The organism is Herbaspirillum lusitanum, assembly GCF_046025995.1.
GTDB classification, from domain to species: Bacteria; Pseudomonadota; Gammaproteobacteria; order Burkholderiales; family Burkholderiaceae_D; genus Herbaspirillum; species Herbaspirillum lusitanum_A.
This window is the reverse complement of record NZ_JAQQFM010000002.1, coordinates 57,672-173,014: the sequence shown is the minus strand read 5'-3', so window position 1 is coordinate 173,014 and position 115,343 is coordinate 57,672. Positions and strand designations below refer to the sequence as shown.

Sequence of the window (115,343 nt, the reverse complement as noted above, 5' to 3'; positions counted from 1 at the left end):
CTTCTTGACGATGCCGATCAGCAGAATGATGCCGATGATGCCGATGATGCCGAGGTCGGAACCGGAGATCATCAGCGACAGCAAGGCGCCGACGCCGGCCGAGGGCAAGGTCGAAAGAATCGTGATCGGGTGGATATAGCTTTCGTACAGCACGCCCAGCACGATGTACATGGTCACGATGGCCGCCAGAATCAGCCACAGGGTGTTCGACAGCGAAGCCTCGAAGGCCAGCGCCGCGCCCTGGAAGTTGGTCACGGTAGACGACGGCATGCCGATTTCCTTCTCGGCCGCCTTGATCACCTTGACCGCTTCACCCAGCGATGCGCCCTGCGCCAGATTGAAGGACACCGTGGTGGCCGGGAACTGACCTACGTGATTGACCACCAGCGGTGCGGTGCGCTCGGTGACGGTGGCGATGCTGGACAGCGGAATCTGCTTGCCGGCCGAGGTGACCAGGAAAATATGGTCCATGGCCTCAGGCCCGCGCTGAAATTCCGGCTTGACCTCCATCACCACGCGGTACTGATTCGATTGCGTGTAGATGGTCGAGATCAGGCGCTGGCCGAAGGCGTTGTACAGCGCGTTGTCGATGCCGGCGGTGGTGATGCCGAGACGCGACGCCGCATCGCGGTCGATTTCCACATAGGCCTGCAAACCGCGGTCCTGCAAGTTGCTGGCAACATCGGCCAGTACGGATTCCTGTTGCAGGCGCTCCACCAGTTTCGGCACCCAGGCGCTGAGCACCTTGGCGTCCGCATCTTCCAGCGTGAACTGGTATTGGGTGCGGCTGACGCTGTCTTCAATCGTCAGATCCTGCACCGGCTGCATGTAGAGCGTCACGCCCGGCACGTTCTGCGCCAGCTTGGGCTGCAGGCGGCGGATCACGTCGCTGGCGCTGACGTCGCGCTCTTCATGCGGCTTCAGATTGATGAGCATGCGGCCGCTGTTGAGCGTGGCATTGGTGCCGTCGACGCCGATGAAGGATGAGAGGCTTTCCACCGCAGGGTCTTGCAGCACGATCTTTGCCAGCGCCTGCTGACGCTGCCCCATGGCCGCGAACGACACCGATTGCGTGGCTTCGGAAATGCCCTGGATCACGCCGGTATCCTGCACCGGGAAGAAGCCCTTGGGCACGAACACATACAGCAGCACGGTCAGCAGCAAGGTACCGACCGCCACCATCAGCGTCAGTGCCTGACGCGCCAGCACCCATTCCAGCATGAGGCCGTAGCGCGCCACCACGCGGTCGAAGAAATCGCCGCTCTTGCGATAGAACCAGCCCTGTTCGTTGTCAGGCACGTGACGCAGCAGACGCGCGCACATCATCGGCGTGAGCGTCAGCGACACCACCGCGGAAATCAGAATCGACACCGCCAGCGTCACGGCGAATTCATGGAACAGGCGCCCCACCACATCGCCCATGAACAGCAGCGGAATCAGCACGGCGATCAGGGAAAACGTCAGCGAGATGATGGTGAACCCGATCTGCTGCGCGCCTTTCAGCGCTGCTTCCATCGGTTTCATGCCCTCTTCGATGTAGCGCGAGATGTTCTCGATCATCACGATGGCATCGTCGACCACGAAGCCGGTGGCGATCGTCAGCGCCATCAGCGTCAGATTGTTGATCGAGAAACCCGCCAGATACATGACGCCGAAGGTGCCCACCAGCGACAGCGGCACCGCCACGCTGGGAATGATGGTGGCCGGCACATTGCGCAGGAAGATGAAGATCACCATCACCACCAGCACCACCGACAGCATCAGTTCGAACTTCACATCCGATACCGAGGCGCGGATGGTGGTGGTGCGGTCGGTCAGAATCTGGACGTCGATGGCGCCCGGCAGGCTGGCCTGCAAGGTCGGCAGAATCTTCTTGATGCTGTCGACCACGGCGATCACGTTGGCGCCCGGCTGGCGCTGAATGTTGACGATCACCGCCGCCGATTCATTGGCCCAGGCGCCCAGACGCACGTTTTCGGCATCGTCCACCACGTCGGCCACGTCGGAAATGCGGATCGGCGCGCCGTTCTTGTAGGCGATGATCAGATTGCGGTATTCATCGGCCGAACGTAGCTGGTCGTTGGCGTCGATGGTGGAGGCGCGCGTGGGGCCGTCGAAACTGCCCTTGGCCTGATTGACGTTGGCGTTGCCGATGGCGGTGCGCACGTCATCCAGATTCATGCCCAGCGCGGCGACGGCGCGCGGGTTCAGTTGCAGCCGTACAGCCGGACGCTGGCCGCCCGACAGGCTGACCAGACCGACGCCCGACAACTGCGAAATCTTTTGCGCCAGACGCGTATCGATCAGATCCTGCACCTTGGGCAGAGGCATGGTTCTGGAGGTGACCGCCAGCGTGATGATGGGCGTATCGGCCGGATTGACCTTGCTGTAGACCGGCGGCATCGGCAGATCGGAGGGCAGCAGATTGCCGCCGGCATTGATCGCGGCCTGCACTTCCTGCTCGGCGATGTCGAGGTTGAGATCCAGATTGAATTGCAGCGTGATGACCGAGGCGCCGCCCGAGCTGGTGGACGACATCTGCTTCAGGCCGGGCATCTGGCCGAACTGGCGTTCCAGCGGCGCGGTGACCGATGAAGTCATCACATCCGGACTGGCGCCGGGATACAGCGTGACCACCTGAATGGTCGGGTAATCGACTTCCGGCAAAGCCGACAGCGGCAATTGCCGGTAGGCGACGATGCCGACCAGCAGGATCGCCAGCATCAGCAAGGATGTGGCAACCGGCCGCAGGATGAACAGGCGTGAGGGATTCATGCGCGCGCCTTATTTGCCGGCGGCCGGAGCAGGTGTCGGAGCTGTAGCAGCGGCGGGGGCAGCAGGGACAGAGGCGCCGCCTTCACGCTGACGCCGCAGTTCGGCCATTTTCTGGCGACGCTGGTCTTCCGGCAGCTTGCGGATTTCTTCGCCGAACTCGCCGGCGTCGATGCGCTTGTTAATCTCTTCCCAACGCTTCTGGCGTTCTTCAGGCGAAGCATTCTGAGCGTTCTGGGCGCTGGCATCCGCGCCTGCGCCGGGCTGAGCTTCACCGCGCTTGCCGTGGCGGCGCGCGCCCGGCCCTGCCTTTTCGGTCAGCTTGTTGGCCGGATCGTCGGCGCCGCCGCGCATCACCGCTTCCACCTTGGCGCCTTCGCGCAGGCGGTCGATGCCGTCCACCACCACCACTTCGCCGGCCTTGACGCCGTCATCGACCGTCGTCAGGTCGCCCTGCACTGCGCTGGTCTTGATGTTGCGCACGGTGACAGTGGAGTCTTCCTTGACCACATACACGAACAGGCCTTGCGAACCGCGCTGGATCGCCGCCGTCGGGATCACGGTGGCGTTTTCACGCGTATCGAGCTGCATGCGCACATTGATGAACTGGTTGGGGAACAAGGCGTAATCGGTATTCGGGAACTGCGCCTTCAGCTTGACCGTGCCGGTGGTGCTGTCGACCTGATTGTCGATGGTCAGCAGCATGCCGTCGGCCAGCTTATTCTTTTGCTCGCGGTCCCAGGCTTGTGCCGGCAGCTTCTTGCCGGCCTGCAGCTGACGCAGCACGGCCGGGATATTGTCTTCGGGGATGCTGAACACGGCGGTGATCGGCTGCACTTGCGTGATGATCACGATGCCGGTGCTGTCGCCGCTGCTGACCATGTTGCCGACGTCGACCTGCTTGAGGCCGAGGCGGCCGCCGATCGGCGCGGTGACGCGCGAATAGGTCAGGTTCAGGCGGGCGCTGGCGACCGTGCCCTGATCAGCCTTGACCGTGCCTTCATATTGCTTGACCAGCGCCGCCTGAGTATCGACCTGCTGGCTGGCGATGGAATCCTGATCCAGCAGCGTGCGATAGCGCTTCAGATCCAGCCGGGCGGCATTGAGCTGGGCCTGATCGCGCGCCAGCTGACCTTCGGCCTGCGTCAGTGCGACCTGATAGGGACGCGGATCGATTTCGGCCAGCAGATCGCCGGCCTTGACCAGTTGGCCTTCCTTGAAATGCAGCTTCATCAGCTGGCCGTCGACACGGCTCTTGACGGTGGCAGTTGAGGTCGGGGTGACTGCGCCCAGACCATACAGATAGATATCGACGTTCTGCACCTTGGCGGTGGCCACGCCGACCGGCATGGTCATGGCGCCGAAGTTGGCGCCGGGGCCGCCTTTTCTGGCGCCCGGAGCGGGACGTCCGCCCATGCCCTGCATCGCCTGGGCCTGTTCGATCTCGGCCTGGCGCTTTTGCCAGTATTTGTAAGCGCCGCCGCCCACCAGCAAAACCACGATGACCCAGAACCACCAGCGCCGCAAAATGCTTCCCCGAGCCGGGGGACGGCGATCCCGATGATTTCCGCCCTCGCCGGAGGATGTTGGATTATCGGATGCGTGCTGCCCGGAATTCGGAGTATTTGTCATTTTGGGAAACCAACGTACTAACTGATCACAGGGAAATTGCTCTAAAAAACATCGGATGCCGTCCTGAAGCGACGGCAAACTCAATTGCCGCGCGCAAGCCGCTATCCGATATTTTCTGGTTGCGACTGGCGCCTGCTCAGGCCGCCAGCCATGCTTCGGATCCGGCATTGTTTCATCGCCGGATTACCGCCGCGTTACTACTGGTCACTGCTCAATTGCATATGAAATAAGGGTCGGGCGCGTGGCGCCTGGCTGGCGCACCTGGTTCCGCCGACCTCAGGCAGCCCCGGCTGCCTCCCTTGCTTTTTGCGGGCGTATTTTTCTCAACTGTCCGGCTCGATGACATCGACATCTTTTCAAGCCGCAACCCGCGCAGATTCGAATCAAAATCCGAATTACAAGGAAGCTGGCAGTGTACCCAGCAAATGCGCACTACGCCAAGGACAACAGCTGGCAAAAACGGGCTCAAATCACGGCCAGTGCCAAGATGTGAGAAAGCCTTGCACACGATGGTGCAAGGCTTTCTCATTTTCAGCGGTCAAACCTGCTTACCAGACGATCAACGGGCTGGTGCGGGTGCACCATCGGCGGCCGGCTTGTCGCCCTTGTGCGGGCCCTTGTGCTCACCCATCGGACCGTGACGACGTTCGAAACGGTGACGTTCCATCTTTGCGAACTCGGCATCGAAGGTCTTTTGCTGCTCAGGCGACAGCGCGGCGTAGAACTCCTTGGTCGCAGCGATATGCTGCTCGGCGCGCGCCTGGCCCTTCTTCATCATGTCCAGGCGACGATCCAGGCGTTCGGGAGTGGTCAGCTTGGCCCACTCTTCCTTGTTCGGACGTGCCGCCGGATCAGGACGTTGCGGCGTAGTCTTGTCGATGAAGGTCTTCCAGGCGCTTTCCTGCGCGGCGGTGATCTTCAGCTTGTCGTGCAACTGGGCCTGATGCTTGGCGCGCATCTGCTGGAATTTGGCAATCTGCTCGGCGGTCGGCGCCTTCCCGCCCGGACCGCCGTGCCCCTCCATACCGCCCGGCGGCATCTGGGCAAACGCTGCCAGGCTTGCCAGTCCGATGCTGGCTGCCGCCAGACCCTTCAGTACGCGATTTTTAAAATTCAACATGGTGTATTCCTTTCGTGATCATCTTGCTGCTTGGAACTGCTGATCCGCACCGTGGTGCGCATCTCTTGGTGCTCGGTAGTGCGTCTTGCGTCTTGGCACGGTTCCCATTAAACCGGCGGCGTGTATCGGGCATCTTTCCGCTGTGGCGCAATTTGTATCGTTTTGTATATGCGCAGGCCCTGCTTGTATCCTTGTTTGTAGAATGCGGACCTTGATATCCCAATATACAAATCGGCCTTTTGGGCTTTACACATTTGGGCATAATGCAAAGCATGGATACAAATACTCACATTCTGGTAGTCGATGACGACCGCGAAATCCGCACGCTGCTGGCGGAATACCTCGACGGCAACGGTTTTCGCACCCTGACCGCCACCAATGGCGCCGAAATGCGCAAGGTGCTGGAGGAGTCGCGCATCGATCTGATCGTGCTGGATCTGACGCTGCCCGGCGAAGACGGCCTGACCCTGTGCCGCAATCTGCGCGCAACGTCGAACGTGCCGGTGATCATGCTGACCGCGCGCGGCGAGCCGCTGGATCGCATCCTCGGCCTGGAAATGGGCGCCGACGACTACCTGGCCAAACCCTTCGAGCCGCGCGAATTGTTCGCGCGCATCCGCAGCGTGCTGCGCCGGACCCAGGCGCTGCCGCCCAACATGGCGCAGCTGGACGCTTCGGCCATGCGCTTCGGCCAGTGGACGCTGGATCTGACCGCGCGCCATCTGCTGAATCAGGACGGCGTGGTGGTGGCGCTCTCGGGTGCGGAGTTCCGCCTGTTGAAAGTATTCCTCGATCATCCGAACCGGGTGCTCAACCGCGATCAGTTGCTGGAACTGACGCAAGGCCGCGAAGCCGACCCTTTCGACCGCTCGGTCGATATTCAGATCAGCCGCCTGCGCCAGAAACTGGGCGACGACGCACGCACCCCCGCCATCATCAAGACCGTACGCAATGAAGGCTATGTGCTGGCCACTACCGTGAGCACGGAATCGGCGCGATGAAGAATTTTTTCGATTCGATCGCCAACCGGGTCTTTGTGATCCTGCTGGCGGGCATCGTGGTATCGATTGCCGCCACCACCTGGCTGGCCTCGAATGAACGCAAGAGCACGCTGCGCGAATTGCGCTTCCAGCATCTGGCCGAGCGCATCGAGCAGATCGTCTGGTCGGTCGACGACATTCCGCCGGCCCAGCGCGAAATCGTGCTGCAGGCGGCCGGCAATTTCGGCTTCGAAGCCAATATCGCCAGCGACGCCAAAGAGATCGGCAGCAGTGTCAGCACCGGCCCCTTGATCGACATACTGAAAGAACGCTTGGGCCGCGACCGCCAGATAGCGGTGCAGCGCGAAACCAATTGCGCCTCGCGCATCCTGCCGCCGGAAGCGCGCCGCGCCGCCGCTCAGGGACGCGAACTCAGCACGCCGGTGGCGCCGATGCCGCAGCGCGAAACCTGCCGTGTGGTCTACGTCAGCCTGCATGATCAGGCATTGTTGCGCCTGCGCCTGCACATGCCGGGTGAACCGCCGCCCGGACGCGGCCGCGGCCGCGACAGTTTCTCGCCGGATGGTCTGCCGTATGTGGTGCTGTTTCTGGTGCTGATCGCCATCCTCGCGTATCTGGTCTCCAAAATGGCGGCGCGCCCGATTCGCCGTCTGGCCGACGCCGCCTCCGATCTCGGCCGCGATATCGACCGCGCGCCGCTGGCCGAAACCGGCCCCACCGAAATCCGCCAGGCGGCGCATGCCTTCAATGCCATGCAGGCGCGCATCCGCCGCCAGATTCAGCATCGCACCCATATGCTGGCGGCGATCACGCACGATTTGCAGACGCCGCTGACGCGGCTGCGCCTGCGGCTGGAAAAAGTCGGCGAGCCGGAATTGCAGCAAAAGCTGATCGACGATCTGGGCGTGATGCAAGGCATGGTGCGCGAAGGACTGGATCTGGCGCGCAGCATGGATTCTTCCGAAAAGATTCAGGCGCTGGACATCGATTCGCTGCTCGACAGCGTCTGTGCCGATGCCGCCGATGCCGGCCAGGATGTGAGCTTCGAAGGCAGCACGCGCGCCTTCGTCATGGCGCAAACCGGGGCGCTGCGCCGGTGCCTGACCAACCTGATCGACAATGCCTGCAAATACGGCCAGCGTGCGCGCGTCAGCGTCAGCCTCATGCCGGAACAGCAGCGCATCGCCATCCGCATCCGCGACAGCGGGCCGGGCATTCCCGAGGCCGAACTGGACGCGGTGTTCGAACCCTTCTACCGACTGGAAACCTCACGCTCGCGCGACACCGGCGGTACCGGTCTGGGCCTGACCATTGCGCTCAACATCGCCGAAAATCATCACGGCCGGCTGACGCTGCGCAATCCGGCCGAAGGCGGCCTGGAGGTCATGCTGGATCTGCCGGCGATACAGCCGGGCAAGGCACGCAGCGGCTGAAACACCCAGCCCACGGCGCCAGCAAAAAGGCCGCATCCTGATCGGGATGCGGCCTTTTTCATTGAAACGGCACGTCGTGGAAAAACGAACTCAGCCGAAGTAATTAAGACCCAGCGCGGCATTCACTTCCGACATGGTCTGCGCTGCCGCGGCGCTGGCGCGCTCGGTGCCGCGCTTGAGCATGGCCAGCACTTCGCCTCTGTCCTTGGCGTAGTGTTCGCGACGTGTGCGGATCGGTTCCAGCATGTCTTGCAGGATGCCTTCCAGACGACGCTTGACGGCGCTGTCGCCGAGACCGCCGCGCGCGTAATGCGCCTTGAGTTCGGCCACTGCCGCCTGATCCGGATCGAAGGCGTCGAGGAAGGAAAACACCACATTGCCTTCGACCTGGCCCGGATCATCCACGCGCAGGTGGTTGGGATCGGTGTACATACGATGCACGGCCTGCTTGATCTCGGCCGGCGATGCGCCCAGCGCAATCGCGTTGCCCAGCGACTTGCTCATCTTTGCCTTGCCGTCGATACCCGGCAGGCGCGCGGTTTCGGACAGCACTTCCTTGCACTCGACCAGCACTTCGCGCTCGACCGTGGCGTTGAAGCGGCGCACCAGCTCATTGGTCTGCTCGATCATCGGCAACTGATCGCTGCCGACCGGCACCAGTTGGCCCTTGAAGGCGGTGATGTCGGCGGCCTGGCTGACCGGATAAGTCAGGAAACCGGCCGGAATGTCGCGCTCGAAGCCGCGCAGACGGATTTCTTCCTTGATGGTGGGATTGCGTTCCAGACGCGACACCGTGACCAGATTGAGCAACACCATCGACAGCTCATACAGCTCGCGCACCTGCGACTGGATGAAGATGGTCGATTTTTCCGGGTCGATGCCGACGGCGAGATAATCCAGCGCCACTTCCAGCACATTGTCGGTGACTTTCTGGTGACGGCCGACGTTGTCGGTCATGGCCTGGGTGTCGGCCAGCAACAGGAATTGCTGAGCGGTTTCCTGCAGCGCTACGCGCGACTTGAGCGAGCCGATGTAATGGCCGAGATGCAGCGGGCCGGTCGGGCGGTCGCCGGTCAGAACGATGGGACGTGCGGTGGAGGCTGAAGCGTTCGAAGACATGGTTATTCCTGTTCCGTGGTATCCGGAATGTCGCCAGTCTTGCGGTCTTGACTTGGAAAAAACAATGCCGCCAGAACCGGCGGCATCACATGATCAAGCTGTGTGAAAACGGGCCGCCAAAATCAGGCGCGCCACCAATGCTGAATCTTTGCAAAATGAAAGGGAAAATGCATGGCCGCGAGTATAGCACCGCCGGGCGCGGGATGTGGCGGTGCAGCGGCCTGCCCGGCGCAAAAATCGGCGGCGCAAAAGCAAAAACCGCATCCGGGGATGCGGTTTGCCGATCTGCCCTGCCGCCGCAGCCGGGCTGCACACAGCATGTGATCAATAAGCGCCCGGCGGCGGCCCGTAATAAGTGGGCGGTGGGCCGTAGTAGCCCGGAGGCGGTGGCGGCGCCGAATAGTAATAACGGCGCGGATGATAGTAGTAGGTCGTGGTGGTGGTCTGCACCGGCTGCTGGACCTGATTGCCCTTGCTGTACATGCACTGGGTGTAAGTCATGTCGTAGCGCTGCTGCATCGAGTAATTGCCGCCGGCCGCGGCATTGCTGCCTGCCGCGCTGCCCACCAGCAGACCGCCGCCGGCGCCGATCGCGGCACCCGCGCCGGCATTGCCGGACGCCGCACCGACCAGCGCCCCGGCCACCGCACCGATGGCGGTGCCGACTGCAGCGCTGTTGACGCTATTGTTTTGCGTCGCCTGCGCCTGGCCGCCGATGGCTTCCTGCGAATACTGCTGGCACGCCATCTGATCGGCGCGGAACTGCTCATAGGATTTGTCCTTGCCGGGCATGGCCATGACGGACGGCCCGGTCGGCACGCTGACGCAGCCGCCCAGTATCAATGCCGTACCGAGTGCGGTGACGGTGGCCCCGGCCTTGCAGACTCTGGAGATGGGTTTCACGATAAATTCCTTTGCCGTTCTTGCCGGTATGCCGGCACGGCCTCAAGTGATGCTGATGATGAAGATGCGACCAGTTTCTGATCGATACCCTCGCCTTCCTCAACCCGGCCAGAAGCTGCGTGCTGCGCTGATGCGCAGCACGCCGAACCAGGCCGAAGACCAGGCTGAAAAGAGATGACGAAGGTTTGATGTGCCGGTCGCAATGGTTCGCGGCCGGCTGCGGATTCCTGGCCTTACTGAGGCGGCTGATTGCCGTTGGGCCCGTTCGGCACCACTCTCATCCAGTTGCTCGGGCAGCTCTGCACGTACGGGTAATAAGCCTTGGTTTCCGGACAGTAATACCAATAGTTCTCAGGCTGCGGCGCTCGCTCGATATACACCGGCGGCGGCGTGCGCTCGACGTAGACCGGCGGCGGCGAGTAATACACCGGAGGCGGCACCCAGATCGGACCGCCGATGACGACCCCACCATAGAAACGCGGATGGGCATTGGATGCGCCGCTGACCATCAGGCCGCTCAGCGCCAGCAATCCCAATACTGCAATCTTCTTCATTTTTTGCCTCGATGAAACACACTTTGGAACGCTGTTCCGCCAGCATCTTTCGTTTTATAAACAGGCGTCTTTACCTGAATCTACAACTTTGTTTGGCGCTGTTTATCAGCGTAATTTTGCTCTGCCGCCGGTGAGCCAAAATCCCCGGAAAGCCCTTTAAACATTAGCGTTCAAGAGATTGCGACGCATTGCGCGCATGAAAGCAATATATACAAAAGAATTCGAGAAACATGATTTTGTTTCAATTCGTAACCCAATTAAATATTTCTGTACATGACGCATGTGCGGCGATACATGTTGCGCTCTGAAACGCAGGTCAAACCCTGTTTTTGCCGCCAAATTCTGCAGCCAAATCTGCCGTAAATATGAAAATGCCCGCGCGGCATGCAGCCGGCGGGCACTCCTTCAAACACGTGGCCGGCATCAGCCCGGACGCGTCATTTCTTCCGGCTTGATCCAGTCGGTGAATTGCTGCTCGGTCACATAGCCCAGCGCCAGCGCGGTTTCTTTCAGCGTGGTGCCGTCGTGATGCGCCTGCTTGGCGATCTTGGCGGCTTTGTCGTAGCCGATGTGCGGCGCCAGCGCCGTCACCAGCATCAGCGAACGCTCCATCAGATCGGCAATGCGCTCGCGATTGGCTTCGATGCCGCGTGCGCAATGCTCTTCGAAGCTGCTCATGCCGTCGGCCAGCAAACGTACGCTTTGCAGGAAGTTATGCACCATCAGCGGCTTGAACACGTTCAGCTCGAAGTTGCCGGAAGCGCCGCCGATGTTGAGGGCGACGTCATTGCCGAACACTTGCGCGCACAGCATGGTCAAGGCTTCGCACTGGGTAGGATTGACCTTGCCCGGCATGATGGAGCTGCCTGGTTCGTTTTCCGGGATGGTGATTTCGCCGAGGCCGGAGCGCGGGCCGGATGCCAGCCAGCGCACGTCGTTGGCGATCTTCATCAGCGCCGCCGCCAGTGTCTTCAGGGCGCCGTGCCCGGCGACCAGCGCGTCGTGGCTGGCCAGCGCGGCAAACTTGTTGGGCGCAGTCTTGAACGGGAAACCATAGTGCTTGGCCAACTCTGCGGCCACACGCTCGCCGAATTCAGGATGCGCATTCAGGCCGGTGCCCACCGCGGTGCCGCCGGCAGCCAGTTCGCTGATGCCATTGAGGGTGCCGATGATGGTGGTTTCGGCATGCGACAGCTGCGCCACGTAGCCGGAGAACTCCTGGCCCAGCGTCAGCGGAGTGGCATCCTGCAAATGGGTGCGGCCGATCTTCACGATATCGGCGAAGGCCTTGGACTTGCTCTCCAGCGTGGCGCGCAGCACGTGCAGGGAAGGAATCAGATGCGCCGCCAGCGCCATGCAAGCCGCCACGTACATCGCCGTCGGGAAGATGTCGTTGGAAGACTGGCCGCGATTGACGTCGTCGTTCGGGTGAATCAGGCGTTCTTCGCCGCGCACGCCGCCCAGCAGTTCGGAAGCGCGGTTGGCCAGCACTTCGTTCATGTTCATGTTGCTCTGGGTGCCGGAGCCGGTCTGCCAGACCGACAGCGGAAACTCCAGCGGATGCTTGCCGGCGATCACTTCGTCGGCGGCGGCAATGATGGCGTCGGCCTTCTTGGCATCCAGTTTGCCGAGGTCGCGGTTGACCGTGGCGCAGGCGCGCTTGACGGCGGCCAGTGCAACGATCAGCTCAGCCGGCATGCGCTCGGTGGAGATATGGAAATGGTGCAATGAGCGTTCAGTCTGCGCGCCCCACAGCCGATCATCAGGGACTTCGATCAGGCCAAAGGTGTCGCGCTCCATTCTGTGTTTCATGATGCTGTTTTCTCCGTAGGAAATTGAGTTCGCAAGAACCCGGTAGTCTCGTACGGCTCTGGCATGCTTACTGCCGGCTGGAGCGATATGAGACCTTGAAGCTGATTAAGACAGACTTGAAGTTTAGCGGCTGGCGCGCGTCCATGCAGAACATGCTGCTGAGGACGGCGAGATTGGGCTGGCGACGCTGAGCTAAAAATGATGAAAAGCGAATCAGGCTGATGCGGATTGGCCGGAATCTGCCCCGGACAAGCCTTCTAGCCGGCCTTCGGCGGCTTCGATCCCGGCTCCGGAATCAGGCAGGCGTCGATCACCTGCAAGTCGTTGTCCTTGGCGAAATTCGCCACGAAGTGATAAGCCAGCGGATCAAGCTCGCGCAACGCCTCATTGACGACCACCGAGCGCACGCCGTTGATCATCGTAGGCAAAACATAGGGGGAATATTTCAGGTGTGCGTTGCGTCCGCCCGAACCTTCGGGGCGGAAGCACGACATCACGCCGCACAGACGCTCGGCCCAGTCGCTGGGACGGAACTGCCTGCCATCCGAGGTTTGCCCCAGGATGATGAATTCTTGTGCCGGCGCGTTGGAGGGTTTGATGGGATCAGCCATACATGAATTCTTCTATAGCGCTTGCAACCGAATGCCCGCCGCCGGATGGGTAGCGGGCCCTGAAAACCTCAGTATTATATCTTATAGAAGACTTGGGATATACCCGTATCTGCCTCAAGGTCTGTCGATGCCGGCCGGAACCCGCATCAGGATGAATTTTCGCTGTCAGATCAATGACTTGGCGCTTCATCGGGCTTTCATTGCAGCCTTTATCTCGACTGCGGAAGCTTCCCCCTGTCCGCATTCGCGTCTGCAATAAAGACCCTATTGTACCCCTCCCGCTGTGCTCAGGCTTACTGCAACTTATCCCATCCAGACGGCCACCGACAACAGCAGCAACAGAAACATCCACAGCAGCAAAGCACGCCAGACCAGGCCGACGGTGCTTTGCAAGGTGCGCGGAGAAGGGATATCGCCCGGCACGCCTTCCGGCTCTTCCAGCAGCGAATCGACCGTTGCAGCATCAATCGGCAGCACATCGGCGGCAACTTCGTTGGGTGTGCCGAAACGCACGCCCATGGCGCCGCCGCCGGCCGCCAGGATGATGCCGGCCGACTCATCGGTCCAGCGATCGGCGAAATTGCGCCACGCGTAGATGGCGTCTTCGAAATTGCCGACCACGGCGAAGGCGGCAGCGGTCATGCGTGCCGGAATCCAGTCAATCCAGTAAAAGGCTTGCGCAGCGAAGCGTCCGAAGGCTTCGAACTTCATGTGATCCGGCTCATTCCATGCGCGCGACAGGTATTCGGCCACGCGGTACAGCACGGCGCCGGCCGGGCCGATCGGCACCAGAAACCAGAAAAACACGCCGAATACATGGCGATGGGTGGTGATCAGTGCTTTCTCGGAGGCGATGCGCGAGATCTCGCTGACGTCCAGATCCGAGGTGTCCTGCTTGGTCCACTCGCCCAGCAAGGCGCGCGCGGTGACGTCGTCCCCGGTATTGAGCGCCAGTTGAATCGAAGTGAAATAGTGACTGTAGTGGCGGAAGCCCAGCGTCAGATAAACGATCAGCACGTTCCACAGAAATGCCGCGACCGGGCTGATATGCATCAGCAGCCAGTAGATCAGTGCGGTCGGCACCGTCAGCGCGCCGACCATGACGGCCCAGCCGAGGCGACCGTGATGGGCATGTCCGGCGTTGAACCAGTTTTCGATGTGGCTTGCGAAACCCTTGATGGACGCGTAAATCGGGTTATCCGCGCGCAATGGTTTTAGTTGTTCAATTAACAGCGCAAAAAGGATAGAAAGAAAAGTCATCAAGCAGCCTTATGGTCACCAAGCAATCAGCCTGTACGATAGCGCAGTGCTTTCCCGGAATCAAACAATTGCTACGTGATTGACTCGGGCCGCGCGGTAAAAACCGGTTTTAATTATTGTGAATCGTGAGTGTGACCAGCGATATGTCGCCACCTCTTCACTCGAAATAACGAGCACGCGTTCAGACCGCGTGATATGGCAAAGGTTTGCATAGCGCAATTATTAAGGCAGCCACACGCGCATTGCGTCCCCAGCCGGCCATCTTCAAACTCGCAGAAAATGAAAGAGATTGCGCAGCATGCCGGCGGTTGCACCCCAGATGAAAAAGCGATCATAGGGCATGGTGTAGAAAGTACGACGCCCCATTTGCTCGGGCAGCTCGACGGTGCGGCGCTGATGGTTCATGCCATCCATCAGGAAAGCCAGCGGCACCTCGAAAATCTCAGCTACTTCGCGCGGATCGGCGAGCACCTCGAACGGCGGCTTGATCAGGCCCGCCACCGGGGTCACGCGATATCCGGTGCCGGTGAAATATTCAGGCATGGCGCCGATGACTTCCACATGGCTGCGCGCCAGTCCTATCTCTTCTTCGGTTTCACGCAGCGCGGTATCGATCGCCGAGGCATCGAACTCTTCGGTGCGCCCTCCCGGAAAACTGACCTGGCCGGCATGATCCTTGAGGTCGGCGGTGCGCTGCGTGAACAGCATAGTGAGGCCGGTTTCGCGCATCACGATCGGCATCAGCACCGCTGCCGAGCGGAAACGGCCTTCGATCTTGCGCACTCGCTGCTCTTCATTGATTTCAGGCTGCCAGGATGGCGGACTGGCGAATCGCTGGCGCAACCATGCCTCGGTCATCCGCTCGCTGGCCAGCGCGGTTTCGCCGGCGACGGCATCGATCGGAAGATGGAGCGGATCAAAACTGGCCACGGATTTTTTCCAAGAGACAATGAAAAAGGGGCGTCGCGAGACACCCCTTTTCTTTAAAGCACATGCATGCAGAGGATTACGCTGCAGCCTTGGCAGCATTGCTGCGGCGGTTAGGCAGCTTTTCCTTGATACGTGCCGACTTGCCGGAACGTTCACGCAGGTAGTACAGCTTGGCGCGACGAACATCGCCACGACGCTTGACTTCGATCGATGCGATCAGCGGGGAGTACAGTTGGAATGTACGCTCAACGCCTTCGCCCGACGAGATCTTGCGAACGATAAAGTTGGAGTTCAGGCCACGGTTGCGACGCGAAATCACGACGCCTTCGTATGCCTGTGCACGCTTGCGGGTGCCTTCAACCACGTTCACGCTGACCACCACTGTGTCGCCGGGGCCAAACTCAGGGATGTTCTTTGCGAGACGGGAAATCTCTTCTTGCTCTAATTGCTGGATCAAGTCCATTTTTTACTCCTGATGCCATCTTGCTGGCGCCGAATGCAGCTGAATCCAGATTGCATTCTTATGCCCAGTAGAGGATGGGGTTTGAATAACAGGCCCTGAAACCAGAGCCTGCACGGTACTACTTCTTTACGACTGCTTGTTCTTGCGCCTGCCCTTGCGTGCTCTGCAGACTGCTCAGATACTTTTCGTCGGTGGCGCTCAACAAACCGTTTTCGCGCGCAGCGACAATCAGATCGGGACGCTTGCGCGCAGTTGCCTCTAAAGCCTGCTGGCGCCGCCACTTCACGATCTCGGCGTGATGCCCGCCCATTAACACCGGCGGCACCGCCACGCCTTCATATTCTTCCGGCCGCGTGTAATGCGGACAATCCAGCAAGCCGTTGACGAAACTGTCTTCGACCGCCGAGGCGCCGTCGTTCAAGGCGCCCGGCAACAAGCGGATCACGGCATCCATCAGCGCCATCGCCGGCAACTCACCACCCGACAAGACGAAATCACCGAGGCTGATTTCTTCATCCACGCAACTGTCCAGCAAACGCTGATCAACCGCTTCGTAACGTCCGCACAGCAAGACCACTCCGGGCTCCTGCGCCAGACGCTGCACGCGTTCATGAGTCAGCGGCGCGCCTTGCGGCGACAGATAAATCACACGCGTTGCCGGCACGCCCTGCTCCTGCTGACGCGCTTTCGCAGCGTCGATGGCAGCCTGCAAGGGCTTGGCCAGCATCACCATGCCGGGGCCGCCGCCGTAAGGCCGGTCATCCACCGTGCGGTGATTGTCGCTGGTGAACTCACGCGGATTCCACAGCGACAACTGCCAGCGTTTCTGCTCCAGCGCGCGTCGGGTAATGCCGGACTGCGTCAGTGCCGCAAACATTTCGGGAAACAGAGTGACGACATCAAACTGCATCACGCCTCCGTTTCCATGGTTACGCTTAAATCACAAGCGGCCACGCTTCTTTTCAAGCTGGCCGCATGCTTTGTATTCAGATCATTGTTGCGAGCGCGAGTCTCGCCTTCAGAAAAACCAGACCGGATTGCGGGAGAAACCCCGAGCTGCATCCGCGATGAGACTTGCTTGCGAATCACTGAAGCAATCAGTAATCCCTACCCCAGTCGACGATGATTTTCTTATCCTGCTGCTGCACCGACTTGACGAACTGATCGACAAATGGAATCAGCAACTCGACTGCCTTCTCTGTCTTTTCTGCTTTTTCAGACTTTGCTGCCGGCTGGACTTGCGGCCCGGTCTGCGCATCGGCTTGCGCCACTGCATTTTCCGCTGCCACAACCCGCAGGATAGGATGGGCGCCGTTGTCCATCATGTCGGACACCACGCCAAGCTGTTCACCCTGCAGATTTTCAACCGCCAGGCCGATCAAATCGACCCAGTAAAACTCGTCATTATCCAAAGCCGGGAAGTGCTTGCGCGAGATGTGCACCACGGTGCCCTTCATCGCTTCGGCGACATTACGATCCGCCACTCCCATCAGCCGGGCCACCACGTCGCCGCTATGACCTTTGGACTGCATGACTTCTACATCCTGAAGCGGTGCGCCGGATTTTTCCAGCCACCAGCTTTTGGCATTCAGCAAGGCATCCGCCTCGGCCGAATAAGGCCTGACTCGCACCCATCCCTGAAGGCCGTAAGCCCCGGAGATGTACCCGACGGTCACCAGATCGTCAGGAGCAGAAAAACCAGCGTGTGCGATGGAAGTCAAACCTGTTGTCGGCGCGCTTGCGAACTTGAATGCTGAATCAGCTTCAAGTAATTAAGCTGCAGCCTTCTTGCCGGCTTCGCTGACCAGACGGGCAACGGTTGGCGACAGTTGTGCGCCAGCGCCTTGCCAGTGAGCCAGACGATCCTGAGCGATGCGGAAAGCTTCTTCCTTGCCGGATGCAACCGGGTTGTAGAAACCAATGCGCTCGATGAAACGGCCATCGCGGCGATTGCGCGAATCAGTTGCAACGATATTGAAGAAAGGGCGCTTCTTGGCACCACCACGAGCTAAACGAATAACGACCATAATTGTTCCAGTAATTGTACGGACACGGAAAAGCTGGAAATTATAGCCGAACCGGCGCTGCAACCGCAACCTGATTAGTCGCATTGTGCCGGTAACCGGCGCACAACATGCCTAAATCGCAGCAAATCTGATGCCAAATTGCATCACAGCCCCTTCCCCATCTGAGCCTGAGCGGATCAAATTACTCAAAAGCAATATCGGACGGCGTCTGACAAGCGCGCCGAATTGCACCAAACCGATCAGCTATACTTGCGCATTGGCTTGAGTGCAACATCCAACTTTTCCGACGATGAATGCCGCTCGGCCCTTCTCAATAAAAACCGACAAGAGACAAGCGCATCCATGCCCACGCAGATTCGTCACAAGAACAAGACTTTCACCACTTTCCTCGCGGCACTGTTCGGCGGCATCGGCCTGCATCGCTTTTACCTGCGCGACGGCAAGGACCGTTTCGGCTGGCTGCACGTGCTCAGCATTCCGATTTCACTGAGCCTGATGTCGGCCATGCCGGATTCGCCCAAGCTGTTCAGCAGTCTGCCTTTCGTCATTTCGGTGCTGTGCGGCTTTCTGGAAGCGCTGGTGCTGGGTCTGACGCCGGACGATAAATGGGATCAGAAATACAACGCCGGCAGCGGCAGGCAATCGGAGTCGCACTGGATACTTGCGCTGATCCTGGTACTGACCGTGGGCATAGGCGCGATGGCCTTGATCGCCTTCATCGCGCGCAGCTTCGACCTGCTGTTTACCGGCGGCGCCTTCGGCTGACGCCTCGCCCCTTCGCCGCAGCTCTCGGCGCGGAACAGCAAACAAGAACACAAATGAAAACGGCCCGCTCCTGATCAAGAGCGGGCCGTTTGTTCAGGCGCAGTTAACAGTACGGCAGATCGATCAGAACTGATCTTCCGACAAGGCCATCACCGATTCAGCGCCGTCGACGATGGCGGTGCGATAGGCCAGTGCCTGCGGCAGAATCTGATCGGCAAAGAAACGCGCAGTCGCCAGCTTGGCGCTGTAGAACTGTGTATCGCCCTCGCCCGCTTTCAGCTTGCCGGCCGCAATCGCCGCCGCCCGCGCCATTTGCCAGCCGCCCAGCACCAGCCCAGCCATCTTCAGATACGTCACGCTGCCGGCAAACACCGCCTTGATGTCGGACTTGATATTAGCGACCACGAATCCGACCACCTCTTCCAATGCCGCCGCCGATTCATTCAGACGCAGAGCAATCGCCTCGAGCTTGGCGTCGCCGCTGGCGTCAAGCTCAGCCGCCGTCTTGCGCACCTGCGCAATGATGTCCCTGGCGACTGCGCCGCCGTCGCGCGCAGTCTTGCGGCCGACCAGATCGTTGGCCTGAATCGCGGTGGTGCCTTCGTAAATCGTCAGGATGCGGGCATCGCGGTAATACTGCGCCGCGCCGGTCTCTTCGATGAAGCCCATGCCGCCATGCACCTGCACCCCGGTGGAGGTGACATCGATCGACAATTCGGTGGACCAGCCCTTCACCACCGGCACCAGATATTCGTAGAAGGCCTGATTCTGCTTGCGCGTGGCTTCGTCGGGATGATGATGCGCCGCATCCGAAGCGGCCGCCGCCACATAGGCCAAGGCGCGGGCGCCTTCCACCTGCGCGCGCATCGACATCAGCATGCGCCGCACGTCGGGTTGATGAATGATGGCGACGGGGCCCGGCGAGCCGGCCAGATCGCGCGACTGCACGCGATCCCTGGCATAGGCCGCAGCCTGCTGATAGGCGCGCTCGGCCACGCTCAGGCCTTGAATGCCGACGGCGAAACGTGCGGCATTCATCATGATGAACATATATTCCAGGCCGCGATTTTCTTCACCGACCAGGGTGCCGATGGCGCCGCCATGGTCGCCGAATTGCAGCACCGCCGTCGGGCTGGCCTTGATGCCCAGCTTGTGCTCGATCGAGACGCAATGCACATCGTTGCGCTCGCCCAGCGAGCCGTCGGCATTGACCAGAAACTTCGGCACCACGAACAGCGAAATGCCTTTCACGCCTTCCGGCGCATCCGGCGTGCGCGCCAGCACCAGGTGCACGATGTTTTCCGCCATATCGTGCTCACCGTAGGTGATGAAAATCTTGGTGCCGAACAGCTTGAACGTGCCGTCGCCCTGCGGTTGCGCGCGGGTGCGCACCAGCGCCAGATCGGAGCCGGCCTGCGGCTCGGTCAGGTTCATGGTGCCGGTCCATTTGCCGGAGATGAAATTGGCCAGATAAGTTTGCTGCTGCTCGGCGCTGCCGGCCGTCATCAGTGCCTCGATGGTGCCGTCGGTCAGCAGCGGACACAGCGCAAAGGACAGATTGGCCGAGTTCAGCATTTCGATGCAAGGTGTGGCCACCAGCTTAGGCAAGCCCTGCCCGCCGAATTCGACCGGATGCTGCACACCCTGCCAGCCGGCCTGGCCGAACTGCTGAAAGGCCTCCTTGAAACCCTTGCTGGTGGTGACCTTGCCGTCAGCCCAGTAGCTCGGCTCCTTGTCGGCAGTATGATTCAGCGGCGCCACCACTTCGCCGCAGAACTTGGCGTTCTCTTCAAGAATCGCCTCCACGGTCTCCGGCGTTGCATCCTCACAGCCCGGCAAGGCGTTGACTTGCGCCAGACCGGCGAGCTCGTTCATTACGAACAACATGTCCTTCAAGGGCGCGGTGTAACTCATCTCCAACCTCCAGAATCGGCGCGCTCTGCCGGCGCGCCTCTATTGCAAAAATGATTGTTCCGGCAGCGCACATGCAAAACACGCGGCAGGAACAAATACCCCGGCAGGAGCCGGGGCTGAAACTACTGATGACGAAGAACTCTGATCAGAGACCGGCCGGATCAGCCAAGCTGCTTGACCAGCTCCGGCACCACTTCGAACAGATCGCCGACGATGCCGTAATCGGCCACCGAGAAGATCGGCGCTTCTTCGTCCTTGTTGATCGCCACGATCACCTTGGAATCCTTCATGCCGGCCAAGTGCTGGATCGCGCCCGAGATACCGACCGCGATATACAGCTGCGGCGCGACGATCTTGCCGGTCTGGCCGACCTGCCAGTCATTGGGCACATAGCCCGCATCCACTGCCGCACGCGAAGCGCCCATCGCAGCGTTGAGCTTGTCGGCCAGCGGCTCCAGAATCTTGAAGCTTTCCGATGAGCCCATGCCGCGACCACCGGAAACGATGATCTTGGCAGCCGTCAGTTCTGGCCGATCCGACTTCGCGACTTCACGACCGACGAAGCTGGACTTGCCCGAATCGGCCACGGCCGCGATGCTTTCCACCGCAGCGCTGCCGCCATTGGCGGCCGGATCGAAACCGGTGGTGCGCACCGTGATGACCTTGACGGCATCGGTCGATTGCACAGTTGCAATCGCGTTGCCGGCATAGATAGGACGCTCGAAAGTATCGGGGCTGTCGACCTTGGTGATGTCAGAAATTTGCGCGACATCCAGCAAGGCCGCCACGCGCGGCAGGATGTTTTTGCCGTAGGCGGTAGCCGGCGCCAGAATGTGGCTGTAGTCCTTGGCGATCGCCAGCACTTGCGCGGCGACGTTTTCCGCCAGGCCATCGGCGAATTGCGCGGCATCAGCCAGCAAGACCTTGGCGACGCCGGCGATTTGCGCTGCTGCATCGGCGGCAACCTTGGCGTTATGGCCGGCGATCAGGACGTGAACATCGCCGCCGGTCTGCGTCGCGGCGGTGATGGTGTTGAGGGTGCTGCCCTTGAGGCTGGCATTGTCGTGTTCTGCGATAACGAGTGCGGTCATGGTCGTATTCCTTAAATCACTTTGGCTTCGTTCTTGAGCTTGGCAACCAGAGTCGCCACATCCGGCACCTTCACGCCGGCGCTGCGCTTGGCAGGCTCGACCACTTTCAGGGTCTTGACGCGCGGCGCGACATCGACGCCCAGCTCGTCCGGCTTGACCACATCCAGCTGTTTCTTCTTGGCCTTCATGATGTTGGGCAGCGTCACATAACGCGGCTCGTTCAGGCGCAGATCGGTGGTGATGATGGCCGGCAAGGTCAGCGCGATGGTTTCCAGACCGCCGTCGACTTCACGGGTCACGGTCACCTTGCCATCTTCCAGCACGACCTTCGATGCGAAGGTGGCTTGCGGCCAGCCCAGCAATGCCGCCAGCATCTGGCCGGTCTGATTGCAGTCGTCGTCGATGGCTTGCTTGCCGAGGATGATCAGTTGCGGTTGTTCTTTTTCAGCCAGCGCCTTGAGCAGCTTGGCCACGGCCAGCGGTTGCAGTTCAACGTCGGCCGCCACTTCGGCCAGAATCGCACGGTCGGCGCCGATCGCCATTGCGGTGCGCAGCGTTTCCTGGCATTGCGTGACGCCGCAGGAGATCGCGATGACTTCGGTGACTTTGCCACCTTCCTTCAGACGCACGGCTTCTTCCACCGCAATTTCGTCGAAGGGATTCATCGACATCTTGACGTTGGCGATATCCACGCCGCTGCCGTCGCTCTTCACTCTGACCTTCACGTTGTAATCCACTACGCGTTTGACGGGTACTAATACTTTCATCGCTGGGCCCTTGAAAAATCGAATTGACGTAAACGTAAACTTCTGCCGAATTATAAAAGCAAAACTAGCAAACAATCGAAATTTAGCACGATCGTTCTTTTTAATGTTCGAAGCATACACACTATTCCAAGACAGTGGAAGTGTGAAACAAGTTTGATATTGGAATTTTTTTGATGGACGCGACGCCTGAACAGATATGACGCGCCGCGTCAAAACAGGCATGCACGAGCCCCCTGCAAAACAGAGCGGATAAGCGTTCAGCGATCCGCCCTGCTTATGTATCAGCCACTCACGCAAGCGCCACTTATATAAGAGCAATCAAGCGGCAGACATCATCGCGCCGTTACACAGCCAGATGCGGCACCGGTTGCCCGCGCAGGCCCGCCACCAGATTTTGTACCGCCAGCTCGGCCATGGCCTGCCGCGTTTCATGCGTGGCCGAACCGATGTGCGGCAAGGCCACCACGTTGGACAATTGCAGCAACGGGGAATCAACGGGCAGCGGCTCTTGCTCGAAGACATCAAGGCCGGCGGCATGGATTTCGCCCTCCTGCAATGCCTTGATCAGCGCTGCTTCATCGACGATGCGACCGCGCGAGGCATTGATGAAGATCGCGCTGCGCTTCATCAGCTTGAATTCACGCGCGCCGATCAGCTTCTCGGTCTGCGAGGTCAGCGGCAGCATCAGGCAGACGAAATCGGCCTGCGCCAGCAACTCGTCGCGCGGCAGAAACGTCGCCTTCAGTTCAGCTTCCGCTCCAGGATTCGGACGCGTGTTGTTATACAGAATGCGCATGCCGAAGCCGTGATGCGCGCGTCGCGCCACCGCGCTGCCGATGCGCCCCATGCCTATCATGCCGAGCGTCTTGCCATGCACGTTGACACCGAATTGCGCTTCGCCGATGCTGCCCGTCCACTTGCCGGCCTTGACGTATTCGGCCAGCTCGACGATGCGGCGCGCGCTGGCCAGAATCAGCGAAAAAATGGTGTCGGCGGTGGCTTCGTTCAAGACGCCGGGCGTGTGCGCCAGCATCAGGCCGCGCCGGCGGAAATAGTCGAGGTCGAACTGATCGACGCCAACCGAAACAGTCGATGCGATTTTCAGATCGGGCGCACTGTCCAGCATCTCGTTGGTGATACGTATGGTGGAACCGAGAATGCCGTGGGCCGACTTGATGGCGTCCAGAAATGCCGCGCGGTTGCTGTCGTCGATACGGTCAAAAGCGGTGACCTCGAATTCCTCGCGCAGACTCTGCATCAGTTCATCAGGCAATTTCTTGTACACCACCACGCGCTGTTTCATTCGATCTTCCCATTCGTTTCAGATGCGTTTGCCGACAGCAAACGCGCTTGATATTCGTCAGTTGATCAAGCCGGCCGGCATGGGCATTCAGGCCGCATCCAGTTGCGCGCGGGTCGGCAGACCTTCCATATCGCCCACCACCTGAATCGCAAAAGCGCCGATGCGATTACCGCGCGCCACCGCCTGCTCCACGCTCAGGCCTTCCAGCATGCCGCTGATGACGCCGACCGCGAAGCCGTCGCCGGCACCGACCGTGTCCACCACCTCGGGCACCCTGACGCCTGGGACGGTGCCTTCCTGGCCCTGCGCAGTGCGAAAATAAGCGCCCTCTTCGCCCAGCTTGATCACCACCATTGCGACGCCGCGTTCCAGATAGAAGGCGGCGATATCGCGGGGCTCAGTGTAACCCGTCAGAATTTTTCCTTCAGAGAGGCCCGGCAAAACCCAGTGCGCCTTGAAGGCCAGCTCATTGAGTTTTTCCGCCATCACTTCCTGCGAGGGCCACAGCGTAGGGCGCAGATTGGGATCGAAAGAGATGGTCTTGCCGCGCACGCGCATGTACTCCAGCGCGTGATGCGCGAACGCCATGGTGGTCGGCGACAAGGCGGCCGCGATGCCGGTTGCGTGCAGATGCCGCGCGTTGCCGAAATAACTGTCGTCGAAATCCACTTCGGTCGACAAATGGCTGGCGGCGGACCCCTTGCGGTAATACTCGATGGCCGGATCGGCGCCGTTCACGGCCTTGGCCTTGAGCTGAATCGCCGTGCGGTAACGAGTGTCGGTGGTCACGCGGCTGACGTCCACGCCCTCCTGCGCCACCCGCTTGCGGATGAAACGGCCGAAAGAGTCGTCGCCGACCCGGCTCAGCCAGCCCACCTTCAGACCCAGCCGCGCCAGACCGATGGCGACATTGGTCTCGGCCCCGGCCAGTCTGCGCGTGTACTTTTCCACGTCCTCGAAGGCGCCCACTTCATCGGCCACCAGCAAGGCCAGCGCCTCGCCATAAGTCACTACATCCAATTGCAGCTCGTGTGCGCTCATGATTCGCTCCACCTTATCCTGACTTATCCAGCTTGTTTCGTTCGCATCAGACCGAGGCCAGCAGCGCAACGTAACGCCGCGTCACCTCTTCCAGATCGTTGCCGACCAGCGGAAACTCGATGGCGCGCTGTATGCCCTTGGGGAAATACGCCATCAGTTTCGGCCATTCCACATCCTGCGCTTCCAGCGGCACCGCCTTGAGCTTGCCGCCATCATCGCGCACGCCCTTGCAATGCACGTAGCGCACATGCGGCGCCAGCGCGCGCGCTGCGGCATCCGGGTCGACCTGATTCCAGCGCCAGTTGCCCATGTCGAAGGTCATGCCGACCGTCACGCCATTGCCGCTGCACAGCGCGAGGAAACTGATGATGGGCTCCAGACGGCCACCCTGCGCGGTCTGATCGTTTTCCAGCAGCACCTCGACCGGCGCCTGGCGTATCCAGCCCAGCGCCGCCTGCAGATCGCTGGCGGCCGAAAAATGTCCGAGCGAAACCTTGAGATAGCGCGCCTGCACCTGGCGCGCCTCAAACATGGCCTGCTCCAGATCGGCACGGGCGAACTTGCCATCCACCTCGAACAATTCCAGCGGCACCGAGTACACGGAAAACAGTTTGTGTTTGAGGATCAGTTCACGCAAGGCGTCCAGATCCTGCGGCCCGGCGAACAGCTCGCGCCGGATTTCCAGCCCGGCCGCACCGGCTGCGGCGACGATGGGCACCAGCTCGGCATGGCCGAGACGGCGCACCAGATCGGCGCCATAGGCCGAGGCGGCCACCAGCACCGGCGTCTTCACCGGCGTCTTCATTTGATATTGCCGGCGCCGATGAACTGGCGCGCTTCCTGGGTTTTGGGATCGGCGAAGAACTCCTTGGACGGCGCGGTTTCCCACACCTTGCCCTGATGCATGAAGACCGTGATGTCGGCCACGCGCCGCGCAAATTCCATCTCGTGCGTGACCAGCAACATGGTCATGCCGCCGCGCGCCAGCTCTTCCATCACCTTCAGCACTTCCTGCGTCAGCTCAGGATCGAGCGCCGAGGTCACTTCATCGAACAGCATGACCTGCGGCTCCATCGCCAGCGAACGGGCAATCGCCACGCGCTGCTGCTGGCCGCCCGACAGTTGTTCGGGATACGCATCGCGCTTGTGGTCCAGACCGACCTGCTTCAAGACCTTGATCGCCGTTTCGCGGGTCTTTTCGGTCGCCACTTTCTTGACGATGCGCGGCGACAGCATGACGTTTTCTTCCACCGTCAGATGCGGAAACAGGTTGTAGTGCTGGAACACCATGCCGACGTCCTTGCGCAGTTCGATCAGGCCGTCATGCTTGGCCGTCAACTTGTGGCCGGCGGCCGTGATGCTGCCGCCGTCGATGGTTTCCAGACCATTGATACAACGCAGCATGGTGCTCTTGCCGGAACCGCTGCGACCGATGATGGCCACCACCTGCCCGCGCTCCACCTTCAGCGAGATGCCGTTCAGAACCTGATTGCTGCCGAAGCTCTTGGTGATGTTGTCGATTTCAACGATGGCCATGTAATTTCCTTTCTAGAGCAAAACTGATACGCGACAGCGGATAGCAAAATATGAAATAGATGGCCGCGACGATGGGGAATACGATGAACGGCTGGAACGTAGCGTTGCTGACCAGCTTGCCGGCCTGCGTCAGCTCCACCAGACCGATGATGGAAGCGATCGAGGTGTTCTTCACGATCTGCACCAGAAAGCCTACGGTCGGCGGCAGCGAGATACGCACCGCCTGCGGCAGGATCACATAACGTAATTGCTGCCAGCGCGTCATGGCCAGCGCAGTGGAGGCTTCCCACTGCGGCACCGGCACCGCCTCGATACAACCGCGCCAGATTTCACCCAGATAAGCGCTGGAGTAGATCGTCATGGCGATGGTCGCCGCCACCATAGGCGGCAGCTTGAAGCCGTAGATCGCCAGTCCGTAGAAGGACAGAAACAGAATGATCAGCACCGGCGTCCCCTGGACGATCTGGATGTAGATCGCCGAAATGGTGCGCAGGGCCTGAATGTGCGAGGTCCGCATCAGCGCCACGATGAAGCCGGCAAAGCCGCCCACCACAAACGCCATCACCGACAGCAGCAGCGTCCAGCGCGCCGCCTCCCACAGAAACACGAACTGATCCCAGGAAAATTCTGCAATCATCACATTCTCCTTGGCCGCGACACGCCCAGACGGCGACGGCGTTTGAATACAAGCAAACCGATGAGCCAGAAGCTGAGGCGGAAAAACAGCGCCAGCAGAATATAGAGGCCCATCACGATCAGGTAGATTTCAAAGCTGCGGAAGGTTTCGGCATCCAGCAGATTGGCGCTGGCGGTCAGCTCCTCGGCCGAGATCGCCGACACCACGCTGGAGGCCAGCATCATCAGCGTGAACTGACTGGCCAGCGCCGGGTAGACCTTTTCCAGCGCGGGCGTCAGCACCACGTGGCGGATCACCTGCCAGCGCGTCATCGCCAGCGCATGCGCCGCTTCGATCTGAGATGGGTGCACCGCCATCATGCCGGCGCGCACGATCTCGGTCGAATACGCGCCGAGATTGACCGTCATCGCCACCAGCGCGGCGATATTGGCATCGACCTGCACACCGGCGGCGGGCAGACCGAAAAAGATAATGAAGAGCTGGACCAGGAAAGGCGTACTGCGAATCAGCTCCACATAGGACGTGACCGCAAAGCGGGCCGGCGCCGAACCGTGAATGCTCACGATCGCCCCGAAAATCCCCACCGCCAGACCGCAGACCATCGACAGCGCGCTCAGCCGTATGGTGAGCAGCGCGCCCATCAGCAACTGATCTAGATGCTGAAAGATGAACGCGAATTGAAAATCGTAATGCATCGTCTACTCCTAGCCTTAGGCTCCGATGATCCGGAACCGACAGACCGGCACCACGTTTCCTGATAAGAAGCGCAATGCCCGGTCTGCTTTTTCAACGCAGCGATGACAACAAGAATCGCCAACGCCACTCACCTCCACCACATGCAAACTTGTTCAGATTCCGTAGCGAGAGACCGTCAGCGGTGCGCAGAGCAGCACAGAAACCGGAATGTACTTCAGTACATGAGGATTTCGAGCAGCGCATGCGCGCCGATCACGGTCTCGCAGTAGGAAGCTGAGCAAGTTTTAGAAGACTGGGAGGTTAGGGAGAGGCCCCGCCCACTTGCGCGAAATCGCATCCAGCTCGCCGTTCAGCTTCACGTAGTAAATGAAGTTGTTGAGCCATTGCTGCAGTTCGAAGGAACCCTTGCGCACGGTCATGGAGTTCGGCTGCACCGAGTACGGGAACTTGATTTCGATCTTGCCGGCGCCGCGCGTCTTGACGATTTCAGTCGCCATGGTGTTCGGGATCGAGATCGCATCGACCTGGTTGCTCAGCAGCGCCTGGGTCACGGTAGAGTCGTCTTCAAAACGGACCAGCACGGTGCCCGGAGGCGCCAGACGTGTCAGTGCGGTGTCGTTGGTGCTGCCGCGCGAAACGCCGACCTTCTTCTTCACCAGATCGCCCAGCACCTTGTACTTGGAGCCGACCGGACCGACGATGGACAACTCGAAGCCGCTGTAAGGAATGGTGAACATGACCGACTTGGCGCGCTCAGGCGTCGGCGCCAGCGTGGCGGCCAGGAAATCGACCTTGCCCGATTCCAGCGCCGGGATACGGGCCGGCGGCACCAGCGGCACAATCTCCACCGGCAGGCCCAGATACTTGCCGATCAGGTTGGCGACGTCGACGTCGTAACCGATCGGTTCGCCCTTGGCGTCCACGCTGCCGAACGGCGGTGTGCCGCTGACCACGCCGATGGTGACTTTGCCCTTCTTCATCAGATCGGCAATCGTCTGCGCGCTGGCGCTGGCCGCTGCGCCGACCGCGCAGGATGCGGCCAGGGTCAGCGCGAGAAACTTGGTGCTGAACAGTTGTTTGATGCTCATGGTGATGTCTCCTAGAAATTGCTCCGGCCTGAAATCAGCCGCCACTGCAACGATCCTTAATGAGGCTTGCGCCCCTCCTTTTTTACTGCATGCCTGATATTGGTCCAGGTCATTTTTCGGGCATGGCCCTTTGTCCGACACCGCTGCTTCTTCGCCAAAGCAGCGCGACGGTCAATTTCTTCAATTTCTTCAAACTGCCTGACGCAACGTACGCAGTCCTTTTCAAAGGTCTTACCGCAAGCTTGTTTTACTCCAAACCCGGATCAGCTTCAGCCTCATCAACCTGGAGCCGATTGTTGAGATCGACTCTGGTACCGGTTCCAGAAAAACCCTAAACAGGCGTCTGTTGAACGGATGGAGCGAAGCTGTTCGCGGCCCGGGATTTCTTCGCCACGTCGCTGCTGTGCGCCGTGCTGTCATTGCCTGCCATGCTTGAACCGCGCTTGATCAGCTTGCCGTCCAGCAGAATTTCCATGCGCACCGAACGCTCGCCGTTGATGCGCGCCAGCAGGCGCTCGATCGCAGTGAAGCCGATTTCGTAGGTCGGCTGTTCGATGGTGCTGATGCCGCAATCCACCAGCGGCGACCAGGTCAGCTCATCAAAACACAGCAGACCGATATCTTCGGGAAACTTCAGTTTCATGCTGCGCAGGGCCAGTGCAATCTGCAGCGACACCATGCCGTTGCCGGCCAACAGCGCCATGCGGCCCTTGCTGTGGCGGCGGCGCTGGAAAAACTCCTGCAGCACCACGGCGACATGGCCGGGCTGATCCAGATGCACTTCCAGCGTTTCGCCATGACTGCCGGGCTGGGTCGCCATCGCCTGCAGGAAGCCGTTCTGCCGTCCCTGACGCGAACTCACGCCGTACAGCGGCTGCACCACCAGCGCGATGTCGGTATAGCCCTGCTCCAGCAGATGACGCGTCGCCAGTTGCCCGGCGCCGATATTGTCCAGTCCGACCAGATCGAAATCGCAGCCTTCGATGCGGCGATCCAGCAGCACCACCGGAAACGCCGCCTGCCCCAGCTCACGCAGCGGCGTCACATTGCGCCCCTGGGTGTTGAACAGCAAACCTTCGACGCTATAAGAGTGCAGCGCCGCCAGCGACAGCTGCTCGCGTTTTTCATCATTGCCGGTATTGCACAGCATCAGCGTGTAACCGTATTTCTGGCATGCGGCTTCGGCGCCGTGCAGCACCGCGACCGAATACGGATTCAGGATATCCGCCACCAGCATGCCGATCAGCCTGGTGCGTCCGCCCTTGAGGCCGCGCGCCATCTGGCTCGGATGATAACCGAGCCGGGTAATTGTCTTGTCGATCTGTTCCCGCAGGTGCACCGACAGCGCATCGAATTCGCCGCCGAGGAAGCGCGATACGCTGGTTTTCGACACGCCTGCCTCACGCGCGACTTGCGCAATCGTGACGCGCTCCGTGCCGCCGCCTGCCGGGAGCTTGCTATGGTTTTGTCTCACTCTGCCCGCCAAATCGATTGATTTTTATCTGTTGATTTGTGCTACCGGTTCCGGGGCTACTTTTTTGTGGAATCTTTGGAACCGGTTCCAAGATAGCAGCGTGAAAATTCTTTTGCAAACTTTTTTCAGATGAAAATTTTGATCAAAAACGATGAATTGATAGCGGATGAAATTAGCTTTTACTCGCTTTTATTTTGCGCTGCAGAGCAGCAAATTCACCCTCGAAATGTCAATTCGGCATCGCCTCGCCCGTATTCAAGAATCCTTGCAGGCAGGAGCAGCATGCCCTCGTCACTGCATGCACGATTACGTGCATCTGCTGCAATGCAATTTCCGGCCTCCACAATCAGGACGAATCATTGCCGCATGACATCGAAAAACCGGCGCACCCGGGACTGAAATACGTACCGGGTGTTTTTATCGCGCATAAAAAAAGCGCTCAATGAGAGCGCCTTGAGCAATTCCTGAGCACACAAACACATTCACGGCTCGCGCCTGTCGTATTTCTACCGGAATCTTGTCACAGCTTATGCTGCGTTACCGCTTCCAGCACGATGGGACTCAGCTCCGCGCCGCCGCCATCCACGTATTGCATCAGCTCGCGCCGCATGCGCGGCTCCCAGAAGCGCCTGATATGCGCCGCCAGATCGGCCACCGCCTGCGGATGATCCGGCATGGTCGAGAAGAAGGCGCCGATCTGGTTAGCCATCTTGATCAGGTGTGAAGTATCCATAGTCGTCCTCGTCGATCCTGCTTCTTCCGTTTATCGGCATTCCTGTATTTGTCCGCCGGCTTTGCCCGCGCCTTCAACGCAGCCGATGCGGCCGCGCATACACCACATGCCCCTGCCGCCGCACGAAACCCAGCAAGGTGACATCGGTCTCTTCCGCCAGCCGGATCGCCAGCGCCGTCGGCGCCGAGATCGCGGCGATGAAGCCGATGCCGACCGTGGCCGCTTTCTGCACCATCTCGTAACTGGCGCGGCTGGTGATGATCAGCGCACCGCCGGCGAAATCTTCACCGGCTTCGGCCAGCGCGCCGATCAGCTTGTCCAGCGCGTTATGCCGGCCGACGTCTTCACGCACCAGCGCAATCCGGCCGTCGGCGCGCAGCCAGGCCGCCGCGTGCGTGGCCCCGGTCAGTTGCTGCAATTGCTGGCCTTGCTGCATCTGTTCCAGCGCGGCGTGAATCTGATCGATACTGAACTGCGCGCCCGCATGCGCCACCGCAGCCGGATGCCGGACCGCCTGCTCCAGCGTTTCCGCGCCGCACAGGCCGCAGCCGGTGCGGCCGGTCAGATTGCGGCGTTTTTCCTTGAGCGCGAGGAAACGCTCGGTCGCCACCTTCATCTGCACCTGTATGCCGTCCGCCCCCGCCACGATTTCGCAATCGTAGAGTTCGCTGGGGTCGGCCAGAATGCCTTCGGTCAGCGAAAAGCCCAGCGCAAAATCTTCCAGATCGGCCGGCGTCGCCATCATCACGGCATGCGAAATGCCGTTGTATTCCAGCGCAATCGGCACCTCTTCAGCCACGACGTCTTGCACCGTCTCACGCCGCCCGTCGCGCCAGCGCTCGACCTCGACGCGTGCCGAGGTATCGAATTCGCCGGCGACTTCATTGCCGGTGGGGATGGGACATGCACTCATTGACTGACTTTCTTTAAAGCTGAAGTTCTGCTGTTGATCGAGGCGGCGCTACTTTGTCACCAAAGGCTCAGCCGCCACCGCCTTCTCGCCCTGCAACAAATCCAATTGCTCACGGTTGAAGCGCTGGTAATGCTGCTGCCATTGCGAGGGCTGGGTCACTGGCATCACCTGCACCGCCGTCACCTTGTACTCGGGGCAGTTGGTGGCCCAGTCGGAGTTGTCGGTGGTAATCACGTTGGCGCCCGATTCCGGAAAGTGGAAGGTGGTGTACACCACGCCCGGCTGCACGCGTTCGGTCACGGTGGCACGCAATACGGTATGTCCGGCGCGCGATTCTATACCGACCCAGTCGCCCTCTCTGATGCCGCGATCCTCGGCGTCGTGCGGATGCACCTCCAGCCGGTCTTCGCTGTGCCACTGCGAATTCTCGGTGCGCCGCGTCTGCGCCCCGACGTTGTATTGCGACAGGATACGGCCGGTGGTCAGGATCAGCGGATAACGCTGCGTCACCTTTTCATCGGTGGCGAAATACTGGGTATTGAGGAACTTGCCCTTGCCCCGGATGAAGCTGCCGATGTGCATGATGGGCGTGCCTTCCGGCGCGTTGTCATTGCACGGCCACTGGATGCTGCCCAGCTGTTCCAGACGCTGATAACTGACGCCATGAAAACTCGGCGTCAGCGCCGCGATTTCATCCATGATTTCCGACGGATGATTGTAAGCCATCGGATAACCGAGCGCTGCGGCCAGCGCCACCGTGACTTCCCAGTCGGACTTGCCGGCCTTGGGCGGCATCACCTTGCGCACGCGCGAGATGCGGCGCTCGGCATTGGTGAAGGTGCCATCCTTTTCGAGGAAGGATGAGCCGGGCAGGAACACGTGGGCGTACTTGGCGGTTTCGTTGAGGAACAGATCCTGCACCACGATGCATTCCATCGCCTGCAGCGCCGCCGCCACATGCTGCGTGTTGGGGTCGGACTGCACGATGTCTTCCCCCTCGCAATACAGGCCCTTGAAGCTGCCGTCCAGCGCAGCGTCGAACATGTTGGGAATGCGCAGACCCGGCTCGGGATTGAGCGTCACGCCCCAGGCCTGCTCGAAAGTGGCGCGCACGGTCGAATCCGAAATGTGCCGATAGCCGGGCAACTCATGCGGGAAGGAACCCATGTCGCAGGAGCCCTGCACATTGTTCTGCCCGCGCAGCGGATTGACGCCCACGCCTTCGCGCCCGACGTTGCCGGTGCACATGGCCAGATTGGCGATACCGATCACCATGGTCGAACCCTGGGCATGCTCGGTCACGCCCAGCCCGTAATAGATGGCGCCATTGCCGCCGCCGGCGAACAGACGCGCCGCCCCGCGCACGGCGTCGGCGGGCACGCCGGTAACGGCGGCCATGGCCTCAGGCGAATTCTCGGGACGCAGCACGAACTCCTTCCAGTCGGCATACGACTTCAGATCGCAGCGCTCATTGATGTAATCCTCCTGCTGCAAGCCCTCGGACAGAATGACATGCGCCAGCGCCGTGATCAGCGCGACATTGGTGCCGGGCCGCAGCTTGAGGTGATAGTCGGCCTGAATATGCGGCGACTTCACCATCTCGGTGGTGCGCGGGTCGATCACGATCAGCTTCGCGCCCTGACGCAGGCGGCGCTTCATCTGCGAGGCAAACACCGGATGGCCGGAGGCCGGATTGGCGCCGATGATCATGATCACGTCCGACTTCATGACCGAGTCGAAAGTCTGGGTGCCGGCCGATTCACCCAAGGTTTGCTTGAGGCCGTAGCCGGTCGGCGAATGGCAGACCCGCGCGCAGGTGTCGACGTTGTTGTTGCCGAAGGCGGCGCGCACCAGCTTTTGCACCAGATAGGTTTCTTCATTGGTGCAGCGTGAAGAGGTAATGCCGCCGATGGCGTCCTTGCCGTGCTTCGCCTGAATCCGGCGGAACTCGCTGGCGGCGTAGCTCAGCGCTTCTTCCCATGAGACTTCCTGCCACGGGTCGCTGATGTGCTTGCGGATCATGGGATTGAGGATGCGGTCCTTGTGCGTCGCATAGCCCCAGGCGAAACGGCCCTTGACGCAGGAATGGCCGTGATTGGCCTTGCCGTCCTTGTACGGCACCATGCGCACCACTTCATTGCCCTTCATCTCGGCCTTGAAGGCGCAGCCGACGCCGCAATAGGCGCAGGTGGTGACCTTGCTGTGCTCGGCCTGGCCCATCATGATCACGGTCTTTTCGGTCAGCGTCGCGGTCGGGCAAGCCTGCACGCAGGCGCCGCAGGAAACGCACTCCGACTCCATGAAGGAATCCATCTGTCCGGCCGACACGCGCGATTCGAAACCGCGGCCGTTGATGGTCAGCGCGAAGGTGCCTTGGGTTTCTTCGCAGGCGCGCACGCAGCGGTTGCAGACGATGCATTTGGAGGGATCGTAGGTGAAGTAGGGATTGGACTCATCCTTCTTCATCTCGATGTGGTTCTCGCCTTCATAGCCGTAGCGCACCTCGCGCAGGCCGACGGCGCCGGCCATGTCCTGCAGTTCGCAATTGCCGTTGGTCGGGCAGGTCAGGCAATCCAGCGGATGGTCGGAGATGTACAGCTCCATCACGCCGCGCCGGATCTCGGCCAGTTTCGGCGTCTGCGTCTGCACCTTCATGCCGCTTTCGCAGGGTGTGGTGCAGGAGGCAGGATAGCCCTTCATCTTGCGCCCATCCTTGCCTTCGATCTCGACCAGACACAGGCGACAGGAGCCGAAGGGCTCCAGACTGTCGGTGGCGCACAGCTTGGGCACGTTGACGCCGGCCTCGACCGCCGCCCGCATCACCGACGTGCCGGCCGCCACCGTGACGCTGACGCCGTCGATCTCCAGTGTGACTTGCTGCGCCGCGCTGCGCTGCGGGGTACCGTAATCCGTTTCATTGAGCTGATTCATGACGCAACTCCTTGCTGAATACCTGAGGTGAATAAGTGATCTGGCTGGGATGAATGCAGGATAAATTTCAGGCCGCTCGCTCCGCCGGCGCGCCGAAATCTTCCGGAAAATGATTCAGCACCGACAGCACCGGGAACGGCGTCATGCCGCCCATCGCGCACAGCGAGCCGTTGACCATGGTGTCGCACAGGCTGCGCAGCAGATGAATTTGCTGCGGCCGCTGGTGATCCTGATTGGCGATGATCTTGTCGATCACCTCCACCCCGCGCGTGGAGCCGATGCGGCACGGCGTGCATTTGCCGCAGGATTCGACCGCGCAGAATTCCATGGCATAGCGCGCCTGTTTTGCCATGTCGACGCTGTCGTCGAACACCACCAGCCCGCCGTGCCCGATCATGGCGCCGATGGCGGCGAAGGCTTCGTAGTCCAGCGGCGTGTCGAATTGTGAAGCCGGCATGTAAGCGCCCAGCGGGCCGCCCATCTGCACTGCACGAATAGCCCGCCCGCTTTCGCTGCCGCCGCCGAAGTCCTCCAGCAATTGCCGCAGCGTCAGGCCGAAGGCTTTCTCGACCAGGCCGCCGTGCCTGATGTTGCCGGCCAGCTGGAACGGCAAGGTCCCCATGGAACGGCCGACGCCGTAGTTTTTGTAAAAGGCGGCGCCGCGCGCCATCACGATCGGCACGCTGGCCAGCGAGATGACGTTGTTGATCACGGTCGGCTTGCCGAACAAGCCTTGCAGTGCCGGCAGCGGCGGCTTGGCGCGCACCACGCCGCGCTTGCCTTCCAGGCTTTCCAGCAAGGCGGTTTCTTCGCCGCAGATGTAAGCGCCTGCGCCCTTGCGCACTTCCAGCCTGAACGTCCGGCCGGAACCGAGGATGTTGTCGCCCAGATAGCCGTGCTGTCCGGCGACGGCAATCGCTTCTTTGAGCGCCGCAATCGCATGCGGATATTCCGAGCGCACATAGATGTAGCCCTGCGTGGCGCCGACTGCAATCGCGGCGATGCTCATGCCTTCGATCAGCATGAAGGGATCATCTTCCATCACCATGCGGTCGGAGAAGGTGCCGGAATCGCCTTCGTCGGCATTGCAGACGATGTATTTGCGGTCGGCCTGCGCGGCCGCCACGGTCTGCCATTTGGTGCCGGTCGGGAAGGCCGCGCCGCCGCGTCCGCGCAGGCCGGAATCCAGCACCTGCTGCACCACGGCGGCCGGCGTCATCTGCAAGGCTTGCTGCAGACCGGCATAGCCCTCGTGCGCCAGATAGTCGTCCAGCGACACAGGGTCGGTGATGCCCACCCGGGCGAAGGTCAGGCGCTCCTGATTTTTCAGATAGGGAATGTCTTCCGTCACGCCCTGCCGCAAGGGGTGATCACCGCCATCCAGAAAATCGGCATCGAACAGCGAGGGCACGTCTTCCGGCACCACCGGACCATAGGCCACGCGGCGCGACAGCACATCGACTTCCACCAGCGGCTCCAGCCAGAACATGCCGCGCGAACCGTTGCGCACCAGCCGGATGGACAGACCGCGCTTGTGCGCTTCGTCACTGATGGCGGCCGCCACCTGGTTGGCGCCGAGCGCAATCGAGGTCGAATCGCGCGGGACATACACGGTGATGGCGGCGCTCATGGTGCACCTCGCTTGGCCTGCATCAGGCGCCGGAATTTTTCACTGCCGACACGCGCGTGCAGATCATCGTCGATCGTGATGTTGGGCCCGCAGGCACATTGTCCCAGGCAATACACCGGCTCCAGCGTGAACAGGCCGTCGGCCGTGGTCTCATGAAATCCGCAGCCGAGCTGCTGCTGCACCTGCGCGGCCAGCGCCTCGGCGCCGCGCGCCTGACAAGCCTCGGCGCGGCATACCTGCACCACGTGCTTGCCGGCCGGCTGCTGGCGGAAGAAGTGATAGAAGGAAATCACGCCATGCACCTCGGCGCGCGAGACGTTGAGCTCGCTGGCGATCATCGGCACCGCGTCGGCCGGCACATAGCCGACCTTCTCCTGTATCCCGTGCAGGATGGGCAACATGGCGCCCGCCATCCCCTTGCGTTCGGCGATGATGCCGCGCACCGCCGCCACGTCGAAACTCTGTTGCCTGTCCATTGAAGTCTCCTGCCTTGCGTTGATGCGGCCGTCGTCCCTTCGGGATCTGCTGGCCGGCCGCGTTTTTCAAATGAAACCGGGTACGGCTTTGCCTTGGCCCGAAGCGCGGCCAGCCTGATGCATGTGAGGTAACAGACGGGGGACAAGAATGGAGCGTGCCTGCGCCATGTCGATGGCGCAGGCACACGCGGAACCATGGAAAATGGCGCCGTGGATGGATACAGCTGGTCTCCGTTGTTGCATGTTCTCCCTGCCTTTTACGGTTGGTACTGAACACTGCGGATGCGGGCTGCCGGCGTAAGCTGCCCGGACGGTCCCTGCTCCTGATTTTTGATAGTCGCTGACACAAGCCGCCGGCGAATGCGTGCCTTGCGGCTTGTGTCAGCGGCTTTCGCCGCTGGCCGGCACCCTCGCAGGCGCCGACCGGTATTGCCTGACCTTCAGTGGCAGATCAGCGGAACAGCACGGCCGACTTCTGCAGCACCAGGGTGATGCCCCATACCAGCGGGATGCCCACTGCTGCCCATGCCAGGCCGATCAGCGCAGGGTTGCCGCCGGAACCGATCTTGGACATGTCGTCCGACGAGGCGGTCGCCGCCGCTTCGGCCGCTGACTTCTCGTGCGCCAGTTTCTTTTCATGCGCCAGTTCATCCGGCGTCATGAAATGCTTGGCGGCGACCGGGCGGATCAGCAGGTTGCAGAGCAGACCCACCACCAGCATGCCGGCCAGGATGTACATCGTGGTGTTGTAGACCTGGTCCTTGGGCATGCCCAGCGACAGTTGATACTCGCGCATGTAGTTCACCACCACCGGGCCCAGGATGCCGGCGGTCGCCCACGCGGTCAGCAGGCGGCCGTGGATGGCGCCCACCATCTGGGTGCCGAACAGGTCGGCCAGGTAAGCCGGCACGGTAGCGAAGCCGCCGCCGTACATCGACAGGATGATGCAGACTGCGCCGACGAACAGGGCCACGCTATGACCCTTGGCCGACCACGGCAGGCTGACGTACAGCACGAAGCCCAGCACGAAGAAGATCGCGTAGGTCATCTTGCGGCCGAAGAAGTCCGAGCACGAAGCCCAGGCAAAACGACCGCCGATGTTGAACAGGCTGATCAGGCCGGTGAAGCCGGCCGCCAGCGCGGCGACTGCCGCCTTCTGTTCGATCGAGAGGTCGTTGAAGCCGACGTCCACGCCCAGCAGGTGACCACCGAACACTTCCTGCAGCATCGGCGAGGCGATGCCGATCACGCCGATACCGGCCGACACGTTCAGGCACAGCACCAGCCACACCAGCCAGAACTGGGGAATGCCCCAGACCTTGGAGACGTGCACATGGTTCTGGGTGATCATGGTGCCGCTGCCGGCGGCAGGTGCTGGCGGCGTCCAGCCGGCCGGCTTCCAGCCCGAAGGCGGTACGCGGTAGCCGAAGGCGCCGGCCATCATGAACACGAAGTAAATGATCGCCATGACGACGAAGGTTTCCCACACGCCGACCGAGGTCGGGGTGGCGAACTTCTTCATCAGCGCATCGGCCAGCGGAGTGCCGACCAGCGCGCCGCCGCCGAACCCCATGATGGCCATGCCGGTCGCCATGCCGCGACGGTCAGGGAACCACTTGATCAGGGTCGAGACGGGCGAGATATAGCCCAGGCCCAGGCCAACGCCACCGATCACGCCGGAGCCCAGCCACATCAGCCACAGCTGGTGAGTCTTGACGCCCAGCGCCGAAATCAGCAAGCCGCCGCACCAGCAGATCGCCGACACTACGCCTGCCTTGCGCGGGCCTGCATGTTCCAGCCAGCCGCCCCAGATCGCAGCGGAAATGCCGAGCAGCACGAAGAACATGGTGTACATCCAGCCCAGCATGGAGATTTTCCAGTCGCAGCTGGAGGAAAATATTTGCTCGAAGAAGCCGATATCGGGTGCACAGGCAATCGCGGACGTTACCCCTAACGCCTTTGACAGTGGCAGCCAGAACACGGAAAAGCCGTAGGCCATCCCGATACACAAGTGAATGGCGAGCGCCGCAGGCGGAACCAGCCACCGATTAAAGCCCGGTTTGGCAACCGTGTGTTCCTTGTTCAGGAAGTCGAAAGCCATTATTCCTCCGTTTTTATAAGGTGTGGATGTTGATGGAGGGAGGCGGTTGCAAAGCCGGTCAGAGCGCGATTTCCCGAAAATCACACCCATCTTTGCGACAATCTCCCTTGCTATATGCATAATATTGCATATATTTTTTATCGAACTAGCAGGATGCCGGGAAGTTACCACCGAAAACCCGCCCATTCAATATGCTATATATTACATATATATGTATAAAGTTCACATCAAACCCCACTGGGAAATCTCCTACGACGCCGAGCCTCCGCTCGACACCGCCAACCTGCTCACGCTGCTCACCGCAGTCCAGCAAAGCGGTTCCATCGCACAGGCCGCTCAGCAGATCCGCCATTCCTATCGGCACGCCTGGGGCCTGTTGCGGGAAGCGGAGCGCATTTTCGGCAATCAACTGATCAGCAGCGGGCGTGGTCGCGGCACCACATTGACGGACTTTGCCAACAAACTTCTATGGGCGGACCGCCTGGTCAGCGCGCGTTTGTCGCCGACGCTGGACAGTCTGGCGTCGGAACTCGAAATCGAGCTGGGCAAAACCGTGGAAGGCAAATCGGAAACGGTGCGCCTCAACGCCAGCCACGGTTTTGCGGTGGCGGCGCTGCTGGGCAAGATCAATGAAGCGCGGCTGCCGGTGGAAGTGCGCTACCGGCACAGCACCGATGCGGTGGCCGCGCTGTCGCGGCAGGAATGCGACCTGGCCGGCTTTCATGTGCCGCTGGGCCAGTTCGAGCGCCCCGCCATCGCCGCCTATGCCAAATGGCTGAACAAGCGCAGCGATTGCCTGATTCATCTGGCGGTACGCAGTCAGGGCCTGTTCGTGGAGCCCGGCAATCCCAAGAACATCAGGACCCTGGCCGACCTGACGCGCAGCGATCTGCGCTTCGTCAATCGCGAGGCCGGGTCCGGCACGCGCATGCTGCTGGAGCTGATGCTGGCCGGCGAAGGGATTTCCCACAAGAAGATCAACGGTTTCGAAAACACTGAATTCACGCACTCGGCGGTGGCCGCCTTCATCGCCAGCGGCATGGCCGATGTCGGCTTCGGCGTGCAGACTGCCTCGCATCGCTTCGGCCTGGAATTCATCCCGCTGGTGCGCGAGCGCTATTTCTTCGCATTACCGGCCGCCTCCTTGCACGATCCGCTGATCCGTTCGGTGATCGACATCCTGCAGTCGGAATCCTTCCGCTCGGTGGTCAACAACCTGGCCGGCTACGACGCCAGCGATACCGGCAAGATCCAGACGCTGAAGGACGCCTTCGGCTGATGCACTGATTCACCCGAAGGCGATGCAACTGAACCGACAAGTCGGCACTGACACGCGCCGCCGACGCGCGCACCGCGGTGTTTATCCGCACCGCTATCGGTGAATGCCTGTATGATCCCGCTCCCTCCCGCATTCATCGCTGATCCATCCCGGATGAATGCGCCGGATCCTCTCTACATCGCATCATTCGCTTCATGAACTTACACTCGCTCGATCCCCATCTGCTGACACTGCTTGACCTTGAATCAGCGGAGCAAGCCGACAGACTCCCGCAAGAAGACATCGCCACGGTCGCGCGCAACGTGCACGTGCTGATGGCAGACTATCCGGCGGTGCTGCTGGCGCCTCATCTGCAGCGCGAGCTGAGCCGCAGCGCGCCCGACCTGAACATCATCATTCAGCCCTGGCTGGGTGCAAGCGCCGCCGTCGATCGCATGGAACGCGGCGAGACGGATATCGCGGTATCCGCCATGCCAAAGCTCAGCGCGACCTTTCAGCAACGCGAAGTCTTGCAGGAGCGCTATGTGGTGGCGATGCGCAAGGACCATCCGGCCGCGCAAAGGCTGACACTGAAGAACTGGCTGGCCTATCCGCATGTGATCGTGTCGGGCAGCGGCGCCAGCCAGGGCGCGCTCGACGGGGAATTGCGCACGCACGGCCTGACGCGAAGAATCGGCATGGTGGTGCCGAGCTTGCTGATGGTGCCGGCGCTACTGGAGCAGTCGGACCTGATCGCCATGCTGCCGGTGCACTGCGTACCAAAAACAGCGGCGGGCCGGGAACCGGCGCTCGCCTGCTTCCGCCCTCCGCTGCCGCTACCCGGCTTTCCGCTGCATCTGGTCTGGCATAAACGGCGCGATGAAGACATCGCGGTGCGCCATGTGGCGCAGACACTGGAACGCATCTTCAAAGAACAATTGGCCTGAGCACCAAGTTGCCGGCAGAATCAGGCCGGCAGCGTGATCTCAACCAGATGCTCGCGCTGATCGTTGACCATCACGACCCACTCCGCCTGCTGCTCCAGCCCGTCCAGCAACAAGCGTCGCGCTGCGCCCTCACCGCGCCGCACGCGGATCAGATACGAGGTATCCCAATAGCGATAGCGCATCTCGTAGCCGCTCCAGTCGGCCGGCAGCGAAGGCTTCAGCCGCAATATCTCGGCCTCCACCGTCAGACCCAGCAGCGACTCCACGATCAAGCGATACATCCAGCCGGCCGAGCCCGTGTACCAGGTCCAGCCGCCGCGCCCCACATGCGGCGACACCGCATACACATCGGCCGCAATCACATACGGCTCGACCTTGTAGCGCTGCACCTCTTGCGGCGTGCGGGCATGATTGAGCGGATTGATCATGCCCAGCAATTCCCAGGCGCGCGCGCTGTCGCCCATATGCGCAAAAGCCATCGCCGTCCAGATCGCGGCATGCGTGTATTGCCCGCCGTTTTCACGCACACCCGGCACGTAGCCGCGAATGTAGCCGGGGTTCTGCTCGGACTTGTCGAAGGGCGGATCGAGCAGCTGGATCAGCGACTCGTCGCGTCGCACCAGCCTGCGGTCAACCGCCTGCATCGCCATGCGCGAACGTTCGGGCGCACCGGCGCCGGACAGCACCGACCAGCTTTGCGAGATCGAGTCGATCTGGCATTCGGCGTTTTGCGACGAACCCAGCGGCGTGCCGTCGTCGAAATAGGCCCGCCGATACCATTCGCCGTCCCAGGCGTGCTGCTCTATCTGCTGCTGCAATTGCTGCGCCTGATCGCCGCAGTAAGCCGCGAAGTCGGCATCGCCGTGCAACACCGCAATTTCGGCAAAACGGTTCAGGACTTCATGCAGGAAGAAACCGAGCCAGACGCTTTCGCCGCGCCCCTGCTCGCCCACCTTGTCCATGCCGTCGTTCCAGTCGCAGGAGCCCATCAGCGGCAGACCATGCACGCCGAATCGCAGTCCGTGACGAATCGCGCGCACGCAATGTTCATACAGGCTGCCGGTCTGGGCCGAGCGATTGGGCAAGTCGTAGTAGGAATCCTCATCCTGATTCACCGCCCGCCCTTCCAGAAAATGCACCTGTTCCTGCAACACGCCGGTGTCGCCGCTGCTCTTGACGTAGCGCTGCACCGCCAGCGGCAGCCACAGGTAGTCATCCGAACAATGGGTGCGCACGCCGCGATCGGTCGGCGGATGCCACCAATGCTGGACATCGCCCTCGACGAACTGATGTGCCGCGCACAGCAAAAGATGCGCGCGCGCCAGCGCCGGTTCGCTGTGCACCAGCGCCATGGTGTCCTGCAACTGATCGCGGAAACCGAAAGCGCCGCCCGACTGGTAATAACCGCTGCGCGCCCACAGACGGCAGGCGATGGTCTGATACAGCAGCCAGCCGTTGGCCAGCACATTGAGCGCAGGATCGGGGCTGTCGATATGGATGGTACCCAGCGTGCGATTCCAGTAGGCATGCACCGCCGCCAGCGCCTCCTGGGCGGCCACCGCGCCGCAACTGCGCTGCGCCAGATGGCTGATGCCGGTCTGGCGCGCATCGGCCATGCCGAGCACGAACACCAGCACCCGCTCCTGGCCCGGACTCAGTTCGAACGGCACCTGCAGCGCGGCGCAGGGATCGAGCCCGGCGCCGACCCGGCCAGAGAGCCGCGCCCGTTCCAGCGCCGCCGGCTTTTGCAATGAACCGTGGCGACCGATGAATTCATTGCGGTCGCCGGTCACGCTGCGCAAAGTAAGGTCGGCGTCCACATTGAAGAAGGCTACGCGTTCGACGAAGTCGGTGTTGTAGCGATTGCGCGCCAGTACGGCGCCGGAGGCGGCGTCGCTCTCGGTGACGATATGCATCGCCGATTTGGTGCGGGCGTCGCCCAGCACCCACTCGACATAGCCGGTGGCGGACAGCTTGCGCCTGACATCGCCGCCGTTGCGCACCCGCAGCACGGAGTATTTGACGGCGGCGTCGGTCGCCACATACACCGTCAACTCCGAAAACAGATCGCCTTCCATATGCTCGAACACGCTGTAGCCGAAGCCGTGGCGCGTCAGATAACTGCCTTCGCCGCAACGCGGCAGCGGCGTCGGCGACCAGCTCACGCCGCTTTCTTCATCGCGCAGATAGTAGGCCTCGCCGCCGCTGTCGCAGACCGGGTCGTTGTCCCAGGGCGTGAGACGGAATTCATGCGCGTTTTCGCCCCAGGTATAGGCTTGCCCGCTTTCCGACACGATGCTGCCGAACTGCGCATTGGCGATGACATTGATCCACGGCGCCGGCGTCGGCTTGCCGGCGGCGGTGGTGATCAGGTATTCGCGGCCGTCCGGCGTGAAGCCGCCCAGACCGTTGTTCAGAATCAGTTCTCGCACCGGCAGGCGCGCCGCCTTGCGTTCCTCGCGCAGCGGCAACAGCGCCGCCAGCGGCGCAGTCCGTTCCGGCACCAGGCGCGGCATGCGCACATCCATCAGATCGCGGCGGTTGAGCTGCTCGGCCAGACTACCGCGGCTGTCGCTCAGGATGATGCGCGCCACCGACTGGAACAAGACCCGGTCTTCGTCCGAGATCTGCTCCAGCAGGCGCACGAAAATGCCGCCCGGCCTGTCGATGGCATGGGCGCCGGTGACCGATGAAATCAGGCCCATGATCTGTTCCTGCAAGACCTGGCGATAACCGGCGTGATCTTCGTTCCAGATCACCAGATCCACCGCCAGCCCCTTGGAGCGCCAGTAGGCATGCGCCTGCACCAGCTGGCGCACCAGCTCGATATTGTCCAGATCCTTGATCTGCAGCAGCACGATAGGCAGATCGCCCGAGATCGCATAGCTCCACAGCGCAGACTGACCGCGCTGATTGCGCGCCAGAATCGCGGCGTCGGCGCGCAGCAAGGGATTGACGTAGATCACCGAACTGGCCAGGCGCCCGTACAACTGGGCATCGGCTTCGCTGGCATTGAGCTGGCGCAGGCCGACCTGATTGTGAGTCCAGGACAGCTCGACCACGCGGTCGGCCATGTGCCGGTCCTGATATTTACCGATCAGCTCGACACAGGTTTCGCGCGAGGCGGCCACCCCGGTCACGATATCGACCGTGACCGCCTGTTCGGCTTCCAGCGTGATCCGGTAGCGGATCGCCACAATCGGATCGAGCACCGAACCGGCGCTGTCGCTCAACGGCCCGGCCTCGCGCATGGCTTGCGGCGCAGCCGTGGTGCGGCCGCGCCCGATGAATTTCAGACGGTCGGTTTCGTAGGAAACGGCATCCACCTTCGCCCCATGACTGGCCATCAGATGGAACATCCAGGGCATCTGATCGCTGACCGAACGCGGCCGGCGGGTACACAGAATCGCCTGGCGCGCGCGGTCGATCTCGGTCTGCACGAACAGATTGCTGAAGGCCGGATGGCTGGCGTCGGCCGCCGCTGCCGCCAGCACGACCTCGGCGTAGGTCGTGACTTCTATCGTGCGGCGTACACGCGAGCGATTGGTGATGCGGGTGCGCCGCAATTCGATATCGTCCTCCGGCGACACGACCACTTCCATGTGCATGTCGAAGTGCTCGTCGCTGCGGCGGAATTCTGCGCGGCCTTCGGAGAAGATGACTTCGTAGTTGTCCGGCGGCGTCATGCTCGGTTGCAGCCCGGCCGACCAGAAGCGGCTGCTTTCAACATCGCGCACGTAACAGAATGCGCCCCAGTTGTCGCGCGTGGCGTCTTCGCGCCAGCGCGTCACGGCCAGCCCGTTCCAGCGGCTGTAACCGCCGCCGGCGCTGGTCATCATCACGTGATAGCGGCCGTTGGAGAGCAACTGCACTTCCGGCGTGCGGCCGTCCGGACGCGACAGCACACGCATGTGCTGTTCATGATGGCCGGCCGCAGAGCGGATGTCGGCCAGATCGGTGGTGTTCGAATAGCTGGCGGTCGCCTTGGGCACCCGCTCGTGCAGCAGCGACATGGTGGCTTGCAGCAAAGGATCGGACTCAAAGCGTTTTTGCATGGGCCGGTCAAGCAGTACATAGGCCAGCGACAAAAAGCCCATGCCCTGATGGTGCACCATGAAGGATCGCACCAGCACGCTATCCTGCCCGCGCGGCAGGCGCGACGGCGTGTAGTCGATCGCTTCGTAGAAACCGAAGCGCCCTTCCGCCCCCTCCTGCGACAATTTCTGAAGATTCATGCAGGCCTGCTCCGGCGCCACCATCAGCGCCATCACGCTGGCATAAGGCGCAATCACCAGATCGTCGCCGAGGCCGCGCTTGAAACCCATGCCCGGCACGCCGAAGGCGCGGTATTGATAATTCAGGCTGGCGTCGAAGCTGTTGTAGCCCGACTCCGAAATGCCCCAGCGCACGCCGCGCTGCGCGCCGTACTGAATCTGACGCTCGACCGCCGAACGGTAGGTCTGGTCGAGCAGGGTCTGGGCAAAGGTCGGCATCACCAGCAGCGGCATCAGATACTCGAACATGGAGCCGCTCCAGGACAGCAGAATCGGCTCGCCGCCGGCGATGGTCAGTTGCCGTCCCAGCGCAAACCAGCTCTCCTGCGGCAACTGGCCCTGGGCGATGGCGATGAATACCGCCAGTCTGGCCTCCGAAGCCAGCAAGTCATAGCAGCCGGCATCGCGCCGCCGCTCGGTGACGTTGTAGCCGATGGTCAGCAGATGGGTGGACGGCTCGTAGAGGAAACCATATTCCATGCGCGACAACTGCTCGGCCTGCAGCGCCAGCGCGGCAATGCTGTCGATGCGCAATGCAGCATGGCGACTGCCCTGCTCCACCTGCTGCATCAGCCGGGCGCCCGATGCGCGGCTTAGCGCAGCCTCGCCGGCCGGCAAGCGTTCAAACGCTGTTTGCAGATCCGTATGCAGTTGCGCCAGCCGACGCAGGCTCGGCACTTCCGCCAGCGCCGGGAAATACGGTATCCATTCTTCCAGACCGCCCGCCAGCCAGGGCGCCAGCGTGCGCAACTCGGCCAGCACAGACCGGCATTGATTGGCCAGCGCATGCGCCCAGCCGCTGGAATCGGCGTCGGCATCTGCGCTGGCGTTCAGGTCGGCGGTGATGGCGACGGCATGGTCATCCAGGCGCGTCAGCCATGCGTGAATCTCGATCAAGGTATGCGGCGCCGACAGGCTGGCCGCTTCCAGTTCGCGCTCGAACAAGGTCCATGCGGCAGGCGGATGCTCTTCCTGCGTGGCCAGCAGCATGACGTAGGTATCGCGAATGCCGGACAGCACGCGCGGGCCCAGAATCGAGGCCTCGGGCAAGGCCAGCAAACCGGCCCGCAAGGTCAGCAGATGCCCGGCCAGATTGCCGCTGTCCACGGTCGACACATAGGCCGGCGGCAGCGGTTGCAGCGTCTGCGTGTCATACCAGTTGAACAGGTGGCCGCGATAGCGCTCCAGCCGGCTCATGCTGTCAAAGGTATTGCGGGTGCGCTCCAGCAGCCGGCCGGCGGCGATGTAGCCGAAATCCCAGGCCGCCAGACTGGCCAGCAGCGACAGCCCGATATTGGTGGGCGAAGTGCGATGCGCCACCACTTCGGTCGGATGCATCTGCACATTGTCCGGCGGCAGCCAGTTGTCGGCCGGTCCCACATAAGTTTCGAAGAACAGCCAGGTCTTGCGCGCCAGACTGAACAGATAGCTGGTCTGGCCACCCGTCACGCGTACCTTGCGACGTGGTATCGGCTGGCTGATCCACCAGGCGACAGTCGGCGCGATCCACCACAAGAGCAGAACCAGAGCCGCCGCCGGCAGCGCCGCCGGACGCTGGGCCAGCAGCCAGCCGGCGCTCGCCAGCGCCAGCAAAGGCGCCAGCCACATGCGCTGGTAAAAGGACCACAGATCATTGCCCGAGCGCGCCCGGCTATCGCCCGACACCCGCCATTGCAGCAGCAGGCGATGCGATATGAGTACGCGCCATTGGGTGCGCAGGATGGCATCCAGGTTATAGGCCGCCTCATACGGCAGGAACGCCAGATTGAGCGCGACATGCGCCAGTTGCAGCCGGGCCGCATGCACGGTCGCCGCCACATGCTGGGTCAGCAGCACATCTTCCGGCTTGCGCAGCAATTCCAGCGACAGTGAACACAAGGCCGGCAGCAGCAAGATGGCCAGCAAGGCCAGACTCAGAAACCACGGCGAATGCAGCAGACTCCAGCCCAGCAACAGCATGGCCGTCAGCGCGACCGGCACCAGGCTGCGCCGCAGATTGTCGAACAGCTTCCAGCGCGACAGCGCCGACAAGGGGTTGGCCTGGCGTGTGATACGGCCGCTGGCGGCATGACGTCCGGCCGGCACCTGCGGCAACAGCCAGGAGGCGACCTGCCAGTCGCCGCGCACCCAGCGATGGCGGCGCGCGGCATCGGCGTTGTAGCCGGAAGGATAGGACTCGTAGAGCTGCGCATCGCTGAGCAGCCCGGCTCGGGCATAGCAGCCCTCCAGCAGATCGTGGCTGAGAATGCGGTTGTCGGGCATGCAATCGGCCAGCACATGCTCGAAGGCATCGACGTCGTAAATGCCCTTGCCGACGAAAGAACCTTCGCCGAACAAATCCTGATACACGTCGGAAACCGTGCGCGTGTAAGGATCAATGCCGGTCTCGCCGCCGCACAGCAACTCATAGCGCGAAGCCTCGGCGCCCGGCAGGCTGACCGCTACACGCGGCTGCAGGATGCCGTAGCCTTCGCGGATGCGGCGTACATTCTTGTCGTAGCGCGCCTGATTCAGCGGATGAGCGATGGTCGCCACAAACTGGCGGGCCGACTCGCGCGGCAACTCGGTGTCGGTGTCAAGCGTGATGACGTAACGGATATTGCTCAGCCCGCCGCTATCGCCGGCCACCAGTGAAAACGCATCGGGAGCGCCGCCCCGCAAGAAGTGATTCAGATCGCTCAGCTTGCCGCGCTTGCGCTCCTGCGCCATCCAGGTGCCCTCCTGCTGGTTCCAGCGCCGCGGCCGGTGCAACAGCAGAAAGTGATCGCCGCCTGCGCGCGGATAACTGCGATTGAGTTGGGCGATGCCCTGCCGCGCCAGCTCCAGCAAGAGCGCATCCTCCGGCATGGTTTCGGTGACCGCGTCGGCGAAATCGGTCAGCAGGCAAAACCGCAGATTGTCGTCGCGATTGGCGAGAAAACTTATCTCCAGCGCATCGCACAGACTGGCGGCATCTTCCGCCGTAAACAGCATGGCCGGCACCGCCACCAGCGTGGAAAACTGGCGCGGAATGCCGGCCGAAAAATCCATGCGCGGCAGCCGGCGCGGCGCCACCAGCAAGGTCGCCAGCCAGTTCACCAGCGCCAGCGCCAGATGGCTGCCGGCAACCAGCGCCAGCAGCATCAGGCCGGCCAGCAGCCAGTGACCGGCGCCGTCGGCATGGGCACGGGCGCCGATGGCGCCGGCCACGGCCAGACTGATCAGGCCGATCGCGCCCAGATACATGGAAAGCGGATGACGGTGCATGCCTCGCTGCAGCCGGGCCCAGGCGGCAAAACGGCATCCTGCAATCTGCTCCAGTTGCGGCAGGCCCTTGCCGATCAGGTAATAGCCGACATGCGCCACGTGCGGCGTGGCTTGCGATAGCGACGGGAAAAGCGGAGCAGCTGCCGGCGCATCAAGATCTGCATGGCCTCCGGAGCGATCCGGCGCAGCCTGCGCAGCCGCAAGCCTGACTGCAGTCTCCGCCACTTCCAGCTCCGACATGTTGCTGTCGCGGGCCAGCTTTTCCACCACGTGGCGGTATTGATCGCGGGTGGCGAAATCCATGCGCGTATAGGCGTCGCCGGGGTCAAGGCACAAGGTCTGATTGACCGCACTCATGGTTTCCACGAATTCACGCCAATCCATGGTGCTGAGAAAACGCAGGCTGCCGATGCTGTTGCTGATCGAAACCTGATCGGCAGCCTGACGCTGGGTTTCTGCCAGCACCAGTTGTTCTATGGTCTGGCCGCTTTCGGCCAGATGCTGGGCCAGCCAGGTGAGCGGCAAGGTCAGCGCCGAACTCTGGCCTTGCAGGCGTCGCACCAGCTCGGCCACGAAAGAGCTGTCCATAGGCGGATCGGAGCGCGCCATGTCCGCCACCAGCAGAATCAGGTCGCCCGGGCTGCGCTCGGTCACCTCGACCATGGCATCGGCCCATTCGTGCGCCAGATTGCGATTGATGCGGGTGGTCGCCAGCCGCGTCGATACGCGCCTGAGATTTTCAATCAGGGCCAGCCGCAGCATGATGGGAATGGCCCATAGCTCGCCCAGCTTGAGCACGCTGATCTGCTGATAGGCGGCCACGAAACGGCTCAGGCTTTCCGGATCCAGACGGCCATCGCCGTGCGAGATGATCTCCAGCGCGATGTCATACACGCGTGGCTGCCCGGCAGATCCGTTGCGCAGCAATCGCGGCAGCTCCTTGCTGTAGTTCTTGGGCAAATGGCGCTTGGCGGTGCGGATCTGCTCTTCGATGAGATAGTAATTGTCGAGCAGCCACTCGGCCGCCGGCGTGACCTGGCGTCCGGCGCGTATGGCGGCGGTGAGCTGACTGCAGGCATCGATGATGACCACTTCGTTATCGGCCAGACGCTGCAACAGCTCATCCCGCGATTTCTGTGCGCTGAGCTTGTGCGCCCGCGCCAGCACGCGGCCATGCTGCTCCATCTGCAAGGCACTGAACAATTCCGCCCGCAGCGGTGATTCTTCGATGACCGGCAGCGCTTCACCGGCCGGCCAGAGTTTTTTCAAGGCGCGCAGGTAGGCGAACCGCGGCGGGATATCTGCTTCCACTGATGAGCTTTCTCTACATCCGCTCAATCCCGTCAACGGGACCGCGGAAAACGTGAATACGACGGCGCTGCGGCCAAGGCCGGAGCGGCTAGCAAGCTGAAGGAATGAATTGGGACACGCCGTTCCGGAGGCGGATCAAGGTGCGCAGGATTGCGCAATGAAGAGAGCCTGAAAATCGCCTTGCGGCGGTCTGCGGCTAGCAGTTTTTAAGGACATCGGGGCCGGCCGGCGCTCCTGCGGCGCACGGTCACGGCCTTGTCAATCACGGTAGAAGTTGCCTGAAGGACTGCACGGCAAATGAAGAGGAAGACTTGCTCCAGTGTAAGCGATTCGCATGCGGCCTTGTTTTTTATTCCTCTGCGCCGGATTGCGGGCGCGTCGGGAACCGCTTGGAGAGGCGAGCGTCATGACGGTCGGCGCAGCCAATAAAAATCCGCCGGTCAGGGCGGAAATGAACAGCAGTCCGGCCAGCAACACTCAGACTCAAGCAGCTTCGCGATCAAACTGGCGTGGCGCACCCAGAGCTGTCTTGAATGCCTCGATGTCGCCCGCAGTGCCGCCGAGAAACAGGGCTTCGTCCACGGAACCGTCTTCCAGCGTCTGGCTGATGCCCAGTTGCGCCAGCAAATCCTCTGCTGCGCCCAGACACAGAATCGGCTTGCAATGGAAATACTGATCGCGCACAAAGGCATGCACCAGCGGATTGGCCATCAAGGAGGCAATCGCCGGTTCGCCGTCGGGCAAGACCATGGCGTCAAACAAGACTGCCGGCGCAGCCGAGATAGTGATTTCCACCTCCAGATCGGAGCCTGAAGACGAACCCACGCTGCCCAGCTTGTCGCCGACGAAACGCGGCACGGCGCCCTCTGCCAGCAATTGCATGTAGATGTCGCGTGCAGCCTCGCCATCGGTGCCGTCGGCCACCACAATCGCCACTTTGCGTCCCTTCGCCGAGCCATCGCCCGGATAGGCGGTGAGCGACAAGGAAGGCGACGGGTCGAAGTCAGGCGTGCTCAGCGTCGACACCAGCGGCGCCGCGTCCGGCGTGGCAAAGCCCAGGCCATCGGCCACCGCATCGGCCAGCTCCTGATCGACATTGACCAGCAGCGACACCACCCGCTTGCGGATGGCCGGCGTCTGTACCCGCGTCAGTTCAAACAGGAAGGCCTTGATGATGTGCTGCTGTTCCGGCGGCGACTGGCTGATCCAGAACATCCTGGCCTGCGAATAGTGATCGGCGAACAGCTCCGGCTTGCCGCGCACCTTGTCGGCGGCAATCGGCTCGGGAAAACTGGTGAAGCCGCCGCCGGCCACGCCGGTCTGAAACGGACAGCCGCCGCCCAGCGAGTTCGGTTCATAGGCGGCGCGGCCGCGATGAATCGCTTGGCGGTGCATGCCGTCGCGCTGATTGTTGTGCACCTGATTGACCGGCGCATTGATCGGCAGCTCATGAAAATTGGCTCCGCCCAAGCGTGAAATCTGAGTATCGAGATAGGAATGGATACGCCCCTGCAGCAAGGGATCGTTGCTGAAATCGATACCCGGCACGATATGCGCGGTGCAGAATGCGACCTGCTCGGTCTCGGCAAAAAAATTGTCGGGATTGCGATCCAGCACCATGCGGCCGACGGCGCGCACCGGCACCATTTCCTCCGGCACCAGCTTGGTCGGGTCGAGCACGTCAATGCCGAAGCCTTCGGCTTCCTCTTCTGAAAATACTTGCAGGCCGAGTTCCCATTCGGGATAGTTGCCGCCCTCGATGGCTTCCCACAGATCGCGCCGGTGAAAGTCGGCATCGGCGCCGGCAATCTTGACGGCTTCATCCCACAGCAAGGAATGGGTGCCGGCCTTGGGCGTCCAGTGGAATTTGCAGAACACGGATTCGCCGGCGTCATTGATCAGCCGGAAGGTATGCACGCCGAAGCCCTGCATGGTGCGATAGCTGCGCGGGATGGCGCGGTCCGAGGTATGCCACAGCAGCATGTGCGTGATTTCAGGCGTGAGCGAGGCGAAATCCCAGAAGGTGTCGTGCGCGCTGGCAGCCTGCGGCATGCCATTGTTGGGCTCCGGTTTGACGGCGTGAATCAGATCGGGAAACTTCATCGCGTCCTGAATGAAGAACACCGGGATATTGTTACCCACCAGATCCCAGTTGCCCTCATCGGTATAGAACTTGACGGCAAAGCCGCGCACATCGCGCACCGTGTCGGCCGAACCGCGCTCGCCGGCGACCGTGGAAAAGCGCACGAACACCGGCGTGCGCTTGCCGGCTTCGGCAAACGGCGCAGCCTTGCTCAGCTTGCCCAGCGGCTTGTAGTTCTCGAAATAGCCATGCGCCGCCGAACCGCGCGCGTGCACCACGCGTTCCGGAATGCGCTCGTGATCGAAATGGGTAATCTTTTCGCGCAGGATGAAATCTTCCAGCGCAGTAGGGCCGCGCAGTCCGATCTTCAATGAGTTCTGGTTGTCGGCGATCTTGACGCCTTGATTGGTGCTCAGCGCCTGGCCGGTGGAATCGACGCGCACGCGATCCAGCGAACCGACCGTGTGATTGTTGCCGGGATCGGGCTGGCCTTCCCCGGTTTTCTCAGAGGCGTTGGATTCCGACACGGTGCTGCCGGCGAAAGCGCCGGATGAGGCGGCCACGGTTTGGCCCTGCGCCGGCATGCGCGCAGCATCGCCGTATTCGCTGGGCTTGCCTTGGTTGAAAGGCATGGCGGATGCCACTTCATTGGTGCTGAGCAATTTCTCCAGCAGAATGCCGGGGATCTGGGTGCCGGCCGGAAGTTTGGACAGATTGCCGCCGGAAGGGCCGGCGACAGTGCTGAGCACGGTGCCTAGTCCGTCAGGGGTATCGGACTTTTTTGCGCGAGTTGCCATTAGGTTTTCCTCAATTGGAACGGGTACATGAATCGTCTCGCACGAGACGGAATTTGACCCCGCGATCGAAAAACCCAAGGCCATCAGGCGACTGAGTGTATGCCGATGCCCTGCGCCAAACAGTAGGAGAAGCGCGCATTGAGGCGTAAGCGTTCTGCCTGTTTAGCCCATCCGGAACAGTCGGCCAACACCAGCAAACTCAAAGCTGATCAGGCAAGAGGCTGGCCGATCGGATGTCTCAGCGGATGAGCTGGCGCAAGCCGAGTGTGAGAATGATGCCGCCGCAGATGCGGTCGATCCAGACTGCGCAGCGCCGATAGCGGCTGGCCACGCTGCCATGCGACATCGCCAGCGCGACGCCGCAATACCAAGAGCCGGCGACCAGCGCCACCACCGCGATCATGGCGCAGAAAGTCGGCCATGCCACATGGGCGGGCGCCGCCGACGCGAACACCGCCGCGAAGAAAGCGACCGACTTGGGGTTGGCGATATTGGTCAGGAAGCCTTGTACAAAAGAACGGCGCAGGCCCTCGCCGCTCAGCAGCGGCGCAGCGCTCTGCCGCTTGTTGCGCGCCAGCCAGATCAGCCGGGCGCCGAACCACATCAGATAGGCGGCGCCCGCAAATTTGACGAACAGCGCCAGCCAGGGAAACGCGGCGAACACCATGCCGACGCCGAGAATCGCGCAACTGGCCCAGAACAGATTGACCACCACGATGCCGCCCACCAGCGCCAGCGCCGAAGCGCGCGAAGAAGACGCCGCCTTGTGCACCACCGCCACGAAATTCGGCCCGGGAATCATCACCCCCGTGATGTAGACCGAAAATACGGCGATCACTGCGGACCAATCGATCATGCTGCGCTCTCTGCTGAAATTCGAAAACCGAAGTCTAGCAGCGATGCCGCTCACGCATGAGTGCGGCGGATCCCTGCATGGCAGGATCGGGGTCAGACCACTTCCGCCGGCGCATTCACATTCAGCCTCTTCTGCAAAAAGCGCACGCATTCGCGGATCTTGGCCGAGTTCTTCATCTGCAGCGGATACACCGCGCACAGATCGGCTTCCTGTGAATAATGCGGCAGCACACGCACCAGCCGCCCGTTCCTGAGGCTGGCGTCGACATCCCAGATCGAGCGCAGGATGATGCCGTGACCATCGATCGCCCATTGATGGATGATCTCGCCGTGATTGGAGGCCAGCCCGCCCGAGACCTTGACGGTTTCCACGCCCTGCGGCCCGGTCATGCGCCAGATGCCGAAGGATTGGTTGCGCTCGCGGATCACCAGGCATTCATGCTGGCGCAGATCAGCCAGCGCGGCCGGCATTCCATGCCGCTTGAGATAGGCCGGGCTGGCGCACAGCACGCGCTGGCTGGCGAAGATGCGTTTGGCAAACAGATGCGGCTCATGCACCGGGCCGACGCGGATGTCGAGATCGAAGCCTTCATTGACCAGATCGACCTGCCGGTCCACCAGTTCGAGCTGCACCTTGAGGTCGGGATGCAGCGCCGCGAATTCGGAAATGAGGGGCGACACATGCTTGCGCCCCAGCGCAAAGCTGGTGCTGATCTTGAGCAGGCCGCGCGGCACCCGCTTGGCGCTGCTGACGGTTTCCAGCATCTGCTCGACGTCGTCCAGAATCTTGCGCGCCCATTCATGCGCGTTGCTGCCCTCTTCCGTCATCACCACACTGCGCGTGGTGCGGTGAAACAGACGCACGCCCAGCGACTCTTCCAGCAGGGCAATACGCTTGCTGACATAGGCCGGCGAGGCGCCGACTTCTTTTGCCGACTCGATGAAGCTGTTGCGGCGGGCGACGACACAGAACAGGCGCAGGTCTTCCAGCATGGGCGGATTATTCACGATTCGTAAGCTATCCTCAGTTTGATCCGTGAATTATAACGAGCTATGTCCAGACCGATCCGTGGTCGCCGCACCCGCTCTGAAACCTCAGGCGCGCGGCGGCATCCAAGCGATTCATATCGTGCAGAAAAGATTGTGCGACTGACAATGTTGCAAGCCGGGCAGGTACCGGATACCACTTTCAGCGGCTTCCGGAATTGCCTGCCGGACATAAATCCGCCACGTCTGCGCACTTTTTGTGGCAGGCTTTCACCATTCCCATTTTTCGGAGCTTTTTTGCATGTCCACCCCTGATTCAGAACTCTCCACCCAGGAAAATCCCATCGGCGGCGCGCAGCTTGAACGCATCGACATGGGGCAGTTGAAATGCCTGCGCGTCACCACCTCGAAGGCGGAATTGCTGGTGGCCGAACAAGGCGCCCAGGTATTGAGCTATCGCCTGCACGGCGAAGAACCGCTGATCTGGCTCAGCGATCAGGCCGCCTTTGAAAGCGGCCAGGCGGTGCGCGGCGGCGTGCCGGTGTGCTGGCCCTGGTTCGGCGATCTGGCGCGCAATCCGGCACAGGTGCAGGCACTGCACACCGGCGGCCGTTTGCCTGCGCATGGACTGGTGCGCAATCTGGACTGGCTGGTGCGCGGCATGACGATCACCGAAGCCGATGAACACAGCGGTGAAAAGGAATCGGTGCAACTGGAGTTCTCCCTGCCGCCGACCGATGCATCGCCCCCTCTACGCCATCTGCCGGCCGGACTGGAACTGCGCCTGAGCATCCATCTCGGCGAACGCCTGCAGATGACGCTGAGCACGCGCAACGGCAGCGATCAGACGGTGGCGCTGACCCAGGCCCTGCACACCTACTTCGCAGTCGGCGACATTCATCAGGCCAGCATCGACGGCCTGGAAGACCGGCCTTATATCGAAACCCTGGAAGGCTGGTCGCCACGGCGTCAGAAAGGCCGACTGCACATCACCGGCGAAACCGATCGCATCTATCACGATCTGAGCGGCCCGCTGGTGATCCGCGATACCAAATGGGGCCGTCGCATCTGCATCGAAGCCAGCGGTTCAAGCTCGGCAGTGGTCTGGAATCCCTGGGTCAGCAAGGCGCGCCGCCTGAGCCAGTTTGCCGACGACGCCTGGCAGCACATGCTGTGCATAGAAACCGCCAACGTGATGGATGACATGGTGACGCTGGCGCCCGGCGAGCAGCACAGCATGGGCGTCACACTGTGGTCGGAGGCAATGGGCGCCTGATTGCCATCCTCTTATTGTTCACGCAGCGTGTTTTATGGAATCACCATTTCATGCATGATTGAACACTGAATAAGTTTATGATTTCTCGCAGCCAGGCTTGCGGGAAAGCAAGGACGAAAGCGCGACATCGCCCGGTGTCGTCAGACCGGCCGCAGCACACGGGAACATTTCCCCGGTGCGCTGCGGCCTTTCAATTTCCGGCCACGGACACGCTGCGGCAGCGCCGCTCGCGCGCCCCGTAGCGCCGGACTTCTTTTCCCGCCAGTCATTCGCCAGCCTTCATCACGCTGCGCATTGCGTATTACCTATTGCGCAATGCCGCGTAGCAGATTCATACCTTCATCAGGAGACAGACATGAGCAAGGAAAACAGCAAAAAACATAAGGTCGCCGTCATCGCCGGCGACGGCATCGGCCAGGAAGTGATTCCGGAAGGCCTGCGCGTGGTCGAAGCCGCCAGCAAGAAATTCGGCATCGAGATCGAATTCACCCATTTCGACTGGGCGCACTGCGGCTATTACGAAAAGCACGGCAAGATGATGCCGGATGACTGGTTCGATCAGTTGAAGGGTTTCGAAGCGATTTTCTTTGGCGCGGTCGGCTGGCCGGCCACGGTGCCGGATCACGTTTCGCTGTGGGGCTCGCTGCTCAAGTTCCGGCGCGAATTCGATCTGTATGTGAATCTGCGTCCGGTGCGCCTGATGCCTGGCGTGCCCTGCCCGCTGGCCAATCGCAAACCCGGCGACATCGACTTTTACGTGGTGCGCGAAAATACCGAGGGCGAGTATTCGTCGGTAGGTGGCCGCATGTATGAAGGCACCGAGCGCGAAACGGTGATCCAGGAATCGATCTTCACGCGCACCGGCACCGACCGCATTCTGAAGTTTGCCTACGAACTGGCGCAGAGCCGCCCGAAGAAACATCTGACCTCAGCCACCAAATCCAATGGCATCGCCATCACCATGCCTTACTGGGATGAACGCGCCGAAGCCATGGGCCGGCAATATCCGGAAGTGCGCAGCGACAAGTACCACATCGACATCCTGACCGCGCACTTCGTGCTGAATCCGGATCGCTTCGACGTGGTGGTGGCGTCCAATCTGTTCGGCGACATTCTGTCCGACCTTGGCCCGGCCTGCACCGGCACCATCGGCATCGCGCCGTCGGCCAATCTGAACCCTTCACGCGTGCTGCCGTCGCTGTTCGAGCCGGTGCACGGTTCGGCGCCCGACATCTTCGGCAAGAACATCGCCAATCCGATCGCCACCATCTGGTCGGGCGCCATGATGCTGGACTTCCTCGGCAACGGCGACGCCAAATACAAGCAGGCGCACGATGCGGTATTGGCGGCGGTCGAAAAAGTATTGGTGGAAGGTCCCTGCACGCCGGATCTCGGCGGCAAGGGCAACACTACCGAAGTCGGCAAGGCCATCGCTGCGGCGCTCTGAACGAAGAGCTGCAAGCGATATCAAGGGTGGCGGCGAACGGGCACGGCAGAGGGCCGCCGCCGCCGCGGCAGTATAAAAAAACAGAAAAAAATGGCGTGACAGCGGCATCAAGACTCCGGACACCGGAGCAGGCGCGGCAGAGACTCCGCGTTTCACATCACAGGAGGAGACATCATGCAGGCATGGAAGAGCATTTTTGCGGCCGCAGCATCGTGCGGCGTCGTCGCATTCTCAGGCCTCGCGCAGGCCCAGACCGCGCAAACGCCCATCGTGATCAAGTTCAGCCATGTGGTGGCGGCCAACACATCCAAGGGCAAGACCGCCGACTACTTCAAGAAGATCGTTGAAGAACGCACGCAGGGCCGCGTGAAGGTGGACGTCTACGCCAACAGCCAACTGTACAAGGACAAGGAAGAACTGGAAGCGCTGCAGATGGGTTCGGTGCAGATGCTGGCGCCGACCTTCGGCAAGTTCGGCCCTATCGGCGTGCGCGAGTTCGAGGTATTCGACCTGCCCTATCTGTTCGACAACATGGAGCAGGCGCAGAAAGTGACGCAAGGCGCGATCGGCAAGAAGCTGCTGCAGAAGCTGGACAGCAAGGGCATTGCCGGCCTCGCCATGCTGGACAGCGGATTTCTGGACTGGACCTCCAACAAGCCCATCGTCAAACCGGCCGACATCAAGGGCATGAAGATCCGCATTCAGTCTTCCAAGGTGATCGACGCCCGCACCCGCATCGTCGGCGCGCTGCCGCAGGTGATGGCCTGGTCGGAAATCTATCAGGCGCTGCAGACCGGCGTGGTGGACGGCCAGGAAAATCCGCCCTCCATCGTCAACACCGCCAAGCTGTATGAGGTGCAGAAATTCATGACGCTGTCGGAACACGGCTATCACGGCTATGTGCTGATCGCCAACAAGCGCTTCTGGGATGCGCTGCCGGCCGACCTCAAACCGATCATGGACAAGGCCGTGATCGACGCCACCAGCTATTTCAACAGCAATGCGAAAAAGGAAAACGACGATGCGCTGGAAGAGATCAGGAGGACCGGCAAGACCAAAATCCTGAGCATGACTGCGCAGGACAAGGATGAGTGGCGCAAGGTGCAGGCGCCGGTCTATCACGAGATGGAGGGCCGGGTCGGCAAGGAACTGATGCAGGAATTGTTCAAGACCATAGGGCGTGAGCAGCCCGGTATGAAGTGAGCGTTGAAATTGGCGGCATCGGCCAGCCCGAGCAGTCCTGCTGACACCGCCCGCGCTCCATTTTTTTCGGCCATCCAGCCGCCCCGCCGGGCGGCTTTTTTCTTGCCGGAAAATTCCCTCGCTTACAGGCATGCACGCCCCGTGTTAGCATTCGCTAAACTTCAATCCGTCGTCACGCGCTCCCGGCCCAAAACATGAACGCACGTTTGCAAACCCTCTGGAATTACACCAGCGCCTACGCGCTGCTCTGGTTCGTTACGCTCGCGCTGATGCTGGAAGATGATGTCGCCATGTTGGCGACCATGTTCAGTTAGGCCGGCACGGCCATCGCTTACCGGCATGAAATTCACCGTTTTTTCCTTCCCCCCTTTCCGTCCCATGCTGAAGCTGGCGCTGCTGCCTCTGGCCCTGGTCACGCTCAGCGCACACGCCGAATGGTCGCCGCTGGGCGACAACAACATCGGCAGCTTCTTCGTCGACAAGAACAGCATCGTCTCCACCCGCGGCATTCGCCAGGCGCAGATTCTGCTGAACTGGAGCCGTCCGCAATTGCTGATGGGCCCGGGCAGCAAGATCTATTACCTGTCGGAAGTCTCGACCGCCTATTTCGATTGCGACAGCCGCCAGCTCGGTTTCGGCAGCCGCAAGATGTATTCGCAGGCCAATGCCAAGGGCGAGGTGCTGCTGGCGCCGCAGCTCTCGTACTCGGATGTGCGCTTGCAGGATCAGGTGCCGGGCTCCACCGGCGAGCGCGCCATCAACGCCGTGTGCGGCAAATAAGCGGCACGATCCAAGCATATGCCGGCGGCCTTCGCCGCGACCATGAAAAAAGCCGGAGCGCATCGCCTCCGGCTTTTTCAATTGCACCGGCAATGGCGCCGGCTCACACCTTCATCGGCAGAATCACCATTTGCAGGCCATCGAAATGCAGGCGCCGCTGTATCGCCAGCGCCGCCTGATTGTGCAGCAGACGGATGAACCAGTTGTCCTGTTCGAAGATCAGTTTGCTGGTGAAGAAAATGGCGTTCGGATATTCCTTGCTGATGTCGTGGCACAGTTTGGTGACTTCCTGTACCGCATCGGTGCCGAAGCCGAGATAGGATCTGGACGCCATACCGTGACTGCGGCAGAAATCCACGAAGAACTGCAGCGTGGCATTGGCCTCGGCCCGCATCTGTTCGACCGCGCCTTCGCCGCCGTAGGCATGCGAATCCACCGTGCGCGCATTCACGAAAATGAAATTCTTGAAGTGATGCGGAAACATGCGCTGCACCCACAGCAAGGCATGCAGACCGCCGCCGCGCGAGGTGCCGACGATGAACACGGCGGTCTGGCTGGACGGGTCCGGCAGAATCTCGCCCATCTGCATGCCGAAAGGCTGATTCGCGAAAATCTGGTCGACGGTGCGTATCGAATTCTTGGTGTCGCGATAGTGATTGCGGATGTAGATGCACAGCCCCGACATGGCGGCGATGATCACTGCCGTGGCCCAGCCGCCCTCGGTCAGTTTCTCCGCCAGCAGCACGCACAGAATCGCGGCGCAGATCACGAAGCCGGTCAGCGACAGCAGGAAACGCCGTTTCCAGTGATCCAGCTGCTTGCGATGCCGCCACCAGTAACGGCACAGGCCGAACAAAGAAATGGCGAAGGTCAGAAACACTGAAATCGAATACAGCACGATCAGCAGCGTCACGCTACCCTGGGTCCAGAACAGAATCACCAGCGCGGCAATGCCCATCACCAGAATGCCGTTCTGCGTCACCAGACGGGTCGAGAGATAGCGGAATTTGTGCGGCACCCAGGAATCCGCCGCCATGTTGGACAACACCGCCGGGCCGCCGAGAAAACCGGTGTTGGCGGCCACGAACAGCAGCCCGGCCTCGAACGCCAGCACGATCACCAGCAGCAGATCGTTGACCCAGTCGCGGCCTATGCCCATGCTGTTGATGATGATGCGGAAGGTCGATGCATTCAGCGTCTGGCCATCGACGTGCCTGGCATCCCACAGCAGATACAGCAGGAAGATGCCGCCGGCGGTAAAGGCCAGCGACAGCGCCATGTACATCATGGTGATCTTGCCGGTGCGCACGCGCGGCTCGGCCAGCATGTTGACGTTGTTGGAGACCGCTTCCAGCCCGGTATAAGTGCCGCCGCCCTGCGAATACGCCAGCAGCAGCATGCCGGCCACGCCGGCCCAGCCTATGTGCTGCGCCAGATTGCCGGTATCGGCCAGAGTATTGGGCACCAGCGCCGGAAAGTGCGACACATGCGCGAAGATGCCGTACAGGATCAGCACCAGATGGGTGAGCACGAAGCCGAGAAAGATCGGCAGCAGAATCTTGATCGCTTCTTTCAGACCGCGCAGATTGAGCACAATCAGCACGCCGATGCACAGCGCTTCCACCCAGATCTTGTAAGGCTGGAAGCCGAGCGGCAGCATCGATGCCAGCGCATCGACGCCGGAGGCGATGGAAATGGCGATGGTCAATACATAGTCGAGAATCAGCGCCACGCCGGAGATCAGCCCCATGTAAGGCCCGACCAGCTTGGTCGCGACGCGGTAACCGCCGCCACCGGTAGGAAACAGCTCGATCACCTGGTTGTAGGCCAGCGCGATGATGAACACCGTCAGCGCGGTGGCTAGCGCCAGATACAGACCGAGATGGGTGTATTCGCCGAGCGCGCGGAAACTTTCTTCCGGGCCGTAGGCCGACGACGACAGGCCGTCCGCCCCCAGCCCGACCCACGCAAGAAAGGCCACCAGCGCCAGAGAATGGCGGGTTTCGCTCTTCAGCGGATCAAGCGCCTTGCCAAACAGGATTTCACGAATCTTCAACAGCTTCATTGTTCCGGACGACGAAACGACCAGCGTTTCATCCGTTTTTCTCAAGCCTGAAATGATACCGCATCTGACTTTCGGCACTTGCCCACAAATGAGAATTGCGTCATAATCGCGGTCTTGCGTTGCCGGGATGGCGGAATAGGTAGACGCACGGGACTCAAAATCCCGCGGTGGTGACACCGTGCCGGTTCGATTCCGGCTCCCGGCACCAGCGGAATTTGGCATCGACATAGAAGTACATTCAAGTACGCGCAGAAACAACAGATACATCCGGCGCGGAAGAGAGAAAATCAGGTAGGCAACGAGAACATGAGAAACTCGTTCCTGCCTTTTTTTTGCTCTAAATTCTGACTGTAAATCCGAGTTAATTGAGTGATTTTGTCGTACCATTTCGCATTACATCAATTTAATAATCGCGCCGCCGAATCCCTCTGGACAAATCAACAACACAACCAGATCGGGGGAATGTCGAAACCGACTCGTATTGCAAAAGCAGCAAGCAATCATGGAGAAGCTTTCGGGATGTGGATTCGGATTACTGAGCAGTACGCTTTTTAATCAAAACTATGCGTTTCGGGGATGTCAGTTTTTCGGTTGCATCGCATGCAGCATGGCTTGCGGGGATTGATTCTCCAGAAGCCTGGCAGCGATGGACCAACGGCGAATTGTCCGCGGATGGCTCGGGAGAGCCTGCCGTTAAGAGCATGCCGCCCATGCTCAGGCGGCGCGCCAGCGCAGCCGCCAAGTTCGCACTCGAAACCGCCTACCAATGCCTGCCAGCAACAGAAAATATCCCTGTCGTTTTTGCCTCGCGTCACGGCGAATGCGCCCGTTCGGTTGAGCTCTTGCAAGAACTGGCGGCCAGGTTGCCGCTGTCGCCGACCTCTTTCAGTCTTTCCGTCCACAATGCCAGCGCCGGGCTGCTGTCGATCGCGCGTCGCGAACAAGGCAACAGCATCGCCATCGCGGCGGGTCGCAGCACCGTGGAACACGGTGTGATCGAAGCCTGCGGCCTGCTGGCCGATGGCGCGCCTCAGGTGTTGCTGGTGGCCTTCGACGGCCCCCTGCCCGAGCAGTTCGACGCCTACCGCGATTGCCACGAACAGGCTTATGGCTGGGCCTGGCTGATGCAGGCGGAGCAGACAGAACCGCAACAGCAGCGCATCTCGCTGAGCTGGCACGCGCCCGACACCGCCAAAATCGACACTGCCGCCGCTTCGCAGACCGAAGCCGACGGCCTCGCCGTCCTGCGCTTCTTCCTGCGCGGCGAGCAGGCCGATACGCTGAGCCGCCAGGTCGACGGCCGTTGCTGGAACTGGAGCGTCCATGCTTAAGCAGATCGGCAAGCCCTTGCTCCGCTCCCGCCCCCGGCAGATCACTCAGCAACTCAACCGCTACTGGCGCATTGCCGCCACCGGCTTGAGCTTTGCGGCCTTCGGCATCGGCGGCCTGCTGCTGAGACTGCTGGTGTTCCCGCTGCTCAATCTGCTGGTGCGCGACCGCCGCCGCCGCATGCTGATCGCGCGCCGCATCATTCGCATGGCCTTCCGCGCCTTCGTCGAACTGATGCGCGGGCTGGGTGTGCTGCGCTATGAAATGACAGGCCTGGAACGCCTGCAGCGCAAAGGCCTGCTGATTCTGGCGAATCATCCGACGCTGATCGACACCGTCTTGCTGATGGCCTTCGTGGATCAGGCCGACTGCATCGTGAAGAATGCCTTGTGGCGCAATCCTTTCACCCACGGCCCGGTGCGCGCCGCCGGCTACATCAGCAACGCGCAAGGCCCGGAACTGATCGATGATTGCATCAACTCGATCCGCGCCGGCAGCAACCTCATCATTTTCCCGGAAGGCACGCGCACGCCGGCCGACGGCAACATCAGCTTCAAGCGCGGCGCTGCCAATGTCGCGGTGCGCGGACTGTGCGCCATTACGCCGGCGGTGATCAGTTGCCACCCCGCGACGCTCAGCAAGGGCAACAAGTGGTGGGATGTGCCGGCGACGATTCCGCATTTCCGGGTCGAGATACGGCAAGATATCGACCTCGCGCTCGCCATCGGCCACAGCGCGAGCATGTCGCCATCGGTCGCCGGCACCGACATCGACCTCAATACCAATGTCGCCAGCGACAACCCGACTGCCGCTGCGCGTCAGCTCACTCATTATCTGCAGCACTATTTCATGAAAGAAAGCTAGGCAATGCAAACGCTCGACGAAGAAATCAAGGAACTGATCATCGAGGTTCTGCAACTGGAAGACATCAGCCCGGCAGACATCGAATCGGCCGCGCCGCTCTTCGGCGACGGTCTGGGACTGGATTCCATCGACGCGCTGGAACTCGGCGTCGCTCTGCAAAAACGTTATGGCGTCACGCTGTCGGCCAATTCGGAGGAGACCCGCAAGCACTTCGCTTCGGTGCAATCACTGGAAGCCCTGATCGCCAACCACCGGAAACAATAAGGCCCGCGATGACTACTTTAGCCCCCTCAATGAACAAGACCGAGATCCACAACTGGATCGTCGACATGCTGCACGAGATGTTCGAAATCGATAAGGCCGACATCAAGCCCGAATCCAATCTGTACACCGATCTGGATATCGACAGCATCGACGCCGTCGATATCGTGGTGAAACTGAACCAGATGACCGGCAAGCGCATCCAGCCGGACGTGTTCCGTACCGTGCGCACCGTGCAGGATGTGGTGAATGTGCTTGAAACGCTGATGTCTGCGGATGAAAAAGCCTGAGCTGTCCAAGCTGCTGAGCGTACTGCTGATTCTGCTTTACCCGCTGCTGATCTGGAGCGCGCACGGCGAGGTTGAACCGCGCCTGCTGGCGATGCTGCTGATCGCCATCGCCGCGCTGCGCCTGCTGACCGTCAGGGTCTCGCGCAATCTGCGCTGGACCGGCGTGCTGGCGCTGCTGCTGGCCGCCCCCGCACTGTACTGGAACGCCCTGCTGCCGCTCAAGCTGTATCCGGTCGCCATCAGCGCCGGCATGCTGGCGGTGTTCGGCTACAGCCTGTTTCATCCGCCGTCGATCATTGAGCGCATGGCGCGCCTCACCGATCCCGATCTGCCGCCCTTCGCGGTTGCCTACACCCGTCGCGTGACCCAGGTCTGGTGCCTGTTCTTCGCGCTCAACGGCGGCATCGCCTTCGCTACCGCGATGTGGTGTTCGCCGGCGGTGTGGTCGATGTACACCGGCGTGATTTCCTATGCGGTGATGGGTCTGCTGTTTGGCGGTGAATATCTGGTTCGGCTTTACGTCAGGCGGCAACACCATGCATAAGCAGACCGGCGAACTCACGCGCATGCCCGATCTGCTGCAATGGCCGCATGCGCATTTTCCGGCGTCGCATATTGTCGGCCGGCGCGATGGCCAGCCCGTCGATCAGGCCGCCTTCATGCAGGACCTGCGCGCCTGGCAAACCACATTACAAGCCCAGCCCGGCACCCGCTTCGCGCTGTATCTGCACGACACCCTGGCTTTCGCTGCCGCCCTGTTCGGCGCCTGGTTCGCCGGCAAGACGGTGTATCTGCCCAGCGATGCGCTGCCTGAAACCTGCAAATCGCTACAGGCCGAAGTCGATGGTTTCATCGGCGACTTCGAGGCCCAATGGCTGCCGCTGTCCGCTGCGCGCGCCGGTGCTCAGACTGAAAGCGCGACAACTGCATTCACCGCCCTGGCCCCTGATTTCCCCGGCCTGGTGGTCTATACCTCCGGCAGCACCGGACGCGCGCAAGCCATTCCCAAGAAACTGTCGCAGATGGCAAGCGAAGTGGCAACGCTGGAAGCGCTGTTCGGCGCTCGCATCGGTCTCGGCACCGGCGCGGCGGAAATCGTCGCCACCATTTCGCATCAGCACATCTACGGGCTGCTGTTCAAGGTACTGTGGCCTCTGAACAGCGGACGCGCCATCCACGCGCACAGCGCCTTCTTCCCTGAAGACCTGCTGCGCATCGTACCGCCGCGCCCCTGGCTGCTGCTGTCCAGCCCGGCGCATCTGAAGCGATTTCCGGACATGCCCGGCTTGCCCGGCAATCAGCATTTGCAAGCCATCTTTTCATCCGGCGGCCCCTTGCTGGCGGACGTGTCGCAAGCCACGCGCAAGCTGTTCGGCCATACGCCTATCGAAATTTACGGCAGCTCGGAAACCGGCGGCGTCGCCTGGCGCCAGGCCGAAGCCGTGACTGGATCGATGCACGGTCAGGGCAGGACGGCGCGTGACGAGCGCTGGCACACCATGCCGGCGGTCGAGGTGCGCGTTGCGGCCGACAGCGCCTGTCTGGAAGTGCGCTCGCCGCATCTGCCTGACCGGCAATGGTTCGCCATGGCCGACCGGGCCGAAGCCGCAGAAGACGGCCGCTTCTTCCTGCGCGGGCGCGCCGACCGGCTGGTCAAGCTGGAAGAAAAACGCATTTCGCTGGATCAGATCGAACGCCTGCTGCTGGACTCCGGTCTGGTCAGCGAAGCACGCGTATTGCTGCATCAGGGCAAGAGCCATCGCCAGTTCATCGCCGCCTTCGCGGTGCCGACCGCCGCCGGCCGCGCACGGCTTGAACGCGACGGCAAACTCGCGCTCAATCTGGCGCTGCGCGCAGCGCTGGCCGGCGCCATCGAAAGCATCGCGCTGCCGCGCCTGTGGCGTTATCTGGACGCGATGCCAGTCAATGCGCAAGGCAAGATCACGGTCGCCGCGCTCACCGCTTTGCTGGACAAACCGCTGGTCAACCCTCAGGCATCGCCACCGAAAGAAATCTCAGGGGCAAGCTCCAACCGTCCGACCATGCCCTTGCACACCGTGTTGCAGCAAAGCGAGGTCGCGGTCAGCCTGAATCTGCAAATCCCGCCCGACCTGCTCTATTTCGAAGGCCACTTCCCGCAGGCGCCTATCCTTCCCGGCGTGGTACAGGTCAATTGGGCACTGGCGCTGGGTCGTTCATTCTTCACGCTGCCGCCACGCTTTCTCGCCATACAGGCGCTCAAGTTCCAGCGCGTCGTGGTGCCTGGCGCCGAAGTCACGCTGGATCTGCAGCATGACGCCGCCAAACATGCGCTGGTGTTCCGCCTGCACTCCGAGGCCGGCCAGCATGCCAGCGGCCGCGTCCTGTTCGGGGACCACTGATGGCGGACACCATGCATCTGGGCGCAGTCATCCCGGTCTACAACCATGAGCACGCCATTTCGGCAGTGGTCGCCGCCGTGCTGCAACACCAGTTGCACTGCGTGCTGGTGGACGACGGCTGCAACCCGGCTTGCGCCGCAGTGCTGCAGCAACTGGCACAGCAATACGGCAGCCGCGTCAGCCTGCTGACGCATGCCGTCAATCGCGGCAAGGGCGCAGCGGTGATCACCGGCCTGCAGCATCTGGCGGCGCAAGGCTACAGCCACGCGCTGCAGATCGATGCCGACGGCCAGCATGATGCCGGCGACATTCCGCGCTTCGTTCAGGCCGCACAGGCGCAGCCGCAGGCGGTCATCAGCGGCTGCCCGATCTACGATGCCAGCGTGCCCAAGGGGCGCTTGTATGCGCGTTATCTGACGCATGTCTGGGTCTGGATCAATACCCTGTCGCTGGACATCCGCGATTCGATGTGCGGTTTCCGCATCTATCCGCTGGCGGCCACCATGCAATTGCTGCAGCGCCAGCGTATCGGCAGCCGCATGGATTTCGACACCGAGATTCTGGTGCGCCTGCACTGGCAAGGCCTGCAGATCGTGAATCTGCCGACGCCGGTGCACTACCCTACCGACGGCGTCTCGCACTTCAAGGCCTGGCTCGACAATGTGCTGATCTCGCGCATGCATGCCGTATTGTTCTTCGGCATGCTGTGGCGTGCGCCGCTGCTGCTGACGCGCAAGCTGATGCAGCGTCTGCGCGGGCAGACCGCATGAGCGCGCCGCCGCGCCACTGGGCGCAGATCAATGAAGTCAGTTTCGTGGCCGGCATGCGCCTGCTGTTTTTCGTGTATCGCCTGTTTGGTCGTCTGCCGTTCCGCCTGATGCTGTATCCGGTGCTGTGCTGGTACATGGCCGGCAACCGGCGCGCACGCGAGGCCTCGCGCAGCTATCTGCAACAGCTCACGGCCTACCGTCCGCGGCCAGGCCTCAAGGCCGATCTGCGCGGCGTGTTCCGCCACTTCGCCGCCTTCGGCGAAAGCCTGCTCGACAAGATGCTGTTATGGGGCGGCCTGTTCAAGCTCGACAGCGTCGAACTCAAGGGGCTGCAAACGGTGTCCGAAGCCATCGCCAGCGGTCGCGGCGGCCTGATGATCTGCACCCATCTCGGCAATCTGGAACTGTGCCGCGTCATGGCGCGCCAGCATCCGGATCTGAAGCTGACGGTGCTGGTCCACACCAAACATGCACAGGCCTTCAATCGCATGCTGGCGCAACTCGATCCGCGCAGTCAGCTCAATCTGATGCAGGTGACCGAGATGAATGCCGCCACCGCAGTGCTGCTGGCGGAAAAGGTGGCGCAGGGCGAATTCGTCGTGATCGCCGGCGACCGCATTCCGGTCTCGCCCAATCCGCGCGTGGCGCTGGCGCCGTTTCTGGGCCGGCCGGCGCCCTTCCCTATCGGGCCGTATGTACTGGCCAGCCTGATGCAATGCCCGGTGTATCTGATGTTTTCACGGCGCACCGCCGGCGGCGCCGAACTGAGCTTCGAAGCCTTCCGCGAACGCATCAGCCTGCCGCGCAAGCAGCGTCAGCACATTCTCGATGAACTGGCGGCCGATTACGCCGCCCGACTTGAAGCCCATTGCCTGCAAGCGCCGCTGCAATGGTTCAACTTTTACGACTTCTGGGCTACGCCCGCACTGGACGATCACCATGCCGCACACTGAATCAGCCTCTTCCCGCAATGACACTCCTGTCGTCAGCTTCGGCGGCCAGCCGCTGCGCATTGAAGATGTGGTCGCGCTGGCGCGCGGCGAAGCGCAGGCCGAACTCTCGGGTGACGAAACCTTCCGCGCACGCATCCGCCGCGGCGCCGATTTCCTTGACCGCCTGCTGCGCGAAGACGGCACCGTCTACGGCGTCACCACCGGCTATGGCGACTCCTGCACGGTCACGGTGCCGCCTGAACTGGTGGCCGAACTGCCGCACCATCTCTACACCTATCACGGCTGCGGGCTGGGCGCGCTGTTCACGCCCGAGCAGACCCGCGCGATTCTGGCAGCGCGTCTGAGTTCACTGTCGCGCGGTTACTCAGGCGTCAGCGTCGGCCTGCTGCAACAGATCGAAGCGTTGCTGCGCAACGACCTGCTGCCGCTGATTCCATCCGAAGGCTCGGTCGGCGCCAGCGGCGACCTCACGCCGCTGTCCTATCTGGCGGCCGTGCTGTGCGGCGAACGCCAGGTGTGGCGCAAGGGCGAGCAGGTGGATGCCGCACGCGCCCTGCAGGATGCCGGCATGACGCCGCTGCGTCTGCGGCCCAAGGAAGGTCTGGCGATCATGAACGGCACCGCCGTGATGACCGCGCTGGCTTGCCTGGCCTACGACCGCGCCGACTATCTGTGCCGGCTGGCGACCCGCATCACCGCCATGGCCACCTTCACGCTGGACGGCAACGCCCACCATTTCGACGCCACGCTGTTTTCGGTCAAGCCGCATCCCGGTCAGCAGCAGGTCGCGGCCTGGCTGCAGGCAGACCTGCCCTGCGATCAGCCGCTGCGCAATGAAAAGCGCCTGCAGGATCGCTATTCGATCCGCTGCGCACCGCATGTGATCGGCGTGCTGACCGATGCCCTGCCGTGGCTGCGCAGCTCCATCGAAAACGAACTCAACAGCGCCAACGACAACCCCATCATCGACCCCGACAACGAACGCGTGCTGCACGGCGGCCATTTCTACGGCGGCCACATCGCCTTCGCCATGGACAGCATGAAGAACGCGGTGGCCAACATCGCCGACCTGCTCGACCGCCAGATGGCGCTGATGGTGGACAGCCGCTACAACAACGGTCTGCCCTCCAATCTGTCGGGCGCCACCGGCCCGCGCGCCGCCATCAATCACGGCCTCAAGGCGCTGCAGATCAGCTCGTCGGCCTGGACCGCAGAAGCGCTCAAGCTGACCATGCCGGCCTCGGTCTTTTCGCGCTCCACCGAATGCCACAATCAGGACAAGGTCAGCATGGGCACGATTGCCGCCCGCGATTGCCTGCGCGTGCTGGAACTGACCGAGCAGGTCGTGGCGGCGCTGCTGATCACGGTGCGTCAGGGCGTGGCGCTGCGCGCCGATATCGCCGGCGGCGAAAGTCTGCTGCAGGAGCTGCCGGGCGGCGGTCTGGCGGCGATGCAGGCGGCGCTGTCGCAAGACATCCCGCTGGTGGCCGAAGACCGCATGCTGGAACCCGATCTGCGCCTGCTGCTCGAACGCATCCGCAGCCAGGCCTGGACGCTGTATGAGTGATCCCAAAGTCCCGGCCAGACTGACGCTGGCCAGCTCGCCCTGGCAGGCCGAGGTCGAGCTGCAGATCCAGTTCTACGATCTGGATCCGATGGAAATCGTGTGGCACGGCCGCTATGTGGAATACATGGAAAGCGCGCGTTGCGCGCTGCTCGACCGCATCGGCTACAACTATCCGGCGATGAAGCAATCCGGCTACGCCTGGCCGGTGATCGACCTGCATCTGCGCTATGCCCATCCGGCCACCTTCGGCCAGCGCATCAAGGTGCAGGCCGCCATCGTCGAATGGGAAAACCGCCTCAAAATCGACTATCAGGTGAGCGATGCCGTTTCCGGTCAGCGTCTGACGCGCGCCAGCACCGTGCAGGTCGCCGTCAAGATTCCCGAGCGCGAAATGTGCTTCGTCTCGCCGCCGGTGCTGTGGCACAAACTTGGACTTCCTTCTCCTGCGCCATGAAATCATTCTCCTCCCGCTTTAGCTTGTCCTTCCCGCGTGCACGCCGCGCACTGAGCTGCACATTTGCCGCTTGTGCCATCGTCAGCACGATGCCCGCCCATGCCGCTGCGCCGGTCGAGCAGATTCAGGCGGCGCTGGCCAAACCGGCCGTGATGTGCGGCCGCTTCGATCAGAGCAAGCAACTGACCGGCATCAAGAAGCCGCTGCTGTCCAATGGCCGTTTCTGCGTGCTGCGCGACAAGGGTGTGCTGTGGCAGACCCTGCAGCCGTTTCCGAACACCCTACGCATCACCCGCGACGCCATCGTTCAGATGCAGAACGGGCGCGTCGCCATGAAGCTGGATGCGCAACAGGAACCGGTGGTCAAGATGATCAACAGCGTGATGTTTTCACTGCTGTCGGGTGATCTGAGCCAGCTCGACAAACTGTTCGAACTGGACGGTGAAATCAAGAACGGCAACTGGCACGTCGCACTCAAGGCGCGTCAGCCGGCACTGGCCAAAGCCATCGGCGACATCACGCTGGACGGCGCCGCCTATGTCAGCAAGGTCACCATGAAAGAAGCCGGCGGCGACCGCACCGAGATCCTGTTCTCCGCCATCAAGACCGGCGACGGCGCTTTGAGCGCTGAAGAAGGAGCCTTGTTTGACTAAGTCGCCCAAGCGGCTGGCCGCGCTCTGGCTGCTGGCGGTGACGCTGCTGCTGGCGCACAACGCCTGGCTGTGGCTGGGGCAGCGCATCAGTCCGGATACCGACATCCTGGCGTTGCTGCCGTCCTCGCAGCACGACCCGGTGCTGCAGCAGGCCTTCGCCCACATGGTCGATTCGGCTCAGCAAAAGGTGGTGGTGCTGGTCGGCGACAGCGATTGGGACAAGGCCACGCAGGCCGCCGACGCTTATCAGAAAGTGATGCAGACCCAGCCCGGCCTGATCAGCATGGGCGGCAACGCCGGCGAACTGCAGGCCGACTGGCTGCAAAGTTTCGAGCGCAGCCGGCTGTTGCTGCTGACGCCCGAGCAGCGCCGGCAACTGCACAGCGCGGCGCCCGAACAATGGACCCAGAATGCATTGAGCGGCTTGTACGGCGCCTTCTCCGGCCCGCGTCTGGGCGCCTGGCAAGACGATCCCTTCGCGCTGTTCAGCGGCTGGGTGCAGACGCGGGCGCAGGAAACCCCGGTGCGCCCGCGCGACGGTCGCCTGTTCGTCGAAGGCAATGGCCGCTCCTACGTCTTGCTGTTGATGAATCTGAAGCCTTCGGCTTTTTCCATGTCGGCGCAGCAGCAGGTGATTCCGCTGCTGGCGCAGGCCAGGGCAGAGGCCAGCAAGATCGCGCCGCAGGCCGAAGTGATTACCGCCGGCGTGATCCTGCATGCGGCCGCCGGCAGCGAAATGGCCAGCAGCGAAATGGCCACCATCGGCGCCGGTTCGCTGATCGGCATCCTGCTGCTGATGTGGCTCTGCTTCCGCTCGCTCAAACCGATTGCCTATATCGCCGTCTCGATTGCGGTCGGCTGCCTCGGCGCACTGTCGGTGAGCTGGCTGATCTTCGGCCGGATCCATCTGCTGACGCTGGTGTTCGGCGCCAGCCTGATCGGCATCGCCCAGGATTACGGCATCTACTTTCTGTGCGCGCGTCTGGGTTCGCCGCAACAACTCGACTCTCGGCAGTTGCTGCAACGCCTGCTCCCGGGCCTCGGCCTGATGCTGCTGGCGGCCATCATCGGCTATCTTGGCATGGCGCTGACGCCCTTTCCCGGGCTGCGCCAGATGGCGGTGTTTTCCGCGCTCGGCCTGCTGTTTGCCTGGCTGACGGTGATCTGCTGGTTCCCGGCCCTGATCGGTCCGCACAGCCTGCGCGCGACCACACTGGCGCATGGCTACAGCCGCAGCATCAAGGCCTGGCCGCTGCTGCGCGCCGATCGCAAGGGCATGCTGATTGCACTGATCTTCCTCGTCTTCGCCGCCATCGGCCTGAGCCGCATCACCGTCAGCGACGATATCCGTTCGCTGCAGAAGACCCCGCAGGCGCTGCTGGACGATCAGATCAAACTGGGCAAACTGCTGGAGCTGGCGGCGCCGGTGCAGTTCTATCTGGTGCGCGGCGATTCGGCCGAACAGGTGCTGCAGCGTGAAGAGCAATTGAATCAGGCGCTGCAGCCGCTGATCGACAAAAAACTGATCGCCGGCCTGCAGGCGGTCTCCAACTGGGTGCCCTCGCTGCAGATGCAGCAGGACAACCGGCAATTGATCGAACGCGCGCTGCTGGGCAAGGACGCAACATCGCCGCTGAACCAGATTGCCAGGGCCATCGATGAAAGCCCGCAATGGGCCGCCGATCTGCGCCAGCGCCTGCTGGGCAAGACCGAGCCATTGCTGCCCGAACCCTTCATCGCCACCGCCGCCGGCGAGGCATCGCGCCATCTGTGGCTGGGCAAGACAGAGGGACAGTTCGCCAGCGTGGTGGCGATACGCGGTCTCAGCGACTATCGCCGGCTCAATGAGCTGGCGGCCATCGCGCCGAAGCTTCCCGGCGTGCAATGGGTAGACAAGGTGGCCGATATTTCATCGGTGCTGCAGTATTACCGGCTCTACATGAGCTGGGCGCTGCTGGCGGCCTACGCCGGCATCTTCATCCTGCTCAGCCTGCGCTATGGCCGCGCCGCCTGGCGCACGGTGGCGCCGCCGCTGCTGGCCAGCGTGGCGACGCTGGCGCTGTTCGGCTGGCTGTCCCAGCCGCTGCAGTTGTTCCACGTGCTGGCCTGCCTGCTGTTGCTGGGGCTGGGCGTGGACTACGGCATCTTCCTACAGGAGCCGGCCGAGCGCGAACGACGTTTCGCCTGGCTCACGGTCGGCCTGTCGGCGATCAGCGCCCTGCTCTCCTTCGGCCTGCTGGCGCTCAGCGGCAGCCCGCCGCTGCATGCCTTCGGGCTGACCATGCTGGTCGGCATGGCGCTGATCTGGCTGATCGCGCCCTGCTTCAGCAGCTCCCCACATCCTTATAAAAATCAGGACAACAGCATTCCATGAACCATCCACAACAGATCGAACAGCATGACATCCTGATCATCGGCGCCGGTCCGGCCGGTGCGGTGGCGGCGGCGCTGCTGCGTCAGCAGGGCCATGCAGTGCTGATCATCGAACGCGAGCGCTTCCCGCGTTTCAGCATCGGCGAAAGCCTGCTGCCGCAGAGCATGGAATTCATCGAACAGGCCGGCATGCTGCAGGCGGTGGTGGAACATGGCTTCCAGTTCAAGAACGGCGCCTCCTTCGTGCGCGGCGAACAGCAGACTGCCTTCGATTTCCGCGACAAGTTTTCGGCCGGCTGGGGCACCACTTATCAGGTGCCGCGCGCCGACTTCGACCAGATTCTGGCGCAGCAGGCCGAGCGTCAGGGCGCCAGCGTGCGCTATCGCCATTGCGTGCTGGATGTGGATTTCAGCGGAGAACGTCCGCGCACGCGCGTGCGGGATGAAAGCAGCGATGGCAAAGAGCCGCCGCGCGAATACATCGTCGAATCGCGCTTCGTGCTGGATGCCAGCGGCTTCGGCCGCGTACTGCCGCGTCTGCTGGAGCTGGAAAGCCCGTCCGGCTTTCCGGTGCGGGTGGCGCATTTCACGCACATCGAAGACGGCATAGCCCGCGGCGAATTCGACCGCAACAAGATCCGCATCACCGTGCATCCCGAACATCATGATGTCTGGTACTGGCTGATTCCGTTTTCCAACGGCCGCAGCTCGATCGGCGTGGTGGCCGAGGCCAGCCATCTGCAGCAATACAGCGGCAGCGAGACGGAAGTCTTGCAGGCGCTGGTGATGCAAGACCCTTCGCTGCGCGCGCTGCTGAAAAACGCACAGTGGGATACCCCGGCGCGCAAGCTGACCGGCTATTCCGCCAACGTTTCTTCGCTGCACGGCAAGGGCTATGCCTTGCTGGGCAATGCCGGCGAATTCCTCGACCCCATCTTTTCCTCGGGCGTGACCATCGCCATGAAATCGGCCAGCCTGGCCGCCGCCACGCTGAACCGCATGCTGGCCGGCGAAAGCGTGGACTGGGAACAGGACTACGCGCGGCCGCTCAAGAAAGGCGTGGACACCTTCCGCAGCTTTGTCGAATCCTGGTATGCCGGCGGCTTCCAGCAAGTGATCTTCCACGAACATCAGGAAGCGCAGATCCGCCGCATGATTTCCTCCATCCTGGCCGGCTATGCCTGGGACACCGCCAATCCCTTCGTCGCCGAAAGCAAACGCCGCCTGACGGCGCTGGAAGCGGTATGCGCATGATCTTCCTCAAACGCCTGATGGCCTGCGCCATCCTGCTGCCGGCGCTGCTGTCCGCCTGCAGCACCACACCGGACAATCCTGCGCAAGAATCCGCGCGTCTGCATCTGCGGCTGGCGCCGGCGGCGCTCGGCACGACACTGAGCCTGCAGCAGCATCTGACGGTGGAACGCGAAGGCCGCACCGACCAGCTCGACACCGCCCTGCAGATCGACGATCAGCAACTGGATCTGGTCGGCCTGGCCTTCGGCCAGCGCGTCATGACCCTGCATTACGACGGCCGCGAATTGCAGACCTGGCGCCACTTCATGCTGCCCAAGCAGGTGCAGGGAGAGGATGTCTTGCAAGATGTGCAACTGACGCTGTGGCCGGCGGCCGCCATCCGGGCCGCACTTCCCAGCGGCTGGGAGTTGCGCGAAAGCGATGGTCAACGTACGCTGCTGCTGCACGGCGAAACCATCGCGGTAATCGACTACCCCGACCGCAAGGCCTGGGGCGGCACCGTGATCCTGAACAATCTGCGCTATCGCTACAAACTGACCATACAATCGACCGCCGACTAATGCACCACATGCAGACTATGCAGACCATGCAAGCACACGGCCAGAACAGAATTCAAGCATGCGCATTTACCTGAACGCACTGGGCATGATCAGCCCGCTGGGACACAGCACGGCCGACATCAGCCGCCGCCTGTTCGCCGGCGACAGCGGCGTGCATGCAGACGCCGCACACTGCGATCGCAACGGCCTGCCGCTGACAGTCGGCCGCATCACGCTGGCCGATGCCGACCTGCCCGCGCTGGACCATCTGCCGCTGCGCGAGCGCAGCCGCAACAACCGGCTGGCGCTGGCCGCGCTGGATCAGATACGCGGCGCGGTGGATGCCGCCATCGCCCGCCACGGCGCACATCGCGTGGGCGTGGTGCTGGGCACCAGCACCTCCGGCATCGCCGAGGGTGAAGCCGCCTTCAGACACTATGTGGAACATGGCCTTTTCCCGCCGCAATTCCACTACGGCCAGCAGGAACTCGGCTCGCCGGCGGCGGCGATTGCCGCCACGCTCGGTCTCGGCGGCCCGGCCTATGTGCACTCCTCGGCCTGCTCCTCGAGCGCCAAGGCCATGGCCAGCGCCGCACGCCTGATCCGCATGAACCTGTGCGACGCCGTGATCTGCGGCGGCGTCGATTCCCTGTGCGATTTCACGATTGCCGGTTTCTCGGCGCTGGAGTCGGTCAGCGCCACGCGCTGCAATCCGCTCAGCATCAATCGCTGCGGCATCAACATCGGCGAAGGCGCGGCCTTGTTCCTGATGAGCGCCGCGCCGGCGACTGCTTCGAGCGTGGCCTTGCTGGGCTGGGGCGAATCCTCGGACGCGCATCACATTTCGGCGCCCGATCCGCAAGGCGGCGGCGCCATGCTGGCGATACGCCAGGCCTTGCAACGCGCTGAAACAGCCGCACACGAAATCGACTACATCAATCTGCATGGCACCGCCACGCTGCAAAACGACGCCATGGAATCGGCCGTGATCCATCAACTGTTCGGCGCGCAGGTGCCGGTCAGTTCGACCAAGCCGTTCACCGGCCACACGCTGGGCGCGGCCAGCGCCATCGAAGCCGGCCTGTGCTGGCTGTGCATGCAGGACGAGAATCGCGCAGGTCTGTTGCCACCGCATTTGTGGGACGGCCAGGCCGACCCGGCGCTGCCGCCATTGAATCTGACCGGCGTCGGCAGCGCGCTCGGCCATCCGCCACGGCGCGTGCTGAGCAACTCCTTCGCCTTCGGCGGCAGCAATGCGGTGCTGGTATTCGGCCGCGACATCGAAGGAGTTGCAGCATGAAGGACCGAGCGATAAACCCCTCACCCGCCGCCATCCCGCCGATAGAGCAACTGGTGCCGCACGCGGCGCCGATGATTCTGCTGGACCGGGTGCTGAACGTGGATGCCGAAACCCTGCGCGCCGAAGTCAAGATCCGGCCCGACAGCCTGTTTCATGAAGGCGACGGCGTCGGCAGCTGGGTCGGCATCGAATACATGGCGCAGGCGATTGCCGCCTACGCCGGTTATCAGTCGCGGCTGCTGGGCCAGTCCGCCAAGATCGGATTTTTGCTGGGATCGCGCCGCTATGAATGCGCGCAGCCGGTTTTTGCCACCGGCAGCACGCTGCACGTCACCGTGCAATTGCTGCTGAAGGCCGACAACGGACTGGGCTCGTTCGCCTGCACGATTACGGATCAACAATCGCAACAACAGCTGGCGCAGGCCACCGTGTCGGTCTTCGAACCGCACGACGCCAGCCAGTTTCTGGAAGGAAGCATGGAATGAGCGAAGCAACATCAAGCGCCAACACGTCCAAAACGGACAAAACCGGCGCCACGAAATCAGTGCTGGTGACCGGCTCCAGCCGCGGCATCGGCAAGGCCATCGCCCTGCGTCTGGCGCGCGACGGCTATGACATCGTGCTGCATTGCCATCAGCGGCGCGACGCCGCCGAGGAAGTGGCGCAGAGCATTGCTGCGCTGGGTCGCAACAGCCGCGTGCTGCAGTTCGACATCGGCGCGCGCGAAGAAACCGCGCAGGCGCTGCTGCAGGATATCGAACAGCACGGCTGCTATTACGGCGTGGTCTGCAATGCTGGCATCACGCGCGACAACGCCTTCCCGGCCATGCCGGCGGAAGACTGGGACAGCGTGCTCAAGACCAATCTCGACGGTTTCTACAACGTGCTCAATCCGCTGGTGATGCCGCTGGTGCGGCGCCGCGCGCCGGGCCGCATCATCACCATGGCCTCGGTCTCGGGTCTGATCGGCAATCGCGGCCAGGTCAATTACAGCGCGGCCAAGGCCGGCGTCATCGGCGCCACCAAGGCGCTGGCGCTGGAACTGGCCAAGCGCGACATCACCGTCAACTGTGTCGCCCCCGGCCTGATCGACACCGACATGGCGCACGATGCGCCGCTGGAAGAAATCATGAAGATGATCCCCGCCCGCCGCCCCGGCAAGCCGGAAGAAGTCGCCGCCGCCGTCAGTTTTCTGATGCACGAAGACGCCGCCTACATCACGCGTCAGGTGATCTCGGTCAACGGAGGTCTGGCATGAGCATCGCCACTTACGGACGCCGCGTGGCCGTCACCGGCATGGCCGGCATCAGCCCCATCGGCAACGACTGGGCCAGCGCACAAGCGCACCTGCGCAGTCTGCGCAATGCGGTCGTGCGCATGCCGGACTGGGACGAATACGAAGGCTTGCATACGCGCCTCGGCGCGCCGGCAGCAGCCTTTGAATTGTCCGAACGCTACAACCGCAAGACCACCCGCAGCATGGGCCGCGTGGCGCTGATGGCGACCCGCGCCAGCGAATGGGCGCTGGCCGATGCCGGCCTGCTGGACGATCCGCTGCTGAAGAGCGGCCTGCTCGGCATCTCCTACGGTTCTTCGGCCGGCACGCCCAACGCCATCGCCGACTTCGCCATGATGTTTGCCGAAAAGAGCACGCGCAACATCAACGCCAACACCTATCTGAAGATGATGGCGCACACCGCGCCGGTGAACATGGGCGTGTTCTTCGGCGTGACCGGCCGCATCATCACCACCTCCAGCGCCTGCACCTCGGGCAGCCAGGGCATAGGCTATGCCTACGAAGCAATCCGAGGCGGACGCCAGACCGCCATGATCGCCGGCGGTTCGGAAGAGCTGTGCGCCACCGAAGCGGCGGTGTTCGACACCCTGTACGCCACCAGCGTGCGCAACGACACGCCGCACATCACGCCCAGCCCTTTCGACCGCGCACGCGACGGCCTGGTGCTGGGTGAAGGCGCCGGCAGCCTGATTCTGGAAGACCTGGAACACGCGCAGGCGCGCGGCGCCCGCATCCATGCCGAGATCGTCGGCTTCGGCACCAACAGCGACGGCAGCCACGTCACCAATCCGAATGCCGGCACCATGCAGATCGCCATCGAACTGGCGCTGCGCGACGCCGGTCTGGACGCCGGCGCCATCGGCTACATCAACGCCCACGGCACCGGCACGCGCCAGGGCGACGTCGCCGAATCGACCGCCACCGCGCGTGTCTTCGGCGAGCGCACGCCAATCAGTTCGCTCAAGAGTTACATGGGCCACACGCTGGGCGCCTGCGGCGCGCTGGAAGCCTGGCTCAGCATAGAAATGATGCGCGATGGCTGGTTCGCGCCGACCATCAATCTGAATGAAGTCGATCCTGAATGCGGCAGCCTGGATTATCTGAACGGCGACGGCAGGCGGATCGATTGCGAATACGTGATGTCGAACAACTTCGCCTTCGGCGGCATCAACACCTCGCTGATTTTCAAACGCTGGCTCTAAGTATCTGAGTCTCTGAGTCTCCGAGTCTCTGAGTCTCCGAGTCAGACGAGAGGCCGGATCAGACTTTTATCCCTATTATTATTTTTACAAGGAACACAACATGCAAAAGATTCTCTCCGTCGCAGTTGCCATCGGTATCCTGGCTGCGGCCGCCCTGCCCGCTCAGGCGCGTGACACCAAGCACCTGCTGTCGATCGAAGACGGATTGCAGGAAAGCGGCTCCGAAGCCAAACTGGATGGTTCCGTGAAGTTCTATTTCGCCGGTCAGAAACATCCTGTGGTGCTCAAGAAATTCATCACCGATGTCTCCAATCTGAAGACCAATGCCGTTGGCAAGTCGGATGAAGTGGCCTGCAACTGGGCGTTTCTGTCGACCCTGGTCGCCTTCGAAAAGAAGGCCAAGCAACTGGGCGCCAACGCTGTGGTGAACATGGTCAGCTATTACAAGAAAGATGAAATGGCCAGCGCCACTCAGTTCGAATGCCATGCCGGCGCGGTGATGGCCGGCGTCGCCCTGAAGGGCGAAATCGTCACGATCTCCGACAAGTGATTTGAGCCAGTCCGTCACGCTCTTCCTCATGCCGGAAACAGAGGCGATTGCAGTCAAGCGATTGCAATTGCTGTCGCTGCTGAGCGCAAGTGAAAGTCTGCGCCAGCACAGTTTTCTGAAACCGGAACGTGCGCAGCAGCATCTGGCAGGCCGCATGCTGCTGCGTTATGCCTTGCATGAACAAGGCATCCGCCCTCAACGCATCACGCTGGAAGAACGTGCCGCTCAGGCGCCTTTGCTGCTGATCGATGGCCGGTCCGCTGCGCTGCACTTCAGCATTTCACACAGCCACGATCTGCTCGCCTGCGCCATCAGTCGCGATGGCCCCGTCGGCCTGGATGTGGAAGTTGATCGGGAACGTGATGTCGAGGCGCTGGCGGCAGCGGCATTTGACATAGAAGAAGCCAAGCAATTCAAAGCGCTGGCGGGCGGCAGTTTCGGTAGCAAGAAGGCCGCCTTCTATCATCTGTGGTGCGCCAGGGAAGCGCGCTATAAATGGCAAAGCGCCGCAGAAGATTGCGCCGCACGAATGGACATGGCGGGGCTGACAGAACTGCATGCCGCCTTGCATTTTCCGCGGCATCCGGAGTTTCACATATGCGTCTGCAGCGGCAGCGCGGCAGATCGCATCGAAGTACGCGACGTCGGCAGCCGGCAATTGCTGGATGGTCTGCTGCCTGCAACGCCGTCTTGAAAGCACCGCAATACCGTAAGCAGCTGTATTTACACGCAACAAATTTCCGGACTGATTAGGTATCATCTCAGCCGGAGTTTCCATACAAAACTACATCGGGGGAAAGATGCAATCCACACTGACACCATTCAAACGCGCCGCATTGACGCTGGCAACGCTGGCCTTGCTGAGTGCCTGCGCCACGCCGGAAGAACGCGCCGCCAAGCGCGAACTCAAGCAGCAACGCCAGGAAGTCAAGGCGCAAGCCATACTCGACCGCGCCAATGCGCGCACCGGCGAGGCGGCAGTGAAGGCGGAACCGAAGCTGGTCAACGGCCGCGGCGCGCCGCTGGAAAACGTATTCACCGCCTTCGCGGCCTGCAACGCTTCGCTGTTCAAAACCGGCAAACAATTCGCCACTGAGCTGGAGCCACTGTTCCCGATGTCGATCAAGAACGATCTGGCTTACATCAAGGTGAACGACCGCAAGGCCGCCAGCGTGGTCGCCATCGGCAGCCCGGCCAACGTGTTCGGCGTGCCGGTCTCCGCCTACTTCGACCAGATCACGCCGGTGCCGGGCAGCAGCGACATGTTGAGCTGGGGCTTTTTCTCGCCGATGGCGCCGCAGGATGTCGTCAAATCGCTGTCGCCTTACGTGCTGGAACTCAAGAACCTGAGCAAGGACATCAATCTGCAATTCATCCGTCTGGAAATCTACGACGGCAAATTCTGGCGCCGCACCAGCCAGCTGGCCAAGTATCGCGGCATGCTGAGCACCACCGCGCAACGCAGCCTGACGGTGGCGCCGTCGGACAATCCGGCCTTCCCGGGCACGCGCATTGCGTGCTCGCTGCAAGGCAAGACCACGCCGGATATCGTGAATATCTTGCGTCCTGATCTGCAGTAAATGCCTGCCGGCCTTACGCTGGCCGACAGCGCAAGGCCGCTACGACAGCAAAGAAAATACCCGCACAGCCTTAAGCCCTGCGGGTATTTTTTCGTCCGCCGCATGCAACGGCAATCAGCCCGCTTGTTCCTCAGTTGTTCAGATCGTACTTTTTGATCTTGTCGTACAGCGTCTTCTTGGGAATGCCGAGTTGCTCCGCCGCCGCCGCAACATTGCCCTCATGGGCGCGCAGCGCATGGCCGATCAGCCCGGCTTCGTAATGTTCAAGCTGCTGCGGCAGATTGCCGGCCCCAGCCTCGCCCGGCGGCGCCATACCGACCGAGGCATCACTCACCCCCAGCACCCAGCGGTCGGCGAAGTTGCGCAGTTCGCGCACGTTGCCGGGCCAGTCGCGTTGCTGCCATTGCAGCATCTGTGCGGTGCTCCATTGCGGCATGTCGCGGCCGTAGCGAAGGGCTGCCGCGTGGCAGAAATGCGCCAGCAGCAGCGGGATATCCTGACGCCGCTCGTCCAGCCGCGGCAGATCGATGCTGACCACGCCGATGCGGTAATACAGGTCTTCGCGGAAACTGCCCTGCCCGCTCATCTGCAACAGATCGGCCTTACTGGCGGCGATCACGCGGCAGTCGATGGAGATCGACTGGTTGCCGCCCAGACGTTCCAGCTTGCGCTCCTGCAGCACGCGCAGCAGCTTGACCTGCATCGCCAGCGGCATGCTTTCGATCTCGTCGAGAAACAGGGTGCCGCCATTGGCGTATTCAAGTTTGCCGATGCGGCGTTTTTGCGCGCCGGTGAAGGCGCCCGCTTCGTGGCCGAAAATTTCGCTTTCGAAGACGGTCTCGGGCAAGGCGCCGCAATTGAGCGCGACGAACTCGCCCTTGCGTTCGCTGGCGGCGTGCAACTGGCGCGCCACCACTTCCTTGCCGGTGCCGGTCTGACCATTGATCAGCACGTCCACCGCCGCCGGCCCGAGACTGCGGATCAGCGTGCGCACGCGCTCTATGGCCGGCGACTGGCCGATCAGCGGGCGCAACTCCGGGTCGAGCGCCCAGGCTTCCCGGAGGCGACGGTTTTCCATCACCAGCGCGCGCTTTTCGGCGGCGCGGCGCGCGATCTCCAGCAGGCGGTCGGAGGCGAAGGGCTTTTCGATGAAGTCGTAGGCGCCGGCGCGCATCGCGTCCACCGCCATGGCGACATCGCCGTGGCCGGTCACCACAATCACCGGCAAGTCGGCATCCAGCGCCACGCTGCGTGCCAGCACCTCAAGGCCGGACATGCCGGGCAAGCGCACGTCGGTCACCAGAATCCCGGCGAAGTCGCGCCCGATCAGCGGCAGCGCCTGCTCGGCGCTGTCGCAGGCCTGTACGTCGAAGCCGCCCAGTTCCAGCGTCTGCGTTGTCGCGCGACGTACATTGGGTTCGTCTTCGATCAGGATCGCCATGGCTGGCGGCGCGGCGTGTTCCATCATTTCTCCGGTGTCGACAAGGGCAGACGCACCACGAATTCGGCGCCGCCCTGAGGATGATTGTGTGCGCTGAGCTGGCCATTCATCGCTTGCACGATGGAAGAGGAAATCGCCAGCCCCAGACCCAGCCCCTTGCTGGAGGACTTGGTGGTAAAAAACGGTTCGAACAGATGCGGCGCAACTTCATCGGTAATGCCGGGGCCGCTGTCGTGAATCCGGATCACGGCAAATTGCTGATTCTGCTCCTGCTCCACCTTCAGCGTGATCAGCACCTGCTTGCGCTCACTCTCTTCCACCGCATCGATGGCATTGCGCAGCAGGTTGATCAGCACTTGCTCGGTGCGCACTGCGTCGCCGGTGACGCTGGCCGGATGTTCGATATGCACCTCGACATTGACGCCCTGCTGGCGCTGCTCATTGCCCAGCAACAGCGTGGCGCCCTCGATGGCCTGCGACAGATCGACGCAAGCCACCACTTCGCCGCTCTTGCGCGCGAAGCCTTTGAGCTGGGCGATGATCTTGCCCATGTTGGCGCTGGCGCCGCTGATGTATTCCAGATTCTCTTGCACCCGCTGATGCTTGCCCAGCGCCAGGAACTTGACGGCGTTGTCGGCGAAGGCGCGGATCGCCGCCAGCGGCTGGTTCAGCTCATGCGTGACGCCGGCCGCCATCTGCCCCAGCATGGCCAGCTTGCCGGCCTGCACCAGCTCGTTCTGGGTGGTGCGCAGCACGCTTTCGGTTTGCTGCAGCTTGTCGTACTTGGCGGCGATGGCCTGATTGGCGGCGGTCAGTTCTTCGGTGCGCAGGGCGATTTTCTGATCGAGCTCCAGCGCCGCGCGACGCAAGGCATCGCGCGACTCCAGCCGTTCTTCCAGGCGGCGCCGGCGCTGATACAGCGCCAGCAGCGCCACTGCGACGGCCGACATCAGCAGCACCGCCGCCAGGGCCCACATGGTGGCAGTGCGCGCAATGCGGGCTTGCGAAGGGAACAGCATCAGCTGCCAGCCGAGCTTGCCGACCGGACGCGAGATGTGTTCGCCGAAGCCGCGCTGACGCGCATTCGGCACCGAAGTGACCGGCGTGATCGGCTGATCGGCATACTGGTGCGTGCCTTCCAGCTCCTGCTCCAGCTGGCGATTGAGCGGGCGCAGGCTGTGATATTTCCACTCCGGGCGATTGCTGAGGAACACCACCCCGCCGCTGTCGGTCAGGGTGATCGGGTCTTCGCTGCTGCCCCAGGTATGTTCGAATTCGGTCAGATCAACCTTGACCGTCATCACACCGATCGGCGGTTCGGCGCCGCGCTGCGCGCCGGATGCATAGATGGGCTGAGCGATGAAATAACCTGGCTCGCTGGAGATGTTGCCGATGCCGTAGAAGCGCCCGGCGCGGCCGGCGACGGCTTCGCGGAAATAAGGCCGGAAGCGGAAATCGCTGCCGACGTAGCTGTATTTTTCATCCCAGTTGCTGGAGGCCAGCGTCAGGCCGCGCTTATCCATCATGTAGATGGATTGCACGCGCGATTGCTGCTGGATGATCTTGAAGGTGCGATTGAGGCGCTGAATAACGGCCTGATCGTAGGGATGATTCAGGGCGTCGGTCACATCGGCCTGAAAGCCGAGCGCGAATGGCAGGGTTTCGAATTTCTCAAGTATCGACTCAAGGTCGAGCGCGACGATCTGCAACTGGCGCTCGCCGATTTCGCGCAGATCGGCCTCTGCCTTGCGCGCCGCCAGATGATAGGTGATGCCGGCCAGCAGCATCGTGGCCAGCACGAAGAGGAGCGTCAGGATGAGATTTTTTCTTGCCTTCATGCGGGAGCGGATGCGCGCAGCGTCTATCGGAAAGCGAAACCATGGCGGCCGCCGGCTGGGGGACGCCATGGAACAAGGCGCTATGATAACCGCCCTGCCCGATCTGCTTGCTGCCGAGGCGCAGCTGGCTGAAGCCGGCCGGCTGCGCCTGGCTGTACCGAACTCAGGCCGGCTTGCGCGTACTGCTGTTGCCGGCGGCAGTCGTGGCTGGCTGCGCAGCATCGTGGTCGAACTCGTAGTCGTCCTGCGTCATATGGCCGTCGCGCTGCGAGTCCGGCATGCGGAAAGACACCAGCAAAGCCACTGCGCACAAGGCCGAGACGTAGTAGTAGAAGGTCGACTCCATGCCTATCGATTTCAGCGACAGCGCCACGAATTCAGCCGAACCGCCGAACACTGCATTGCCGACCGCATACGACAGGCCGACGCCCAGCGCGCGCACTTCAGCCGGGAACATCTCAGCCTTGATCAGACCGCTGATCGAGGTGTAGAAGCTGACGATGGCCAGCGCCAGAATCGCCAGACCGAAGGCCGCATAAGGGTTGGTGACATCCTTCAGCAGATGCAGGATGGGCACGGTGCACAACACGCCCAGCACGCCGAAGCACAGCATGGAATTGCGGCGGCCGATCTTGTCCGACAATGCGCCGAACAGCGGCTGCAGCAGCATGTAGACGAACAGCGCGCAGGTCATCACGGCGCTGGCGGTCTTGGCGTCCATGCCGGCGGTGTTCACCAGATACTTTTGCATGTAGGTGGTGAAGGTGTAGAACATCAGCGAGCCGCCGGCGGTGAAGCCGACCACATTGATGAAGGCCTTCTTGTGCTTGAGCAAACCGGCCAGGGTGCCGGCTTCCTTGTTGGCGCGGGTTTCCTTGCTGGAGGTTTCGGCCAGCGAACGACGCAGATACAGCGCGATCAATGCGCCGCAGGCGCCCAGCACGAAGGGAATACGCCACCCCCAGGCACGCAGTTCTTCCGTCGTCAGCACTTGCTGCATGACGAACAGCACCAGCACCGCGGCCAGCTGGCCGCCGATCAGCGTCACATATTGGAAGGAGGCGAAGAAACCGCGACGGCCGCTGGGCGCCACTTCACTCATGTAAGTGGCGCTGGTGCCGTATTCACCGCCCACCGACAAGCCCTGGAACAGGCGCGCGACCAGCAGCAAGGCCGGTGCGAAGGCGCCGATGGTGGCGTAGGTAGGCATACAGGCGATGGCCAGCGAACCGCCGCACATCATGATCACCGAGATCATCATCGAGGTGCGACGGCCGTGCTTGTCGGCGATGCGGCCGAACAGCCAGCCGCCGATGGGACGCATCAGGAAACCAGCGGCGAACACGCCGGCGGTATTGAGCAATTGCGAGGTCGAATCGCCCTTGGGAAAGAATACCGGCGCGAAGTAGATCGCGCAGAACGAGTACACGTAAAAGTCGAACCATTCGACCAGGTTGCCGGACGAGGCGCCCAGAATGGCGTAAATACGCTTGCGGTAATCGGCGGCCTTGGCGGCTGCCGCGCTCTTGATGTCGGACATGAAGATCTCCTTCTCCAGATACTTGTTGATATTGATTGACGCGCCTCTTTCGTCGCGCTGCCGGCGCGATGCAGGACGGTCTGCTTCACCGGTGGTCCGGTGCTTGTTGTTGTTGATCGCTGCACATGCACCCCGGATAAGCAGGATCCGCGCTGCGAAGGCGACTCAAAGACGGAACGAAGAAAACAAACGGAAGCACGGGAGGAAGGCGCGCGTGTCTGCGTGCGGCATGCCGCACGAATGCGCGAGCCGGGCGATGGCCTGCATGTCTGCCTCCTGTATTGGTTTGCTTATGCCTGCTCTATTGCAGTCTTCGTGCCAGGCCAATGACAAATACGGAGGCAGCTCAAGCCCTTGATTTTTATGGTGATTATTAAAGAGCGGCGCTAAGGCCTTTTGACCATATTCCGAAAAATCAGAATTCGACGGAGCCTGATTCCGAAAATCCAGAAAGCATTGCCATGCAGCTCAGTGGAGGCGAGTGGAATGCTGCACCGCACATGCATTGTTATCTGAGCGCAAAAGAAAAACGGCGCGTCTCCCTGAGGAAACGCGCCGTTTTCAGAACCGGCACACGCGCTCTTGCCAGCGCGTATCTTGATCGGCTTGCTTAGCGATCTGCCAGCGCATCCATCACGCACAGTGCCGTCATGTTGATGATGCGACGGACGGTGGCCGACGGCGTCAGGATGTGAACCGGCTTGGCGCAGCCCAGCAGGATCGGTCCGATTGCCACGCCGTTGCCCGACGAAGTCTTCAACAGGTTGTAGGCGATGTTGGCGGCGTCGATGTTCGGCATCACCAGCAGATTGGCGTCGCCCTTCAGCGGCGAATCCGGAATCGCGCTGGTCAGCAGCTTGTGATCCAGAGCGGTGTCGCCGTGCATCTCGCCGTCGACTTCCAGATCCGGCGCATTGCGCTGGATGATCGCCAGCGCGGCGCGCATCTTGCGTGCCGACTCGCTGTCGCTGGAGCCGAAGTTCGAGTGCGACAGCAATGCTGCACGTGGATGCAGACCGAAGCGGCGCATTTCTTCGGCAGCCATGATGGTGATCTCGGCCAGCTGTTCGGCGTTCGGGTTTTCGTTGACGTGCGTATCGACCAGCACCAGCTGGCGGTTCGGCAGAATCACGGCGTTCATGGCGGCGTAGACGTTCACGCCTTCACGCTTGCCCAGCACCTGATCGATGTAATGCAGGTGCAACTGGGTGGTGCCGTAGGTGCCGCAGATCATGCCGTCGGCATCGCCCTTGTGGATCGCCATCGAACCGATCAGGGTATGACGGCGACGCATTTCCAGCTTGGCGTATTGCTCGGTGACGCCCTTGCGGCGGGTCAATTCGAGGAAGGACTGCCAGTAATCGCGATAGCGCTCGTCGAAGTTCGGGTTGATGACTTCGAAATCGGTGCCGGCGCGCAGACGCAGGCCGAACTTCTTGATGCGCTGTTCCAGCACTTCCGGACGGCCGACCAGAATCGGCTTGGCCAGATTTTCATCGACGATCACCTGCACCGCGCGCAGGATGCGCTCTTCTTCGCCTTCGGCGTAGACGATGCGCTTCTTGGCTTCGGCCGCCTTCTTCGCGACCTGGAAGATAGGACGCATGAAGGTGCCGCTGTGGTAGACGAACTGCTCCAGCTTTTCGACATAGGCGTTCATGTCCTGGATCGGACGTGCAGCCACGCCGGAAGCCTCGGCAGCGCGCGCCACGGCCGGCGCGATCTTGATCATCAGACGCGGATCGAAGGGCTTGGGAATGATGTATTCGGAGCCGAAGGACAGATTGGTCACGCCGTAAGTGGCGGCCACGATGTCCGACTGCTCGGCTTGCGCCAGTTCTGCAATCGCGTGCACGGTGGCGATTTCCATCTCGCGGGTGATGGTGGTGGCGCCGGAATCCAGCGCACCGCGGAAGATGTAGGGGAAGCACAGCACATTGTTGACCTGGTTCGGATAGTCCGAACGGCCGGTGGCGATGATGGCGTCGTCGCGCACGGCCTTGACGTCTTCCGGCAGGATTTCCGGATTCGGATTGGCCAATGCCAGCACCAGCGGACGCGCCGCCATCTGCTTGACCATGTCTTGTTTCAGCACGCCGGCGGCCGACAGGCCGAGGAAGATGTCGGCGCCGGGGATCACTTCAGCCAGGGTGCGGGCGTCGGTTTCGCGCGCGAAACGCTCCTTGTCCGGATCCATCAGTTCGGCACGGCCCTTGTAGACCACGCCGGCCAGATCGGTGACATAAATGTTTTCGATAGGGAAGCCGAGATCGACGATCAGATCCAGGCAAGCCAGCGCCGCAGCGCCCGCGCCGGAGACCACCAGCTTGACTTCCTTGATGCTCTTGCCGACCACCTTGAGGCCGTTCAGGATCGCTGCGCCGACGATGATCGCGGTGCCGTGCTGGTCATCGTGGAACACCGGGATCTTCATCTTCTCGCGCAGCTTGCGCTCGATGTAGAAGCACTCCGGCGCCTTGATGTCTTCCAGATTGATGCCGCCGAAAGTCGGTTCCAGCGCGGCGATGATGTCGATCAGCTTGTCCGGATCGGTCTCGTTGACTTCGATGTCGAAGACGTCGATGCCGGCGAACTTCTTGAACAGCACGCCCTTGCCTTCCATCACCGGCTTGGACGCCAGGGGGCCGATATTGCCCAGACCCAGCACCGCAGTGCCGTTACTGATGACGGCGACCAGATTGCCGCGCGCCGTGTATTTGAATGCGTTGGCCGGATCGGCCACGATTTCTTCGCAGGCTGCGGCCACGCCGGGAGAATACGCCAGAGACAGATCCCGCTGGTTGGTGAGCAACTTGGTCGGGGTCACGCTGATTTTGCCCGGAGTCGGAAACTCGTGGTATTCCAGGGCGGCCTGACGAAGCTGCTGACGCACTTCTTCTTTCTTACTGATCATCGAATCCATACTCTGTATTCTCTTGTTGACGTGGCGAAGACCGCAGATTCTAGCAGAGGTCGGTCTTCAATCATAGGCATAGCGACTACCATCGCCCCCGCGCAAACCCACTCCTGCACTGGATTTACAGGTAAAACCAATTTACCGCTTTGACGTTGTGCATCGCAACATCCAGGCACATGCGATAGTCCCCATTTGAGTGCATTGAAACAGGTTCAAGTGACTTTTCGGTGACATTAGGCTGAAGTTAGGGCGACGTTCGCGCCAACATCGACGCACCGCAGTGCGCTCCAGATTGGTTACAATCACAGACATGCTTTCCGAATTCGAACTCATCGCGCGTTACTTCACCCGCCCCATGGCCGCAGGCAGCCGCACTGCGCTTGGCGTGGGGGACGACTGCGCGCTGCTCACGCCGTCAACCGGCATGCACCTGGCGATTTCCAGCGACATGCTGGTGGAAGGCCGCCACTTTTTTGCCGGCGCCGATCCCTTCATGCTGGGTCACAAATGCCTGGCGGTGAACCTGTCGGATCTGGCCGCCATGGGCGCCCAGCCGATCGCCTTCACGCTGGCGCTGGCCTTGCCCGAGGCCCGTGCCGAGTGGCTTGAGCCCTTTGCGCGCGGCATGCTGGAACTGGCTGATCGGCACGGCTGCGAGCTGATCGGCGGCGACACCACAAAAGGTCCACTGACGATCAGCATCACGGTATTCGGCGAAGTGCCCTTGCACCATGCTTTACGCCGCAGCGCAGCAAAAAATGGCGACGACATCTGGATTTCAGGTTCGCTGGGCGATGCCCGGCTCGCGCTGGCAGGCTATCGCGACGAACTGAAACTGGATGAAGCGCAGCAAAATCTGGCCGCGCAACGCATGCATCAGCCGACCCCGCGTGTGGAATTGGGACAGGCGCTGCGCGACATCGCGCGCGCCGCCATCGATATTTCAGACGGGCTGGCGGGCGACTTGGGCCATATCCTGCAGCAATCCGGCGTCGGCGCCACGCTCGACGTCGATGCGCTGCCGCCCGGTCCCGCATTGCAGCAACAGCCGTCCGAACTGCAACGCTGCTTTACGCTCAGCGGCGGCGATGACTATGAGATCTGCTTTACCGCGTCGCCCAAACAACGCGCAGCCATTGAAGCCGCCGCGCTCGCCTGCCATACCCCGGTGACCCGTATCGGCAGCATTGAATCCCAACCCGGCCTGCGCCTGCAGGACGCCGCAGGCCAGCCATTGGACCTGGCACTTACTTCCTTCGATCACTTCACTTCATGAGCACCACTACACCCGCCGGCGGCCAGGCAGCCGCCGCATCGTCGCGCCCCAAAGCCAATTCGCGTTTCATGCTGGCGCATCCCGCACACTGGATCGCCCAGGGCTTCGGCAGCGGCCTCTCGCCCATCATGCCGGGCACCTCCGGCACCCTCTTTGGCTGGCTGTGCTACGTGGTGCTGAGCACGCGCTGGCCGCAGATTTTCAATGCGCCCAACTGGCTGGCCATCATCGCCGCCGGATTCGTGGTCGGCGTCTGGGCTTGCCAGCGCACCGGCCGCGATCTGAACGCGCCGGATCACGGCAGCATGGTGTGGGATGAAATCATCGCCTTCTGGCTGGTGCTGGTGTTCCTGATGCCGGCCGATCTGAAAACACAATTCTATGCATTCATAGTGTTCCGCTTTTTCGACATGGTGAAGCCGCCGCCGATCGCCTATTTCGATCGCCGCTTCAAGGGCGGCTTCGGCGTGATGTGGGACGACATCGTGGCGGCCTTCTACACGCTGCTGGTATTTGCGTTCTGGCGCGCAGCATAGGACAAACACGTAACAAATGCGTAGAGCAAGCGCGTGGAAGTCGGCCGCGATGACGTGTATGCTTGTGAAGCGTTCCTCATAGAGCAGGAAGAGCAGAAAACGCTTTGCCAACCCTTTAAAGGATGACAACACATGGATACCACGATTGACTTAGCTACCCGCGTAGGCCAGGCGCTCAAAGCCAAGGGTCTGCTGCTCGCCACTGCCGAATCGTGTACCGGCGGCGGCATCGCCCAGGCCGTCACCGAAATCGCCGGCTCGTCTGAATGGTTCGACTGCGGTTTCGTCACCTACTCCAATTCATCCAAGAACGAATTGCTGGATATTCCGGAATCCATGATCGCGCTGCACGGCGCGGTCAGCGAGGAAATCGCCGGCGCCATGGCTGAAGGCGCGCTGGCCAACAGCAGCTCCGACATCGCAGTATCGACCACCGGCATTGCCGGCCCCGGCGGCGCGGTGCCCGGCAAGCCGGTCGGCACGGTCTGCTTCGGCTGGCGGCTCGGCGATCACACGCATACCGAACGCCTGGTGTTCTCCGGCGACCGCCATGCAGTGCGCGAACAGACCGTGATCCATTCGCTCAAGGGCATACTGAAGTTGCTGTCCGACTGATTGCAGCGACTATCGGAGCACACAAGACAAAATACAAAAGGCCGTTTCCAGAATATGGAAACGGCCTTTTTTTCGCCCTGCCTGTCTGAATAAAACGCTCAGCTGGTTCAGCGATGGCGATTGATCGCGTCGCGGGTTTCCAGCGCCACGCGGCGGGCTGCGGCGGTGTAGTCTTCGCCGGTTTCACGCTGCGCGTAAAGAATTGCACGCGAGGAATTGATCATCATGCCGGCGCCGGCTTCGGTCCTGCCGGCCTTGACGGTGGCCTCGATATCGCCGCCCTGCGCGCCCACGCCCGGCACCAGCAAAGGCATGTTGCCGATGATGGCGCGCACCTGCGCCAGTTCCTGCGGGAAGGTCGCGCCGACCACCAGACCGCACTGGCCGTTGGTATTCCATTTGTCGGCGACCATGCGCGCGACGTGCTGATACAGCGGCTTGCCGTCCACCTGCAGGAATTGCAGATCGGAACCGCCTGCATTGGAAGTGCGGCACAGCACGATCACGCCGCGATCCTTCCATTCCAGATACGGCGCCACCGAGTCGTAGCCCATGTATGGGCTGACCGTCACCACATCGGCGCCATAGCGCTCGAAAGCTTCGCGTGCGTACTGCTCGGCGGTGGCGCCAATGTCGCCGCGCTTGGCGTCCAGCACCAGCGGGATGTCGGGATAATGACGACGAATATAAGCGCAGATCTGCTCCAGCTGATCTTCGGCGCCGAGCGCCGCGAAATAGGCGATCTGCGGCTTGAAGGAACAGGCGGCGTCGGCAGTGGCGTCGACGATGGCGCGGCAGAATTCGAAAATGGCATCCGACTTGCCGCGCAGTTCGTCAGGCAGACGCTTGACGTCAGGGTCCAGTCCCACGCACAGCAGAGAATTGCGCGATTTCCACGCGGCGGTCAGTTTGTCGATGAATGTCACGGTGTGGCCTTAATATGCAAAGATGCGCTATTGTATCGCGCCGACCGGTCTATATATGGGTTGCAGCGCCTTCTCGCCGCATTTTGAGGCACCAAATGACAGCCTCAAAGTCACAGAGGTTTATTTTTTGACGAGGAACAACAAGATGAAAAAATACTTTGCATGGCTGGCCGTAGCCTTCTTTGCGCTGAGCCTGTCGGGCTGCGGCTACAACGATTTTCAGGCCAAGGATGAAGCAACCAAAGCGGCCTGGGGCGAAGTCGTCAACCAATACCAGCGTCGCTCCGACCTGATCCCGAATCTGGTCAACACCGTCAAGGGCTACGCCTCGCACGAAAAAGATACGCTGGAAGCTGTCATCAAGGCGCGCGCCGCCGCGACCAGTTTCCAGATCACGCCGGAAGTGTTGAACAATCCGCAAGCCCTGGCCAAGTTCCAGCAAGTACAAGGCGATCTGTCTTCGGCGCTGTCGCGTCTGATGGTGGTCTCGGAAAACTATCCGCAGCTGAAGGCCGACACCAGCTTCCGCGATCTGCAATCGCAACTGGAAGGCACCGAAAACCGCATCACTGTGGCGCGCCAGCGCTACATCGCGTCGGTTCAGGAGTACAACATTCTGGCGCGCAGCTTTCCCACCAACATCACCGCCAAGATTTTCAGCTATGAAGTCAAACCCTCCTTCACTGTAGAAAACGAGAAGGCGATTTCGACCGCGCCGGCCGTCAACTTCGGCAAGTAAGCGGCCGATGCGCGCGCTGACACGTCTCCTGAAACACCGGTCGCCGCTGGCGGCCGCAGCCCTTCTCACGCTGCTCGTGATCTCACAAGTGCTGTACCTGCGACCGGCGGCGGCGCAAGAATTTGTCGCCGTGCCGCCGCTGAGTTCGCACGTGGTTGACCTGGCCAACATGCTGGACGCCGGCCAGCGCGACACGCTCAACAGCGTACTGACCGACTACGAGACCCGCAGCGGCAGCCAGATCGCCATTCTGCTGATCCCCAGCACCGCGCCGGAAGCCATCGAGCAATACAGCATCCGCGTGGCAGAAGCCTGGAAGCTGGGACGCAAGGGCGTGGATGATGGCGTGCTGCTGATCGTCGCCAAGGACAATCCCAAGGCCCTGCGGCGCTTGCGTATTGAAAGCGGACGCGGCGTGCAGGGCAGCCTGACCGATGCCCAATCCAAGCGTATTCTGGAAGACGTGATCGCACCGCATTTTCGTCAGAACGATTTCTACGGCGGACTGGCGGCCGGCGTCTCGGCCATCAGCAGCCTGATCGATCAGGAAAAACTGCCGGCCGCAGAACGCAAAGAGGCGCAAGCCCAGAGCGCGGCCGAGGGTGACTGGGAAGCGCTGATTCCACTGATTTTCTTTATCGTCTTCATTGTCATCGTGATCATTTCGCGCCGACGTGCGCAAGCGCGCAGCAGCCTGAACAGCAATACCTGGGGCAACGCCGCCGGCGTGATCATCGGCAGCATTCTGGACCAGGCCAGTCGTCGCGGCGGTGGCAGTGGTGGCGGCTTCACCAGCAGCGGTGGTTTTTCGTCGGGTGGCGGCTCGGGCGGCGATTCTTTTTCCGGCGGCGGCGGCAGTTTCGACGGCGGCGGCGCTTCGGGGGACTGGTGATGAGCCACACACACAACAAGCCACATCGTAATTCACGCCTCACCGCGCGCCTGCTGCATCATTTCATGAGTGGCAAAGCGGCGGCGCGCAAGGCCTTCCCTTCAGGCACGCTGAAGGAAATCCAGAACACCATCGCCGCCGGTGAAAAGACCCATCGCGCAGAGCTGCGCGTGATCGTCGAAGCGTCGCTGTCGCTGGGCGCGGTGATGCGTTACGAAACTTCGCGCCAGCGTGCGCATGAGCTGTTTTCGCATTACCGCATCTGGGACACCGAAGAAAACTGCGGCGTGCTGGTCTACATCAATCTGGCCGATCACAAGGTCGAGATCATCACCGATCGCGGCGTCGGCCCTGAGCTGACGCGCGAGCAATGGCAAGACGCCTGCGCCATCATGACGCGTGGCTTTGCACAAGGCCGCTATCACGACAGCGTGCTGGACGCGCTGCGCACGCTCAATGATTGGCTGGCCCAGAAACTGCCGGCAGACCGGAGCAAGCCGGGGCATAACGAAATCTCCAATCGTCCGCTGGTCTTGTAGACCCGCTTCTGCATCCGGCAGCAAAAATGAAAACGGCCGCATCAGATAACTGATGCGGCCGTTTTCACTTGAGCAGTCCTGCGCTCAGCGATCAACCGTTCTCATACACCCACTGCAACAAGGCATCCTGCGCCTTCTGGCCTGCGGCGGCAGCGGGATGATTGATCAGAAACACCACGGCATAATATTTGCCCGACGCCGCCTGCACATAGCCTGCAATCGAGCGCACGTCATTGAGCGAGCCGGTCTTGATATGCGCCTGCCCAGCCACGCTCTCCATCTTCAGGCGCTTGCGCATGGTGCCGTCGAAACCGACCAGCGGCATCGATGAAATGAATTCTGGCATCACCGGCGAACGGAAGGCCTGCGCCAGCAGACGGCCCAGCAGCATCGGTGTGAGGCGCTCCACGCGCGACAGGCCGGCGCCGTTTTCAATCACCAGCGAATTGGCGTCGATGCCCTTGTCCGCCAGCCAGCTGCGAATGGTGCGCGCGCCGTTGGCGGTGTCGCCGGGCTGGCCGGTCATCTCGGCGGCGATGGTCAGCAGCACCTGGCGCGCCATCACGTTGTTGCTGAACTTGTTGATGTCGCGAATCACCTCCGGCACAGCCGGCGATTGCCATTCGGCCACCAGTTGCGCATTCGGCGCCACCACGCCCTGCACCACGCGGCCGTTGAAACTGCCGCCGAGATCGATCCACATCTGACGGAACATGGCCGACAGATATTGTGTGGAATCCATGCGATATGGATGCAGATACCAGGTCTGAATACCGCAGGCCGCAGGATAGGCGCCACCGAAAGCTACGCCGTTGGCATCGACGTTGGCCTGCAGTTTGCCGCGCCAGTCACCGCATTCTTCGCGCGACAGGCGCGGTGCGTTCAAACTGAAGCCGGCCATCGGCGGGTCCATGGTGGTGATGACGCTGCCCTTGGCCTCATCCGGCACGAAACGCAGGGTGATGGTCTTGTAATTCAGCAGCAAGGCATTGGGGCCGACGTTGTAAGGCTTTTGCGGATCGCCGTCGAACTGCGAAGGATCGTAGACAGTCTCGGCGAAGAAGCTGCGATCCAGCACCAGATTGCCGCGAATATCCTTGATGCCGCGCGCGCGCAGCTGACGCAGGAACAGCCAGAAATTTTCCAGCACCAGCTTGGGATCACCGCCGCCCTTGATGATCAGATCACCGGTCAGCACGCCTTCATTGAGGATGCCATCGGTATAGGCGCGAGTTTTCCAGACATAGGTCGGGCCCAGCAATTCCAGCGCGGCATCGGTGGTCACCAGCTTCATCACCGAAGCCGGATTGAAGGACTGCGTCGGATTGGCCGATACCAGCGTGCGATTGCTGCTGTCGGCCTCCTGCACCAGCACGCCGACGTTCTGCGTCGGAATATGCGCCACGCGCAAAGCGCCGACCACGGTGGGCGGCAGATTCTGCGCGGCGGCGGAAGCTGGCGCCAGCGCCTGAAACAGAGAAACAAGAAAAATGGACAGCGAGGAAAAACGCGCGAGGGGCTTTGTGAAATGCAGCATGATTCAACCGGTGAGAACGACAGCGCATTATAGGACCATCTGCCCTATCAGGCTGCCGAGCGGCATCGCATCCATGCGGAGGTCATCGAGAGCGGCCGCGCTTTATGTGAAGCGGCATCTGATCGGCTTTTCTTTTCGCCGCGCATTAACATTTCCACATGGAAATTCAGAAAAATTCGGCTACCCTTAAAGCAGCAAAAAGCGGCACAATGCGCCCTTCCAGAATCGCTGCAAGGTGTCGGAGTGGCGATTGCGCATAGAACACCTCAATACCTGACGCCGCAGCTTCCGGCGATTAAAACAGGTTTAGATCCGACGCACATTGCATGCGTCGGCACTGGCAGCCGGAAGGCCTCGGGGGAGGCGCGATTCGCCGGCATCATCCGCTACACCGCGGTGTACTGCAGCAAAAAAGAACGAACCGATATGCCTTCAAGCCGTCCTCATCGTCCCGCGCTCAGCCTGTCGCAAAAACTGGCTGCCTTGGCTACCCTGGTCAGCAACAAGCTGTTGCCGCTGTTCGCATTCAGAAAACATCGCGCCGAAGACATGCCGCCCGAGGCGCTGATCGGCAAGGGCGTGCGCTTCGTCAAACGGATTTATCGCTTGCGCGTGATCGGTCTTGGCATCGGATTCTTTTGCGTGGCGGCCGGTTTTTTACAAGCCCTGGTGGCGCCGCCGCTGTGGGTGCTGCTGGTTTTTCACGGTTTCATCTGGCCGCATCTGGCGCGCTACTGGGCGCTCAACAGCGCCATCCCCTATCGTGCCGAACGCCGTAACCTGGTGATCGATGCCGGCTTCGGCGGATTCTGGATCGCCGCCATGCAGGGCAATCTGATTCCCGCCACCGTGATCATCGCCATGCTGTCGATGGACAATATCGCCGCCGGCGGCATGCGCCTGTTCGTGCGCGGCCTGTACGCCAGCCTGACCGGCTTCGCGCTGGGCTGGCTGCTGCTGGGCTTTGAATTCACACCGCAGTCGGATCTGACCACCATCGTCGCCTGCCTGCCGATGCTGGTGCTGTATCCGCTGGTGCTGGGCAAATCGACCTACGACATGTCGAAGAAGCTGGCCGAACGCTCACGCGCATTTGAGATCGTCAGTCAGCAGGATGGACTGACTGGCCTGCTCAATCGACGCTACTGGGAAACCCAGCTGATCGAAGAATTCGACAACTGCCATCGCGGCACGCATGACTCCTGCCTGCTATTGCTCGATCTGGATCACTTCAAGAACATCAACGACACGCACGGCCATCTGGTGGGCGACGAAGTGCTGCGCAATTTTTCGGCGCTGCTGCGCGAGAATCTGCGCGCCGACGATGCCATCGGCCGTTATGGCGGTGAAGAATTCGTGGTGATTTTGCGCAAGACCGCACTGGCCGAAGCGTTGGCGCTATCGCAGCGTGTGATCGACAAGGTGCGGGAACAGCGCGAGCTGGGCAATCGATTGCAGGGCTGCACGGTGAGCGCCGGACTGGTGCCGTTTTCACATACGCTGGAAGCGCATTTCTCTTGGCTGCAGCGCGCCGATCACGCCATGTATTGCGCCAAGGAACAGGGGCGTGATTGTCTGATGGTGGAGGGTGAAGACGGCCAAGTATCCGCAATTTCAGATGCCGAAGGCGGCGTGATGGCGGCCACTCTGCTCGCTTCGGTGGTGGCGCAAACGCATGCTGCGGTGTTCAGCAAACAGCGGCCGCAAGCTTGAGCCTGTTTCGCTTATCGAATGCTTATCGAATTCAAGCGAACCGCTGAGCAGGATTTTCACGATCGGCGAGGTGACAGAACATTGTGCGCGAATAATGCCGCACGCCATCAACTCGGCCACGCAAAAAAGACCGGCGCCGCGCAGGTGCCACGACCCCGCTTGCAGCACCGGCCCAACAAATCAAGGGCGGAGCATCCGGTGGGAAAACTGACCGCGAATTCATGAAGAATGCGGTTCCTCCGGAGCTCCAGCCACTGCCGCAACGAGCGGCCAACGAGCCGAAGAAGCTCGTTAAATCAGCGCTGGCAGAGCCTCCAGCACTAATAGCGCCATCAGCGCGCCGACTACCGCACCGAATGTTCTCAACGTCGTCCTGACGAATCTCGACGCGACCGGGACTTCGCCGCACATGACGAAACCGACCAGGGCCATAGGGATGAAAAACACAAGATTGTTCATGATGAGATTGGACATGGCGCTTGTCTCCTTGATGTTGTGTTTGTGATTTGAGTATAGGCCGCGAGCCGCATAAAACAAGCTTGCCCGCCCACAATTCGTTGCTGCATAGCAGCGCGCATACGCGAGTCCGCGCAGCCGGTCTGTGTTGCGAATGCACAAATCTTTCTCGCCCGGCCGGATTTGCCTTGACCCGTTTTTAAGCGCAAGAGTAGAATCCGCCCGTTCATATTTTTTTGGAGTCCCTCTCATGGGCACTTGTTCGGGTGACAGTTGTTGCCGGAAAATTTCCGGCTAGCCACGGCAAGATCAAAGCAGGACTCTCCTGCCTTCATCTTGCATCTGGCAGATGAAGGCAAATCGATGCGCAGCAGACTTTCTGACAAAGTCCTGACGTTCACGCTGCGCAGCGTTTCTCCCTCAGCACAACTTATCGACGATCGATCGCCGTATCAACCGCGACGGATTTGACGTTTCAGGCATGCGCACCTGCGCGGCTGCTCGGCATGGTTTCAGCCCTGGCTGGCCATATTCCGGCAGCACGCCAGCGCCATGCCGGGCGCAGCAAGCATGACGCTTGCCGCCTGCGTTCGTCCGCCATCGCGGTGGGATTACGGCATCCGTACAAGCATCGATGAAAGGGTCTTCGCCAACCGAAAGCGGAGGCTGCCATGCGTCATATGCATCAGGGAATTCCTTGAACCCACATTGTTTTTTCGTCGATTTGTCATCGATTTGTCAAACGGGCTCGTTAGAGTACTGACTCTTCCATCCGCCCGACCCACTGAAGATGCACGCCTTGCATTGAATCGCATGCATCGTTCCGGAAAGCCACTTCACCAAGCCTCCCCGCCGGTGAAGACAACAAGAAAAGAAGTTCGCCATGAATCTGAATCTGCTGAAAGAAACCTTTGCCAGCTTCGTCCGCGCCCGCGGAATGGATCGCCACTTCCGTCGCCTCGGCATGGACATGTTCCGCAGCTCGCCGCTGACCAAGGAAGTGCCGCAAACGCTGGCGCAGCAACTGCTGGAAGCCTCGCGCGGCGATACCGCATCTCTGCTGCAACGTCTGCACACCCGCCCTGACGGTCTGACCGAGCAGGAAGCCGACGCCATCCGCGCCGAAACCGGCCCCAATGAAGTCGAGCACGAAAAGCCGCTGAGCTGGTGGGTGCACCTGTGGCATTGCTACAAGAATCCGTTCAACCTGCTGCTGACCCTGCTGGCCGCCGTTTCCTTCTACACCGAAGACATGAAGGCCGCGATCGTGATCGGCACCATGGTGGTGGTGTCGACGCTGATGCGCTTCATCCAGGAATCGCGTTCCAACACGGCCGCCGACAAGCTCAAGGAAATGGTCAGCAACACCGCCACCGTGATGCGTCACGACCTGGTGGCCGATATCGCCGAAGAAGCGCAGCGCTACTTCGACGTCACCCTGCATCCCAAGGGCGCCAAGCGCATCGAACTGCCGATCAAACTGCTGGTGCCGGGCGATATCGTGCAACTGTCGGCGGGCGACATGATCCCGGCCGATCTGCGTCTGCTGTCGGCCAAGGACTTGTTCGTCAGCCAGGCTGCGATGACCGGCGAATCACTGCCGGTGGAGAAATTCATCACGCCCGCCAACACCGACGCCAGCAGCCCGCTGGAGCTGGACAATCTGTGCTTCATGGGCACCAACGTGGTCAGCGGCTCGGCCACGGCCGTGGTGCTGACCACCGGCAAGCGCACCTACTTCGGCGCGCTGGCCGAACGCGTGACCGCCGCCGACCGCTCGCCGACCGCGTTCCAGTCGGGCGTCAACAAGGTCAGCTGGCTGCTGATCCGCTTCATGCTGGTGATGACGCCAGTAGTATTTTTCATCAACGGTTTCACCAAGGGCGACTGGGTTGAAGCCTTCCTGTTCGGCCTCTCGGTCGCGGTCGGTCTGACGCCTGAAATGCTGCCGATGATCGTCACCTCGACGCTGGCCAAGGGCGCAGTTGCCTTGTCGCGCAAGAAGGTGATCGTCAAGCGGCTCGACGCGATCCAGAACTTCGGCGCCATGGACGTGCTGTGCACCGACAAGACCGGCACACTGACGCAGGACAAGATCTTCCTCGAACGCCACACCGGCATCCTCGGCGAAGCCAACGATGAAGTGCTGCAATACGCTTACCTGAACAGCTATTACCAGACCGGCCTCAAGAATCTGCTGGACGTGGCCGTGCTGGAACACGCCGAACTGCAACGCGAAATGGCGATCGCCTCGGCCTATCGCAAGGTCGATGAAATCCCCTTCGACTTCCAGCGCCGTCGCATGTCGGTGGTGGTCAGCGAGCGCGAAGATCACCACGAGCTGATCTGCAAGGGCGCAGTCGAAGAAATCGTGTCGGTCTGTACCCATGCCAAGAAGAATGGCGAGATCGTGCCCTTCACCCCTGAGCTGCTGGCGGAAATCCGCGAGACTACCGCCAGCCTCAACGCCGAAGGCCTGCGCGTAGTCGGTGTGGCCGCCAAGGATCTGCCGCCGACCAAGGAGGTCTACAGCCTGGCCGATGAATCGGACCTGGTGCTGATCGGTTACATCGCCTTCCTCGATCCGCCTAAGGAATCGACCGAGCCGGCGCTGACCGCGCTGCGCGGGCATGGCGTGACGGTCAAGATCCTGACCGGCGACAACGAACTGGTGACCGCCAAGATCTGCCGTGAAGTCGGCCTCGAAGTGGAAGGCATGCTGCTCGGCTCGCATGTGGAAAAGATGAGCGACGCCGAACTGGCCATTGCAGTCGAGAAGACTACCGTGTTCGCCAAGCTCAGCCCGGCGCACAAGGAACGCATCGTGCGCGTGCTGCACGACAACGGTCATGTGGTTGGTTTCATGGGCGACGGCATCAACGATGCGCCGGCGCTGCGCGCTGCCGACATCGGCATTTCGGTCGACACCGCGGTTGACATCGCCAAGGAAGCGGCCGATCTGATCTTGCTGGAAAAGAGCCTGATGGTGCTGGAAGAAGGCGTGATCGAAGGCCGCAAGACCTTCGCCAACATGCTGAAGTACATCAAGATGACGGCCAGCTCCAACTTCGGCAATGTGTTCTCGGTGCTGATCGCCAGCGCGTTTCTGCCCTTCCTCCCGATGCTGCCCTTGCATCTGCTGGTGCAGAATCTGCTGTATGACGTGTCGCAGATTTCCATCCCCTTCGACAATGTCGACAAGGAGTTCCTGGAAAAACCGCAGCGCTGGAATCCTGGCGAAATCGGCCGCTTCATGGTGTTCTTCGGTCCGATCAGCTCGATCTTCGACGTCAGCACATTTGCGTTGATGTGGTACGTGTTCGGCGCCAATTCACCGGATCACCAGACCCTGTTCCAGTCCGGCTGGTTCATCGAAGGCCTGCTGTCGCAGACGCTGATCGTGCACATGATCCGCACCAAGCGCGTGCCCTTCTTCCAGAGCCGCGCCTCGTGGCCGCTGATGGGCATGACGCTGATCATCATGGCTATCGGCATCATCATTCCGATGTCGCCGCTGGCGCACTACTTCAAGCTGGAAGCGCTGCCGCTGAGCTACTTCCCCTGGCTGATCGCGATTCTGGTCTGCTATGCGGCGCTGATCCAGGGCATGAAGCGCTGGTACTCGAACCGCTACGGCTGGCAGTAAAGCTGGCAGGCACTTGAGCTGAATAGCTTCAATTGAAGCCTGCCCCGCGCAGGCGGACAAAAAAACGGGATGCATCTGCATCCCGTTTTTCTTTGTGCGATTCAGTTTTGCTTACCCTGCCAGCCCCGCCGCGATATTGATCGAGAGACCGATGATCGCCGCATTGAAGACAAAGCAGATCAGCGATTGCGCCAGCACCGTCTTGCGCATTTCGCGGGTGGCGACGCCGACATCCGAGGTCTGCACGGCGACGCCGATGGTGAAGGCAAAATAGAGGAAGTCCCAATAGTCGGGATTCTTTTCGCCGTCGGCGAAGCGTAGCGGCAAATGATCCGGATCGTCGTCGTCCGCATAGAACAGACGCGCATAGTGCAAGGTGAAGATGGTGCCGATCAGGAACCAGGAACCGAATACCGTCACGCCCGTGAAGGCATAACGCAGCAAGTGATGGTCGGCGCCTCCCTTCGAAGACCCGGCCAGTTCCAGCAAGATCGCCACCAGACTGGCGACGGCGGCAATCGAGACCATGCCCAGCACCAGCTGCGCGCTTTCATCCTCGGCCTCGGCCAGCCGTTTGGCATCCGCCGCATTGGCGCGGTACATCATCACCCAGATGGTCAGCAGATAGGTCCAGACGCCGGCATTCCATCCGATCAGGCCATGCGTGATGAGCGATTCGCAGGGAATCAGAAAACCGGCCACCAGGCCGACAGCGAGCGCGACCAACAGACGCGGATGAACCTGAACGATGTGACGTGCGACCGACATGAATGGAATCCGGAAACAAGAATGGCTGAAACATTAGCATGCTTCAGCCCTCCGGCCCGCCCTGTTTCAGGGTATGCCGTGAAAACATCATCCGTCATTCACTGGCTGACGATCGACAACTGGATCACGGCACAAAAGAATTGATGCGGCCGATTGCCAGCTTGCTCTTTCCAGGTGTCGCCATGCCCGGCACCCTGAGGACTCCGCCCAATTCAGACTGTATTGTGGAGACGGCAACGAGCTCGCCGTCGATCAGCACGGCAAGCTCCTTACCGATCATCTCCTTGCTATAAGTCTGCAGGCGCTCTTTACCTTCGGGCGTAAGTTTGATGTCAATGGAGCTCTCTCCAGCCTCGTCCGCGCTCATCTTCGCAATCAGCACATGACCGGCCGCGACTATCGCCTCAGGCGCAAGATAGACCCGCACTCCCTGCTCGTCCTTGAGTGGTATCCAGCCAGCCTGGGCATCGCGACTGGCGGCATGGATTTCAAACGGTGTCATATCCGAGGTACGGATTCTCTCATCCACCATGTTGCAAGCGACCTGAGCAAGGACAAGCAGACCGTATGCCCAATATCTCAAACACTGTTTCAATCCCAACATATACTCCGCCAAGCAAGTTATACAGAACGCCAGGCAAGCCCGTAACACAGCTGCCTTAAGCAAGAGCAATGGACTCTACGTAAGACATGGCTTATCCGATATGGGAAAGTTCTCAAAAAAAATGACCGGTATCCACCAGGATCCGGTCATCACATCTTTTGAATTTCATGCCGCGGGAACGCCGGCCTGAAGAACTGACTGTGTCTACTTCGAAGTCGAGATCAGATGCGCCGCCTGCACCGCATCGTCAAATCTCTTGAAGCCGGTCAGCGCCATGCTGTTGGAACTCAGCGGCGCCTGCACCATCGCCACATTCATCACCTTGCCATCCAATACCACCGCCAGTTGCTTGCCGACCAGATCACGCGTGCCGGCGTTCAGACGCATGCTGCCCTCGGGCGTGAACTGCACCAGCAGAATCGCATTGCCGGCGGCATCCTTCTGCGCCGTGGCACGCTGGATATCGCTGGCGTTCACCACAATCTTCGGCGACAGATACAGCACCGAACCAGGCACGTCGCTGTTGGTGGTCTTGGTCCAGCCCTCGGTCTGGGTCATGGTGGCGCCGCGCAATTCAAACGGCGATTTGCTCGCCACCGAACCGGTGCTGCTACAGGCGGCGAGACCGGCGGCCAGCACCAGCAAAGCGGCCGGCAACGCCATTCGGCCCAGACGCTGCAACGGACCGGCAGAGGTTGTCGCGAGTTTCTGATACGGCTGATTCTGTACGATTTGCTTCAAAATTCATGCTCCTTCAATGCGCGTTCTGCGCGTTCCCTGGCGCCGGCAAGCGCCTCTTCTTCTGTCGCAAACAAGCCCGCCGGGATATAGGTCTCGGCGATCTCGGGCTCGCGCGTGAGCCGCACAAAGACTTGCGCCTCGAATGCGTGATCCGGCTTTTCAACCGCATCATAACGGGCGATATGGGTGCCGCTCTGCAATACTTTCTCGGTCATGCTACCTCCGTCTTGAACAGGTGATTGGCAATTTGGACAGAGCGAATGGCGCGTGGTTCGCAAAAAATGCCGCCAATAAAAAAGCCGCCGCGGCATCAACGGCACTGGGCGGCGCAGCAAAAAATATCCATCAGGAAACTACTGGCGATCATTTCCTTGACGACAACTCTGTTGTATTTTGCACGAACGACGACTCGCCTGGCTCCCTCTTACTCGGCAAAGCCCTGGTAATAGCGCAGCACGGCGGCATCATCCAGCTTGCCCATGCCGCGGCCGCTGACCCCGAGGAAGCTTTGCAGCGCCGCGGCTGCAATCGGCGCAGGAAAGCGCAGGCTGCGCGCCACGTCGCTGACGATGCCCAGATCCTTGACGAAAATGTCCACCGCGCTGGTCACGGTATCGTATTCATCGGCCACCATGCGCGGACCGCGATCGTTGAGCATCCAGGAAGCCGCAGCGCTCTGGCTGACGACGTCGAACACCGCCTGCTTGTCCAGCCCGGCATGTTCGGCCAGGGCCAGCGCCTCGCCGGCGGCGGCCAGATGCACGCCGCACAACAACTGGTTGATGGCCTTGACCATGGCCCCCTGCCCGGGGCGCTCGCCGACCACTTTGAGACGGTTGCCCATCAGATCGAAAATGAAACGGCTCTCTTCGATCTTCTGGCGATTGCCGCCGGCCATGATGGTCAGCGTGCCGTGTGCCGCGCCCACCATGCCGCCGCTGACCGGCGCGTCGATGAAGGTCCAGCCGCGCGCCTTGCAGCGCTCGCCCAGCGCGGCCGCTTCCTCCGGCATCATGGTGACGCAGGAGATGATCACCAAGCCCGGCTGCGCAGTTTCGTGCAAGCCCTGGTCGCCGAAAATCACTTGTTCGGTCTGCTTGCCGTTGACCACGAAAATCACCGCATGCGAGGCTTCGCGGTTGGCTTCGGCAGCGCTGGCGCAAGCCTGGCCGCCGGCTTCGATGATGATCTGCAGCGCTTCGGCGCGCAGGTCGAAGGCTTGCAAGCGGATGTCTTTGGCAGCGGCCAGCAGCCTGGCGCTGTTGAGCCCCATGGCGCCCAGGCCGACGAAGGAAACGGTATGTGTCATTTTCTACTCCTGATTTTTCGCGACTTCTATTGCCGAGGGGGCTTACAGCCAGGCTTTGATACTGGCCGACATCGCTTCAGTCGAGATGCCGTAACGATCATGCAGCGTCGGCAAGGCGCCGGCGTCGAGGAAGGCATCCGGCAAACCGACGTGGCGGAAGCGCGGCGCGATGCCGTTGCGCAGCAGCTCGCAAGCCACCGCTTCACCCAGGCCGCCGACCACCGAATGATTCTCTGCGACGACCACCATGCGACCGCTCTTTGCCGCTTCGCGGCGGATGGTTTCGACGTCCAGCGGCTTGATGGTCGGCACGTGCAGCACACCGACGTCGACGCTGTCCTTCTGCAGCAGCCTGGCGGCTTCCAGTGCTCGCATGGTCATCAGGCCGCTGGAAATGATCAGCACATCGCGCCCGTCGCGAATCATCTTGGCCTTGCCCAGCTCAAATTTGTAGTTGTACTCGTCCAGCACCAGCGGCACGTTGCCGCGCAACAGCCGCATATAAACCGGCCCTTTGTATGCCGCGATGGCCGGCGTAGCCTGTTCGATATCGAGCGCATCGCAAGGATCGACGATGGTCAGCTTAGGCATGGCGCGAAAGATCGCCAGATCGTCGGTGGCCTGATGGCTGGGGCCGTAGCCGGTGGTCAGTCCGGGCAAGGCGCAGACGATCTTGGCGTTCAGATTTTCTTCGGCGATGGCCATGCAGATGAAGTCATAGGCGCGGCGCGAGGCAAACACGGCGTAAGTGGTGGCGAACGGCACGAAGCCTTCGCGCGCCATGCCGGCGGTGGCGCCCATCAGCAATTGTTCGGCCATGCCCATCTGAAAGAAGCGCTCGGGATGCTGCCTGGCAAAAATGTGCAGGTCGGTGTATTTGCTGAGGTCGGCGGTGAGGCCAACGATGTCCTTGCGCACCTCGGCCAGCGCGGCCAGCGCATGACCGAACGGCGCCGGCCTGGTGCGCTGTCCTTCGCCGGCGATGGAGGCGATCATGGCCGAAGTTTTCAGCCGCTGAGGGGCGGACCCGGCCGCCGGATTCCTGACTATGCTATTCATGCGCCAACTCCTTGCGGTCCTTGCAACACATCCAGGGCCAGTTGCCATTCGGCTTCGTCAACGCGGATGAAGTGATTCTTCTCGCGCTGCTCCAGAAACGGCACGCCCTTGCCCATCAGGGTGTCGCAGATAATGATGCGCGGCTTGTCGATGCTGCTGTCGCGGGCCCGGTCGAAGGCAGTCTTGAGCGCCTCCAGATCGTTGCCGTCCACGCGTTGCACATACCAGCCGAAAGCGCTCCACTTGTCGCCCAGCGGTTCAAAGTTCAGTACCGAACCGGAGGGGCCGTCGGCCTGCTGGTTGTTGACGTCGACGATGGCGATCAGATTGTTCAGCTTCCAGTGGCCGGCCGACATCGCCGCTTCCCAGGTCGCCCCCTCATCCAGTTCGCCATCCGACAGCAGGTTGTAGATGAAGGACCTGGATTTTTTTTGTCGCAGACCGAGCGCCATGCCGACCGCGATGGTCAGTCCCTGACCGAGCGAGCCGCCGGTGATTTCCATGCCCGGCGTATAAGCCGCCATGCCCGACATCGGCAGGCGGCTGTCGTCGGAGCCATAGGTCTCAAGTTCGGATTCAGGCACGATGCCGGCTTCGATCAGCGCCGCGTACAGCGCAATGGCGTAGTGGCCGATCGACAGCAGGAAGCGGTCGCGCGGCTCCCACTGCGGATCTTCCGGCTTGTAATTCATCGCGTGAAAATAGGATACGGCTAGCACATCGGCGATGCCCAGCGCCTGCCCGACATAACCCTGCCCTTGAACGGCGCCCATCTGCAATGCGTGCCGGCGAATGTTGCAGGCGCGCTCGGCCAGGGACAAGGGCTGTCCCGTCAGTGGTGTCTGCATGTCTTGTCTCCGTCATTGTTGTATGCGCGCGGCGCTGCGGCGCCGCAGCCTCAGCAGCGTCGATTGACCTCGCGCGAAAACTAGCTTAAAAGTTCGAAGACCCTCTGAATAGCGACTTATATTCGCCAACCAATGAAACAGATTCATCGTTATCCCGCACTGCGCAAAGCCTCCATCAAGGGCCTGCAGGCCTTTGAAGCGGCTTACATGCACAGGAATTTTGCGGCTGCAGCAGCAGAATTGTGCGTGACCGCATCGGCGGTCAGCCATGCCATTCAGGCGTTGGAGAAGGCGCTGGACGTGCAATTGTTTGATCGGATCAAGCGCAATGTAGTGCCGACCGAAGCCGGCGCACGTCTGTTTCTGGCAATCCAGCGCTCCTTCACCGAGATCGATCGCGAGATGCGAACCATCATGGAGCAGAGCTCGAAACTGCAGGCCGTCACGATTCAGGGCGTGCCGAGTTTCACGGCGATCTGGCTGATGCCGCGCCTGCCGGACTTCCTCAAGGCGCATCCGGAAATCGATCTGCGCCTGTGGGCCATCCATCAGGAACCCGACTTCAACAACAGCGGTCTCGATCTGGCGATTCTGTACGGCCAGCCGCCCTCTTCACCCGGCCTGCTGATCGAGCGCCTGGCCCAAAATGAAAGCTATGTGCCGGTGTGCTCGCCGTCGCTGGTGGAGGGGCGAAAGCTGCCGCTCAAGCCGCATTCGCATATCGAGCTGCCGCTGATTCACAACGATACCTCGGTGGTGTCATGGACTGACTGGGCGGCGCGCTATGCGGAGGATGAAACCGATGTCGAACGCGGCCTGCATCTGGATCGCTCCTTCATGAGCATCACCGCCGGCGTCGATGGTCTCGGCATGTGCCTGGAAAGCACGCTGCTGGTGCACGAGCATCTGCAACAGGGCAAGCTGGTGATGCCCTTCGGCAATCTCGGTCTGCCGGCGCCGGCGCATTTCATGTGCGTGCCCAGACACAAGGCCGGGCTGGAAAAGGTGAAGGTGGTGATGGAGTGGATACGCTCGTGGCTGCCGGCCCACTGAGCAGCGCTGCACATCAGATCAAGAGAAGAAAGCGGCCGCAGGACTGAAGAATCAGCGCTGCGGCCGGGGAAAATCAAGTGCCCACATTCGGGTAGCGATGGCCAGTGAAAGCGGTTTTGCGACCTTTGAATGCTCTCAGGCGGCTGCCGGAAAGCGCACTGAAAAACTGGTGCCCTTGTCGCCGGCGCCCGCCTCCACCAGGATCTCGGCGCCATGATCCAGCGCGATATCGCGCACGATCGCCAGCCCCAGGCCGCTGCCGGCCACCTTGTCGTTGGCGCGATAAAATCGATCGAAGATGCGCCCGCGATGTTCAGGCGCAATGCCCGGTCCCGAATCCTCCACCTTCAGCCACGCCGCGCCCTCCGCCTCCATACAACTGACGGTCACCGTACTATGCGACGGCGAGTAGCGCACCGCGTTGTCGATCAGATTGTCGATCAGGTCGCGCAGCAGAAAACGGTCGCCGCGCAAGCGTGCGGTCTGCAAATCGAAGCCGAGGTCGATCTGTTTCTTGTCGGCCTGTTCGATGAAATGCTGGATCGACTCTTCCACCAGCTTGTCGAGCTGCAAGTCTTCCAGATGGCGGCCGCGCTCACCGAACTGGCCCGGTTCGGCACGCGCCAGCGCCAGCAATTGGCGGCTCTGGCGAATCATGCGTTCGATCGATGAATTCATCAGCTCCATCGAATGCGCGGTTTCCTGATCTTCTGCATGCCGGTCCTGCACCAGTTCCAGTTGCAGTTTGAGTCCGGTCAGCGGCGTGCGCAACTGATGTGCCACATCCGCCAGAAAATTCTGCTGTGCGCGTTCGCCCTTGCTGATCTTGTCGAGCAGTTCATTCATGGCGCCGATCAGCGGCGCCAGCTCCACCGGAGCGCTGGTGTCATCGATGGACCCAAGATTGCCGTGGCCGCGCTGCTCCAGATTGCTCTGCAACTCGCGCAGCGGATGCAGACCGCGCCGCACCGCCACCAACGCCACTGCCACCGACAAAAAGGTCAGCACGCCATCCAGCCCCAGCAGCGACAGCAGAATCGTGTAGTGCGCGCGGTTGCGCTTGCGCACGGTCTCGGCCACTGCCACCGAAATCACACCATGATTGACGCGGACCTGCAGCGCCGCAATGCGCACCGGTTCACCGCGCATTTCGCCGTCGTAATTGATGGGACGCTCGAACACATCGCTTTCTTCCATGGCCGGAAAACCGCGATCGCCCACCACAATCTGGCCGGAGGTATCGCGCACCGCGAAGAAGGTGGTGTCGGAGTGATTGCTGCGCAAAATCTGCTCTGCCTGCTGCGTCAGTTCAGCGGTGGTCTTTTCCTGACGGTGCCGCACCTGCGCGTACAAGGCCCAGGTGGAATCCATCAGATTCTGGTCGAAGGCGTGCTGCGCCGGCAACCAGGCCAGCCAGTAAGTGAGTCCGGCGCCAAGCAGATTGACGAACAGCAGCGGCGCGATCAGCCATTTGAGAAGATCGCGCCGGATGCTGGAATGCGGTGTGGACATGAAGAGGGGGCCGCCGAAAACGGGCCGCTGTGGCATTGGAGAAACTCAGGCGCTGATGCGGCGATCAGGCCTGAGGCAGATCAGTTTGCGGGGGCCGCCGGACTATCGGCATTGCTTGCCTCAGTAGCATCGGTTGCCGCCGGTTCGGCGCTGTCGCCGACCTCATCGCTCTTTTCCAGCATGTAGCCGAAACCGCGAATGGTGCGGATGGCGACGCCGGCGCCGGCGATCTTCAGACGAATGCGCGAGACGTAGACTTCAACCGCGTTGAGCGTGAAGTCTTCGCCCCAGGGCAGCACCGCATCGATGATCTGCTGCTTGGACACCACGCGCGCGGCTTGCTGCATCAGGTATTCCAGCACGGTCCATTCGCGCAGCGACAAGTCGATGCGACGGCCGTCGATGCTGGCGCGCTTGGTCGCGTTGTCGAGCGACAGGCCGCCCAGCGATAACTCCTCCGGACGCGGGCTGCTGCGACGAAGCAACGCTTTGATGCGCGCCACCAGTTCCGGCGTGGCGAAGGGCTTGACCAGATAGTCGTCTGCGCCCAGCTCCAGACCATGTACGCGGTCGGGGATGGTGTCGCGCGCAGTCAGCAACAGCACCGGCGTGTTGTTGCCGGCGGCGCGCAGGCGACGCAGTACTTCGAAACCATCAATGTCGGGCAGGCCGATATCCAGCACAAATACCGACGCACTCGCGCGCTGAGCCAATGCATCCATGCCGTTGTTGACGGTATGCACGTTAAAACCATGCGAGTTGAGCACACGCGACAAACCGTCGGTCAGGATCGGATCGTCTTCTACCAGCAGAACATTCATAAGCGCGTCGATAAAGGAAAAACAGGGAACGGGAACCAGCGCCGCGCGAGCTTTTCACGGGGCGGCACCGGCAGCAAAACCGAACCGAAACAGTCACATCGTCGAGCGCAGGAAGTGCGCTCAGGCGACCACAGATTTCGAATTCATTCGACGTATTGTAGTCCTCTGCACAAGAGAAAAATCCGGTGCCGCCAGCAACTTGTGACGCACTTGCATCAATAGTGTTTCATTTTCGTCACTGTCAGCCATTAGTCAGTAAAACGACAGGGTGACGTCAGATCGAAACTTTAGTCTAGCGGCAGTAAATGCTAATGAGAATCTCAATCATCATTATCTTTCGAGCAAACGTCATCCACTCGTTTCCTCGCGGCAATACAAGTAATTCCAGCCAGCCAAACGGTTTCATCCGGATTAGCCCGCCAGTTCATTTCCTTCTGCGCCAACTATCTACATAACGAAAATCCTATGAATCGTCTGAGCCTCAATCCGCTGGCGGCTGCACTGATTGCAGTATTCGCCGCCCCGCTGCCTCTGCATGCACAGCAAGCGGCCGCGCCTGCCGCCGCCCAATCCAGTTCCGCTGCCGGTTCGCTGGCACCGGTGCTGGTCGAAGGCAATCGCGACGACTTCAGCACCACCAGCACCGCCATCACCAAGTTGCCGGCGGATCTGCACGACGTGCCGCAATCGGTAGTGGTGGTCAACAAGGCACTGATGCAATCGCAGGGCGCGACTTCGCTGTCCGATGCGCTGCGCAATGTCGCCGGCATCACGCTCAACGGCGCCGAAGGTGGCCAGATCGGCAACAACATCAATCTGAACGGCTTCTCGGCCCGCACCGACATCTACCTGGACGGCTTCCGCGATCGCGGCCAGTACTTCCGCGACACCTTCGCGATGGAAGAGATCGAAGTGCTGATGGGTCCCTCCTCCATGCTGTTCGGGCGAGGTTCGACCGGCGGCATCATCAACCAGGTCACCAAGAAGGCCAACCTCAAGCAATCGACCGAAGTCTCGGCCTCGGCCACCACCAACGGCCTGGTGCGCACCACTGCCGATTACAACCACCCGCTGTCGGAAACTTCTGCCGTGCGCGTATCGGCGATGGCGCAAAACGGTCCGGCCACCACGCGCAATCAAAGCAATGTGCAGGATTTCGGCGTGGCCGCTTCCTACGTCACCGGCATCGGCACCGCCACCGAGATCACGCTGTCGACGCTGATCCAGCATAACCGCGACATGCCCGACTACGGTCTGCCGGCGGTCAATGGGCACCCGGTCAATGTCGACCGCAACACCGCCTACGGTCTGCTGACTGACCATACCGATCAGGACGTGGTGTCGCTGAACGCGGGCATCAAGCACAAGATCACGCCTGACATCACGTTGCGCAACCAGACCCAGTTCAACTACGTACACACCAATGCCGTGGAAACCGCGCCGCAAAGCGTCGGCACCGTCAGCGGCGGCGTCTTCACCGCACTGAGCGGCAACACCAGTCTGCCGCTGTCAAGCCTGTCCGTGCGCGCGCAAAGCCATGACCGCAGCATTCGCGACTACTCCATCTTCAACCAGACCGAACTGTCGGCCAAGGGCACCGCCTTCGGCTTCAAGCATGAGGCGCTGGTCGGCCTGGAAGTCGGCCACGACGGTTACGACGTGCAAAACTACTATCGCAACGGCAGTTGCAACGGTGTCGCGCTGACCAATAACACCACCCCGACATCGGGCTACGCCGACTGTATTTCAGTCGTCAATCCAAGCTACAGCACGGCTGGCAGCAGCGTCGCCAGCCAGGTCGGCAATCATCAGGGCGGCAGCGCCAACACCATCGCCACCTACGTCGGCGATACGCTGGAACTGAATCAGCAATTCAAGCTGGTCGGCGGTCTGCGTTATGACCGCTACGTTGCGCAGATCAGCAACTCCATCAATTCGATCAACTCGGCGCCGGCCGCCAAGAACACCGCGCTGGCCTATGCCAATCAGAGCGTCAATTTCCTGAGCGTGCGCGCCGGCGGCATCTGGCAGCCGACTGCGGCGCAGTCGTATTACCTGTCGTACGGCACCTCGTTCAATCCTTCGCTGGAACAACTGACCGGCACCGTCGGCCAGACCAATCTGGATCCGGAAAAGAACCGTTCGTATGAACTGGGCGGCAAGTGGGATTGGGCTGAAAGTCTGTCGCTCAATGCGGCGGTGTTCCAGATCGACAAACAGAATGCGCGCAGCCTGGTTTCCACCGGCGTGTATGAACTGGCCGGCAATGTGCGCGTCAAGGGCGCGCGCGCCGGCGCCACCGGTCGCATCAACAAGCAATGGCAAGTCGCGCTCGGCTATACCTATCTGGATGCCCAGGTGATGAGCGGCGCAGCCGGCGACACGGCGGTGGGCAAGGTGCCGACCAACACGCCGAAACATACGCTGACCTCGTGGACTACCTATGAAGTGGCGCCGCACTGGCAGGTCGGCGGCGGCGCATCGTTCATGTCGGAGCGCTTTGCCAATCCCACCAACACCGTGCAGGTTGGCGGCTATACACGCTGGGATGCAACGGTGGCTTATCTGCAGCCTAAATACGATATTCGTCTGAACCTGTTCAACCTGACCAACAAGATGTATTACGATGCCTTGATCCAGTCCGACGGCGGCCGTTCGGTGCCGGGCTCCGGCCGCACCGCCATGCTGTCGGTCAACTATCGTATGTAATTCACTGTCACTGAAGAAATCCATCCATGCTGATCGCCATTCCCAAGCTGCTCGACGCGCAACAACTTCAGGCTGTACGTCAGCTGCTGGAACAGGCCGGCCCGGCATGGGTGGATGGACGGGTGACAGCCGGCTATCAGGGCGCGCCGGTCAAGTTCAATCAGCAGATTGACGAGCGTTCCGAAGTCGCTGCGCAATGCCAGCAGATCATTCTGGGCGCGCTGGAAAGAAACCCGCGCTTCATCAGCGCGGCCCTGCCCAACGTCGTGTATCCGCCGATGTTCAACCGCTATAGCGCAGGCATGACCTTCGGCGCGCATGTCGACGGCAGCGTGCGGATTCATCCGCATACCGGACGCAAGCTGCGCACCGATATTTCGGCCACGCTGTTTCTGTCGGATGCCGACTCCTACGATGGCGGCGAACTGCAGATCGAAGATACCTACGGCAACCACGTTGCCAAGCTGGAAGCCGGCGATGTGCTGGTCTACCCCGCCACCAGCCTGCATGAAGTCACGCCGGTCACGCGCGGCGTGCGGCTGGCCTGTTTTTTCTGGGTGCAAAGTCTGGTGCGCGACGATGCTCAGCGCAGCATGCTGTTCGACATGGACAACGCCATCCAGCGCCTGAATCAGACCCATGCCGACGACATCGCGCGGCGCACACTGGTCGGCTGCTATCACAACCTGCTGCGCCAGTGGAGTGATACCTGAAACGCTCACAGCCGTTTTTTGCAAGCCGCCGTCTGGCGGCTTTTCTTATTGCGGGCTATTTGAAGTAACGCGGATCCATCTTGCGGAACACCCATGCCGAGGCGATGGTGATGACGCCCACAATCACGAAGGTCAGCTGAAAGCTGATATTGCTGGCCACGCCCGACGTATCCGCAAACAGATTCACCAGCGTGCCGCCTATGGTCACGCCCAGCCCGATGGCCAGCATCTGCACCATCGAAAACAGGCCGTTGCCGCTGCCTGCATCGCCGCTCTTCAAACCCTTCAGCGTCACGCTGTTCATCGCCGCGAACTGCATCGAGTTGGAGGCGCCGAACACCGCCAGTTGCGCAATGCCGATGGCAATCGGCCAGTCCGGCGTGATCAGGGCGAAAGAGACGATGGAGCCGCCCACCAATAAGGTATTGACCAGCAGAAAAGTGTCGTAGCCGTAGCGCTTGACCAGCGGCGCAATCCAGGGCTTGGCGATGGTGCCGGCCACCGCCGCCGGCAACAGCACCAGGCCGGCGTGCAGCGGCGAATAGCCGAGCCGCACCTGCAACAGCAGCGGCAGCAGAAACGGCACCGCCGACGAACCGATGCGGCACACCAGATTGCCGGCCAGGCCGATGCTGAAATTCGGCTCGCGGAACAAACCCAGACGAAACAGCGCGCGCTCATTGCCGCGCGCATGCAGGAAATACAACCACACCGTCAGCGCGGCCAGCGCAAACAGGGTCGCGCTCCAGACCGCCTGATGAGTATCGAACGGCACATCCAGACCCAGCGAAAACGCCACCATGCACAGCGACAGCAAGGCACAGCCGGTGAGATCGAAACGCGGCGTCCCGGGCATGGCGCCGTCCGGCAGATAGCGCAGCACCGCCAGCATGCCGGCAATGCCGACCGGTACATTGATCAGAAAAATCCAGTGCCAGCTCAGGGTTTCCACCAGCCAGCCGCCCAGCACCGGACCGACCACCGGCCCCAGTTGCCCGGCAATCGAAATCGAGGCCAGCGCCGCGATGTATTGCGCCGCCGGCACGCTGCGCAGCACCGCCAGCCGGCCCACCGGCAACAGCATGGAACCGCCTATGCCCTGCACCACGCGCGCCGCCAGCAATTGCGGCAAGGTATGCGCCGTGGCGCACAGGATGGAGCCGAGCACGAACACCAGGATCGTCGCGAAATACATCTTGCGGGTGCCGAAGCGATCCGCCAGCCAGCCCGAAGCCGGCGTCAGCGAAGCCATGGTCAGGGTGTAAGCCACCACCACCGGATGCATCGCCAGCACCGGCTGATCCAGGCTGTGCGCCATGGCCGGCAAGGCGGTGTTGACGATGGTGGTATCCAGCGTCTGCATGAAGAAGCCGGCCGCGACAATCCACAGCAGCGCTTTTTGCGAGATATCGTTGGCGGAGGACGAAGACGACGAGGCCGGAGGATTCTGAGACATTGTTGGTCAGGAGTTGGGCGATGGCGGCAATGCGGAACAGCGTCGGTGCGGCGAGCACTTAAACGAACGCGGGGATAGCAGAGCAGCTTCCGCTCCGGTATCCCCGTGATGGTCAACATGCAAACAAGTCAACAAGCCGGCCAAGCAGAAGGCCTCTATTGTAGCGAGCGGCGCCGCATCATGCAGCGGCGCCCGCTGCGCCGGCTCAGAATGCCGCCGGACGCCATTTCAGCAAACGCTTTTCGAGCGAGGTCAGCAGC

At 61.5% G+C, this 115,343-nt stretch carries 98 protein-coding genes and 1 tRNA gene (2 of these 99 cut by a window edge); 44 read left to right on the top strand and 55 right to left on the bottom strand.

Translation table 11 applies throughout. From position 1 onward, the window contains the following. A protein-coding gene (locus PQR62_RS03820) for an MdtB/MuxB family multidrug efflux RND transporter permease subunit (RefSeq protein ID WP_408154985.1) crosses the window boundary here: on the bottom strand, window positions 1-2,775 show its 5' portion. 378 nt of this gene lie to the left of the window's left edge; only the first 2,775 of its 3,153 coding nucleotides appear in the window; its start codon is at window positions 2,773-2,775; its stop codon lies off the left edge, out of view. A 9-nt stretch (window positions 2,776-2,784) separates the two neighbouring features. Next, the gene (locus PQR62_RS03815) at window positions 2,785-4,404 is read right to left on the bottom strand and encodes an MdtA/MuxA family multidrug efflux RND transporter periplasmic adaptor subunit (RefSeq protein ID WP_408154983.1); all 1,620 of its coding nucleotides are present in this window, start codon (window positions 4,402-4,404) and stop codon (window positions 2,785-2,787) included. On the opposite strand from PQR62_RS03815, the gene PQR62_RS03810 reads away from it, so the two are divergent. After that, complete coding sequence (locus PQR62_RS03810; protein ID WP_408155752.1) at window positions 4,371-4,634, top strand: hypothetical protein; 264 nt, start codon at window positions 4,371-4,373, stop codon at window positions 4,632-4,634. The two genes, PQR62_RS03815 and PQR62_RS03810, sit on opposite strands and share 34 nt — an antisense overlap. 329 nt (window positions 4,635-4,963) lie before the next feature. On the opposite strand, the gene PQR62_RS03805 is transcribed toward PQR62_RS03810, so the two are convergent. Then, window positions 4,964-5,524 (bottom strand): Spy/CpxP family protein refolding chaperone, encoded by a 561-nt coding sequence (locus tag PQR62_RS03805; RefSeq protein WP_408154981.1) that lies wholly within the window; start codon window positions 5,522-5,524, stop codon window positions 4,964-4,966. A 272-nt stretch (window positions 5,525-5,796) separates the two neighbouring features. On the opposite strand from PQR62_RS03805, the gene PQR62_RS03800 reads away from it, so the two are divergent. Next, on the top strand, window positions 5,797-6,525 hold the full coding sequence (locus PQR62_RS03800) for a response regulator (RefSeq protein ID WP_408154979.1): 729 nt from the start codon (window positions 5,797-5,799) through the stop codon (window positions 6,523-6,525). Beyond that, a complete protein-coding gene (locus PQR62_RS03795; RefSeq protein ID WP_408154977.1) occupies window positions 6,522-7,958 on the top strand; it encodes an ATP-binding protein in 1,437 nt (478 codons plus the stop codon). The genes PQR62_RS03800 and PQR62_RS03795 overlap by 4 nt, the downstream gene beginning before the upstream one ends. A gap of 90 nt (window positions 7,959-8,048) precedes the next feature. On the opposite strand, the gene trpS is transcribed toward PQR62_RS03795, so the two are convergent. After that, a complete protein-coding gene (gene trpS / locus PQR62_RS03790) occupies window positions 8,049-9,077 on the bottom strand; it encodes a tryptophan--tRNA ligase (RefSeq protein ID WP_408154975.1) in 1,029 nt (342 codons plus the stop codon). A gap of 324 nt (window positions 9,078-9,401) precedes the next feature. Further along, window positions 9,402-9,971: a glycine zipper family protein gene (locus PQR62_RS03785; RefSeq protein WP_408155722.1), complete on the bottom strand. Its 570-nt coding sequence runs from the start codon at window positions 9,969-9,971 to the stop codon at window positions 9,402-9,404. Here PQR62_RS03785 and PQR62_RS03780 point away from each other — a divergent pair. Further along, window positions 9,970-10,158, top strand: coding sequence for a hypothetical protein (locus tag PQR62_RS03780; RefSeq protein WP_408154973.1), 189 nt, complete (start codon window positions 9,970-9,972; stop codon window positions 10,156-10,158). The genes PQR62_RS03785 and PQR62_RS03780 overlap by 2 nt on opposite strands. Before the next feature lie 55 nt (window positions 10,159-10,213). Here the strand turns inward: PQR62_RS03780 and PQR62_RS03775 are convergent, their stop codons facing one another. The 9 genes from PQR62_RS03775 to rpsP form a co-directional block, all read right to left on the bottom strand. Next, window positions 10,214-10,534, bottom strand: a complete 321-nt coding sequence (locus tag PQR62_RS03775) for a hypothetical protein (RefSeq protein WP_408154971.1) — start codon at window positions 10,532-10,534, stop codon at window positions 10,214-10,216. Between the two features lie 423 nt (window positions 10,535-10,957). Further along, entirely contained in the window at window positions 10,958-12,346 is a 1,389-nt protein-coding gene (fumC, locus tag PQR62_RS03770; protein WP_408154969.1) for a class II fumarate hydratase, read from the bottom strand. 257 nt (window positions 12,347-12,603) lie between these two features. Beyond that, window positions 12,604-12,957: a DUF3579 domain-containing protein gene (locus PQR62_RS03765; protein WP_408154967.1), complete on the bottom strand. Its 354-nt coding sequence runs from the start codon at window positions 12,955-12,957 to the stop codon at window positions 12,604-12,606. 303 nt (window positions 12,958-13,260) lie between these two features. Beyond that, window positions 13,261-14,217 carry a CobD/CbiB family protein gene (locus tag PQR62_RS03760; RefSeq protein ID WP_408154965.1) on the bottom strand — a complete coding sequence of 319 codons (957 nt, stop codon included), beginning with the start codon at window positions 14,215-14,217 and terminating at the stop codon, window positions 13,261-13,263. Window positions 14,218-14,481: 264 nt separating this feature from the next. Continuing rightward, window positions 14,482-15,147 (bottom strand): CoA pyrophosphatase, encoded by a 666-nt coding sequence (locus PQR62_RS03755; RefSeq protein ID WP_408154963.1) that lies wholly within the window; start codon window positions 15,145-15,147, stop codon window positions 14,482-14,484. 76 nt (window positions 15,148-15,223) lie between these two features. Continuing rightward, window positions 15,224-15,610 (bottom strand): 50S ribosomal protein L19, encoded by a 387-nt coding sequence (rplS, locus tag PQR62_RS03750; protein ID WP_408154961.1) that lies wholly within the window; start codon window positions 15,608-15,610, stop codon window positions 15,224-15,226. A 118-nt stretch (window positions 15,611-15,728) separates the two neighbouring features. Continuing rightward, a complete protein-coding gene (gene trmD, locus PQR62_RS03745) occupies window positions 15,729-16,520 on the bottom strand; it encodes a tRNA (guanosine(37)-N1)-methyltransferase TrmD (RefSeq protein ID WP_408154959.1) in 792 nt (263 codons plus the stop codon). A gap of 187 nt (window positions 16,521-16,707) precedes the next feature. After that, complete coding sequence (rimM, locus tag PQR62_RS03740) at window positions 16,708-17,331, bottom strand: ribosome maturation factor RimM (protein ID WP_408154957.1); 624 nt, start codon at window positions 17,329-17,331, stop codon at window positions 16,708-16,710. 51 nt (window positions 17,332-17,382) lie between these two features. Beyond that, window positions 17,383-17,637 (bottom strand): 30S ribosomal protein S16, encoded by a 255-nt coding sequence (gene rpsP / locus PQR62_RS03735; RefSeq protein ID WP_408155720.1) that lies wholly within the window; start codon window positions 17,635-17,637, stop codon window positions 17,383-17,385. 342 nt (window positions 17,638-17,979) lie between these two features. Here rpsP and PQR62_RS03730 point away from each other — a divergent pair, with 342 nt between their 5' ends. Continuing rightward, window positions 17,980-18,402 carry an NINE protein gene (locus PQR62_RS03730; protein WP_408154955.1) on the top strand — a complete coding sequence of 141 codons (423 nt, stop codon included), beginning with the start codon at window positions 17,980-17,982 and terminating at the stop codon, window positions 18,400-18,402. A 123-nt stretch (window positions 18,403-18,525) separates the two neighbouring features. On the opposite strand, the gene PQR62_RS03725 is transcribed toward PQR62_RS03730, so the two are convergent. From PQR62_RS03725 to PQR62_RS03645, 17 genes are all read right to left on the bottom strand, one after another. Further along, window positions 18,526-20,316 (bottom strand): acyl-CoA dehydrogenase, encoded by a 1,791-nt coding sequence (locus PQR62_RS03725; protein ID WP_408154953.1) that lies wholly within the window; start codon window positions 20,314-20,316, stop codon window positions 18,526-18,528. A gap of 161 nt (window positions 20,317-20,477) precedes the next feature. Then, window positions 20,478-21,407, bottom strand: a complete 930-nt coding sequence (locus PQR62_RS03720; RefSeq protein ID WP_408154951.1) for an electron transfer flavoprotein subunit alpha/FixB family protein — start codon at window positions 21,405-21,407, stop codon at window positions 20,478-20,480. 11 nt (window positions 21,408-21,418) lie between these two features. Further along, window positions 21,419-22,174: an electron transfer flavoprotein subunit beta/FixA family protein gene (locus tag PQR62_RS03715; protein ID WP_408154949.1), complete on the bottom strand. Its 756-nt coding sequence runs from the start codon at window positions 22,172-22,174 to the stop codon at window positions 21,419-21,421. 343 nt (window positions 22,175-22,517) lie between these two features. Next, window positions 22,518-23,477, bottom strand: a complete 960-nt coding sequence (locus PQR62_RS03710) for a 2-hydroxyacid dehydrogenase (RefSeq protein WP_408154947.1) — start codon at window positions 23,475-23,477, stop codon at window positions 22,518-22,520. A gap of 87 nt (window positions 23,478-23,564) precedes the next feature. Continuing rightward, a complete protein-coding gene (locus tag PQR62_RS03705) occupies window positions 23,565-24,518 on the bottom strand; it encodes a sugar kinase (protein WP_408154945.1) in 954 nt (317 codons plus the stop codon). A gap of 46 nt (window positions 24,519-24,564) precedes the next feature. Then, a complete protein-coding gene (locus PQR62_RS03700) occupies window positions 24,565-25,323 on the bottom strand; it encodes a sugar phosphate isomerase/epimerase family protein (protein WP_408154943.1) in 759 nt (252 codons plus the stop codon). After that, window positions 25,320-26,054 carry an amino acid ABC transporter ATP-binding protein gene (locus PQR62_RS03695; RefSeq protein WP_408154941.1) on the bottom strand — a complete coding sequence of 245 codons (735 nt, stop codon included), beginning with the start codon at window positions 26,052-26,054 and terminating at the stop codon, window positions 25,320-25,322. The genes PQR62_RS03700 and PQR62_RS03695 overlap by 4 nt, the downstream gene beginning before the upstream one ends. Beyond that, window positions 26,041-26,691, bottom strand: coding sequence for an amino acid ABC transporter permease (locus PQR62_RS03690; RefSeq protein ID WP_408154939.1), 651 nt, complete (start codon window positions 26,689-26,691; stop codon window positions 26,041-26,043). Before PQR62_RS03690 ends, PQR62_RS03695 begins: the two co-directional genes overlap by 14 nt. Beyond that, window positions 26,691-27,386, bottom strand: a complete 696-nt coding sequence (locus PQR62_RS03685) for an amino acid ABC transporter permease (protein ID WP_408154937.1) — start codon at window positions 27,384-27,386, stop codon at window positions 26,691-26,693. Before PQR62_RS03685 ends, PQR62_RS03690 begins: the two co-directional genes overlap by 1 nt. A 285-nt stretch (window positions 27,387-27,671) precedes the next feature. After that, window positions 27,672-28,475: a transporter substrate-binding domain-containing protein gene (locus tag PQR62_RS03680; protein ID WP_408154935.1), complete on the bottom strand. Its 804-nt coding sequence runs from the start codon at window positions 28,473-28,475 to the stop codon at window positions 27,672-27,674. A 331-nt stretch (window positions 28,476-28,806) separates the two neighbouring features. Then, the gene (locus tag PQR62_RS03675; RefSeq protein WP_408154934.1) at window positions 28,807-29,949 is read right to left on the bottom strand and encodes a LacI family DNA-binding transcriptional regulator; all 1,143 of its coding nucleotides are present in this window, start codon (window positions 29,947-29,949) and stop codon (window positions 28,807-28,809) included. 520 nt (window positions 29,950-30,469) lie between these two features. Further along, window positions 30,470-30,682, bottom strand: a complete 213-nt coding sequence (locus tag PQR62_RS03670; protein ID WP_408154932.1) for a formate dehydrogenase subunit delta — start codon at window positions 30,680-30,682, stop codon at window positions 30,470-30,472. A gap of 73 nt (window positions 30,683-30,755) precedes the next feature. Continuing rightward, window positions 30,756-31,595, bottom strand: a complete 840-nt coding sequence (gene fdhD / locus PQR62_RS03665) for a formate dehydrogenase accessory sulfurtransferase FdhD (protein WP_408154930.1) — start codon at window positions 31,593-31,595, stop codon at window positions 30,756-30,758. A gap of 48 nt (window positions 31,596-31,643) precedes the next feature. Beyond that, on the bottom strand, window positions 31,644-34,526 hold the full coding sequence (gene fdhF / locus PQR62_RS03660; protein ID WP_408154928.1) for a formate dehydrogenase subunit alpha: 2,883 nt from the start codon (window positions 34,524-34,526) through the stop codon (window positions 31,644-31,646). 67 nt (window positions 34,527-34,593) lie between these two features. After that, window positions 34,594-36,156, bottom strand: coding sequence for a formate dehydrogenase beta subunit (locus PQR62_RS03655; protein WP_408154927.1), 1,563 nt, complete (start codon window positions 36,154-36,156; stop codon window positions 34,594-34,596). Further along, entirely contained in the window at window positions 36,153-36,632 is a 480-nt protein-coding gene (locus tag PQR62_RS03650; protein ID WP_408154925.1) for a formate dehydrogenase subunit gamma, read from the bottom strand. The genes PQR62_RS03655 and PQR62_RS03650 overlap by 4 nt, the downstream gene beginning before the upstream one ends. Before the next feature lie 451 nt (window positions 36,633-37,083). Then, entirely contained in the window at window positions 37,084-38,733 is a 1,650-nt protein-coding gene (locus tag PQR62_RS03645; RefSeq protein ID WP_408154923.1) for an OFA family MFS transporter, read from the bottom strand. Window positions 38,734-38,944: 211 nt separating this feature from the next. Here PQR62_RS03645 and PQR62_RS03640 point away from each other — a divergent pair, with 211 nt between their 5' ends. Further along, window positions 38,945-40,012, top strand: coding sequence for a substrate-binding domain-containing protein (locus PQR62_RS03640; RefSeq protein WP_408154921.1), 1,068 nt, complete (start codon window positions 38,945-38,947; stop codon window positions 40,010-40,012). Between the two features lie 194 nt (window positions 40,013-40,206). Then, on the top strand, window positions 40,207-40,938 hold the full coding sequence (locus PQR62_RS03635) for a LysR substrate-binding domain-containing protein (protein ID WP_408154919.1): 732 nt from the start codon (window positions 40,207-40,209) through the stop codon (window positions 40,936-40,938). A 20-nt stretch (window positions 40,939-40,958) separates the two neighbouring features. On the opposite strand, the gene PQR62_RS03630 is transcribed toward PQR62_RS03635, so the two are convergent. The 5 genes from PQR62_RS03630 to PQR62_RS03610 all read right to left on the bottom strand — a co-directional run bounded on the left by PQR62_RS03630 (window position 40,959) and on the right by PQR62_RS03610 (window position 54,512). Then, entirely contained in the window at window positions 40,959-49,769 is an 8,811-nt protein-coding gene (locus tag PQR62_RS03630) for a glycoside hydrolase family 94 protein (protein ID WP_408154917.1), read from the bottom strand. 258 nt (window positions 49,770-50,027) lie between these two features. Continuing rightward, window positions 50,028-50,246 (bottom strand): hypothetical protein, encoded by a 219-nt coding sequence (locus PQR62_RS03625; protein ID WP_408154915.1) that lies wholly within the window; start codon window positions 50,244-50,246, stop codon window positions 50,028-50,030. Between the two features lie 6 nt (window positions 50,247-50,252). Continuing rightward, complete coding sequence (locus tag PQR62_RS03620; RefSeq protein WP_408154913.1) at window positions 50,253-52,649, bottom strand: catalase; 2,397 nt, start codon at window positions 52,647-52,649, stop codon at window positions 50,253-50,255. 238 nt (window positions 52,650-52,887) lie between these two features. Continuing rightward, window positions 52,888-53,505: a LysE family translocator gene (locus PQR62_RS03615; protein ID WP_408154911.1), complete on the bottom strand. Its 618-nt coding sequence runs from the start codon at window positions 53,503-53,505 to the stop codon at window positions 52,888-52,890. A gap of 92 nt (window positions 53,506-53,597) precedes the next feature. Continuing rightward, a complete protein-coding gene (locus PQR62_RS03610) occupies window positions 53,598-54,512 on the bottom strand; it encodes a LysR family transcriptional regulator (protein WP_408154909.1) in 915 nt (304 codons plus the stop codon). A gap of 280 nt (window positions 54,513-54,792) precedes the next feature. Between PQR62_RS03610 and PQR62_RS03605 the strand changes: the two genes are divergently transcribed. From PQR62_RS03605 to PQR62_RS03590, 4 genes are all read left to right on the top strand, one after another. Next, entirely contained in the window at window positions 54,793-55,767 is a 975-nt protein-coding gene (locus tag PQR62_RS03605) for a D-hexose-6-phosphate mutarotase (RefSeq protein WP_408154907.1), read from the top strand. Between the two features lie 355 nt (window positions 55,768-56,122). After that, complete coding sequence (locus tag PQR62_RS03600; RefSeq protein WP_408154905.1) at window positions 56,123-57,214, top strand: tartrate dehydrogenase; 1,092 nt, start codon at window positions 56,123-56,125, stop codon at window positions 57,212-57,214. A 174-nt stretch (window positions 57,215-57,388) separates the two neighbouring features. Next, the gene (locus PQR62_RS03595; RefSeq protein ID WP_408154903.1) at window positions 57,389-58,417 is read left to right on the top strand and encodes a DctP family TRAP transporter solute-binding subunit; all 1,029 of its coding nucleotides are present in this window, start codon (window positions 57,389-57,391) and stop codon (window positions 58,415-58,417) included. 339 nt (window positions 58,418-58,756) lie between these two features. Then, complete coding sequence (locus PQR62_RS03590; protein ID WP_408154901.1) at window positions 58,757-59,197, top strand: surface-adhesin E family protein; 441 nt, start codon at window positions 58,757-58,759, stop codon at window positions 59,195-59,197. A 103-nt stretch (window positions 59,198-59,300) separates the two neighbouring features. Here the strand turns inward: PQR62_RS03590 and PQR62_RS03585 are convergent, their stop codons facing one another. Next, window positions 59,301-61,262 carry an APC family permease gene (locus PQR62_RS03585; RefSeq protein WP_408154899.1) on the bottom strand — a complete coding sequence of 654 codons (1,962 nt, stop codon included), beginning with the start codon at window positions 61,260-61,262 and terminating at the stop codon, window positions 59,301-59,303. A gap of 121 nt (window positions 61,263-61,383) precedes the next feature. Between PQR62_RS03585 and PQR62_RS03580 the strand changes: the two genes are divergently transcribed. The 22 genes from PQR62_RS03580 (at window position 61,384) to PQR62_RS03475 (ending at window position 80,879) form a co-directional block, all read left to right on the top strand. Then, window positions 61,384-61,470 (top strand) — tRNA-Leu (locus tag PQR62_RS03580). Between the two features lie 355 nt (window positions 61,471-61,825). Continuing rightward, window positions 61,826-62,593: a beta-ketoacyl synthase chain length factor gene (locus PQR62_RS03575; protein WP_408154896.1), complete on the top strand. Its 768-nt coding sequence runs from the start codon at window positions 61,826-61,828 to the stop codon at window positions 62,591-62,593. Beyond that, entirely contained in the window at window positions 62,586-63,455 is an 870-nt protein-coding gene (locus tag PQR62_RS03570) for a lysophospholipid acyltransferase family protein (protein ID WP_408154894.1), read from the top strand. The genes PQR62_RS03575 and PQR62_RS03570 overlap by 8 nt, the downstream gene beginning before the upstream one ends. A gap of 3 nt (window positions 63,456-63,458) precedes the next feature. Next, window positions 63,459-63,719, top strand: a complete 261-nt coding sequence (locus PQR62_RS03565; protein WP_408154892.1) for a phosphopantetheine-binding protein — start codon at window positions 63,459-63,461, stop codon at window positions 63,717-63,719. Window positions 63,720-63,727: 8 nt separating this feature from the next. Then, window positions 63,728-64,006 (top strand): acyl carrier protein, encoded by a 279-nt coding sequence (locus PQR62_RS03560; RefSeq protein ID WP_408154890.1) that lies wholly within the window; start codon window positions 63,728-63,730, stop codon window positions 64,004-64,006. Beyond that, the gene (locus PQR62_RS03555; RefSeq protein ID WP_408154888.1) at window positions 63,993-64,550 is read left to right on the top strand and encodes a COG4648 family protein; all 558 of its coding nucleotides are present in this window, start codon (window positions 63,993-63,995) and stop codon (window positions 64,548-64,550) included. The genes PQR62_RS03560 and PQR62_RS03555 overlap by 14 nt, the downstream gene beginning before the upstream one ends. Continuing rightward, entirely contained in the window at window positions 64,543-66,387 is a 1,845-nt protein-coding gene (locus PQR62_RS03550) for an ApeI family dehydratase (RefSeq protein WP_408154886.1), read from the top strand. Before PQR62_RS03555 ends, PQR62_RS03550 begins: the two co-directional genes overlap by 8 nt. Then, window positions 66,387-67,157, top strand: coding sequence for a glycosyltransferase family 2 protein (locus PQR62_RS03545; protein WP_408154884.1), 771 nt, complete (start codon window positions 66,387-66,389; stop codon window positions 67,155-67,157). Before PQR62_RS03550 ends, PQR62_RS03545 begins: the two co-directional genes overlap by 1 nt. Further along, window positions 67,154-68,110 (top strand): lysophospholipid acyltransferase family protein, encoded by a 957-nt coding sequence (locus PQR62_RS03540; protein WP_408154882.1) that lies wholly within the window; start codon window positions 67,154-67,156, stop codon window positions 68,108-68,110. Before PQR62_RS03545 ends, PQR62_RS03540 begins: the two co-directional genes overlap by 4 nt. Beyond that, a complete protein-coding gene (locus tag PQR62_RS03535; protein WP_408154880.1) occupies window positions 68,097-69,677 on the top strand; it encodes an HAL/PAL/TAL family ammonia-lyase in 1,581 nt (526 codons plus the stop codon). The genes PQR62_RS03540 and PQR62_RS03535 overlap by 14 nt, the downstream gene beginning before the upstream one ends. After that, window positions 69,670-70,131: an acyl-CoA thioesterase gene (locus tag PQR62_RS03530; protein ID WP_408154878.1), complete on the top strand. Its 462-nt coding sequence runs from the start codon at window positions 69,670-69,672 to the stop codon at window positions 70,129-70,131. Before PQR62_RS03535 ends, PQR62_RS03530 begins: the two co-directional genes overlap by 8 nt. An 89-nt stretch (window positions 70,132-70,220) precedes the next feature. Beyond that, window positions 70,221-70,784: an outer membrane lipoprotein carrier protein LolA gene (locus PQR62_RS03525; protein WP_408154876.1), complete on the top strand. Its 564-nt coding sequence runs from the start codon at window positions 70,221-70,223 to the stop codon at window positions 70,782-70,784. After that, window positions 70,777-73,158, top strand: a complete 2,382-nt coding sequence (locus PQR62_RS03520; protein ID WP_408154874.1) for an MMPL family transporter — start codon at window positions 70,777-70,779, stop codon at window positions 73,156-73,158. Before PQR62_RS03525 ends, PQR62_RS03520 begins: the two co-directional genes overlap by 8 nt. Next, window positions 73,155-74,411, top strand: a complete 1,257-nt coding sequence (locus PQR62_RS03515) for an NAD(P)/FAD-dependent oxidoreductase (RefSeq protein WP_408154872.1) — start codon at window positions 73,155-73,157, stop codon at window positions 74,409-74,411. Before PQR62_RS03520 ends, PQR62_RS03515 begins: the two co-directional genes overlap by 4 nt. Then, window positions 74,408-74,971 (top strand): DUF3261 domain-containing protein, encoded by a 564-nt coding sequence (locus PQR62_RS03510; RefSeq protein ID WP_408155718.1) that lies wholly within the window; start codon window positions 74,408-74,410, stop codon window positions 74,969-74,971. Before PQR62_RS03515 ends, PQR62_RS03510 begins: the two co-directional genes overlap by 4 nt. A gap of 58 nt (window positions 74,972-75,029) precedes the next feature. Then, complete coding sequence (locus tag PQR62_RS03505) at window positions 75,030-76,250, top strand: beta-ketoacyl-ACP synthase (protein ID WP_408154870.1); 1,221 nt, start codon at window positions 75,030-75,032, stop codon at window positions 76,248-76,250. Beyond that, window positions 76,247-76,735 (top strand): hotdog family protein, encoded by a 489-nt coding sequence (locus tag PQR62_RS03500; protein WP_408154868.1) that lies wholly within the window; start codon window positions 76,247-76,249, stop codon window positions 76,733-76,735. The genes PQR62_RS03505 and PQR62_RS03500 overlap by 4 nt, the downstream gene beginning before the upstream one ends. After that, complete coding sequence (gene fabG, locus PQR62_RS03495) at window positions 76,732-77,508, top strand: 3-oxoacyl-ACP reductase FabG (protein WP_408154866.1); 777 nt, start codon at window positions 76,732-76,734, stop codon at window positions 77,506-77,508. The genes PQR62_RS03500 and fabG overlap by 4 nt, the downstream gene beginning before the upstream one ends. Then, window positions 77,505-78,749 carry a beta-ketoacyl-ACP synthase gene (locus tag PQR62_RS03490; RefSeq protein WP_408154864.1) on the top strand — a complete coding sequence of 415 codons (1,245 nt, stop codon included), beginning with the start codon at window positions 77,505-77,507 and terminating at the stop codon, window positions 78,747-78,749. Before fabG ends, PQR62_RS03490 begins: the two co-directional genes overlap by 4 nt. Window positions 78,750-78,849: 100 nt before the next feature. After that, on the top strand, window positions 78,850-79,299 hold the full coding sequence (locus PQR62_RS03485; RefSeq protein WP_408154862.1) for an excinuclease ATPase subunit: 450 nt from the start codon (window positions 78,850-78,852) through the stop codon (window positions 79,297-79,299). Between the two features lies 1 nt (window position 79,300). Further along, window positions 79,301-79,993 (top strand): 4'-phosphopantetheinyl transferase family protein, encoded by a 693-nt coding sequence (locus PQR62_RS03480; RefSeq protein ID WP_408154860.1) that lies wholly within the window; start codon window positions 79,301-79,303, stop codon window positions 79,991-79,993. A gap of 106 nt (window positions 79,994-80,099) precedes the next feature. Next, window positions 80,100-80,879 (top strand): hypothetical protein, encoded by a 780-nt coding sequence (locus PQR62_RS03475; RefSeq protein ID WP_408154858.1) that lies wholly within the window; start codon window positions 80,100-80,102, stop codon window positions 80,877-80,879. 130 nt (window positions 80,880-81,009) lie between these two features. Here the strand turns inward: PQR62_RS03475 and PQR62_RS03470 are convergent, their stop codons facing one another. The 4 genes from PQR62_RS03470 to PQR62_RS03455 form a co-directional block, all read right to left on the bottom strand. After that, window positions 81,010-82,347: a sigma-54-dependent transcriptional regulator gene (locus PQR62_RS03470; protein ID WP_408154856.1), complete on the bottom strand. Its 1,338-nt coding sequence runs from the start codon at window positions 82,345-82,347 to the stop codon at window positions 81,010-81,012. Beyond that, window positions 82,344-84,158: a sensor histidine kinase gene (locus tag PQR62_RS03465; protein WP_408154854.1), complete on the bottom strand. Its 1,815-nt coding sequence runs from the start codon at window positions 84,156-84,158 to the stop codon at window positions 82,344-82,346. Before PQR62_RS03465 ends, PQR62_RS03470 begins: the two co-directional genes overlap by 4 nt. Before the next feature lie 163 nt (window positions 84,159-84,321). Further along, window positions 84,322-85,698: an MFS family transporter gene (locus tag PQR62_RS03460; protein WP_408154852.1), complete on the bottom strand. Its 1,377-nt coding sequence runs from the start codon at window positions 85,696-85,698 to the stop codon at window positions 84,322-84,324. Between the two features lie 610 nt (window positions 85,699-86,308). Next, window positions 86,309-88,621, bottom strand: coding sequence for an NADP-dependent malic enzyme (locus PQR62_RS03455; protein WP_408154850.1), 2,313 nt, complete (start codon window positions 88,619-88,621; stop codon window positions 86,309-86,311). 304 nt (window positions 88,622-88,925) lie between these two features. Here PQR62_RS03455 and thiL point away from each other — a divergent pair, with 304 nt between their 5' ends. The 3 genes from thiL (at window position 88,926) to PQR62_RS03440 (ending at window position 91,042) form a co-directional block, all read left to right on the top strand. Then, window positions 88,926-89,891 carry a thiamine-phosphate kinase gene (gene thiL, locus PQR62_RS03450; RefSeq protein WP_408154848.1) on the top strand — a complete coding sequence of 322 codons (966 nt, stop codon included), beginning with the start codon at window positions 88,926-88,928 and terminating at the stop codon, window positions 89,889-89,891. After that, window positions 89,888-90,427 (top strand): phosphatidylglycerophosphatase A family protein, encoded by a 540-nt coding sequence (locus PQR62_RS03445; RefSeq protein WP_408154846.1) that lies wholly within the window; start codon window positions 89,888-89,890, stop codon window positions 90,425-90,427. The genes thiL and PQR62_RS03445 overlap by 4 nt, the downstream gene beginning before the upstream one ends. A gap of 132 nt (window positions 90,428-90,559) precedes the next feature. After that, a complete protein-coding gene (locus PQR62_RS03440; RefSeq protein ID WP_408154844.1) occupies window positions 90,560-91,042 on the top strand; it encodes a CinA family protein in 483 nt (160 codons plus the stop codon). A gap of 107 nt (window positions 91,043-91,149) precedes the next feature. Here PQR62_RS03440 and pyrF read toward each other — a convergent pair whose 3' ends face one another. Then, window positions 91,150-91,968: an orotidine-5'-phosphate decarboxylase gene (pyrF, locus tag PQR62_RS03435; protein WP_408154842.1), complete on the bottom strand. Its 819-nt coding sequence runs from the start codon at window positions 91,966-91,968 to the stop codon at window positions 91,150-91,152. A 145-nt stretch (window positions 91,969-92,113) separates the two neighbouring features. Between pyrF and PQR62_RS03430 the strand changes: the two genes are divergently transcribed. The 3 genes from PQR62_RS03430 to PQR62_RS03420 are packed head-to-tail and all read left to right on the top strand — an operon-like array spanning window position 92,114 to window position 94,138. Beyond that, window positions 92,114-92,707, top strand: coding sequence for a LemA family protein (locus PQR62_RS03430; protein WP_408154840.1), 594 nt, complete (start codon window positions 92,114-92,116; stop codon window positions 92,705-92,707). A 7-nt stretch (window positions 92,708-92,714) separates the two neighbouring features. Next, entirely contained in the window at window positions 92,715-93,599 is an 885-nt protein-coding gene (locus tag PQR62_RS03425) for a TPM domain-containing protein (RefSeq protein ID WP_408154838.1), read from the top strand. Then, window positions 93,599-94,138, top strand: a complete 540-nt coding sequence (locus PQR62_RS03420) for a TPM domain-containing protein (protein ID WP_408154836.1) — start codon at window positions 93,599-93,601, stop codon at window positions 94,136-94,138. The genes PQR62_RS03425 and PQR62_RS03420 overlap by 1 nt, the downstream gene beginning before the upstream one ends. 91 nt (window positions 94,139-94,229) lie before the next feature. Here the strand turns inward: PQR62_RS03420 and dacB are convergent, their stop codons facing one another. After that, window positions 94,230-95,675 carry a D-alanyl-D-alanine carboxypeptidase/D-alanyl-D-alanine endopeptidase gene (gene dacB / locus PQR62_RS03415; RefSeq protein WP_408154834.1) on the bottom strand — a complete coding sequence of 482 codons (1,446 nt, stop codon included), beginning with the start codon at window positions 95,673-95,675 and terminating at the stop codon, window positions 94,230-94,232. 426 nt (window positions 95,676-96,101) lie between these two features. Between dacB and PQR62_RS03410 the strand changes: the two genes are divergently transcribed. Continuing rightward, window positions 96,102-97,388: a diguanylate cyclase gene (locus PQR62_RS03410; RefSeq protein WP_408154832.1), complete on the top strand. Its 1,287-nt coding sequence runs from the start codon at window positions 96,102-96,104 to the stop codon at window positions 97,386-97,388. A gap of 291 nt (window positions 97,389-97,679) precedes the next feature. On the opposite strand, the gene PQR62_RS03405 is transcribed toward PQR62_RS03410, so the two are convergent. Continuing rightward, the gene (locus tag PQR62_RS03405) at window positions 97,680-97,862 is read right to left on the bottom strand and encodes a hypothetical protein (RefSeq protein WP_408154830.1); all 183 of its coding nucleotides are present in this window, start codon (window positions 97,860-97,862) and stop codon (window positions 97,680-97,682) included. 865 nt (window positions 97,863-98,727) lie between these two features. Here PQR62_RS03405 and mgtA point away from each other — a divergent pair. Then, on the top strand, window positions 98,728-101,490 hold the full coding sequence (gene mgtA / locus PQR62_RS03400; protein WP_408154828.1) for a magnesium-translocating P-type ATPase: 2,763 nt from the start codon (window positions 98,728-98,730) through the stop codon (window positions 101,488-101,490). Between the two features lie 111 nt (window positions 101,491-101,601). Here mgtA and PQR62_RS03395 read toward each other — a convergent pair whose 3' ends face one another. The 7 genes from PQR62_RS03395 to PQR62_RS03365 form a co-directional block, all read right to left on the bottom strand. Then, window positions 101,602-102,258 carry a DUF1345 domain-containing protein gene (locus tag PQR62_RS03395; protein ID WP_408154826.1) on the bottom strand — a complete coding sequence of 219 codons (657 nt, stop codon included), beginning with the start codon at window positions 102,256-102,258 and terminating at the stop codon, window positions 101,602-101,604. 124 nt (window positions 102,259-102,382) lie between these two features. Beyond that, window positions 102,383-102,862, bottom strand: a complete 480-nt coding sequence (locus PQR62_RS03390; protein ID WP_408154824.1) for a SecDF P1 head subdomain-containing protein — start codon at window positions 102,860-102,862, stop codon at window positions 102,383-102,385. 204 nt (window positions 102,863-103,066) lie between these two features. Then, complete coding sequence (locus tag PQR62_RS03385) at window positions 103,067-103,603, bottom strand: SecDF P1 head subdomain-containing protein (protein WP_408154822.1); 537 nt, start codon at window positions 103,601-103,603, stop codon at window positions 103,067-103,069. Beyond that, window positions 103,600-103,818, bottom strand: a complete 219-nt coding sequence (locus tag PQR62_RS03380; protein ID WP_408154820.1) for a hypothetical protein — start codon at window positions 103,816-103,818, stop codon at window positions 103,600-103,602. The genes PQR62_RS03385 and PQR62_RS03380 overlap by 4 nt, the downstream gene beginning before the upstream one ends. Before the next feature lie 209 nt (window positions 103,819-104,027). Further along, window positions 104,028-104,912 carry an NAD(P)-dependent oxidoreductase gene (locus PQR62_RS03375; protein WP_408154818.1) on the bottom strand — a complete coding sequence of 295 codons (885 nt, stop codon included), beginning with the start codon at window positions 104,910-104,912 and terminating at the stop codon, window positions 104,028-104,030. Between the two features lie 42 nt (window positions 104,913-104,954). Next, window positions 104,955-105,971, bottom strand: coding sequence for a transketolase family protein (locus tag PQR62_RS03370; RefSeq protein ID WP_408154816.1), 1,017 nt, complete (start codon window positions 105,969-105,971; stop codon window positions 104,955-104,957). Then, entirely contained in the window at window positions 105,968-106,819 is an 852-nt protein-coding gene (locus tag PQR62_RS03365; protein WP_408154814.1) for a transketolase, read from the bottom strand. Before PQR62_RS03365 ends, PQR62_RS03370 begins: the two co-directional genes overlap by 4 nt. A gap of 132 nt (window positions 106,820-106,951) precedes the next feature. Between PQR62_RS03365 and PQR62_RS03360 the strand changes: the two genes are divergently transcribed. Continuing rightward, a complete protein-coding gene (locus tag PQR62_RS03360) occupies window positions 106,952-107,872 on the top strand; it encodes a LysR substrate-binding domain-containing protein (RefSeq protein WP_408154812.1) in 921 nt (306 codons plus the stop codon). Between the two features lie 135 nt (window positions 107,873-108,007). On the opposite strand, the gene PQR62_RS03355 is transcribed toward PQR62_RS03360, so the two are convergent. After that, entirely contained in the window at window positions 108,008-109,384 is a 1,377-nt protein-coding gene (locus PQR62_RS03355; RefSeq protein ID WP_408154810.1) for a sensor histidine kinase N-terminal domain-containing protein, read from the bottom strand. A gap of 80 nt (window positions 109,385-109,464) precedes the next feature. Beyond that, window positions 109,465-110,205, bottom strand: coding sequence for a response regulator transcription factor (locus PQR62_RS03350; RefSeq protein WP_408154808.1), 741 nt, complete (start codon window positions 110,203-110,205; stop codon window positions 109,465-109,467). Between the two features lie 465 nt (window positions 110,206-110,670). Here PQR62_RS03350 and PQR62_RS03345 point away from each other — a divergent pair, with 465 nt between their 5' ends. Then, window positions 110,671-112,914, top strand: a complete 2,244-nt coding sequence (locus PQR62_RS03345) for a TonB-dependent receptor (RefSeq protein ID WP_408154806.1) — start codon at window positions 110,671-110,673, stop codon at window positions 112,912-112,914. A 26-nt stretch (window positions 112,915-112,940) separates the two neighbouring features. Next, window positions 112,941-113,627: a Fe2+-dependent dioxygenase gene (locus tag PQR62_RS03340; protein ID WP_408154804.1), complete on the top strand. Its 687-nt coding sequence runs from the start codon at window positions 112,941-112,943 to the stop codon at window positions 113,625-113,627. 55 nt (window positions 113,628-113,682) lie between these two features. Here PQR62_RS03340 and PQR62_RS03335 read toward each other — a convergent pair whose 3' ends face one another. Continuing rightward, a complete protein-coding gene (locus PQR62_RS03335) occupies window positions 113,683-115,083 on the bottom strand; it encodes an MFS transporter (protein ID WP_408154802.1) in 1,401 nt (466 codons plus the stop codon). Window positions 115,084-115,288: 205 nt separating this feature from the next. Beyond that, window positions 115,289-115,343 carry the end of an ABC transporter permease gene (locus PQR62_RS03330; RefSeq protein WP_408154800.1) on the bottom strand. Its footprint extends 815 nt past the window's final position, so 55 of the gene's 870 nt are visible here — the last part of the coding sequence; its start codon lies beyond the right edge, outside the window; it ends in the stop codon at window positions 115,289-115,291.

Excerpts from the sequence above, each read along its gene's own strand:
- PQR62_RS03810 (WP_408155752.1), top strand. The coding sequence starts at position 4,371 with ATGCGTGCTGCCCGGAATTCGGAGTATTTGTCATTTTGGGAAACCAAC.
- PQR62_RS03815 (WP_408154983.1), bottom strand. The coding sequence starts at position 4,404 with ATGACAAATACTCCGAATTCCGGGCAGCACGCATCCGATAATCCAACA.
- PQR62_RS03805 (WP_408154981.1), bottom strand. The coding sequence starts at position 5,524 with ATGTTGAATTTTAAAAATCGCGTACTGAAGGGTCTGGCGGCAGCCAGC.
- PQR62_RS03800 (WP_408154979.1), top strand. The coding sequence starts at position 5,797 with ATGGATACAAATACTCACATTCTGGTAGTCGATGACGACCGCGAAATC.
- PQR62_RS03795 (WP_408154977.1), top strand. The coding sequence starts at position 6,522 with ATGAAGAATTTTTTCGATTCGATCGCCAACCGGGTCTTTGTGATCCTG.
- trpS (WP_408154975.1), bottom strand. The coding sequence starts at position 9,077 with ATGTCTTCGAACGCTTCAGCCTCCACCGCACGTCCCATCGTTCTGACC.
- PQR62_RS03780 (WP_408154973.1), top strand. The coding sequence starts at position 9,970 with ATGGGTTTCACGATAAATTCCTTTGCCGTTCTTGCCGGTATGCCGGCA.
- PQR62_RS03775 (WP_408154971.1), bottom strand. The coding sequence starts at position 10,534 with ATGAAGAAGATTGCAGTATTGGGATTGCTGGCGCTGAGCGGCCTGATG.
- fumC (WP_408154969.1), bottom strand. The coding sequence starts at position 12,346 with ATGAAACACAGAATGGAGCGCGACACCTTTGGCCTGATCGAAGTCCCT.
- PQR62_RS03765 (WP_408154967.1), bottom strand. The coding sequence starts at position 12,957 with ATGGCTGATCCCATCAAACCCTCCAACGCGCCGGCACAAGAATTCATC.
- PQR62_RS03760 (WP_408154965.1), bottom strand. The coding sequence starts at position 14,217 with ATGACTTTTCTTTCTATCCTTTTTGCGCTGTTAATTGAACAACTAAAA.
- rplS (WP_408154961.1), bottom strand. The coding sequence starts at position 15,610 with ATGGACTTGATCCAGCAATTAGAGCAAGAAGAGATTTCCCGTCTCGCA.
- trmD (WP_408154959.1), bottom strand. The coding sequence starts at position 16,520 with ATGCAGTTTGATGTCGTCACTCTGTTTCCCGAAATGTTTGCGGCACTG.
- rpsP (WP_408155720.1), bottom strand. The coding sequence starts at position 17,637 with ATGGTCGTTATTCGTTTAGCTCGTGGTGGTGCCAAGAAGCGCCCTTTC.
- PQR62_RS03730 (WP_408154955.1), top strand. The coding sequence starts at position 17,980 with ATGCCCACGCAGATTCGTCACAAGAACAAGACTTTCACCACTTTCCTC.
- PQR62_RS03725 (WP_408154953.1), bottom strand. The coding sequence starts at position 20,316 with ATGAGTTACACCGCGCCCTTGAAGGACATGTTGTTCGTAATGAACGAG.
- PQR62_RS03720 (WP_408154951.1), bottom strand. The coding sequence starts at position 21,407 with ATGACCGCACTCGTTATCGCAGAACACGACAATGCCAGCCTCAAGGGC.
- PQR62_RS03715 (WP_408154949.1), bottom strand. The coding sequence starts at position 22,174 with ATGAAAGTATTAGTACCCGTCAAACGCGTAGTGGATTACAACGTGAAG.
- PQR62_RS03710 (WP_408154947.1), bottom strand. The coding sequence starts at position 23,477 with ATGAAACAGCGCGTGGTGGTGTACAAGAAATTGCCTGATGAACTGATG.
- PQR62_RS03705 (WP_408154945.1), bottom strand. The coding sequence starts at position 24,518 with ATGAGCGCACACGAGCTGCAATTGGATGTAGTGACTTATGGCGAGGCG.
- PQR62_RS03700 (WP_408154943.1), bottom strand. The coding sequence starts at position 25,323 with ATGAAGACGCCGGTGAAGACGCCGGTGCTGGTGGCCGCCTCGGCCTAT.
- PQR62_RS03695 (WP_408154941.1), bottom strand. The coding sequence starts at position 26,054 with ATGGCCATCGTTGAAATCGACAACATCACCAAGAGCTTCGGCAGCAAT.
- PQR62_RS03690 (WP_408154939.1), bottom strand. The coding sequence starts at position 26,691 with ATGATTGCAGAATTTTCCTGGGATCAGTTCGTGTTTCTGTGGGAGGCG.
- PQR62_RS03685 (WP_408154937.1), bottom strand. The coding sequence starts at position 27,386 with ATGCATTACGATTTTCAATTCGCGTTCATCTTTCAGCATCTAGATCAG.
- PQR62_RS03680 (WP_408154935.1), bottom strand. The coding sequence starts at position 28,475 with ATGAGCATCAAACAACTGTTCAGCACCAAGTTTCTCGCGCTGACCCTG.
- PQR62_RS03670 (WP_408154932.1), bottom strand. The coding sequence starts at position 30,682 with ATGGATACTTCACACCTGATCAAGATGGCTAACCAGATCGGCGCCTTC.
- fdhD (WP_408154930.1), bottom strand. The coding sequence starts at position 31,595 with ATGAGTGCATGTCCCATCCCCACCGGCAATGAAGTCGCCGGCGAATTC.
- fdhF (WP_408154928.1), bottom strand. The coding sequence starts at position 34,526 with ATGAATCAGCTCAATGAAACGGATTACGGTACCCCGCAGCGCAGCGCG.
- PQR62_RS03655 (WP_408154927.1), bottom strand. The coding sequence starts at position 36,156 with ATGAGCGCCGCCATCACCGTGTATGTCCCGCGCGATTCGACCTCGATT.
- PQR62_RS03650 (WP_408154925.1), bottom strand. The coding sequence starts at position 36,632 with ATGGACAGGCAACAGAGTTTCGACGTGGCGGCGGTGCGCGGCATCATC.
- PQR62_RS03645 (WP_408154923.1), bottom strand. The coding sequence starts at position 38,733 with ATGGCTTTCGACTTCCTGAACAAGGAACACACGGTTGCCAAACCGGGC.
- PQR62_RS03640 (WP_408154921.1), top strand. The coding sequence starts at position 38,945 with ATGTATAAAGTTCACATCAAACCCCACTGGGAAATCTCCTACGACGCC.
- PQR62_RS03635 (WP_408154919.1), top strand. The coding sequence starts at position 40,207 with ATGAACTTACACTCGCTCGATCCCCATCTGCTGACACTGCTTGACCTT.
- PQR62_RS03620 (WP_408154913.1), bottom strand. The coding sequence starts at position 52,649 with ATGGCAACTCGCGCAAAAAAGTCCGATACCCCTGACGGACTAGGCACC.
- PQR62_RS03615 (WP_408154911.1), bottom strand. The coding sequence starts at position 53,505 with ATGATCGATTGGTCCGCAGTGATCGCCGTATTTTCGGTCTACATCACG.
- PQR62_RS03605 (WP_408154907.1), top strand. The coding sequence starts at position 54,793 with ATGTCCACCCCTGATTCAGAACTCTCCACCCAGGAAAATCCCATCGGC.
- PQR62_RS03600 (WP_408154905.1), top strand. The coding sequence starts at position 56,123 with ATGAGCAAGGAAAACAGCAAAAAACATAAGGTCGCCGTCATCGCCGGC.
- PQR62_RS03595 (WP_408154903.1), top strand. The coding sequence starts at position 57,389 with ATGCAGGCATGGAAGAGCATTTTTGCGGCCGCAGCATCGTGCGGCGTC.
- PQR62_RS03590 (WP_408154901.1), top strand. The coding sequence starts at position 58,757 with ATGAAATTCACCGTTTTTTCCTTCCCCCCTTTCCGTCCCATGCTGAAG.
- PQR62_RS03585 (WP_408154899.1), bottom strand. The coding sequence starts at position 61,262 with ATGAAGCTGTTGAAGATTCGTGAAATCCTGTTTGGCAAGGCGCTTGAT.
- PQR62_RS03575 (WP_408154896.1), top strand. The coding sequence starts at position 61,826 with ATGCGTTTCGGGGATGTCAGTTTTTCGGTTGCATCGCATGCAGCATGG.
- PQR62_RS03570 (WP_408154894.1), top strand. The coding sequence starts at position 62,586 with ATGCTTAAGCAGATCGGCAAGCCCTTGCTCCGCTCCCGCCCCCGGCAG.
- PQR62_RS03565 (WP_408154892.1), top strand. The coding sequence starts at position 63,459 with ATGCAAACGCTCGACGAAGAAATCAAGGAACTGATCATCGAGGTTCTG.
- PQR62_RS03560 (WP_408154890.1), top strand. The coding sequence starts at position 63,728 with ATGACTACTTTAGCCCCCTCAATGAACAAGACCGAGATCCACAACTGG.
- PQR62_RS03555 (WP_408154888.1), top strand. The coding sequence starts at position 63,993 with ATGAAAAAGCCTGAGCTGTCCAAGCTGCTGAGCGTACTGCTGATTCTG.
- PQR62_RS03550 (WP_408154886.1), top strand. The coding sequence starts at position 64,543 with ATGCATAAGCAGACCGGCGAACTCACGCGCATGCCCGATCTGCTGCAA.
- PQR62_RS03545 (WP_408154884.1), top strand. The coding sequence starts at position 66,387 with ATGGCGGACACCATGCATCTGGGCGCAGTCATCCCGGTCTACAACCAT.
- PQR62_RS03540 (WP_408154882.1), top strand. The coding sequence starts at position 67,154 with ATGAGCGCGCCGCCGCGCCACTGGGCGCAGATCAATGAAGTCAGTTTC.
- PQR62_RS03535 (WP_408154880.1), top strand. The coding sequence starts at position 68,097 with ATGCCGCACACTGAATCAGCCTCTTCCCGCAATGACACTCCTGTCGTC.
- PQR62_RS03530 (WP_408154878.1), top strand. The coding sequence starts at position 69,670 with ATGAGTGATCCCAAAGTCCCGGCCAGACTGACGCTGGCCAGCTCGCCC.
- PQR62_RS03525 (WP_408154876.1), top strand. The coding sequence starts at position 70,221 with ATGCCCGCCCATGCCGCTGCGCCGGTCGAGCAGATTCAGGCGGCGCTG.
- PQR62_RS03515 (WP_408154872.1), top strand. The coding sequence starts at position 73,155 with ATGAACCATCCACAACAGATCGAACAGCATGACATCCTGATCATCGGC.
- PQR62_RS03510 (WP_408155718.1), top strand. The coding sequence starts at position 74,408 with ATGATCTTCCTCAAACGCCTGATGGCCTGCGCCATCCTGCTGCCGGCG.
- PQR62_RS03505 (WP_408154870.1), top strand. The coding sequence starts at position 75,030 with ATGCGCATTTACCTGAACGCACTGGGCATGATCAGCCCGCTGGGACAC.
- PQR62_RS03500 (WP_408154868.1), top strand. The coding sequence starts at position 76,247 with ATGAAGGACCGAGCGATAAACCCCTCACCCGCCGCCATCCCGCCGATA.
- fabG (WP_408154866.1), top strand. The coding sequence starts at position 76,732 with ATGAGCGAAGCAACATCAAGCGCCAACACGTCCAAAACGGACAAAACC.
- PQR62_RS03490 (WP_408154864.1), top strand. The coding sequence starts at position 77,505 with ATGAGCATCGCCACTTACGGACGCCGCGTGGCCGTCACCGGCATGGCC.
- PQR62_RS03485 (WP_408154862.1), top strand. The coding sequence starts at position 78,850 with ATGCAAAAGATTCTCTCCGTCGCAGTTGCCATCGGTATCCTGGCTGCG.
- PQR62_RS03475 (WP_408154858.1), top strand. The coding sequence starts at position 80,100 with ATGCAATCCACACTGACACCATTCAAACGCGCCGCATTGACGCTGGCA.
- PQR62_RS03470 (WP_408154856.1), bottom strand. The coding sequence starts at position 82,347 with ATGATGGAACACGCCGCGCCGCCAGCCATGGCGATCCTGATCGAAGAC.
- PQR62_RS03465 (WP_408154854.1), bottom strand. The coding sequence starts at position 84,158 with ATGAAGGCAAGAAAAAATCTCATCCTGACGCTCCTCTTCGTGCTGGCC.
- PQR62_RS03460 (WP_408154852.1), bottom strand. The coding sequence starts at position 85,698 with ATGTCCGACATCAAGAGCGCGGCAGCCGCCAAGGCCGCCGATTACCGC.
- PQR62_RS03455 (WP_408154850.1), bottom strand. The coding sequence starts at position 88,621 with ATGGATTCGATGATCAGTAAGAAAGAAGAAGTGCGTCAGCAGCTTCGT.
- thiL (WP_408154848.1), top strand. The coding sequence starts at position 88,926 with ATGCTTTCCGAATTCGAACTCATCGCGCGTTACTTCACCCGCCCCATG.
- PQR62_RS03445 (WP_408154846.1), top strand. The coding sequence starts at position 89,888 with ATGAGCACCACTACACCCGCCGGCGGCCAGGCAGCCGCCGCATCGTCG.
- PQR62_RS03440 (WP_408154844.1), top strand. The coding sequence starts at position 90,560 with ATGGATACCACGATTGACTTAGCTACCCGCGTAGGCCAGGCGCTCAAA.
- PQR62_RS03430 (WP_408154840.1), top strand. The coding sequence starts at position 92,114 with ATGAAAAAATACTTTGCATGGCTGGCCGTAGCCTTCTTTGCGCTGAGC.
- PQR62_RS03425 (WP_408154838.1), top strand. The coding sequence starts at position 92,715 with ATGCGCGCGCTGACACGTCTCCTGAAACACCGGTCGCCGCTGGCGGCC.
- PQR62_RS03420 (WP_408154836.1), top strand. The coding sequence starts at position 93,599 with ATGAGCCACACACACAACAAGCCACATCGTAATTCACGCCTCACCGCG.
- dacB (WP_408154834.1), bottom strand. The coding sequence starts at position 95,675 with ATGCTGCATTTCACAAAGCCCCTCGCGCGTTTTTCCTCGCTGTCCATT.
- PQR62_RS03410 (WP_408154832.1), top strand. The coding sequence starts at position 96,102 with ATGCCTTCAAGCCGTCCTCATCGTCCCGCGCTCAGCCTGTCGCAAAAA.
- PQR62_RS03405 (WP_408154830.1), bottom strand. The coding sequence starts at position 97,862 with ATGTCCAATCTCATCATGAACAATCTTGTGTTTTTCATCCCTATGGCC.
- mgtA (WP_408154828.1), top strand. The coding sequence starts at position 98,728 with ATGAATCTGAATCTGCTGAAAGAAACCTTTGCCAGCTTCGTCCGCGCC.
- PQR62_RS03395 (WP_408154826.1), bottom strand. The coding sequence starts at position 102,258 with ATGTCGGTCGCACGTCACATCGTTCAGGTTCATCCGCGTCTGTTGGTC.
- PQR62_RS03390 (WP_408154824.1), bottom strand. The coding sequence starts at position 102,862 with ATGTTGGGATTGAAACAGTGTTTGAGATATTGGGCATACGGTCTGCTT.
- PQR62_RS03380 (WP_408154820.1), bottom strand. The coding sequence starts at position 103,818 with ATGACCGAGAAAGTATTGCAGAGCGGCACCCATATCGCCCGTTATGAT.
- PQR62_RS03375 (WP_408154818.1), bottom strand. The coding sequence starts at position 104,912 with ATGACACATACCGTTTCCTTCGTCGGCCTGGGCGCCATGGGGCTCAAC.
- PQR62_RS03370 (WP_408154816.1), bottom strand. The coding sequence starts at position 105,971 with ATGAATAGCATAGTCAGGAATCCGGCGGCCGGGTCCGCCCCTCAGCGG.
- PQR62_RS03365 (WP_408154814.1), bottom strand. The coding sequence starts at position 106,819 with ATGCAGACACCACTGACGGGACAGCCCTTGTCCCTGGCCGAGCGCGCC.
- PQR62_RS03360 (WP_408154812.1), top strand. The coding sequence starts at position 106,952 with ATGAAACAGATTCATCGTTATCCCGCACTGCGCAAAGCCTCCATCAAG.
- PQR62_RS03355 (WP_408154810.1), bottom strand. The coding sequence starts at position 109,384 with ATGTCCACACCGCATTCCAGCATCCGGCGCGATCTTCTCAAATGGCTG.
- PQR62_RS03350 (WP_408154808.1), bottom strand. The coding sequence starts at position 110,205 with ATGAATGTTCTGCTGGTAGAAGACGATCCGATCCTGACCGACGGTTTG.
- PQR62_RS03345 (WP_408154806.1), top strand. The coding sequence starts at position 110,671 with ATGAATCGTCTGAGCCTCAATCCGCTGGCGGCTGCACTGATTGCAGTA.
- PQR62_RS03340 (WP_408154804.1), top strand. The coding sequence starts at position 112,941 with ATGCTGATCGCCATTCCCAAGCTGCTCGACGCGCAACAACTTCAGGCT.
- PQR62_RS03335 (WP_408154802.1), bottom strand. The coding sequence starts at position 115,083 with ATGTCTCAGAATCCTCCGGCCTCGTCGTCTTCGTCCTCCGCCAACGAT.